Annotated in this window: 100 protein-coding genes (2 of these 100 only partly in view); 46 read left to right on the top strand and 54 right to left on the bottom strand. The window is 41.0% G+C overall.

Going from position 1 to position 115,343, the window contains the following annotated elements; genetic code table 11:
- The 9 genes from PESP_RS18680 to PESP_RS18640 form a co-directional block, all read right to left on the bottom strand.
- Nucleotides 1-358, bottom strand: the 5' portion of a protein-coding gene (locus PESP_RS18680) for a murein transglycosylase domain-containing protein (RefSeq protein ID WP_089349523.1). Its footprint begins 860 nt before the window's first position; only the first 358 of its 1,218 coding nucleotides appear in the window; it begins with the start codon at nucleotides 356-358; the stop codon falls past the left edge of the window.
- Between the two features lie 19 nt (nucleotides 359-377).
- Nucleotides 378-1,091 carry a hypothetical protein gene (locus PESP_RS18675; RefSeq protein ID WP_089349522.1) on the bottom strand — a complete coding sequence of 238 codons (714 nt, stop codon included), beginning with the start codon at nucleotides 1,089-1,091 and terminating at the stop codon, nucleotides 378-380.
- Nucleotides 1,091-2,386 (bottom strand): hypothetical protein, encoded by a 1,296-nt coding sequence (locus tag PESP_RS18670; protein ID WP_089349521.1) that lies wholly within the window; start codon nucleotides 2,384-2,386, stop codon nucleotides 1,091-1,093. Before PESP_RS18670 ends, PESP_RS18675 begins: the two co-directional genes overlap by 1 nt.
- Nucleotides 2,387-2,395: 9 nt before the next feature.
- Nucleotides 2,396-3,763, bottom strand: a complete 1,368-nt coding sequence (locus PESP_RS18665; protein WP_089349520.1) for a hypothetical protein — start codon at nucleotides 3,761-3,763, stop codon at nucleotides 2,396-2,398.
- Nucleotides 3,760-4,890, bottom strand: a complete 1,131-nt coding sequence (locus tag PESP_RS18660) for a hypothetical protein (RefSeq protein ID WP_089349519.1) — start codon at nucleotides 4,888-4,890, stop codon at nucleotides 3,760-3,762. The genes PESP_RS18665 and PESP_RS18660 overlap by 4 nt, the downstream gene beginning before the upstream one ends.
- A gap of 8 nt (nucleotides 4,891-4,898) precedes the next feature.
- The gene (locus PESP_RS18655; RefSeq protein WP_089349518.1) at nucleotides 4,899-5,801 is read right to left on the bottom strand and encodes an LPP20 family lipoprotein; all 903 of its coding nucleotides are present in this window, start codon (nucleotides 5,799-5,801) and stop codon (nucleotides 4,899-4,901) included.
- Nucleotides 5,801-6,529 carry a hypothetical protein gene (locus tag PESP_RS18650; RefSeq protein ID WP_089349517.1) on the bottom strand — a complete coding sequence of 243 codons (729 nt, stop codon included), beginning with the start codon at nucleotides 6,527-6,529 and terminating at the stop codon, nucleotides 5,801-5,803. Before PESP_RS18650 ends, PESP_RS18655 begins: the two co-directional genes overlap by 1 nt.
- A 303-nt stretch (nucleotides 6,530-6,832) precedes the next feature.
- Nucleotides 6,833-7,450 carry a LysE family translocator gene (locus PESP_RS18645; protein WP_089349516.1) on the bottom strand — a complete coding sequence of 206 codons (618 nt, stop codon included), beginning with the start codon at nucleotides 7,448-7,450 and terminating at the stop codon, nucleotides 6,833-6,835.
- A 71-nt stretch (nucleotides 7,451-7,521) separates the two neighbouring features.
- Nucleotides 7,522-9,984 (bottom strand): S9 family peptidase, encoded by a 2,463-nt coding sequence (locus tag PESP_RS18640; RefSeq protein WP_089349515.1) that lies wholly within the window; start codon nucleotides 9,982-9,984, stop codon nucleotides 7,522-7,524.
- Between the two features lie 166 nt (nucleotides 9,985-10,150).
- On the opposite strand from PESP_RS18640, the gene PESP_RS18635 reads away from it, so the two are divergent.
- The 3 genes from PESP_RS18635 to PESP_RS18625 all read left to right on the top strand — a co-directional run bounded on the left by PESP_RS18635 (nucleotide 10,151) and on the right by PESP_RS18625 (nucleotide 13,691).
- Nucleotides 10,151-11,128 carry a LacI family DNA-binding transcriptional regulator gene (locus PESP_RS18635; protein WP_089349514.1) on the top strand — a complete coding sequence of 326 codons (978 nt, stop codon included), beginning with the start codon at nucleotides 10,151-10,153 and terminating at the stop codon, nucleotides 11,126-11,128.
- Nucleotides 11,128-12,357, top strand: coding sequence for a glycosyltransferase (locus PESP_RS18630; RefSeq protein WP_089349513.1), 1,230 nt, complete (start codon nucleotides 11,128-11,130; stop codon nucleotides 12,355-12,357). Before PESP_RS18635 ends, PESP_RS18630 begins: the two co-directional genes overlap by 1 nt.
- Before the next feature lie 107 nt (nucleotides 12,358-12,464).
- Nucleotides 12,465-13,691 carry a threonine/serine exporter family protein gene (locus tag PESP_RS18625; RefSeq protein ID WP_089349512.1) on the top strand — a complete coding sequence of 409 codons (1,227 nt, stop codon included), beginning with the start codon at nucleotides 12,465-12,467 and terminating at the stop codon, nucleotides 13,689-13,691.
- 65 nt (nucleotides 13,692-13,756) lie between these two features.
- Here PESP_RS18625 and PESP_RS18620 read toward each other — a convergent pair whose 3' ends face one another.
- From PESP_RS18620 to PESP_RS18610, 3 genes are all read right to left on the bottom strand, one after another.
- On the bottom strand, nucleotides 13,757-14,812 hold the full coding sequence (locus PESP_RS18620; protein WP_089349511.1) for an alcohol dehydrogenase family protein: 1,056 nt from the start codon (nucleotides 14,810-14,812) through the stop codon (nucleotides 13,757-13,759).
- An 11-nt stretch (nucleotides 14,813-14,823) separates the two neighbouring features.
- Entirely contained in the window at nucleotides 14,824-15,330 is a 507-nt protein-coding gene (locus PESP_RS18615) for a TetR/AcrR family transcriptional regulator (RefSeq protein ID WP_089349510.1), read from the bottom strand.
- Nucleotides 15,331-15,942: 612 nt separating this feature from the next.
- On the bottom strand, nucleotides 15,943-16,929 hold the full coding sequence (locus PESP_RS18610) for a transposase (RefSeq protein ID WP_089349509.1): 987 nt from the start codon (nucleotides 16,927-16,929) through the stop codon (nucleotides 15,943-15,945).
- Between the two features lie 205 nt (nucleotides 16,930-17,134).
- Between PESP_RS18610 and PESP_RS18605 the strand changes: the two genes are divergently transcribed.
- Nucleotides 17,135-19,072: a tetratricopeptide repeat-containing diguanylate cyclase gene (locus PESP_RS18605; RefSeq protein WP_089349508.1), complete on the top strand. Its 1,938-nt coding sequence runs from the start codon at nucleotides 17,135-17,137 to the stop codon at nucleotides 19,070-19,072.
- A gap of 110 nt (nucleotides 19,073-19,182) precedes the next feature.
- Here PESP_RS18605 and PESP_RS18600 read toward each other — a convergent pair whose 3' ends face one another.
- The 4 genes from PESP_RS18600 to PESP_RS20660 form a co-directional block, all read right to left on the bottom strand.
- On the bottom strand, nucleotides 19,183-19,410 hold the full coding sequence (locus PESP_RS18600) for a hypothetical protein (protein WP_245852321.1): 228 nt from the start codon (nucleotides 19,408-19,410) through the stop codon (nucleotides 19,183-19,185).
- A gap of 530 nt (nucleotides 19,411-19,940) precedes the next feature.
- Entirely contained in the window at nucleotides 19,941-20,159 is a 219-nt protein-coding gene (locus PESP_RS18595) for a DUF6500 family protein (protein ID WP_089349506.1), read from the bottom strand.
- Nucleotides 20,160-20,169: 10 nt separating this feature from the next.
- Nucleotides 20,170-20,427 carry a putative periplasmic lipoprotein gene (locus PESP_RS18590; RefSeq protein ID WP_089349505.1) on the bottom strand — a complete coding sequence of 86 codons (258 nt, stop codon included), beginning with the start codon at nucleotides 20,425-20,427 and terminating at the stop codon, nucleotides 20,170-20,172.
- Between the two features lie 56 nt (nucleotides 20,428-20,483).
- Nucleotides 20,484-20,630, bottom strand: coding sequence for a hypothetical protein (locus tag PESP_RS20660; RefSeq protein ID WP_245852317.1), 147 nt, complete (start codon nucleotides 20,628-20,630; stop codon nucleotides 20,484-20,486).
- 423 nt (nucleotides 20,631-21,053) lie between these two features.
- Between PESP_RS20660 and PESP_RS18580 the strand changes: the two genes are divergently transcribed.
- Nucleotides 21,054-21,479, top strand: coding sequence for a hemerythrin domain-containing protein (locus PESP_RS18580; RefSeq protein WP_089349503.1), 426 nt, complete (start codon nucleotides 21,054-21,056; stop codon nucleotides 21,477-21,479).
- 83 nt (nucleotides 21,480-21,562) lie between these two features.
- Here PESP_RS18580 and PESP_RS18575 read toward each other — a convergent pair whose 3' ends face one another.
- The gene (locus tag PESP_RS18575; RefSeq protein WP_089349502.1) at nucleotides 21,563-21,976 is read right to left on the bottom strand and encodes a hypothetical protein; all 414 of its coding nucleotides are present in this window, start codon (nucleotides 21,974-21,976) and stop codon (nucleotides 21,563-21,565) included.
- Nucleotides 21,977-22,298: 322 nt separating this feature from the next.
- Here PESP_RS18575 and PESP_RS18570 point away from each other — a divergent pair, with 322 nt between their 5' ends.
- The 12 genes from PESP_RS18570 (at nucleotide 22,299) to PESP_RS18515 (ending at nucleotide 40,838) form a co-directional block, all read left to right on the top strand.
- Nucleotides 22,299-24,653, top strand: coding sequence for a TonB-dependent receptor (locus PESP_RS18570; RefSeq protein WP_089349501.1), 2,355 nt, complete (start codon nucleotides 22,299-22,301; stop codon nucleotides 24,651-24,653).
- 19 nt (nucleotides 24,654-24,672) lie between these two features.
- Complete coding sequence (locus PESP_RS18565) at nucleotides 24,673-26,826, top strand: FAD-dependent oxidoreductase (RefSeq protein ID WP_089349500.1); 2,154 nt, start codon at nucleotides 24,673-24,675, stop codon at nucleotides 26,824-26,826.
- 1 nt (nucleotide 26,827) lies between these two features.
- Nucleotides 26,828-27,646, top strand: a complete 819-nt coding sequence (locus PESP_RS18560) for a DUF547 domain-containing protein (RefSeq protein ID WP_089349499.1) — start codon at nucleotides 26,828-26,830, stop codon at nucleotides 27,644-27,646.
- A complete protein-coding gene (locus tag PESP_RS18555; protein WP_089349498.1) occupies nucleotides 27,633-28,910 on the top strand; it encodes an ABC transporter substrate-binding protein in 1,278 nt (425 codons plus the stop codon). Before PESP_RS18560 ends, PESP_RS18555 begins: the two co-directional genes overlap by 14 nt.
- A complete protein-coding gene (locus PESP_RS18550; protein ID WP_089349497.1) occupies nucleotides 28,907-30,661 on the top strand; it encodes an ABC transporter permease in 1,755 nt (584 codons plus the stop codon). The genes PESP_RS18555 and PESP_RS18550 overlap by 4 nt, the downstream gene beginning before the upstream one ends.
- Before the next feature lie 22 nt (nucleotides 30,662-30,683).
- A complete protein-coding gene (locus PESP_RS18545; RefSeq protein ID WP_089349496.1) occupies nucleotides 30,684-31,322 on the top strand; it encodes an ATP-binding cassette domain-containing protein in 639 nt (212 codons plus the stop codon).
- A gap of 27 nt (nucleotides 31,323-31,349) precedes the next feature.
- Entirely contained in the window at nucleotides 31,350-31,994 is a 645-nt protein-coding gene (locus PESP_RS18540) for a CDP-alcohol phosphatidyltransferase family protein (protein ID WP_058553062.1), read from the top strand.
- On the top strand, nucleotides 31,987-32,778 hold the full coding sequence (locus PESP_RS18535) for a sterol desaturase family protein (protein WP_089349495.1): 792 nt from the start codon (nucleotides 31,987-31,989) through the stop codon (nucleotides 32,776-32,778). The genes PESP_RS18540 and PESP_RS18535 overlap by 8 nt, the downstream gene beginning before the upstream one ends.
- A 405-nt stretch (nucleotides 32,779-33,183) precedes the next feature.
- The gene (locus PESP_RS18530) at nucleotides 33,184-35,844 is read left to right on the top strand and encodes a glycoside hydrolase family 16 protein (protein WP_089349494.1); all 2,661 of its coding nucleotides are present in this window, start codon (nucleotides 33,184-33,186) and stop codon (nucleotides 35,842-35,844) included.
- A gap of 68 nt (nucleotides 35,845-35,912) precedes the next feature.
- Nucleotides 35,913-38,846, top strand: a complete 2,934-nt coding sequence (locus PESP_RS18525; RefSeq protein ID WP_089349493.1) for a TonB-dependent receptor — start codon at nucleotides 35,913-35,915, stop codon at nucleotides 38,844-38,846.
- A 214-nt stretch (nucleotides 38,847-39,060) separates the two neighbouring features.
- Nucleotides 39,061-40,257, top strand: coding sequence for a DUF3500 domain-containing protein (locus PESP_RS18520; RefSeq protein ID WP_245852315.1), 1,197 nt, complete (start codon nucleotides 39,061-39,063; stop codon nucleotides 40,255-40,257).
- A complete protein-coding gene (locus PESP_RS18515) occupies nucleotides 40,254-40,838 on the top strand; it encodes a hypothetical protein (protein WP_089349492.1) in 585 nt (194 codons plus the stop codon). The genes PESP_RS18520 and PESP_RS18515 overlap by 4 nt, the downstream gene beginning before the upstream one ends.
- Nucleotides 40,839-40,909: 71 nt before the next feature.
- Here the strand turns inward: PESP_RS18515 and PESP_RS18510 are convergent, their stop codons facing one another.
- The 5 genes from PESP_RS18510 to exaC form a co-directional block, all read right to left on the bottom strand.
- Nucleotides 40,910-41,410: a hypothetical protein gene (locus PESP_RS18510; protein WP_089349491.1), complete on the bottom strand. Its 501-nt coding sequence runs from the start codon at nucleotides 41,408-41,410 to the stop codon at nucleotides 40,910-40,912.
- 26 nt (nucleotides 41,411-41,436) lie between these two features.
- Nucleotides 41,437-41,811 carry a hypothetical protein gene (locus PESP_RS18505; RefSeq protein WP_089349490.1) on the bottom strand — a complete coding sequence of 125 codons (375 nt, stop codon included), beginning with the start codon at nucleotides 41,809-41,811 and terminating at the stop codon, nucleotides 41,437-41,439.
- Nucleotides 41,812-41,929: 118 nt separating this feature from the next.
- A complete protein-coding gene (locus tag PESP_RS18500; protein WP_089349489.1) occupies nucleotides 41,930-42,223 on the bottom strand; it encodes a hypothetical protein in 294 nt (97 codons plus the stop codon).
- 125 nt (nucleotides 42,224-42,348) lie between these two features.
- Nucleotides 42,349-42,663, bottom strand: coding sequence for a CC0125/CC1285 family lipoprotein (locus PESP_RS18495; protein ID WP_089349488.1), 315 nt, complete (start codon nucleotides 42,661-42,663; stop codon nucleotides 42,349-42,351).
- A gap of 461 nt (nucleotides 42,664-43,124) precedes the next feature.
- Nucleotides 43,125-44,645 carry an acetaldehyde dehydrogenase ExaC gene (gene exaC / locus PESP_RS18490; RefSeq protein WP_089349487.1) on the bottom strand — a complete coding sequence of 507 codons (1,521 nt, stop codon included), beginning with the start codon at nucleotides 44,643-44,645 and terminating at the stop codon, nucleotides 43,125-43,127.
- 162 nt (nucleotides 44,646-44,807) lie between these two features.
- Here exaC and PESP_RS18485 point away from each other — a divergent pair, with 162 nt between their 5' ends.
- Both PESP_RS18485 and PESP_RS18480 read left to right on the top strand, forming a co-directional pair.
- The gene (locus PESP_RS18485; protein ID WP_089349486.1) at nucleotides 44,808-45,704 is read left to right on the top strand and encodes an AraC family transcriptional regulator; all 897 of its coding nucleotides are present in this window, start codon (nucleotides 44,808-44,810) and stop codon (nucleotides 45,702-45,704) included.
- A 79-nt stretch (nucleotides 45,705-45,783) separates the two neighbouring features.
- A complete protein-coding gene (locus PESP_RS18480) occupies nucleotides 45,784-46,815 on the top strand; it encodes a LacI family DNA-binding transcriptional regulator (RefSeq protein ID WP_089349485.1) in 1,032 nt (343 codons plus the stop codon).
- Between the two features lie 56 nt (nucleotides 46,816-46,871).
- On the opposite strand, the gene gtfA is transcribed toward PESP_RS18480, so the two are convergent.
- Nucleotides 46,872-48,350 carry a sucrose phosphorylase gene (gene gtfA / locus PESP_RS18475; RefSeq protein ID WP_089349484.1) on the bottom strand — a complete coding sequence of 493 codons (1,479 nt, stop codon included), beginning with the start codon at nucleotides 48,348-48,350 and terminating at the stop codon, nucleotides 46,872-46,874.
- 172 nt (nucleotides 48,351-48,522) lie between these two features.
- Between gtfA and PESP_RS18470 the strand changes: the two genes are divergently transcribed.
- The 3 genes from PESP_RS18470 to PESP_RS18460 all read left to right on the top strand — a co-directional run bounded on the left by PESP_RS18470 (nucleotide 48,523) and on the right by PESP_RS18460 (nucleotide 53,353).
- The gene (locus tag PESP_RS18470) at nucleotides 48,523-49,740 is read left to right on the top strand and encodes an MFS transporter (protein ID WP_089349483.1); all 1,218 of its coding nucleotides are present in this window, start codon (nucleotides 48,523-48,525) and stop codon (nucleotides 49,738-49,740) included.
- A 163-nt stretch (nucleotides 49,741-49,903) separates the two neighbouring features.
- Complete coding sequence (locus PESP_RS18465; RefSeq protein WP_089349482.1) at nucleotides 49,904-52,294, top strand: TonB-dependent receptor domain-containing protein; 2,391 nt, start codon at nucleotides 49,904-49,906, stop codon at nucleotides 52,292-52,294.
- Nucleotides 52,295-52,405: 111 nt separating this feature from the next.
- Nucleotides 52,406-53,353 (top strand): carbohydrate kinase family protein, encoded by a 948-nt coding sequence (locus PESP_RS18460; protein ID WP_089349481.1) that lies wholly within the window; start codon nucleotides 52,406-52,408, stop codon nucleotides 53,351-53,353.
- A 152-nt stretch (nucleotides 53,354-53,505) separates the two neighbouring features.
- Here the strand turns inward: PESP_RS18460 and PESP_RS18455 are convergent, their stop codons facing one another.
- The 8 genes from PESP_RS18455 to PESP_RS18420 form a co-directional block, all read right to left on the bottom strand.
- Nucleotides 53,506-53,847 carry a nuclear transport factor 2 family protein gene (locus PESP_RS18455; RefSeq protein WP_245852311.1) on the bottom strand — a complete coding sequence of 114 codons (342 nt, stop codon included), beginning with the start codon at nucleotides 53,845-53,847 and terminating at the stop codon, nucleotides 53,506-53,508.
- Nucleotides 53,848-54,002: 155 nt separating this feature from the next.
- Entirely contained in the window at nucleotides 54,003-54,383 is a 381-nt protein-coding gene (locus tag PESP_RS18450) for a SpoIIAA family protein (RefSeq protein ID WP_024032784.1), read from the bottom strand.
- A gap of 196 nt (nucleotides 54,384-54,579) precedes the next feature.
- Nucleotides 54,580-55,272: a cupin domain-containing protein gene (locus PESP_RS18445; RefSeq protein WP_089349834.1), complete on the bottom strand. Its 693-nt coding sequence runs from the start codon at nucleotides 55,270-55,272 to the stop codon at nucleotides 54,580-54,582.
- Between the two features lie 79 nt (nucleotides 55,273-55,351).
- Nucleotides 55,352-56,818 carry a carbon starvation CstA family protein gene (locus PESP_RS18440; protein WP_089349480.1) on the bottom strand — a complete coding sequence of 489 codons (1,467 nt, stop codon included), beginning with the start codon at nucleotides 56,816-56,818 and terminating at the stop codon, nucleotides 55,352-55,354.
- Nucleotides 56,819-57,363: 545 nt separating this feature from the next.
- On the bottom strand, nucleotides 57,364-58,281 hold the full coding sequence (locus PESP_RS18435) for a carbohydrate kinase family protein (protein ID WP_089349479.1): 918 nt from the start codon (nucleotides 58,279-58,281) through the stop codon (nucleotides 57,364-57,366).
- 2 nt (nucleotides 58,282-58,283) lie between these two features.
- Nucleotides 58,284-59,807: a mannitol dehydrogenase family protein gene (locus PESP_RS18430; RefSeq protein ID WP_089349478.1), complete on the bottom strand. Its 1,524-nt coding sequence runs from the start codon at nucleotides 59,805-59,807 to the stop codon at nucleotides 58,284-58,286.
- A 34-nt stretch (nucleotides 59,808-59,841) separates the two neighbouring features.
- Nucleotides 59,842-61,563, bottom strand: a complete 1,722-nt coding sequence (locus PESP_RS18425; protein WP_089349477.1) for a purine-cytosine permease family protein — start codon at nucleotides 61,561-61,563, stop codon at nucleotides 59,842-59,844.
- 181 nt (nucleotides 61,564-61,744) lie between these two features.
- The gene (locus PESP_RS18420; protein ID WP_089349476.1) at nucleotides 61,745-62,416 is read right to left on the bottom strand and encodes an HAD family hydrolase; all 672 of its coding nucleotides are present in this window, start codon (nucleotides 62,414-62,416) and stop codon (nucleotides 61,745-61,747) included.
- A 370-nt stretch (nucleotides 62,417-62,786) separates the two neighbouring features.
- Here PESP_RS18420 and PESP_RS18415 point away from each other — a divergent pair, with 370 nt between their 5' ends.
- The gene (locus tag PESP_RS18415) at nucleotides 62,787-64,325 is read left to right on the top strand and encodes a catalase (RefSeq protein ID WP_089349475.1); all 1,539 of its coding nucleotides are present in this window, start codon (nucleotides 62,787-62,789) and stop codon (nucleotides 64,323-64,325) included.
- Between the two features lie 67 nt (nucleotides 64,326-64,392).
- The gene (locus tag PESP_RS18410) at nucleotides 64,393-64,884 is read left to right on the top strand and encodes an ankyrin repeat domain-containing protein (RefSeq protein WP_058549973.1); all 492 of its coding nucleotides are present in this window, start codon (nucleotides 64,393-64,395) and stop codon (nucleotides 64,882-64,884) included.
- Nucleotides 64,885-65,005: 121 nt separating this feature from the next.
- Here PESP_RS18410 and PESP_RS18405 read toward each other — a convergent pair whose 3' ends face one another.
- On the bottom strand, nucleotides 65,006-67,057 hold the full coding sequence (locus PESP_RS18405) for a TonB-dependent receptor (RefSeq protein WP_089349474.1): 2,052 nt from the start codon (nucleotides 67,055-67,057) through the stop codon (nucleotides 65,006-65,008).
- Between the two features lie 384 nt (nucleotides 67,058-67,441).
- Between PESP_RS18405 and PESP_RS18395 the strand changes: the two genes are divergently transcribed.
- The 3 genes from PESP_RS18395 (at nucleotide 67,442) to PESP_RS18385 (ending at nucleotide 70,357) form a co-directional block, all read left to right on the top strand.
- Nucleotides 67,442-67,738, top strand: coding sequence for a hypothetical protein (locus PESP_RS18395; RefSeq protein WP_024032798.1), 297 nt, complete (start codon nucleotides 67,442-67,444; stop codon nucleotides 67,736-67,738).
- On the top strand, nucleotides 67,735-69,282 hold the full coding sequence (locus PESP_RS18390) for a PepSY-associated TM helix domain-containing protein (RefSeq protein WP_089349472.1): 1,548 nt from the start codon (nucleotides 67,735-67,737) through the stop codon (nucleotides 69,280-69,282). The genes PESP_RS18395 and PESP_RS18390 overlap by 4 nt, the downstream gene beginning before the upstream one ends.
- Before the next feature lie 208 nt (nucleotides 69,283-69,490).
- Nucleotides 69,491-70,357 carry an alpha/beta hydrolase family protein gene (locus PESP_RS18385; protein ID WP_089349471.1) on the top strand — a complete coding sequence of 289 codons (867 nt, stop codon included), beginning with the start codon at nucleotides 69,491-69,493 and terminating at the stop codon, nucleotides 70,355-70,357.
- Here PESP_RS18385 and yddG read toward each other — a convergent pair whose 3' ends face one another.
- The gene (gene yddG, locus PESP_RS18380; protein ID WP_089349470.1) at nucleotides 70,358-71,278 is read right to left on the bottom strand and encodes an aromatic amino acid DMT transporter YddG; all 921 of its coding nucleotides are present in this window, start codon (nucleotides 71,276-71,278) and stop codon (nucleotides 70,358-70,360) included.
- Between the two features lie 165 nt (nucleotides 71,279-71,443).
- On the opposite strand from yddG, the gene PESP_RS18375 reads away from it, so the two are divergent.
- From PESP_RS18375 to PESP_RS18345, 7 genes are all read left to right on the top strand, one after another.
- The gene (locus tag PESP_RS18375; RefSeq protein ID WP_089349833.1) at nucleotides 71,444-72,097 is read left to right on the top strand and encodes a TetR/AcrR family transcriptional regulator; all 654 of its coding nucleotides are present in this window, start codon (nucleotides 71,444-71,446) and stop codon (nucleotides 72,095-72,097) included.
- Between the two features lie 3 nt (nucleotides 72,098-72,100).
- Entirely contained in the window at nucleotides 72,101-72,583 is a 483-nt protein-coding gene (locus PESP_RS18370) for a putative 4-hydroxy-4-methyl-2-oxoglutarate aldolase (RefSeq protein ID WP_089349469.1), read from the top strand.
- A 336-nt stretch (nucleotides 72,584-72,919) separates the two neighbouring features.
- Complete coding sequence (locus PESP_RS18365) at nucleotides 72,920-74,128, top strand: amidase family protein (protein WP_089349468.1); 1,209 nt, start codon at nucleotides 72,920-72,922, stop codon at nucleotides 74,126-74,128.
- Nucleotides 74,125-75,699: a gamma-glutamyltransferase family protein gene (locus tag PESP_RS18360; RefSeq protein ID WP_089349467.1), complete on the top strand. Its 1,575-nt coding sequence runs from the start codon at nucleotides 74,125-74,127 to the stop codon at nucleotides 75,697-75,699. The genes PESP_RS18365 and PESP_RS18360 overlap by 4 nt, the downstream gene beginning before the upstream one ends.
- Nucleotides 75,696-76,520 carry a sulfite exporter TauE/SafE family protein gene (locus PESP_RS18355; protein WP_089349466.1) on the top strand — a complete coding sequence of 275 codons (825 nt, stop codon included), beginning with the start codon at nucleotides 75,696-75,698 and terminating at the stop codon, nucleotides 76,518-76,520. Before PESP_RS18360 ends, PESP_RS18355 begins: the two co-directional genes overlap by 4 nt.
- A 3-nt stretch (nucleotides 76,521-76,523) precedes the next feature.
- Nucleotides 76,524-77,753 carry a pyridoxal-phosphate-dependent aminotransferase family protein gene (locus PESP_RS18350; RefSeq protein WP_089349465.1) on the top strand — a complete coding sequence of 410 codons (1,230 nt, stop codon included), beginning with the start codon at nucleotides 76,524-76,526 and terminating at the stop codon, nucleotides 77,751-77,753.
- A gap of 14 nt (nucleotides 77,754-77,767) precedes the next feature.
- Nucleotides 77,768-79,054, top strand: coding sequence for an allantoate amidohydrolase (locus tag PESP_RS18345; RefSeq protein ID WP_089349464.1), 1,287 nt, complete (start codon nucleotides 77,768-77,770; stop codon nucleotides 79,052-79,054).
- 71 nt (nucleotides 79,055-79,125) lie between these two features.
- Here the strand turns inward: PESP_RS18345 and PESP_RS18340 are convergent, their stop codons facing one another.
- The 8 genes from PESP_RS18340 to PESP_RS18300 all read right to left on the bottom strand — a co-directional run bounded on the left by PESP_RS18340 (nucleotide 79,126) and on the right by PESP_RS18300 (nucleotide 85,976).
- A complete protein-coding gene (locus PESP_RS18340) occupies nucleotides 79,126-79,686 on the bottom strand; it encodes a YrbL family protein (protein WP_089349463.1) in 561 nt (186 codons plus the stop codon).
- Between the two features lie 644 nt (nucleotides 79,687-80,330).
- Nucleotides 80,331-81,869: an OpgD/OpgG family glucan biosynthesis protein gene (locus tag PESP_RS18330; protein ID WP_089349461.1), complete on the bottom strand. Its 1,539-nt coding sequence runs from the start codon at nucleotides 81,867-81,869 to the stop codon at nucleotides 80,331-80,333.
- Between the two features lie 394 nt (nucleotides 81,870-82,263).
- Complete coding sequence (locus PESP_RS18325; protein WP_089349460.1) at nucleotides 82,264-83,016, bottom strand: SDR family oxidoreductase; 753 nt, start codon at nucleotides 83,014-83,016, stop codon at nucleotides 82,264-82,266.
- Nucleotides 83,017-83,114: 98 nt separating this feature from the next.
- Nucleotides 83,115-83,528 (bottom strand): hypothetical protein, encoded by a 414-nt coding sequence (locus PESP_RS18320; protein WP_245852308.1) that lies wholly within the window; start codon nucleotides 83,526-83,528, stop codon nucleotides 83,115-83,117.
- A 49-nt stretch (nucleotides 83,529-83,577) separates the two neighbouring features.
- On the bottom strand, nucleotides 83,578-84,108 hold the full coding sequence (locus tag PESP_RS18315; protein WP_089349459.1) for a DUF2569 domain-containing protein: 531 nt from the start codon (nucleotides 84,106-84,108) through the stop codon (nucleotides 83,578-83,580).
- Nucleotides 84,109-84,143: 35 nt separating this feature from the next.
- Complete coding sequence (locus PESP_RS18310; RefSeq protein ID WP_089349458.1) at nucleotides 84,144-84,518, bottom strand: hypothetical protein; 375 nt, start codon at nucleotides 84,516-84,518, stop codon at nucleotides 84,144-84,146.
- A 351-nt stretch (nucleotides 84,519-84,869) separates the two neighbouring features.
- Nucleotides 84,870-85,121, bottom strand: coding sequence for a Rho-binding antiterminator (locus PESP_RS18305; RefSeq protein WP_089349457.1), 252 nt, complete (start codon nucleotides 85,119-85,121; stop codon nucleotides 84,870-84,872).
- Nucleotides 85,122-85,136: 15 nt separating this feature from the next.
- The gene (locus tag PESP_RS18300; protein WP_089349456.1) at nucleotides 85,137-85,976 is read right to left on the bottom strand and encodes a DUF417 family protein; all 840 of its coding nucleotides are present in this window, start codon (nucleotides 85,974-85,976) and stop codon (nucleotides 85,137-85,139) included.
- 503 nt (nucleotides 85,977-86,479) lie between these two features.
- Here PESP_RS18300 and PESP_RS20655 point away from each other — a divergent pair.
- Nucleotides 86,480-86,713 carry a GNAT family N-acetyltransferase gene (locus PESP_RS20655; protein WP_342744504.1) on the top strand — a complete coding sequence of 78 codons (234 nt, stop codon included), beginning with the start codon at nucleotides 86,480-86,482 and terminating at the stop codon, nucleotides 86,711-86,713.
- Here the strand turns inward: PESP_RS20655 and PESP_RS18290 are convergent.
- From PESP_RS18290 to PESP_RS18275, 4 genes are all read right to left on the bottom strand, one after another.
- Nucleotides 86,710-87,345, bottom strand: coding sequence for a trimeric intracellular cation channel family protein (locus PESP_RS18290; RefSeq protein ID WP_089349455.1), 636 nt, complete (start codon nucleotides 87,343-87,345; stop codon nucleotides 86,710-86,712). The two genes, PESP_RS20655 and PESP_RS18290, sit on opposite strands and share 4 nt — an antisense overlap.
- 189 nt (nucleotides 87,346-87,534) lie before the next feature.
- A complete protein-coding gene (locus PESP_RS18285; RefSeq protein WP_089349454.1) occupies nucleotides 87,535-87,858 on the bottom strand; it encodes a hypothetical protein in 324 nt (107 codons plus the stop codon).
- 146 nt (nucleotides 87,859-88,004) lie between these two features.
- The gene (locus PESP_RS18280) at nucleotides 88,005-88,598 is read right to left on the bottom strand and encodes an RDD family protein (protein WP_089349453.1); all 594 of its coding nucleotides are present in this window, start codon (nucleotides 88,596-88,598) and stop codon (nucleotides 88,005-88,007) included.
- Nucleotides 88,599-88,746: 148 nt separating this feature from the next.
- Complete coding sequence (locus tag PESP_RS18275; RefSeq protein ID WP_089349452.1) at nucleotides 88,747-89,901, bottom strand: iron-containing alcohol dehydrogenase; 1,155 nt, start codon at nucleotides 89,899-89,901, stop codon at nucleotides 88,747-88,749.
- Nucleotides 89,902-90,117: 216 nt separating this feature from the next.
- Here PESP_RS18275 and PESP_RS18270 point away from each other — a divergent pair, with 216 nt between their 5' ends.
- Entirely contained in the window at nucleotides 90,118-91,017 is a 900-nt protein-coding gene (locus PESP_RS18270; protein WP_089349451.1) for a LysR family transcriptional regulator, read from the top strand.
- Between the two features lie 17 nt (nucleotides 91,018-91,034).
- Here the strand turns inward: PESP_RS18270 and PESP_RS18265 are convergent, their stop codons facing one another.
- On the bottom strand, nucleotides 91,035-91,430 hold the full coding sequence (locus PESP_RS18265; RefSeq protein ID WP_089349450.1) for a DUF4019 domain-containing protein: 396 nt from the start codon (nucleotides 91,428-91,430) through the stop codon (nucleotides 91,035-91,037).
- Nucleotides 91,431-91,864: 434 nt separating this feature from the next.
- On the opposite strand from PESP_RS18265, the gene PESP_RS18260 reads away from it, so the two are divergent.
- Nucleotides 91,865-94,096 (top strand): EAL domain-containing response regulator, encoded by a 2,232-nt coding sequence (locus tag PESP_RS18260; RefSeq protein ID WP_089349449.1) that lies wholly within the window; start codon nucleotides 91,865-91,867, stop codon nucleotides 94,094-94,096.
- Complete coding sequence (locus tag PESP_RS18255; protein WP_089349448.1) at nucleotides 94,083-96,008, top strand: sensor histidine kinase; 1,926 nt, start codon at nucleotides 94,083-94,085, stop codon at nucleotides 96,006-96,008. The genes PESP_RS18260 and PESP_RS18255 overlap by 14 nt, the downstream gene beginning before the upstream one ends.
- A 35-nt stretch (nucleotides 96,009-96,043) precedes the next feature.
- Here PESP_RS18255 and PESP_RS18250 read toward each other — a convergent pair whose 3' ends face one another.
- The 8 genes from PESP_RS18250 to PESP_RS18215 form a co-directional block, all read right to left on the bottom strand.
- On the bottom strand, nucleotides 96,044-97,060 hold the full coding sequence (locus PESP_RS18250) for an MBL fold metallo-hydrolase (protein ID WP_089349447.1): 1,017 nt from the start codon (nucleotides 97,058-97,060) through the stop codon (nucleotides 96,044-96,046).
- A 9-nt stretch (nucleotides 97,061-97,069) separates the two neighbouring features.
- The gene (locus PESP_RS18245) at nucleotides 97,070-98,968 is read right to left on the bottom strand and encodes a TonB-dependent receptor domain-containing protein (RefSeq protein ID WP_089349446.1); all 1,899 of its coding nucleotides are present in this window, start codon (nucleotides 98,966-98,968) and stop codon (nucleotides 97,070-97,072) included.
- A gap of 209 nt (nucleotides 98,969-99,177) precedes the next feature.
- Nucleotides 99,178-99,912: a DUF5020 family protein gene (locus tag PESP_RS18240; RefSeq protein WP_089349445.1), complete on the bottom strand. Its 735-nt coding sequence runs from the start codon at nucleotides 99,910-99,912 to the stop codon at nucleotides 99,178-99,180.
- A gap of 30 nt (nucleotides 99,913-99,942) precedes the next feature.
- Nucleotides 99,943-101,319 carry a uracil-xanthine permease family protein gene (locus PESP_RS18235; protein ID WP_089349444.1) on the bottom strand — a complete coding sequence of 459 codons (1,377 nt, stop codon included), beginning with the start codon at nucleotides 101,317-101,319 and terminating at the stop codon, nucleotides 99,943-99,945.
- Nucleotides 101,320-101,398: 79 nt separating this feature from the next.
- The gene (locus PESP_RS18230) at nucleotides 101,399-102,466 is read right to left on the bottom strand and encodes a BMP family ABC transporter substrate-binding protein (protein WP_089349443.1); all 1,068 of its coding nucleotides are present in this window, start codon (nucleotides 102,464-102,466) and stop codon (nucleotides 101,399-101,401) included.
- Between the two features lie 67 nt (nucleotides 102,467-102,533).
- Complete coding sequence (locus PESP_RS18225) at nucleotides 102,534-103,460, bottom strand: ABC transporter permease (RefSeq protein ID WP_089349442.1); 927 nt, start codon at nucleotides 103,458-103,460, stop codon at nucleotides 102,534-102,536.
- A 2-nt stretch (nucleotides 103,461-103,462) separates the two neighbouring features.
- The gene (locus tag PESP_RS18220; protein ID WP_089349441.1) at nucleotides 103,463-104,566 is read right to left on the bottom strand and encodes an ABC transporter permease; all 1,104 of its coding nucleotides are present in this window, start codon (nucleotides 104,564-104,566) and stop codon (nucleotides 103,463-103,465) included.
- On the bottom strand, nucleotides 104,563-106,122 hold the full coding sequence (locus tag PESP_RS18215) for an ABC transporter ATP-binding protein (protein WP_089349440.1): 1,560 nt from the start codon (nucleotides 106,120-106,122) through the stop codon (nucleotides 104,563-104,565). The genes PESP_RS18220 and PESP_RS18215 overlap by 4 nt, the downstream gene beginning before the upstream one ends.
- A 200-nt stretch (nucleotides 106,123-106,322) precedes the next feature.
- Between PESP_RS18215 and xdhA the strand changes: the two genes are divergently transcribed.
- The 8 genes in view from xdhA to puuE are tightly spaced (at most 4 nt apart) and all read left to right on the top strand, a layout consistent with a single transcriptional unit that may run on beyond the window.
- Complete coding sequence (xdhA, locus tag PESP_RS18210; protein ID WP_089349439.1) at nucleotides 106,323-107,831, top strand: xanthine dehydrogenase small subunit; 1,509 nt, start codon at nucleotides 106,323-106,325, stop codon at nucleotides 107,829-107,831.
- Nucleotides 107,818-110,157 (top strand): xanthine dehydrogenase molybdopterin binding subunit, encoded by a 2,340-nt coding sequence (xdhB, locus tag PESP_RS18205; RefSeq protein WP_089349438.1) that lies wholly within the window; start codon nucleotides 107,818-107,820, stop codon nucleotides 110,155-110,157. Before xdhA ends, xdhB begins: the two co-directional genes overlap by 14 nt.
- Nucleotides 110,150-111,040, top strand: coding sequence for a xanthine dehydrogenase accessory protein XdhC (gene xdhC / locus PESP_RS18200; protein ID WP_089349437.1), 891 nt, complete (start codon nucleotides 110,150-110,152; stop codon nucleotides 111,038-111,040). The genes xdhB and xdhC overlap by 8 nt, the downstream gene beginning before the upstream one ends.
- The gene (uraD, locus tag PESP_RS18195) at nucleotides 111,037-111,537 is read left to right on the top strand and encodes a 2-oxo-4-hydroxy-4-carboxy-5-ureidoimidazoline decarboxylase (RefSeq protein WP_089349436.1); all 501 of its coding nucleotides are present in this window, start codon (nucleotides 111,037-111,039) and stop codon (nucleotides 111,535-111,537) included. Before xdhC ends, uraD begins: the two co-directional genes overlap by 4 nt.
- On the top strand, nucleotides 111,534-111,884 hold the full coding sequence (uraH, locus tag PESP_RS18190) for a hydroxyisourate hydrolase (RefSeq protein ID WP_089349435.1): 351 nt from the start codon (nucleotides 111,534-111,536) through the stop codon (nucleotides 111,882-111,884). The genes uraD and uraH overlap by 4 nt, the downstream gene beginning before the upstream one ends.
- 2 nt (nucleotides 111,885-111,886) lie before the next feature.
- Nucleotides 111,887-113,251 (top strand): guanine deaminase, encoded by a 1,365-nt coding sequence (guaD, locus tag PESP_RS18185; RefSeq protein ID WP_089349434.1) that lies wholly within the window; start codon nucleotides 111,887-111,889, stop codon nucleotides 113,249-113,251.
- A 4-nt stretch (nucleotides 113,252-113,255) separates the two neighbouring features.
- Nucleotides 113,256-114,467, top strand: coding sequence for a urate hydroxylase PuuD (locus PESP_RS18180; RefSeq protein WP_089349433.1), 1,212 nt, complete (start codon nucleotides 113,256-113,258; stop codon nucleotides 114,465-114,467).
- Between the two features lies 1 nt (nucleotide 114,468).
- A protein-coding gene (gene puuE, locus PESP_RS18175; RefSeq protein WP_089349432.1) for an allantoinase PuuE crosses the window boundary here: on the top strand, nucleotides 114,469-115,343 show its 5' portion. 64 nt of this gene lie beyond the right edge of the window; 875 of the gene's 939 nt are visible here — the first part of the coding sequence; the start codon lies at nucleotides 114,469-114,471; the stop codon falls past the right edge of the window.

Below are 115,343 nucleotides of genomic sequence, written 5' to 3'. Positions count from 1 at the left end.
GCTCGTCGTTTTGGCTATTTAATAACTCAACTACGACTTCACCACTTTCAAAATTTACACTGGTGCGTTTATTTAAATCATCACTGTATTTTACCCACACTTTTGAGCTTGGCAGATTTGGGTCTTGCCACTTTTGGGTTACTTGTTTTAAATATGCGTTTTGCGCATCATGCCAAGCACTTACAAACGCTTCAAATTCTTGCTTTTGTTGTTGTTCATACTGACTAAACTCACTTTGGCGCTTTTTTAAAAAAGCCTCAAAGTCGGCCTCGTCACTTGTTTGCGCTAAGTTATTTAAGCTCAGTGTGAAACAAGCTAAGGCGCTAACATTTAGTAGTATTTTAACTTTTGAGTGCATTTTTTATATCCCTATAAAATTAAAAATAACTACTTAAATCATCAGCAGGCAGATTATCAAACTCAGTTTGAGCGGCTAAGTTTAAACGCTTACAGTCTATACTTTCGCATTGCTGGGTTAGTGAAATAACTTGCTTATAGCGCTTATTAACAAGCCACGTTTGTGCAACTGACGCTTTAGCTTCATCGAGTTTTAACTCACCCGCTTTTAAATATTTATCGAGATAGCTTAAGCGTTGCTCTTCTGGTGATTGATCTGCAACTAATGCCACCGCATCAGACATCGTTGTTGGGTGATTCAATGCAACTTGTAATAAAGGGCGTAAGTTTGTTTTATCTTTTTGACTACCTACTTGCCATGCTGCTCTAACAGCAAGTCCAGCTTCGTTAATATCGTGCGCAGCAGGTGTTACAACGCCAGTACAAGTTAACCAATCTTGCTGCTTTTCTTGCTTATAGTCCGTAATTTCAGCGTCAATAAAGCTTACCGACTCTGGCAAAGTAATATTAAGTTTTTTAGCTAAAGTATTTTTTATAATACTGCGCTGTGGCAGGGTCAAAGCAATTCGACATGCCTGCTCAAGCGCACTTTTTGCACTCGATTTTAACGCTATTACTCGGGCGTATTGTCCATTAGCCTGACTTTTAAAAAAAGCAGTTTGTTGTTCAATTGTTTGCTCTGAGTCGAAGGTGGGCGAAGCCACCAACGAAAGCGCTAAAATAGGTGCTAGCATTAAAGTTCCTTTTCGCTCGCTACTTTACCTGATGCACCCTGAGGGTTAGCCGCTTTTTCGTTTAAACCCCCGTGTGCTTTTATTTTGTGGCCATAGTGACTTACACCGTTAACAGTTTGGCCATTATTACCTTCCATCTCTTTAGCTGCCTTGCGTGCTGTTGCCTCTAAACTTGGCGCATAAACAGCTACGCTGTATTGCCAAAATCCATCATCACTTGCAAAGCTTTTAACACTTACACCCGGTGGTAATTTACCTTTAGCAACTGTTGAGTACTCGTCTGACGTTTTTAATTGATTCAAAAATGTACTGCGGTCTTCTTCAAGAATTTTAACTTGTTGCGGATCGTTTAAATATGGGTCCTCATATTCAAATTGCTTAGTACCTTCCATTTGCTTTTCGTCAAAGCTACCTTGCCAATACACTTTTTCACCTTGAATAGTGGCAAGCAACGCAGAACGCGCGCGTGTTTGCGATTGTGATTTAGCAACGCCTTTAAGCTTGCGAGCAACATTACTATTTCTATTTTGACGAGCAATTGCAGAACCATAACCAAGTATAATTACTTCGCCAGTATCTGCATTAGTCAGTACTTTTGCACCTACAGGAGGTAAAACGCCGCTTTTTACATCTCCAATTACTTGCTGAAAAATTACATTTGGCTCAGTAGTAACAGCTACTGCACCACGGTTCCCTTTAATTTGTGAACGCGTTTTAGGAGTAGATATTAAACTTACACGTACACCTTTTTCATCAATATTGTCGTACACGTCATATGTAACAAAACCCGCAAGCGAACCCGATACAGACTCTGTACATGCTTCCATCATATTAGTTTGTTCGTTTGCCGTACCTTCAACGCCCGTATCAATAACATCCATTCTAGCAGACACTACATTGCTACATTGATGTTCAACACCTTTCATATTTTCAATTAACTGTTTTTTTGCAATTAAATAAGCTTGGTTATAAGCACCGCGTTTAGACAGCAAGGTCGCATTCATATTGTCGTAGGTGCTATAACTGGCACTACCAATAGATAAAATACCGGTGCCGCTGCCAACCTGAATCATTTTAATACCGTCTTCGTTATCATCCATTAGTGCCTGATGAGCAACAGCAACTGCAACGTTTGTATCTTTTGCAACCACTACATCGCCAGAAACCTGTGCTTGTTCAGCACCCGCTACTTGTGCGCCAGGGCGAGCTGGGATCATATCTGTTAAGCTAAACTCTTCTGCTGCGATTGCAGGCATAGCCAAAACCATTGCTAATGTTAATATTTTCAATTTCATCATCTATCCTTATTTGTACCTGAGTGTAAAATCGTCTTCGACTGTAATTTTTGAAAGGTTTTTTGCTGTTATTGTTATGAGCGCCTGATCGAGCGCATGAGCAAGTTCACCGGTATTACCTTTAAATCTAAGGCTGGCTACGGTATATTTTTGCTGTTTATGTATAGATACATCGCTCACTCCACCTAACGTACTTAATACATCATGCAATTTTTCTGGTTGCGTTAGCTTATTGCTTGGCAGCATGATTTCACGAACCAACCCCCCTCTTGCAACAACTTGAGTAAATGCATTATTAAGCGTGTTATGAAGTGCCTTTGACTGTGACTCACTCGCCAAATGTACTGTCATTAAATCTTTTTCTACGTAAGGGTCATTAGGCAACGACATAAATGAAGGATCGTTTTTCCACTGGCCATAAATATTTCCAGCTAAATCTCTAACGTCAGCAGTTAAATAAAGCTGCCTGTTGTTACCTCGGCTAATCACTGTGGACTTTGCATAAATAACTAAACTAGCCGCGTTACCAACTTCAATACCTTGCTCGTTTAACCAAACTTTTAGCTCTGTTTTTAATGGTTCTGGCGCAATAACTTGCACTCTAGGCGAACCAATCATGCTCAGTAACTTGGATGCTTTTTGAATGAGAGGTGCTTTTTCTACCACAGCCATAATGGTGACTTCCACACCACCATTTTGCAGTTCTTTGGTTTCCAGCGTTTGCCACTCTTTAACAAGCCCTTCACTATGACTCGAAAGTTGTTGCCCTATTAGCTCTTGCATGTTTGTTGATTCGTTACCGTCAACAATATTCATACTCGTGCTTGATGATTGCGTATGCTGCTGAGTAAGCCACACACCTACCACTTGCGATACAGCACGTTGCAGAGCATCTTGCTCTGCAATCGTCAGTGCTGTTTTACCTTCTTTTTTCCAGCCTTGGCCTATTACTGTCACACTAATATTTTGAGTAGTTTGCTGCCAGTTTTGCTCTTGCGGCTCTGCTAACTCTTGCGGATTAAGACTTACAGTCATGCACGTGTCGTTTCCGCTAAGCGTAGGTGTTGAGTAATTTAAAGGAACGGCACCGGCACTCAAACCTTCAATCATCGAAGTGCGTTGCTGCTCATATAAGCTGGCGGCATCATTATCTAAACTTGTTGTTAAATGTTGCTGCGCACTTTGGGTTGTAAGGCTTTTATTACCTTTAATAAAACTTATAAGCTCAGCACTAGCCTGAGCTTTTGCACCCGAAATAGCCGTAGCGCCTCGTCCATATGCACACGCCTGAGTTTGTAGCGTACCATCAGCTAATACATCCACTTGAGCTTGTGCACTCAAAGAGCATAATGCTAATAAGCCAAGCTTTTTGATCATGTTCTATTCTCCAAAAAGTCAGCAGGAGTTCCTACAGAAACAGCAAATATTTTTGATCCATTTGATGGTCGATAAATACCATTTTTAGCTTTATTTTTAACATCATCTGCTGCATTAGAGTCTTTCCAGCGAATAATTTCACCATTTGCGCTACTGCGTGAAGGATTTACATTTGCAACGCCAATTGGCTCAACAAATCCAGCTTCATAGCTAAAAACGATCATTGTTTCATTAGGTAATACACCCGCATTTTGGCCACGATCTAAACTAATTTTATTTCCTTTAATACCTAACACTTGCGCTGTTGCTGGCATTTCACTCAACATACGTGTAAGTAAAATATCAATACCGCGCGATCCCATATCACTAAGCACTGCATTAACATGGGCACTTTGATCAAAATGGAAACCCGCTGCATAGCGTCCGCTTACAGTTGTAAATTTTAACTCTGAGCGATCACGTACATCTTCTGATTTAACACGAATTTTACCTAAATTAGGATGAGATAGCTTTTCACGTGTTTGTGGGTTTATAACGCCAGTTGTCAGCTCTAATGTATAATCGGCCCAATCTGTGATCGCTCCTTCAGTTTTTAGCGTTCTTAGTGAATCAATTTTTACGACAAAATCGGGGATCAACGCCTTAACTTCAGCGCGTTTAGCTGCTGTTTTTACGCCTTGCTGTTGTAAAATTAATTGCTGCTCTTTTGAAATAGCATCATCATCACGCGTTACTATTCTGAAGCGGTTAATACCTGCAAATTGATTTTCGAGCATAAGCAATAAATTTTGATTATCAAACTCACGCATTGCATCAACGCCTATGCCACTACCACTCACGCCTGCTAAGTCAAAGTACATGCGTACTATGGGTTTTTTAAGTGGGCAACTATCGGTTTCATTATTTACATCAAACGTACAACGCTCTAAACCTTGTGTATCAAAATACGCTGGCATAGCTATATCTGCGTCATTAAATATATATGCACTTTTAGCTATAACAACATTAGAAGCATTATTACTCACATTACCCTGTTGAGTAGAGCTCCCTTGTTTTGGTGTAGAGTTACAACCAGCTATTAGGGCAAGTGTTAATGCTGATAAAGTTAAATTTTTTATTAATTTCATTTTTATTCCTAAATATCAAACAGCCAATCGCTTGCAGGCGCTTTAAGTTGTTGTACTAAATTATTAATTGCTTTTTGCTTTGCATTTTCTTGTGTTGCAGCGCTTTCTTGCGCAACAAGTTCCTGTTGCAATAACACTTTAAAAGGGGTTGAACTACGCGTAAGCGCTAGAGTTAAAATAGCTTTGGCAGAGTATTTATTATTAGATTTAGCATACTGCCAGCGTATTTGAGGGCGCACCCATAAGCGTGTATCGCCGCTATGAGGGAGTGCATTATTGAGTGCAGATTTAATCGCGCTAATATTATTAGCACCTATCACATCGCAAGAAATAGCACTCAATGCTTTTGCTTGCTCATTTAATAAATTATTTAAAGTCGATTGAATAAATAACTTAGGCCCGGAAAGGTGCTCTAATATTGCTAATTTTTTTGTCGCAACATTAAGTTCACCACTATTTTTAAGCGCCCAAATAAAGCGCTGCTCGGTGTTGTTTTTTGGCGTAGAAATACGAGATAACTTTGATAAATCAGATTTAAGGTTTTTTATTAAAATCGATTTCTTAACACCCACTTTTAAAGCAAATAAGTTATTTTCCTCAAGCGCATTAAGTTCCTCTAGCCCAGTCAATGTAAACGGTAAGCTAGTTAAAGTAGTTGCTTGTTCAAAATAGTTGCTTGATTGGTTATCCTGCTTTGTTAGCTTTTGTAGTTGCTGCGTACTTACATCAACACTTAATTGAGTGATAATATCGGCTAAAGCCGCTTGCTTTGCAGCTAAGCGACTTTCACCTATGCCAACCGCAGTAATATATTCATCACTTTTTTGCGGTTGGGTTACCCAATCAGGCCAGTTTTGAGCAGAACAACTAAAAGCAAATGCTATTAAAAAAGCAAAAATGCTCGTTTTCATTAGCCTTTCGCTTCTTGCTCAAGTTGTAGCTCATTTATAGCTGTAATTGTTGCTTGCTCAAGCTCTATAATTTCATTAGCTTCAAGTGCTAATGCAAGCTGATCTTTTGCTTTAATAAGTGCAGTGCCTATGTCTTTAGGATCTTCTTCTGTTGGAGCATCCGTATTTTCTTCCTCACTTGATAGCCAATTGGTTAAGTATTTTCCACCCATCTTCACAGCTGTAACTTGCGCTATAGCAGTGCTGTGCTGGCTTAAAATATAAGCTGACTTAGCTATTTCAACAGTTAAATCAGTCGCAAGTTCAACATTTTGCTGATAAATTCCCTCATTCGCCAAATTATAAGCTGCGATTTTATGACCAATTTCTTCATCTTTATTTTTTGCACCAGCATCAAATTCAGCAATAGCTGATTGAAGCTGTTCAGGTGTAGATTCTTGATGGGCATATAAAAAGGCTTGTACATCACGGTAGTTATCTGTTTGAGTGCGATATTCACCCATAACTTTACGTTGACGCTCAAGTATAATTGCCGACATGTTTAAAAATTCGTCAATACCGACTTGAACTGTTACCGGGTGAGAATAACCTAAAGTGTCCATACGAGTTGTTAATTCTGCGACCGCTGCATTTCTGTCTAAATTAGCAACTGTACTTGTATCGGTAGTCGATACACAACCGGCAAAAAGGGGGGCGAAGATAACTGCAGATAAAATAGCTTTTTTCATGAGGTAATTCCTTGTACGTTAAAAAGGCAAGAAAGCACAAAGCTAAGCTGTTGACTTGATTTATTCTTCCTTGAATATGTAACTAGAATTATCGAATTTATAAAAAAATGCAACACAAAAAAATAAAGACAATTTAATTACTCATAAAAAAAAGCAACAAATGTAACTACGACAAGGTGTTCAGCTTAGGTTAATACTTTTGGCTCATTTTTGTGTAATAGCTCTATTTACTTAATTTAAGGTTAAAAAACACCTTGTTCTGTAAAAATATCACCCTCCCAAGCTTATCATCAACCTTGAGAGTTAGCCCAATGCTAACCACACGCCTACTAGTCCCATTAAGCTACCAGCAATACGGTTCATCCATTTAATATTATCACCACGCGCTAAAAACAAGCGCAGGCTTTTACCGCCTGTTGCATAGGCAAGCATACATACAAATTCGCTTACCATAATAACTAATACAAGCACTAAAAGTTGGGGGGCTACTGCGTGCTGTACACTAATAAAGGGCGGCAATAGTGAGATCATAAACGCCCACCCTTTAGGGTTTGCAATGGCCGTTACAAAGCCTTGCGTAAAAAGCGACTGGCGGCTTACATCGCTTGGGCTTTGTGTATTAATGGACATTTTACCTTTAGCGCGCCACATATTTACGCCAATATAAATTAAATAGCCGCCACCTACCCATTTTAAAATAGCGAACGCATCTGGGTAATTTAGCATTACACTTGCAACACCGAGTACCGCAGCAATGGCAACACTCGCAACCCCTAATAGCTCGCCTATCATCATCCATAAGGTTCGGCGCACACCTATGCTCATGCCGAGTGTCATGGCAAGCGTCATACACATACCAGGCGTGATAGACACAAAAAAGAACGTAGGAATAAAAACCGCAAGCGCTGCTACATCAATCATTAATTTACTCTCGTATTTAAAACAAAAACGCGGCTATAAGTAGCCGCGTTGTTGCTTACTTATGTTTATCACTATTGCCCAGTACTTGCCACTGGTTCAGTAATTACTTCTACAGGCTCTGCTGTATCATTTAACAAATACTTATCTAGCCACTGCTCTTGTTCCCACAGTACGTGTAATAAGCTTTTACGTGCGCGGTAACCATGTGCCTCATAAGGAAGCATAACTAAGCGAGCGTCTTTACCTAAGCCTTTAAGCGCTGCGTACATGCGCTCACTTTGCATTGGGAAAGTACCCGAATTAGGATCTTCTTTGCCATGAATCATCAGCATTGGCTCATTGATTTTTTCTGCGTGAAAAAACGGCGACATATTAGCGTACACACTTTGTGCTTGCCAAAAATCACGTTCTTCACCCTGAAAACCAAACGGCGTTAAGGTGCGGTTATATGCACCACTGCGGGCAATGCCGGTTTTAAATAAATCGCTATGTGCCAATAAATTAGCAACCATAAATGCACCGTATGAATGCCCTGCTATGGCTATTTTGTTTTTATCGGCAATGCCTTTTTTAACTAATATATCAACAGCTGCTTGCGCACTTGAAACTAGCTGCTTTCTGAAGTTATCGTTTGGCTCGCTAGCATCAACACCTACAATGGGCATTTTAGGGTCGTCAAACACGGCAATACCTTTAGCAAGGTAAGGCATTGGACCCCAGTAGCCAATGTAAGTAAATTCATAAGGCGACTCGCGAACTTGCGATGCTACGGCTTTGTCTTTGTATTCAAGTGGGTAAGCCCACATAAGCACAGGTAATGGGCCTTGTGTTACATCGTAGTTTGGTGGCAAATACAACGTGCCCGAAAGCTCTACGCCGTCATCGCGTTTATAACGTAATTGCTCTTTAGTTACGCCTTTAAATGCAGGGTACGGGTGAGCAAAATTAGTTAATTGGGTCAGTGTATCGTTATCTAAATCACGAATAAAAAAGTTAGGTTGCTCAGTTTTAGACTCACGAACTGTAATAAAACGCTCGCCTTCGTCATCAAGCAGTGCGCGTACGCGCTCGTAATATGGCGCTTGTGATTGCCATAAACGTTTGCTGCTATTTGTTTTTACATCGTACCTGTCTAAGAACGGAATATTACCTTGCTCTGATGCACCATTACCACGAAGGTAAATATAGCGCCCGCCTACAATTTTAATTACATTAGCGCCTAAATCGTTACGCTCGTAAATAGCATTACCTGGGTCTTTATAAGCATCGTTATAACTGCGCTCTGAAAACAGCACGCGGTTACTATCGGCATTACGAGGTTGAATAACAAAGGTACGTACTTGGCGGTCGCTAAAGCGCCAATCGACAAGCATGGCAACGTTTTGGTTACCCCATTCAATACCTGCAAAGCGACGCTCTACCTTAGTAAATAACTTAGGCTCGCGTTTAAACGGTGCACGTAAGCTGTAAATGTAATCATGGTGCTTAACATCGGTTTTCATGTCGCCGCCATCTTGCGCCTCGGCCCAAATAACTTCAGCGCCTTGATCTGACCGCCATTCAAAGTTGCGTCGGCCTGTGCGAACGCTGTCGTAACCTTGTGGAATGTTATCGGCAAGTGGCTGCTTTGCAAGCTCAGCTAGTGCATAACCGCGCATACCCCATATTTGCCACGTACCGGCAAATCGACTGTAAGGTACTTGATACGAAAACGGCTCGTTAATACCTGCAACTAAAATATTAGTTGAATCAGGCGATACCGAAAACGATTTAAATAACGCTGGACTACCAATAGCTTGGGCTTTGCCATCAAGAGTAATGTAGGCCAACTGGCCTTGGCCGTAAAATTTAAATTGTGCTTCGTCAAACGGGCTCGTTAATAAGTTTTGATACGTACGTGCTGGCGCTTTTTCGCCGGTGCTTTGTTGAATAACCGGCACCACATTTTGACTATTATTTTTAAGCTTTGGTTTATCAATATTTACCGCAAGGTTTGCAACCAATGCACTGCTATCTGGCAGCCATTGATAAGGTGTAGCGGTAATCACAGAGTTTAGCGCTGCGCTTGAGAGCATTTTTGCTTGTTTAGTTTCTACGCTGTACAGCCATAAATTTGCTTGGCTTGGTTGCTCAACTACAAAGGCTAAATACTTACTGTTTGATGACCATTTAGGTGAGCGAATAATACCACTTGGTAAGTTATTAATATTAATAACCGTGCCACTTTGCACATGCTTTAGCTCAACAGCGCTAAATTTGGCACTTACACGTGAACGCGAAAAGTTAGCAGGGTTGAGTTTAATTCCCGCCAGTTTAAGCTCATCTTTTGCAAGCTCATCAAGCGTTACAACGCGTTTACGCTCAAAAAGTGCTAGCCACTGTCCATCGCTTGATAAGTAACTTGTTGGTGCTAACTTAGCATCTACCACGGCGGCAAGTTCTGGTGAAGGAATTTGGTAACCTTGTTCAGCTTGGCTTGTTGGCACTATTACAACACAACAAATTAAGGCAGCTAACAGCCTAAATGCGTTCATGTTTTTTATCCTTTTGTTATTTTTACTGTTATTAAAGGTATATAAACACGTTTTGGCTTGTTCATAAAGTATTAAGGTTTAAATTACAGGCCTAAAAGATGACTTAAATGCGCGATATACGCTACACTACGCAGCTATTTATTCATTATTACGCGCTTAAAATACCATGCCTAACAAAGCTAAGTCGGTCACTATTTATGATGTTGCACACCTTGCCGGTGTGTCAAAGTCGACCGTATCGTTAGTGCTTACACAAAGTAGTAAAGTAGCCGCTAAAAGCAAACAAAAAGTGTTAAACGCAATTGATGAGCTAGGTTATGTTTATAACCGTGATGCTGCAGCAATGCGCTCTGGGCGTTCAAACTTAGTAGCTGTTGTAATTGATGATTTAACAAACCCGTTAATGGCCGAACTTGCTGCGCACTTAGAGCAGCAATTAAATAGCGCACATTTTCAAACCATTATTGTAAGTAGTAATAACTCTGTTGAGCGCCAAACTAGTACAATAAACAATCTAAAAGAATATAACGTAGCCGCTTTTATAGTATGCCCAGTGGCAAACACCTGCGCCCTATGGCTCGATAAACTAGCAAGTCATTACAATGTTATAACGCTTATGCATGAAGTACCTTACAGTGCAGCGCCCTGCGTATTACCCGACTACAACAAAGCGGGCCATTTAACCACATTAGAACTTTTAACTAATACGCTTAACACAGTTATTTTTATAGGTGATAACAGCCAAACGTCAAAAGCGCAGGCTGCAGGTTTTATTAGCGCATGCGAGCAAAAAAAGGTTACTGAGTACTGTGTAATAACACACGCTGAAAACTCGGTATTACAAGCAAAACAGCTTTTTAATGAGACTTTGGTAAATCAGCCGCATATAAGTGCTGTTGTGTGCGCTAACGATATAATTGCCCAAGGCGTATTAGCGGCGGCTCCGCATTTATTAAATAGCATAGTTAGCTGCCAGCATGTGCCTGTGCGTAAAGACTTAGGTTACACCTTTACTTGCGCAGTTTTAAATACGCAAGAGATTGCTAAACGCAGCTTACTTGTACTGCAAGAGCAACTACAAAACAACACTGCTCCAGTAAAAACACTGGTAAATGTAAACTTACAAATTAGAGAAACACATTAATGAAAAAAGTGCTGGTAATAGGCTACGTATGGCCAGAGCCAAATTCATCTGCTGCGGGTACGCATATGATGTCGTTATTAAATGCATTTAAAGCGCAAAACTGGCAGGTTGAATTTGCAACCCCCGCGCTGCGTACCGAGCACATGGTGAACCTAGACGACTACGGTATAACTAGCCAAAGCATTGCCCTTAACTGCGAAAGTTTTGACGAATACGTTAAAGCCTATAACCCTGACATAGTCATGTTTGATCGCTTTATGATGGAAGAGCAATTTGGTTGGCGCGTAGATAAGCACTGCCCTAATGCCGTTAAAATTCTCGATACTGAAGATTTACAATGCCTACGTAATGCACGCCACGAAGCGCACAAAGGTGAGCGCGAGTTTACAACCAGCGACTTACATTCAGACATAGCAAAACGCGAAATAGCGGCTATTTTGCGCTGCGACCTAAGCTTAATTATTTCAAGCTTTGAGATGAGCTTACTAAACAGTGTGTTTAAAGTAGAGCCAAGCTTATTACACCACTTACCATTTATGGTCGATTTAAGCGCATTGCCCAAAACCACTAAAAGCTTTGAAGAACGCGCGCACTTTATGACCATAGGCAATTTTAGACACGCCCCAAACTGGGATGCCGTGCTGTACTTACAAAAAATATGGCCATTAATTCGCAAGCAACTGCCAAAAGCCGAGCTGCATATTTATGGCTCTTACCCGCCACCAAAAGCCACCGCACTTAATAACCCTAAAACGGGGTTTTTAATAAAAGGCTGGGCCGATAACGCCTATGATGTTATGCAAAGCGCACGTGTTTGTTTAGCGCCCCTTCGTTTTGGTGCAGGTATAAAAGGTAAGTTACTTGAAGCCATGATAATGCAAACTCCCAGCGTTACCACTAACATTGGCGCAGAGGGCATGCACAACGATTTACCATGGCCTGGTAAGCTTGCTAATAATGCCGAAGATTTTGCAAATGCAGCCGTTGAGCTTTACAACAATCAAACTGATTTTGAACACGCTCAGCAAGCTGGCAATACGCTACTTAACACCCTGTACGACAAAGTAAAATTAAGCGCCGCGCTAATCAATAAAATTGATGTAATAAGCAGCGATTTAACAGCCCATAGAGAAAAAAACTTCACCGGACAAATGCTCAAACATCATACAATGCGAAGCACGCAATACATGGCGCAATGGATAGCAGAAAAAAATAAAAAATTAGATTAAAAATGACTAGACTCTTATAGATTTGTGTTTAAAATCGCGCCCATTACAAATGGGCGTTTTAGCCTATACTTTTAGCTAATTTATTTACACACTGGCCTAAATAAGATTTGAAAACTGCAACCTTCACAGAAAAACGCAAATTTATCGTTAAGTTAGGTAAAATGCTTCACAAGTACGGTACGCCTGCTTACCGCCTAGAAGCTCACCTAATGGAAGTGGCTACTTACTTAGGACTTAAATCGTCGTTTGTTATGTCGCCAACCTCTGTAACGTTTGTAATTTGGACCGACGGCCACGAAGACGAATACACACACGTAGCACGTGTTGACCCTGGCGATCACGATTTAGGCTCACTAGCCGACACCGACGATTTAGTAAATCAAATGCTTGACGACAAGCTAACTTTGCAAGAAGTCGACGCTCAGCTTGATGCCATTTACGACATGCCAAACCCATACAATAAGCTAGTTACAGGAGTTGCCTTTGCAACCTCTGGTGGTGCATTTGCAATGCTAATGGGCACAAGTTGGACTGATGTTATTTGGTCATCGCTGCTTACGCTCGTGGTGTATGTGTTTGTGCTTTGGTCGGCTCGCTCTAGGCGTGTTGCACATATGCTTGAGCCCCTTGTTGCTATTATATCAGCTGTATTAGCCTGTGCGGTAAGTGTGTACATAACCCCTGAAATTAACATACGTTTAGTGGTGCTTTCGGCCATTATTGTATTTATACCGGGCCTTGCATTGGCACTGGGTTTAGCCGAGCTTGCAGCTAGGCATTTAGTGTCGGGTACTGCGCGAGTTATGGACTCGTTTATGCTGCTATTTAAACTGTACTTTGGTGCCTTTATTGGCATAGGTATTGGCTTTGCCATGTTTGGCCAAGCAGACTTCGTACAGCCAGAGCCTCTTCCAAAATGGACAGCTTGGCTGGCTATATTTTTGCTTTGTAGCAGCTTAATAGTGATATTTAGAACCAAGCTTAAGCACGCAGTGTGGTCTATTGCATCAGGTTTTATAGCTTACGGCACAAGTATTGGCTCAGCTATGTATTTAGATTACACATTAGGTACGTTTGTAGGGGCTTTATCAGTAGGTGTATTTAGTAACTTATTTAACCGTGTTGCTAATGCGCCAGCTTCAATTGTTGCCATGCAAGGCTTAATTGTATTAGTGCCCGGTAGCAAAACCTACATTGGCTTAAACTCACTGATTGAAGGTCAAGACTTTGTGTACGCAGAGCATATTGGCCAGCAAACGTTTTTAATATTTATGTCGCTTGTAGCAGGGCTAATATTTGCAAACGTGGCGCTTCCGCCTAAAAAGAGTTTGTAAGCACAAACCTTTAAACAAAAAGCCCGTTACCTTAAAAGTAGCGGGCTTTATTATTTACAATGCGATTAGCCGTGCGGTATTGTTAAAACAATTTTTCCTACGTGCTGTTTTTGCGCAAACACTTGCTGCGCCGTCACTATTTCATTAAGAGGAAATGTTTTTGCCACAATAGGCTTAATTTTTTCTTGCTCAATAAAGTTAACTAAGCTTTTAAATACCTCTGGCTCTAACACTGTGCAGCCAAAAAACGTTAGGTCTTTTAAGTACAAAGTACGTATATCTAGCTCAACTAACGCCCCGCCAATAGCGCCCGATACCGCATAACGCCCTTTAGGTTTTAACACTTCTAGCAGCTTTGGCCATTGCTCGCCAGCTACTAGGTCAATAACTACATCAACACTGCTTTTACCTAAGGCTTGAATTAAATCGTCTTCACGAAATATAACCTTATTGGCACCTAAATCTTTTAACTGCTGCGCCTTACTTTTGCTAGTAATTGCAATAACATTAGCACCACGAGCTTTTGCTAATTGCACTGCCGCAGAGCCAACCCCGCCCGAGGCTCCCGTTATTAAAACAGTTTGCCCTTGCTGCGGATTTGAGCGGTACAACATGTTTTCGGCTGTAGAATATGAACACGGAAAAGACGCCAACTCAACATCGCTATAGCTACTATTAATTGTATAAGCGTGTGTTGAATCAACTACTGTGTACTGTGCAAATCCGCCATCGCACTCTGAGCCAAAATACCACGGTGCTTTTAGTGTTTCGCCGTTAGCTTTTACTAAACATGGCTCAACTAGAATACGCTCACCAATACGGCTTTTATCAACACTTTCACCAACGGCTACTATTACACCACATACATCTGCACCTTGAATGCGCGGAAAAACCAAAGCCTCACTAGACCAACTGGCATCTTCGCTTTCACCATCTTGTTTAGAATACCAAGCTAAACGGGTGTTTAAATCGGTGTTGTTAACACCCGCCGCCATTACTTTTATTAGTACATCGGTACTTGCAAGAGAAGGTACGGCTATATCGGTTGCATACTTTAATACATCAAAATCGCCATGCCCTGTAAGCTGTACGCCATGCATTGTAGTGGGAAGACTTGCCATTGTCTGCTCCTTTAAATTAACTGTAAAATACTTTGTTTTGCTGATAAAACAGCATCATCACCCATCACAGGCCACGCACTCGACACTCCTTCATGCAATAAAAACAGTGTAGTAGCAACAGACTGATTTAAGCTTTGCTCGCCTAACAGCTGTTTAACCGCTTTTTTATGGTTTTGCACCGCGCTGCTTATAACTTCGTCTTCAGGAAAAGCCGACAACGCATTGATAGATAAACAGCCATTAGGTGCAAACTCTTGCATCCATAATTTAAGCTGATCGAACATATGTAAAATAGCCTCGCTACCTGGAGCAGGAGCATTATTTAGCAAAAAGTTGATATAACGATTATGGCGGTACTCAAGTGCAGCAATGATCATGGATTGCTTTGAAGGATAATATTTATAAAGGGTGCGTAAACTAACACCACTGAGTTTTTGAAGCTTTGCCACGCTTGGCTCAGCAAAGCCATGTTGGCTAAAAGCGACTTCAAGTGCCGCTGCTATCTCTTGTTTTAGCATAAAGGTAAACCATGTAGAATGAATGCTCTACCCAACACGGTAGAGCATTCATTCTACATGTCAACTTATGCTTAAAATTAACTCAATATAAAAAACAAATAATTTTAGGAGCACTGTATTACTTTATTAATTAAAAGTGACACCCACTTTTAATTACTATAAAAACAATTAGTTAAGACCATACTTGCTAACGCACTTATTAAAAATAATAAGCAGTAAACTTTTGCTTTTGATCAACAGCCGATAAATTACCTAAAGAGATTTTAAAGTGGGATAAAACTGAAAAATTTGGATGCTTTTTAAAATAAATGATGATTATTATTAGCAAATAACACACATGCAAAATATACAGCTAGCAATTAAAATTGACACCCACTTTTAATTAATATAAAAATAATTAGTTAAAGCCATACTTGCTAACTCACTTATTAAAAACAATAAGCAGCAAACTTCTATTTTTGATCTACAGCCGATAAATTACCTAAAGAGAATTTAAAGTAGGATAAAACTGAAAATTTGGATGTTTTTTAAAATAAATGATGATTAGTCGCAAATAACACACATGCAAAATATACAGCTAGTGCCATACTAAGTAACAATATGATTAGAAAATTAAGCTAACAATTGCTTACTGTTAGAATAACTGGGCCTTCGCTTTATTTGTTGGTGATCGCAGTAGCTTTCAAGCGAACTTACTCGCCCTACGGCACCATGAAATACTTTTTCAAATTCAGTGGTGAGTGTTAACCAGTTCTCAGGGGTTATATTTAAGCGATTTAATAGCTTAGGAGTTGAGTGGGTAATAAAACCTGGTTTATCAGATCTTATACAGCGGCCGGTTACATCAACAAGTTCTAAATAAGTTTTTAACTCGCATGGTATTCCTTTTGGCATAAACTTTTTAGGCCTACCTGCAAATCGCAATAATAGTTTTGGTTGCTTAAACTTAGGCTGGCTACCTGTAATTGTGCCAATACGCTGCTTTACGCTTGTAAAGTTAGAGCCCTCAGGTGTTATAGCATCATTTGCCCGTATTGGATTTAAGTCTACATAGGCCATGCAAGCAAGTAGCGCCGCTTCATCGAGTAACGCTTGTGATTTAAAACGCCCCTCCCAAAACCTGCCTGTACAGTCATCCTCTTTATTTGCGCGCCTTGCTATATTTTCATTTAAAGAGCGCATAAACCAACTAATGCTACTTAAACGCTCTCTGTATTGTTTAACATTTTCACTTAAAAACCAGCGTTCTGCTTTAGTGAGGGTTTCACCTTGCATGAACTTATTTGAAATTGCAGTACCTTTAAACAGCTTATGCCATCGAATAACAATCGCTCTATCAGTCAGCCTATTTGCTTTTTTATCATCAACATAAAGCACTACATGGGTATGATTGCTCATTACAGCGTACGCACATACATCTATACAAAATACCTGCGCTAATGCGAGGAGTTTATCTTCAACCCACCCGCGTCGGTGCTCATAACTTTGGCCTGTTAGTGCATCTTCACCACACAAATATGCATGGCGTACACACCGCGAAATACAATGGTAATATTTAGTGTCTGCCAAGCTAATTTGGCGTTTTCGAGCAATAGCCATATAAACACCTCGTTTTTTAATTAAGATAAAGCTTAGTGCTTGATTGTAATTTGTACAATTAATAGAGTGGGTGTCTCTTTTGTTTTTATAAATACCAGTTACGCTGTTTTAGAGTGCGCCAAAGGCACGGTCACTTATTAAGTATTAACTTATTTTTTACAAGTAATGCTATAGTTATACCCACTATTAGTAAGAGCAAGTAAAAATGATAAACAAGCGCAACAATACACATATAAAAATTTTAATTGAACGTGTTTGGAGCCCCTTTGTTTTTGCCTTATTTTTACTTTTGAGCCCACTTGCGTTTGCACAAAGTACAGAGCCTAATGGCTCGTTAAAGCCTTTAAACTACGAAAACACGCAAACCCTAATCAACAATATAAGAGCAAATAAATTAGATTACCTACTAAATGCTAATAAGCTCGTACATGCTTTTAAAAATAGTGAAGAGCAAAATTGGAGCGAGCTTCATTTACAAGCTGCAGCGTTATATGCCGAGCTACTTTTTAGGCAAGAAGAATTTGAAGCGTTAAATATTCACTTAACAAAATACTTAAATAACCAGCAACTGATCAAACAAAAAGACCTTCACTTATTATTTTTAGAGGCGCAGCTAAAGTATTTATCGCAAAGCGAAAAACTTACTCAAGCAAAAGAGCTTGCAACACGCCTAGAAAATCAAATACCTCAGCTGTTAGCAAAAGAAAAAATAATTACTCTTCGCGCGCTCGCCTATTACTACACAGACACAGACGCACTAAGAAAAACATTAAGTGCTGCATTAACAGGTTTAGAGTTATCAATAAAAAATAATGATATAGCTAGCCAAGGCTACTTTTATAGAAAAATAGCAGATGCTTACAACTACCTAAATGATAATAAAAAACATAACGACAAAGCTATTTACTATGCTAAAAAAGCCGTAACAACCTTTGAAAAAACCAATGATGGCCTTTTCACTGCAAAGGCGCACTGGAGCTTAGGTAACGTGTTTTTAGAAATAAGCGACACCAAAAATGCCCTAGTTTATCTTAATAAAGCACTGCAATACTTTAAAAAAGTGAATATGAAAAAGGGCCTGGCCTTTGCTCAATATTCAATTGCTAACATTCAATACCAACAAGCTAATTACACTACGGCTTTAACGCTTGTAAAAGAAAATATTGAGCTGGCACGCTCGGCTAATATTCATGATATGCACCTGGCCTCTTTGATTTTATTAGCAGATATATACATAAAGCAAAACCGCCTAGATGACGCCAATACAGTAAATAACGATGTATATTCAAATATGGATAAATTTAGCCGAAGCATTTATAAAGCGCAGTTTTTAGCTAAGCGTTACGAATTAAAGCGAAAACTAAACCTCACTGAAGATGCATTCGAAGCTATCGAAAACAAACTTATTTATACAATTAAGCATTATGAAGCCACAAGTGAAAGCAATATAAAAACACTGCAAATCAAATTTGAGGTAAAAGAAAAAGAAGACAAAATATTACAACTAGAATACGAAAAAGATATAAATAAACTAAGAGCAACAGAAGAGCACCAACAAAAAATTATTTGGCGCCTTAGCGCTTCTATCGCATTTATTATAGTGATTGTTACGCTGTTTTTGTTTTACCGACAAGCGCTACAACGAAAAAAATACCGCAGTATCGCCTTTACAGACTTCCTTACTAATAGCCTTAATCGCCGAGGAATAATGAAACAGGCAAAACTAATTTTAAACCGTCAAAAGGCAACAATTGCCATCATCGATTTAGATTATTTTAAGCAAATAAATGATAAGTTTGGTCACGATATTGGTGACTTAGTACTTATAAAGTTTGCACAAGCGGCTAAAGATGCGCTTACTAACGCCGACCTGTTTGGTCGCTACGGTGGTGAGGAGTGGCTATTTGTTTTAAACACTACTGACGAAAACATAATTAAAAAACTATTTGAAAAGCTTAATTTTAAATTAGCCGAGTACTGTAACGATATTCAGGCACTGCCTAAAAATGAAGTTGTCACTTTTAGTGCTGGGGTAGCTATAAGTAATAATAAAAACAATTCACTTGATGAACTTATAAAGCTTGCCGACTTAAAGCTTTATAAAGCAAAACAAAACGGTAGAAACCAAATAGTTATAGATTGATGTTTGTTTAATAATTTCAACAACTTACTGGCGTTATAAATATCACTACGTTGCCTCTTCTAAAATTAGCGAAAGGCCAGAGTTATTATTAATGCACACTTATTGCACGTTTATTTTGCCAACCTCTGCTCTTTTAAATTTAAGCGTTTGTGGGAGCTATAAACAGGCTGTTTTACATTCTGATTCACTAAAAAAGCATCCATTTCCACTGAAATAAGAGCAGATTTTGGAAATACTTCTAAAACACCATAATCACCTAAATTTACTGAAAGTAGCGCATTTTTACCACTCGATAAAAAAGTAAAGTCATGGTCACGGCGCTCACCGTCAATATACAATTTAGCACCCCCTATCCATGAGTTAATAATTTTTACTTTGTGATTTTTAACTGTAAATACAAATTTTTTCTCATTTTTAAATCCTTTTTAATCGCAAAACCGTTTTAGGGTAGCCTTCATGAATCACAGGATTTTATAGCCATACTATTCATAAAATTGCATGGTTTAAAAATTAAATGTATCTAATAGTAACCAATTTCCATATGCACGAGCTGCTGCCCCGCAATTACCTCACCTTGCTCGTTTTTTATTAGAGCCGTTAAAGGCGTTCGTGTACTTACTTCCCAATTAGCCAAGTTGAAGTCATCTACTTTTTATTAAGGTTTTCTATTAATTCTTGCTCTGGGTTTTCAATCAATTAAATGTGCATGTATCCCCGTGTGATTTAGTATTGCTTAGGCTTTATCACAAGGCAGCTACCTTACTTCAAACGAAGCATTCATGTATTATAATTTCAAGTTCATAAATAGCATCGTAAGTCATTGCCTATTATAAATATTATATTAATTTACATGCTAAACTTATGTTTATTATTTCTCATCAATAATTATTTGTTTTATTTTGTGCGCTTTTTCAAAGTGATCTAATTTATGGGTGTGTATCCACCAAGTTGCGGCTTGCATGAGGAGCTCCGGGTTGTCGTTTTTATTTGCAAAAAAAGCATAAAAAGAAAGCCCTACATTTTCGCCTTTGGCTGCTATTTTTTTATCGCACACAGCAACAATTTTTGCTCTTAACGCTTTATTCATTGCTTTTCCTTTAGTTAAAAAGCCCATTTAAAAAATGAGCCAGCGTTTGCAAAATACTTCTATCTAACACGCCATGATTCTCAAGCTTTTTATTATGTACATTTACTTTTGCAGCTTTGCATTCATTATTAAATGACTCATTTTTATGTGTTTGTGTTTCGTATGCAATATCAGCTTGCTCCATACACTTTGCAGAGCCCGCATAAGGATTTGCCGCACAGCCAGTTAAAAATATACACAGTAAGAATACAGTTAAAAATGCTTTCATAATCAATCCTCTTTATACACCCTTTTGCTTTAGATTATTGCTGTATGTTTGCTTAGTTAGTCGGTTATCAAAACAAGTAAATCAATAAAAAACACTGCAATTTCATCAATAAAAGCGTCGTCTTTAGCATCCTTTTTTATTTGAGCGCTAATACATTCATTGTAAACCTCTGAGCTTGTTTGGGTGCCATTTAGCTCAGTCATTTCAGCTTTTTCCCTGCATAAACTGTTACCGTAATGCGGCGCTGTACTACATGCACTTAATATTGCGCAAAATAGCAACGCGATTATTGGGCTTTTTGTGTTCAACCTTAAACTGTCCTCTTAGTTATGCCCCAAAGCTGTGTCCCTTACACTAAAGCGTCAATAAGGTAATGTTTTTAAATTGTACCTAAATAATATTATTACTTTATCACTGCAATAAAAAACACCGCCAGCAAATATTTGTAAGGTTCTGTAGAGCTAAAGCCTGAAAATATTGCACAAGCGTGCTTGTAAAACTTACAAGCCACATACTTCCACGAGCAAGCAAATAAATATAAGTTTATTAATTTCAACAATTTAATAAGTGGCACTTAGCTTGCTTTAACATTTGCAAGCAATTTAAGAGCAAGTAAAGGATTAGTTATGAATATATTTGAAGCGCTACGTCACGATCACGATAAACAACGTAAATTGGTAGATGCACTTATTCAAACGCACGGCGATACAACTGAGCGCCACAAGCTAATGGACGAGCTTAAAACAGAATTAGAAGATCACGCTAAATTTGAAGAGCGTTATTTTTATAACCCACTTATGTTTGATGATTTAACGCACGAAAAAGCACGCCACAGCGTTGCTGAGCACCATGAAATAGACGAATTAATTGAACAACTTGAAGATACCGAAATGAGCTCGTCTGCTTGGTTAGTTGCGGCTAAAAAGCTGCACCATTTAGTGCATCACCATTTAAGTGAAGAAGAACATGAAGTATTTCAATTAGCTGGTAAAGCTTTAACCGAAGGGCAAAAAGAGAGTCTAGCTGATCAGTATAACGACGCAATGCATTAAAACCGACTTCCATACACTCCCTTGTGTACTTATTGGTTATAAGCCTTATGGCTTATAACCATTTTTTTTGCTTTAAATAAAGGTTATTTAACAGTAAGTTTTACGTCTTGGTCACGTAATAAGTAAAGTGCAAAACACGCTGCCCACATTGGCCACGCTGTAAAAAATAGTAAGTTATTAAAGCCTTCAATATACTGGTTGTAAGATGAAAGCGTTGATAGGCCATGCATTACAAAAATAATACCGTATGTAAGGCGTTTTTTAATACCCGCCATAAAAGCCAACACTAAAATAAGTTGTAATCCACCCAGCACATAAGCAACAACATCAGTAGAGCCACTAATCCCATAAAAATGCTCAAAAATACGTGCGCTATGCCCAGGATTAACAAACTTATCAAACGTCCACATAATCATTACAATAAATACGCCTAAACGCAGTGAAAAAAGCGACCATTGCAGACGATTTTGAAAATCAGTACCTGTTGTACTAGTCATAAAGTTTCCTTAAAACTAAATAATGTAAAGTTGAAACTAGCAAGACCGCTCTTAAGCAATTTTATTTCACAAAAACAAAAATATTTTCAAACATTTACCTGTCCAATTTCAGCATTACTTTCGTACAGTACTTTTTATAATTAAAAGTCTGGCTTTAACCCTTAAAAGAAAGGTGCCAACTTAACCTTTAAAAGTTTGCCTCTATGCTAAGCTTTTAACGTTTCGTTCTAAAAAACAAAAAGAATTAATAATTAGTGAAAGTTATTCACAAACCCACAGGTCTTTATTGCCACATTAACACTAACCAAAATGAGAACCCCTTTTGAAACATTCATATTTGGCACTTTTTATATCCGCTTACTTAACACCTAATTTTTATGCTCATGCGGCGCAAACTGCAACAGAATCAGGCTCAATTGAACGTATTGAAGTTGCAGGCCAAACTATTAAATCTCAAGGGCTTTCTGTTAAAGATGCCACTGTAGACGGCCCTTTTGGTGATAACCTAGCACTGCAAGATATAGCCCGCTCGGTAACGCCTATTTCAAGCGAGCTAATAGAGCAACTAAACATTACAACCCTACAAGATGTACTTGCAGTAAGCCCAAACACTTACTCTGCAAGTGGCTTTGGTGCGCCAAGCTTACCTACTATTCGTGGCCAACTGGGTGAGCTTTTTCAAGATGGTACTCGTCGCCAAGCAGGTAATAATGGCTTTGGTGTGCCGTTATCGTTCAATTCTGTAGAACAAATAGATGTAGTAAAAGGTGCACCGCCGGTTTTATTTGGCTCAAGCCAACGTAATGGTGGTTTTGTAAACTTACATTCTAAAGCAGCCTCAACAACTGAGAGTAAAGGTAGGGTAAAGCTCTCTGCAGGTCGTTGGGATCAATACAGTGCCCAAGTAGATTACACAGCCCCGATTATAAAAGATAAAGTTGGCCTTAGAGTAAGTTACGAGCACCTCGATGAAGGCAGTTACTACGATTACTCAGGCACTAAAAGCGACAGCTTATTTGCTGCCCTTAGAATTTTGCCAGACGACAAAAGCAGTTGGGATATTAACTTTGAGCTATACCAAGTTGAATTTACCGATAACGCCGGTATTAATCGCCCTACCCAAGCCTTAATTGATGATGGCCTTTATATTACCGGCCAAGGCGTGCAAGCAAATGGAAGTACCGTACCAGCAGCGGGTTCTATTGTATCGCCTACTGGGCAAGTAAAAATAGATCGCAGCACCGTACTTACCGACCCTGATAACCAAAACGAAGCAACCACTTATTTAATTCACAGCATTTATAAGCGCGAGCTAAGTGCTAATGCCTCACTTAAAAACATTACGTATTTTCAACATTTACAGCGTGAAGAAATAGCCCAAAACAGCTTTGTAGAAATTATAGACGGCGCCGATACAGCGCAAAACCGTACTGAGCTTACCTACCGTTGGAATAGCGACCAACAAACAATTTTTGCTTTTGACGTACGCTATAATAAAGTACTTGGCTATAGCCAATTTACTACCGAGGCCGATTTACCAATTGATTTAACTGGCCCACTTTCAAACCGCCGCATTCCCTTAACCGATGCGCAAAAAGCACGTTTAGTAGAGCTAAGCCCGGGCGTATTTGTATCGCCTGGTGGTCAATACGATTTAGATAACGATGGCAGCGGCGACTTTAACCTATCAGACACCACCGACTCACGCTCATGGCAAACGGGGCTTGCTATTCAGCAAGACTCAGATTGGGGCGATAAACTTCATACTAGTGTGGGTTACCGCGTTGACTTTTACGATGTAGAAGCAAACGACCCTATTGCACCACAAGGTCAAGTTGCCGCAAGCGATAGCATTAACGAAACACTACATTCTGGCCAAGTTAGCTTTAATTACAAATTAAATGCCGACTACACCACCTATGGTGCAGCAAGTTATAACGAAGCAACATCAAACAGTATGGCTGGCGGTACATCACTTGGCGGCGATAACACGATTAGCGCACAAAATTTTGCAACCGAAAACACATTAGTCGAGTTTGGCTTAAAGTATGCCCCAACCGACAGCGACTGGTACGCTGATGGCGCGGTATTTAGCCAGCGCCGTAGTTTACGTAATCGCGATGGCAGCAATACAGGTATTCGTACCACAGGTTTTGAAAGCCAAGTATTTTACGATGCATACCCTTATTGGCTAAGTGCTGGCTACAGCTATATTGATGCTCGCTACGACAACTCAGCAAGCAGCCAAGATTCTGCTCAAGTAATCGATGCATTTGATAACTCTCGCCCAGATATTATTGCAGGTACGGGCGTTGGCGCGCCAAGTTTTACCGCGTTTGCACCTTCAAACCGCCAGGTTCAGGGCATTCCTGAGCAGTCGTTCAGTTTTAATGGAAATTATTCAATTAATTCGAAATGGCAAATGGGTTTTTCAGGTCTATATACAAAGAGTTACCCATTAGACTTTTTAGCAACAGTTAAAATTCGTGATCAGTACACGCTAAACGTTAATACTAGCTACGCTTTTACGCCTAGTACTAAGTTGCGATTAGATGTAAACAACGTCACTAATCAAAAAAACTGGCGCCCAGTATTTGAAGGTGGTTACTTTGGCGCAACATTGGCATTTCCTGAATTGCCAATAAACGCAAAATTAACACTAACCCATAATTTTTAAGAGCGGTTTGAGAGAGAACATGATTAAAAAACTATTTTTGGTATTGATTGCAGCAGCGGCTATAGGCTTGTTCTTTCACTTTGATTTACACCAGTTACTTACGCTTGAAGGCTTAAAAGGGTCGATGGATCAATTTAGCCAATATAAAGAGCAATCACCATTGTTGGTTTTTGGTGGCTTCTTTTTACTGTACGTAGTGGTAACGGCTCTCTCTTTACCGGGTGCGGCTATATTAACACTGGCCGCAGGTGCGTTATTTGGCTTAGTTGAGGGCTTACTTGTAGCCTCTTTTGCCTCGACTGTAGGTGCTACGCTTGCCTTTTTAGTATCGCGTTACTTACTGCGCGATACAATTAAACAACGTTTTCCTGAGCGTTTAGACGCTATTGACGCAGGCGTTGAAAAAGAAGGTGGCTTTTACTTATTTACGCTTAGATTAGTGCCCGTATTTCCGTTCTTTTTAATTAACTTATTAATGGGTGTTACCTCAATTAAGGCATGGACCTTTTACTGGGTAAGCCAAATAGGCATGCTGGCGGGTACATTTGTATTTGTAAACGCGGGTACGCAACTGGCGCAAATTGAAAGCTTATCTGGCATTTTATCGTTAGATCTTATTTTATCATTCGCTTTATTGGGTGTGTTCCCTTTTATTGCTAAAGGAATCTTAAACGTGTTTAAAAAACGTCGCGTATACAAAAACTACACTAAACCTAAAAAGTTTGACCGCAACATGATTGTTATTGGCGCAGGTGCTGGCGGCTTAGTGACAAGCTACATTGCAGCAGCGGTTAAAGCCAAAGTAACCCTAATTGAAGCCGGCGAAATGGGCGGCGACTGTTTAAACTATGGGTGTGTGCCAAGTAAAGCAGTTATTAAAAGCGCTAAAATTGCCGAGCAAATTCGAAACGGTGAACACTACGGCCTTGAAAACGCGACACCGCAGTTTTCGTTTAAAAAAGTAATGGCACGTGTACATAAAGTAATTGCCGACGTAGCACCACATGACAGCGTTGAGCGCTACACAAACCTAGGCGTAGATGTAGTTAAAGGCTACGGTAAATTATTAGACCCGTGGACTGTAGAAATTAAGCTTAACGATGGCGGCACACAAACATTAACCGCCCGTACTATTGTTATTGCCACTGGCGCACGCCCATTTGTACCGCCATTACCTGGTATTGAAGAAACAGGCTATGTAACAAGCGATACATTATGGACTAAATTTGCAGAGCTAGATGAGGCACCTAAAAAGCTTGTTGTACTTGGCGGTGGTCCAATTGGTAGTGAACTTGCACAAAGCTTTGCACGTTTAGGCTCAAATGTTACGCAAATTGAAATGGCTGAACGCATTATGATCAAAGAAGACTTAGAAGTGTCTACCTTTGCTCACGAAGCCCTAACCGAAAGCGGCGTAAACATTTTAACATCGCATCAGGCACTACGCTGTGAAGCACGCGATGGCAAAAAATTTATTGTGGTAAAACATAATGATACCGAAATCGATATTGAATACGATGAGCTACTATGTGCTGTGGGCCGAAGCGCTCGCCTTAAAGGTTACGGCCTTGAAGAACTCGGTATTGAAACTAATCGTACTGTAGTAACTAACGAATACCTTGAAACGCTTTACCCTAACATTTTTGCCGCGGGCGATATTGTAGGTCCGTATCAGTTTACGCACGTAGCCGCTCATCAGGGCTGGTACGCAGCAGTAAATGGCTTATTTGGTAATCTTAAAAAGTTTAAAGTAGATTACCGTGTTATTCCGTGGACCACATTTATTGACCCAGAAGTAGCACGTGTTGGCTTAAACGAGCAAGACGCTATTGATAAAGGCATAGACTACGAAATTACACGTTTTGAGTTTGAAGAGCTAGACCGCGCCATTACCGACAGCGCCACCAAAGGCTTTATTAAAGTAATTACACCTAAAGGCAAAGACAAAATACTCGGTGTTACTGTGGTATCTGAGCACGCTGGCGATTTAATAGCTGAGTTTGTACTGGCAATGAAACACGGGTTAGGCCTTAACAAAATACTAGGTACAATTCATAGCTACCCTACTTGGGCTGAAGGTAACAAGTACGCAGCAGGCGAGTGGAAACGCGCTCATGCACCTGAGAAAGTACTTAACATGCTTGAAAAATACCACACATGGCGCAGAGGCTAATATGTTTAAAACACCTTTTAAAGCGCTATTGTTAGGGTCTGCGTTGCTTGCAACATCGCTTGCAACATCGCTTGCAAGCAACGCTCAAAACATGCACGACAGCTGGAATACATTATTAAACAACCATGTTGTAGCTATTAATCATGGCCACAGCACAGAGGTTGATTATTCAGCAATAAAAGCTAAGCACAGCGAGCTTAAAACCTATTTAGATTCGCTATCGGCGGTTACGCAAAATGAGTTTGATACATGGGAAAAACCTAAACAGCTGGCGTTTTTAATCAACGCTTATAACGCCTTTACTGTTGAGCTAATATTAACAAAATACCCAAGTCTTAAATCAATTAAAGATTTAGGCAGTTTTTTTAGCTCACCATGGAGCAAAGAGTTTGTGCCATTACTTGGTAAAACTCGCAGCCTTGATAATATAGAGCATGGTTTAATACGTGGCAGTGGTAAATACAACGACCCACGTATTCACTTTGCTGTAAATTGCGCAAGTATTGGCTGCCCAGCTCTACGTGAAGAAGCCTACACAGCTACTGATTTAGAAAACCAATTGCACGAGCAAACGGTGCGTTTTTTATCAGACATGACCCGTAATATAGCGCAAGATAACACGCTAAGTGTGTCTTCAATATTTAAGTGGTACGGCGATGATTTTGAACAAGGCTTTAAAGGTGCAAATACGCTGCAGCAGTTTTTTATGCAATACCCTAAAGCACTAAAACTGATACCCGCTCAGCAAAAAGCGCTTAAAAATAACGACATGAAAGTGAAATTTTTAGATTACAACTGGGACTTAAATGCTCGCCAATAAATTTTGGCAAACATTATCGCGATACAGCTTTTGCTGTGTCGCGTTTTGCATTTGCCTTGTTATTAGCTTTAAAAGCCTAGCAAGTACACAATTACAAAGCCGTTGGCAGCAAGTTGAAAGCTTAGGCAAAGACCAAAGCGTATATTTTTATGCGTGGGGCGGCGATGCGCAAATAAATGCGTATATTCAATGGGCTGCGCAGCAAGTAAAAACCAAATACAACATTAACTTAGTACATGTAAAGCTAAGCGATACCAGCGAGGCAGTAAGCCGAGTACTTGCCGAAAAATCAGCAAACAATAACGATAGAGGCAGCGTAGATTTAATTTGGATAAACGGTGCTAACTTTGCCACCATGAGCGAGCACTCATTATTACTTAAACAATGGGCTAATAAGTTGCCTAATTTTAGCTACACAGACCCTAGCAATAACCCCGCTGTTAATTTTGATTTTGGAATACCCACCAACGGAATGGAAGCACCTTGGGGCCAAGCTTCACTCACCTTTTACTACGACAGTTTAGCAATTGACGGCACTGCAAATAACACACTACCAACAACCCTAAACCAATTACTTAGCTGGAGCGCACAAAACCCGGGGCGTTTTAGTTACCCAAAGCCACCTGACTTTTTAGGCATGAGCTTTTTAAAATACGCGCTTGTTATGCTACATCAACAAAGTGATGAAACACTTAAAGCGCAGTTAAATCAACCTGCTACTGCACAAAACACAGCCCAAGTATTAAACCCATTATGGGACTTTTTAAATAAGCTGCACCCAACACTTTGGCGCGATGGCAGCCATTTTATGCAAAGTGGTGCACAAATGCGCCGCTTAATAGGCGACACAGAGCTAAGCATAGCGTTTACGTTTTCAGCGCCCGAAGTACCTGCCGCCGTTAAACGATATGATTTACCAAAAAGTATTCGCAGTTATGCAATGCAAGATGGCAGTTTAAGTAACACCCACTTTGTAGCCATACCTTATAATGCAAGCCACCAGCAAAGTGCGCAGTTAGTGGCTAATTTTTTATTGAGCCCAGAGGCGCAAGCTCAAAAACAAAAAGCGCCTATATGGGGCGATAAAAGCGTACTTATTCAGTCAACGCTAACACCACAACAACAGGCTTTATTTAAAACTATGCAACCGCATCCAAGCGCACTGCCTTTAAATAGTATTAAACGCACGCTAAGTGAGCCACACCCAAGCTGGGTAAACGCTATTATACAAGGTTGGCAAACGCGTTTTGGAGTAAGCCAATGAGTGTTGTTTCAAATAAGTTAGCAGCAAGCCCAACGCTTAAACCACATAAAAGCGCCGATATGTTTAGTAAATTAGTTAAATTAAGCCCACGCTTTTTACTGGCATTGCTAATTTTGCCGGTAATAGGCGGCCTAATTAGCGTGCTATTGCCCGCTTTTGGTTATGCGCCGGTACTTGAGCATACAACACTTGGCCTACATGGCTTTACTATGCTTATGCAAACACCCGGCCTTACACACATGGTTATGCTAAGTGTTGGCACTGGATTAATAAGTACCTTACTTGCCTTTATCATTACGTTAATGATTTTAGCGGCATTTTTTAATAGCCCGTGGCTTAACCGTATTCAACGGTTACTGAGCCCAATACTGGTAATACCCCACGCAGCAGCGGCTATTGCGGTTGGTTTTTTAATAGCCCCTTCGGGTATGATCTCGCGTTTAGTATCGCCTTGGTTTAGTGGATGGGAACTTGCGCCTAACGGTATGTTTCCGCATGACTCGTTTGGTATTAGTATAATTTTAGGCTTAACCCTTAAAGAGCTGCCTTTTTTACTGTTAATGGCGCTAGGTGTACTTGCCCAACCTGAGCTTGGCAAAAAGCTGCGCCAACAACATAAAGTAGCGCTTAATTTAGGCTACTGCCCTATGACTGCTTTTTTTAAAGTGATACTGCCAAGCCTTTATCCATTACTGCGCCTACCCATTTTAGCCGTATTGGCTTATGCCAGTGCAAGTGTAGAAATGCCACTTATTTTGGGGCCAAATACACCACCTACCTTAGCTGTCGCTATTATGCACTGGTTTAACGATGTAGATTTAAACCTTCGTATTAAAGCCTCTGCAGGGGCATTATTGCAGCTTATACTTACTGGTGGTTTACTCGCTCTTTGGCTTGGCGGTGAAAAAACCATAAAAGCATTATTTAGTGATTTACTCACCAATGGCGAGCGAGAATATGGCGGTGTTTATTGGCAAAAAATAACAACCGTATTAACGGTATTTGTAATTGGCTTTATTTTGCTTTCATTAATTGGCTTAATTATGTGGTCGGTTGCCGGATTTTGGCGTTTTCCGGCGGCACTGCCCGATCAGCTCACGCTACTTCACTTTAAAAGTGCGCTCATGCAAATGCAAAACCCGCTTTTTAATACCCTTGCTATAGGGCTAGTTACTACGTTATTTGCCATTATTATTACGCTTTTGTGCCTAGAGTCAGAGCAGTTAAGTGCAAAACCCATGTCGCGCTTTACCAGCTTAATTATTTATTTACCGCTGCTTGTACCAAGTATTGCGTTTTTATTTGGCCTAGTGTGGCTGCAACAACTTGTAAATAACCAGGCCGCGTTTTTTAATGTGGTATTTACCCATTTATTGTTTGTATTACCGTATGTGTTTTTATCGCTTGCGAGCAGTTATAGACGATTAGACCCTCGCTTTGCTCATGTAGCAGCAAGCCTTGGCGCAACACCCTGCAAAGTGTTTTTACACGTAAAATTACCCCAGTTATTTGCCCCTATTTTAATTGCGGCCGCACTTGGTTTGGCCATTAGTTTTGGCCAATATTTACCTACACTTTTAGCCGGTGGCGGGCGTATAGCAACCATAACAACCGAAGCGGTTACCCTTGCTAATGGCGCAAGTAGGCGCACCAGTGCTGTGTATGCCATTATGCAAATGGCATTGCCACTCATTGGCTTTATACTGGCGTGGGTTTTACCTAAGTACTTTTTTAAAAGCGCACATCGCTAACCCATAAATTAAAAGGTTTTTAATGCAGTCATCTTTAGAGATTAAAAATTGTGAGCTTTATCGTCACCACGAGCAATTGCTAAGCTTAAACGAGCAGGTAAAAGGCGGCGAAATACTCACTATTATGGGGCCATCAGGCAGTGGTAAATCAAGTTTATTAAATTGGCTTACCGGCACATTACCCAGTGGCTTTAACGCAAGTGGCGAAGTGTGGCTTAACGGTGAAAATATTAATAACTTGCCTGCTCATTTACGCCACATAGGTGTGCTTTATCAAGATGCGTTATTATTTTCGCATTTATCGGTAAGCGGTAACATTGCTTTTGCTATGCCTAAAGGCAATAAAAAACAGCGCCTTGGAAAAATAGAGCAAGCGCTTGAACAAGTGGGATTAAAAGGCATGGCTAATCGCCACCCTGACAACCTCTCTGGTGGGCAACAAGCACGCGTTGCTTTACTGCGTATGCTATTAAGCGAGCCAAAAGCTATTTTGCTTGATGAGCCATTTAGCAAGCTCGATACCCAATTAAGAGTAGATACCCGCGAGCTGGTATTTAGCCAAATACGTGAGCATAAACTGCCCGCTATTATGGTAACCCACGATCATAGCGATGCAGAGGCCGCAAACGGCAATCTGATCACCTTAAATTTAGCCAAATAAACGCACAAAAAGCACAAGGCACTAAGCATGTTAGACAAATACATCACCCCGGTAATAAAGCCATTGTTAACCCCTGTTGTAGCGTTAATGCACAAGCGCGGTATAACGCCCGACCAACTCACTGTGGTCGGTTTTTTAATAGGGCTATTAGCTGTGCCATTAATTGCGTTTGAAATGTGGTACGCAGCGTTAACGGCTATTGCATTAAATCGTATTTTAGATGGGCTAGATGGCGCACTGGCACGCCATGCAAATTTAAGTTCAAGCGCTGGCGGTTTTTTAGATATTACCCTCGACTTTTTATTTTACGCGGCAATTCCGCTTGGCTTTATTTTGGCAAACCCCGAGCAAAACGCCATTGCCGGTAGCATATTACTGGCCACCTTTATAGGCACAGGCTCAAGCTTTTTGGCCTTTGCCATAGCCGCCGAAAAATTTAAGCTCGAAAAACCCCAGTTTAAATACAAAAGCTTTTACTATTTAAATGGTTTAACCGAAGGCACAGAAACCATAGCGCTGTTTATCGCCTTTTGTATTTGGCCGCAGCACTTTGCCATAATGGCGAGTATTTTTGCCACTGCGTGCGCTATTACTATTTTTACACGTATACATGGTGGTTATAACACGTTAAAACTCCAAGAAGCTGATGAGGTTACACAAGCTAATGAGTAATGAAATTTGGTGGCGTTTAGGGTTCTTTTTTAGCATTTTGGTTATTATGATGCTGCTAGAATCACGAATGCCCGCACGCAAATCGCCTATAAAAAGTAACACCCGATGGTTTGCTAATTTTGGACTCGTGTTTGCTTCATCACTAATTGCTCGCTTAAGTGTGCCCATAGGCTTAACCGCCGTAGCGCTTTATAACCAAGAGCACGGTATTGGTTTATTTAATCAAATAGCCACACCAAGTATTGTTGCTATTATTTTAAGCATGTTACTGCTTGATATACTTATTTATTGGCAGCATAGGTTATTTCATAACGTGCCTATTTTGTGGCGCTTGCACCGTGTACACCACGCCGATGCCCATGTAGATACCAGTACAGGTCTGCGTTTTCATCCTATCGAAATTGTACTTAGCATTCTTATAAAGCTCATTGCCGTTACCGCTTTAGGTGTACCCGCCATTGCAGTATTAATATTTGAAATTGCACTTAACGGTTTAGCGCTGTTTAACCATGCGAATATTCGCTTGCCAAATGCAATAGAAAAACCGCTTCGATTAATTTTAATGACCCAAATACTGCATCGTATTCATCATAGCCAACGCGTGAGCGAAACCAATTCAAATTACGGGTTTAGCGTTATATGGTGGGACAAACTGTTTGGCAGTTACAAAAATGAAGCGCAAAAAGCCGATAACGACATAGATATAGGCTTAAAAGAATACCCAAGCCAAAAACAAAATGCCTCACTTTGGGGTTTGCTAATAATGCCCTTTAAAAATAAGTAGCCTATGGCTATACATTACCAGCTTAGACGCCGTAAGCTGGTAAAATAACGCGTTATAATCTTATAAATGTACCTATTAAACACCCGGTTAGCGACTCGCTAACTCAGCTTATCGCGCTTTAAACATGTTGCATATTAGCTAACTAAAAAACCGACTCATAAATTTTAACCCGCTAATTTTAAATACTATTTTATAAAAATGCCAAGTTGGTAAACTGGTCTTACCGTAAACTAAATGTAAATAAAATAAACAAATATGTTGACCATTCACTTGCTGCACAATATTATTTGTAAGCGCTTACAAAAACACATATAAAATGTAAGCGCTTACAATGAATAAATAGAGTTCTTTTAAATAAGTATAAACACACATTCTGACAACAATCTGTGAAACCGGGGTTCAGCTATGAACATTGAAAAAACACACATTGCTCGCTTACTGGCTGCTATTTCATTAGCATCTTTAGCAGGCTGTGGTGGCGACTCAGCCACAACATCTAATTTTGAAAATATTGACGCTTCTGAGCCAGTTTCAGATTGGCAAATGGTATGGAGCGACGAATTTGACGGCTCTGCCATTGATACTAACAAATGGAACTTTGAGCTAAATTGCGACGGCGGTGGTAATAACGAAAAACAATGTTACACCGACAGCGAACAAAATGCTTTTATTGCCGACGGTGTGCTTAATATTGTTGCCCTACCCGCAGAAGATGGCGCTGAAAAGCCATACACGTCTGCGCGTCTAAACACCCGTTACAATGCTGACTTTACTTATGGCCGCTTTGAAGTACGTGCAAAGCTACCTTCGGGGCAAGGCAGTTGGCCAGCATTTTGGATGCTACCAACCGATGAAGAATACGGCACATGGCCACGCTCTGGCGAGATTGATGTTTTAGAGTCTGTAAACCTTAAAACCGCTGATGAAGATGGCGGTATTGAATCAAGCATTCATGGCACTTTGCACTATGGCCGCGCATGGCCAGATAACAGCTACACGGGCCAAGAATACAAATTCCCTGAAGATACTAACCCAGCCGATGACTTTCATACCTACGCCATTGAATGGCAAGAAGGCGAAATTCGCTGGTACGTAGATGGCTACTTATATGCAACGCAGCGCCAATCAGAAGTACGCACGAATGCTAATGGCGAAGCGGTAGGCCTTGCTCACCGTGGTTGGTTTGCAGAGTATTTTGAACAAGGTTCTGGCGAGCTTGAAACTCATTGGGATAGCGCACCTTACGATAAAGACTTTCACCTATTATTAAACCTAGCAGTAGGTGGCGACTGGCCAGAAAACGTAAACGAGTTAGGTGTAGATGCCAGCGCATTTGAAAACGGCCAAACGTTTGCAATTGATTACGTACGCGTTTATCAATGTGCATCTAACCCAGATACCGGCAAAGGCTGTGAAACTATTCGCCCAGGTTACGATAGCCTAGACGATGCCCTTCTTGAAGGTGACGCGCCTATTCCTAGCCCGCCATCTACCGGTATTGCTACCCCTTTAACTATTTTTGGCGATAGCTTTAACCCTAACTGGCCAGCATGGGATTGTTGTGGTGGCTCTACACCTGCAATTGTAAGTGATGAAGAGCAAGGCGACGTTGTTGAATTTACAATAGGCAGTGAGCCTACAGTGGTTGGTTTTATTAGCCGCGATGCGTTTATTACTGATGAAAACGGTGCTGCAACGCCATTTGATGCATCACCTATGTTAGAAGAAGGCTACGTACGCTTTAAAATGAAAGTAACAAGCGCACCAAGCGTGCCTGATACTACATGGTTTGTAAAACTTGAAAGCACAGAAGCCTCAACCGATGCAGATATGCCGCTTCCAAATAGTGTTGAAGGCCAAGCACCTGTTGTAGGCCAATGGCAAACCTATACATTTTTACTTTCAGATCTGGCTGACTTAGATTTGGATGTAAGTTCAATTGACGTACTTATGGTATTTCCTGAGTGGGGCACGGGCGAAGGTGCAACCTTTTTAATTGATGATGTTGAAATTACACAAGACAACATAGGCGCATCACCCGAGCTGACTATTTTTGAAGATGAGCAAAACCTAGCATGGCCAATGTGGGATTGTTGTGGCGGCTCAACACCTGTTGAAACAATGGACGATGAAGAACACGGTTTAACTGCCGAGTTTAGCATTGGTGCAGAGCCTACAGTAATGGGTTTTAACAGCCGCACTGAAGCAGGTGGTGCTGCTGAATCGTTTGATGCAAGCAGCATTTTAGATGAAGGCGTTATACAATTTGATTTAAAAGTAACGTCTACCCCTAGCGACCCTGCTACCCCGTGGTTATTTAAAGTAGAAGCAAATGGCGCAACATCGTTTGCAGAGCTTGAACTAACACAAAGTGTTGAAGGTGTAGCGCCAGTTACAGGCGAGTGGCAAACCTATACGTTTAAGTTATCAGATCTCGCGGGGGCAGGCCTTGATGTAAGCACTATTGACGTACTTATGATTTTTCCGGCATGGGGCGCAGGTGAAGGCGCGGTTTACCGTGTCGATAACGTTAAAATTTACAACCCTAATGCAACGCCAGTTGCCTCAGGTGAGCTTAACGTATTTACAGATACAGTAGCCGATCAGTGGAGCATTTGGGATTGTTGTGGTGGCTCTACACCAACTACAGAAACCGATGATGATCAGCACGGCGCTGTGGCTCAATTTAGCATTGGGGCTACCCCTACTGTAATGGGCTTTTTAGCCGATGAAGACGTATCGTTTGATGCATCTGCCTTATTAGAAAATGGTGTTGTACAATTTGATATGAAAGTAGTCTCTGCACCCTCAAACGTTGATGCACAATGGTTATTTAAAATTGAATCAATTGGCGCATCAAGTGCTGTTGAGCTGGCATTAAATCAAAGCGTTGAAGGGCAAACACCGGTTACAGGCGAGTGGCAAACATACACCTTCCCTATTCAGCAGTTATTTGATGCAGGCTTAGATATTAGCGCATTAAACGTAATTATGGTTTTTCCTAGCTGGGATATGGGCGACGGCGCACTATACCGTCTAGATAACGTGGTAATTGCTAACCCATAAAAACACACACTACAATAGGCGCTAAGCGCCTATTGCTACACAACAACATTTTATAAAGCAGAGCTATTATGAACACATTCAATTTTAAAAAGAGCCAACTTGCGGCTTCTGTGTCTCTTATCATTGCTGCGAGCACGTTAAATACGGCTATTGCCGCCGAAGCAGACACAGCAGCATCTCCTGATGTAGAAGTTATTGAAGTAAAAGGTATTCGTGGTTCACTTATTCGTTCTATGGATATGAAGCGCGACTCATCAGGCGTGGTAGATGCCATTTCAGCTGAAGAAATGGGTAAATTTCCAGACACCAACTTAGCAGAATCATTACAGCGTATTACCGGTGTATCGGTGAGTCGTGCAAACGGTGAAGGTAGCCAAATTACAGTACGTGGTTTTGGCCCAGAGTTTAACTTAATTACGCTAAACGGCCGCCAAATGCCAGGCACAGGTTATACACGCTCGTACAACCTTGAAAACATTGCCTCTGAAGGCGTGAGTGCACTAGAAGTATTTAAAACAGCCCGCGCCGATGTACCTAGCGGTGGTTTAGGTGCTACGGTAAACATTTCTACTGCGCGCCCTTTTCAAAAGCCAGGTCAAAACTTTTCAGCAACTATTAAAGCAAATCACGACTCGTCTAACGAAGCTGGCGATGATGTAACCCCTGAGCTTTCGGCAGTTTATAGCAACACCTTTGCAGATGACAGATTTGGTTTTGGTTTTTCGTTTTCACATCAAGAACGTGACTTTCAAAAACAACGTGCCAATATTCAAGGTTGGCAAGCCAATGTAGATTTACCCGAATTAGACAGCAGTAACGTAGTTGATAACCGTACAGACCCAACTGGTAACTACTACTTCCCTAAAGACATGAACTACTCTATTGAAGATGTAGAACGTGAACGTACAAACGGCCAAGTTACTTTTCAATATGAGCCAACCGATGGCTTTGTAGCCACACTTGATTACACAGCAAGTAAAGCAGTAACGGGCTCTGAAAGTATTGGTTGGGGTATTTGGAACGACTTTGGTAGCAATATTAATGGCTACGAGCTTGATGAAAATGGCACAGCCGTTTATGCCGATATTAGCGGTAACGATGCCTCTTTTACAGCTAACAAAGGCACTACAGAAGTAGAAGCCCGCTCTATTGGTTTAAACCTAGAGTGGGAAATAAACGACACATGGCACGTAGAGCTTGATTACCATGACTCTAAAAACGAAACCGACAACGGTGCCGACAGCGGACTAGGTAGTACAGGCCAAGTTATTTTAGGCTCTGATCAGCTTGCTAATAAAATTTACGATTACCGCACAGGCGAAATTCCAAGTGCACAAGTTAACTGGTTAAATGGCACAAGCGAATTAACGCCAGGCGAAATTGATTCTAACTTTAGCCAATTTACGCACTCGCCGGGTGAATCTAACATTGAACAGTTACAACTACATACTACATGGTACAACGAAAACTACGATATTGGCCTAGTTAAAGTTAAATTTGGCGCATCACGCACTGAACAAAACACCGGCGGCTATACTGCATGGAGTGGCTTAGTGGGCGGCCCTGGTTTTAACCCATCGTACACAGAAATATTCCCAGATAGTATGTTTACTCGCCACGATACGTCGGGCCTTTTAGATCAATTTGATGGCGGCGGCAGCGATTTACAACCAGGTTACTACTACACCTACGATTTTGACGAAGCCGTAGCACGCCAAATGGCCTATCTTACCTCTGATGTAACCGGTGGCGATGCATACGCAGCCAATGCTTACATGGATGGTATTGACAGCGAAAGCTACGTAGAAGAAATCACAAACAGCTTTTATATTCAATCAAGCTGGGAATTTGATGTAAGCGACTACTATGTAAAAGTAAACGCAGGCCTACGCTACGAGCAAACAGATGTTACCAGCACAGTACGCCAACGTGTTGAAGAGCAAGTTAATTGGATCAGCGCCTCAGAGTGGATTATGCAATACGCGGCTGGCGGTGAAGATAACTTTTTAGAGCAACAAGGCGATTACGACATATTATTACCGTCAATCGATGTAAGTGTTGATTTAACCGAAGACGTAGTAGCCCGTGTTTCGTGGGGTAAAACTATGTCGCGTGCACCACTGGGTGATTTAGCCGGTGGCCGTAGCTTAACTGGTAGCCCAAAACCTGGCTCGCGTACCGGTAGCCAAGGTAATACAAACTTACTGCCGTTTGAATCAACCAACCTCGACTTATCACTAGAGTATTACTACGCAGAGGGCAGCTATGCCTCTGTTGGTTACTTTAAAAAAGACGTAGATAACTTTATTCAAACCACTATTACGCAAACCACAATTGATGGTCTATACGACATTTTAAATGGCCCACGTTACTCACAAGCAGTGAGCGATATTGAATCGCGCGGCGAGCAAGCAACCACCGACGCTATTTTTGCACAAATGATCAGCAACGGTTACGGCAATGCGAATGGCGTCATTGAGCCAAATAGCGATGACCCACTTATGGTATGGAACATAAGCCAACCACAAAACACCGACAGTAAATCGGTAGATGGTTTTGAAGTGGCTGTTCAGCACTTAATTGGCGAAACCGGCTTTGGTGTAGGTGTTAATGCCACGTTTGTAGATGGCGACGTTGAATTTGATAGCGAAAGCCTTGATCAACAAGCTCCGCTTACAGGTTTAAGTGACTCTGCTAACTTCCAAGGCTTTTACGAAAAAGACGGCCTATCAATTAAAATTACTTACGCATGGCGCGACTCGTACCTAATTGGTGTAGGCCAAGCACAAGGCTCAGCCGATGCGCCACCGCAATATGCTAAAGCCTACGGCCAATGGGATATGAGCGTTAACTACGATGTAAACGAGAACGTAACTGTATTTTTTGATGGCATAAACTTAAATAATGCCACCGAAGAAGGCTACGGCCGTTACGAAGAGCAATTTTTATTTGCTAATCAGTACGGCCCTCGTTATTCAGTGGGTGCCCGTTACACATTTTAAACTAAACCCTAGTTAGAAAGTTAAGCCGCTTGTTACAACAAGCGGCTTTTTTTGTTTTTAAATAAATCGTTCATTCTTAAAAATAAATAACACTTATTTGATCTAACTAAATATTATATTCATGCTGATGTGTAATACTGGTATTAACGTTTACGGTTAGGCCTAACTTGCCTTACTCATTTATGAATCAATTTAAAAGCAGCCTGGTGACAACATGATCAAAAATAAGCACAGTAACCTATTTAAACTCGTTGCACTTGGGCTTGCAAGTGCATTTGCAAGTACCCAACTTAGCGCAGAGCCGCAGCACGACGAGCAACATAAAGGGCCACCTCAACTTTCTGCAAAAGATGCCGCTTTAAGCAAAATAATACAAGGTCGCCTTGGTGATACCAGCACGCTAATGGGGACTATTGCCATTCCAGAGTCGGTTGATACTTGTGGTGATGATCCGGGTGTTACACGTTTATTATGCTTAATTGACCTGCTCAAATCGGGGGTTAGTGATAAAAACTTAGCGCATATGCAATTAGATTACTCATTAGAACAAGCAAAAAATTGGAGTAACTTACCCGCTGGGGCTTTTCCTGCACGCCCTGGCGTGTTTTTAGGCGAGCTTAAGGTAGAGCAGCGCGGCGTTGTTAAAGCTATTTTAATGGAAGCTGCAGGCCTTAAAGATAACGAAGGCTTTGATGAAATGCTACAAACACTAAATGCTGATGACTACATTGGAACAATTAGTGATGACTATAAAGCGGGCTACTCATCGTTTAATTCTAAACTTGCTTTTTTAGGCACTCCTGCAAAAATAGGTACTTGGCAGCTTTATTATGGCGGCCATCATTTTGCGTTTTCAAACACCTATAGTGATGGCAAATTAATTGGTGCAACTCCGTCTTTTAGAGGTATAGAGCCATTTCATCCATTTGATATGAACGGTAAAACAAACGCCCCTTTACTCCAAGAAAGAGATACCTTTGCAGCGTTTCTTAAAAGCTTAACCCCTGAACAGCAAAAAGCCGCCACGCTTGTAGGCACATACAGAGATATAATTGCAGGCCCACAAGCTGACGACGCCATACCAACCGAGCAAGAAGGCTTAAGTGTCAATAAGCTTAATAACACACAAAAAGCATTACTAATGAAAGCAATAGCCACCTATGTAGAAGATATTAATGCCACAGATGCCAAACAGTACATGGATAAGTACGCCTCAGAGATGGCCGATACCGTCATTGGTTTTTCAGGTACAACCGCACTAAATAGCGAAGATGATTACGTAAGAGTAGACGGCCCTTCTATTTGGATTGAATTTTCGTTGCAATCGAATAAATCAACTAACGAAGAGGGGAATCACCCACACTCTGTATGGCGAGATAAAACCGATGACTACGGCGGCCAAACACAATGATTAAAAACCCTATAATGCGAGTCTTAGCACTCGCCTTATGTGTTTTACTAAGCACTAAATTTGCTAATGCACATGCGCTGCCAGGCAGTGAGCTAACATTAACTGAGCAGCCAAATAATACTCTTGGTTTAAAGTTAAGCTTTGCCCTTGAGGACTTAATTATAGCCGCGCCAGTGCTCTCTTCACTTGATGGCGCACAAATAGATGAGCCTTTACAGGCTAAAGTACTTAATAAACTAAACGATTATTTACACAGCCATATGGCATTGATAAGCGATACTCAAGCTTTACCAATTACGCTTAACCATGCTGAAATTAATTTAGTGCATAACTCTCACGTTGGGTTTTATCGCTCCGTGCGTATTGAGCTTTCAGCACCACTTAATAACCGGAGTGAACTACTCCCCATTAGCTTACATTACGATGTAATTATGCATGAAGTGCGTAATCACAGAGCAATTGTTTACTGGCAAAAAAGCGATAGCGCTTTAGTAAAACTAACTAGTTTTAGTTACAAAAAACCACAAGGCGAGCCCGTCGGTTATGTATTAAAGCTACGCAGTAAAGCAACAAGCCTATAGAAAGTTATGAATGACAGTATCGGCTGGAGTTCAAGCCACGCTTTTAAGTCCTTCGTTGATTTTTAGTTGGGCTACCAATGCTCCAAACAATGCAAACCGACTTCATTTGCACAAGACTCAATGAATGATTTAACAGCCAAATCTCGTAAATAAAAAACGTTAGTGTCGTCATAACCCTCAAAGTAAACGGCTTTTAACGCTGGTAAAATAGCTTGATACATTCCCGTATCAGTTTGTCTAAAGTAACAAGATTGCGCTTCTGGCGATGAAAATGATTTAAACTTAGGTTTATCACCATTTTTTCCACCAAAACGAAAAGTTAAAATCTCAGTCTTTTGGGATAAAAGCTGATTAAATTTATCAAATATTAAGCTTCTTCGTTCAATTTCGTTTGTGTCAAGCTCACCTAATAGTTCCTTTGACTCCTCTTGAGTAAGCCAATGATCAAAAATAGAGATAGCAAGATAAGTATATTCTTTAGTTTCGTTAACTTGAGCTAAGTCGATAAGCTTTGGAAATTGAACTTCCAATACCTTTTGCCGTTGCTTATTCACATTTATAAACTTACGCATAACTTCCTTAGTAATCTAACACTCCTTTAAGAAGCGTTTATTAGCGTACCTGTGTACATTACTGACGCACTAGTAATAATAAGAACTAAATAACATACGATAAAAGTGCGTTCGGGTATTGCATGAAAAACTAATGAAGGCATTTGCCTTAGATTCTCTATTGTAGGGATAATTAGGATTGAGTGGCGCTCAAAGTGTCTATATTTAACTAAAAGTTTAGCAAAAAATAGTTTTAAGCCTGAAACATACATTAAAACAAAAGTTGAAGCACCTAACATTTCTACCATGGCCAAAAGTTCCATACTCACCATGAACTCTGGTCCAGCAACAAGCAAAACTATTATTACCGCTATTGAATGCCAAATGCCTTTTGACATTGCCTTTTTCATCTGGGCAAACACTGGGATCTCCTTGTATAGTTAATTTTTCAATAGCGGGCGTAGGCACGCAAAGCATAATGGCGCAGCCGCCCTGCGTGTATGCCTACCAGCGCACGAAGTGAATCAATTAATTGAGTTGTTACGTAGCGTTAAAAAGAGCATGCCAGATAAATCCGTAGAGCACAAAAACTCCACATGCTTGTAAATACTGTGTTTTGCTTACGCTTCCACTTCTAGCAGTCATGTAGCCAAAGTACGTTACTACCATAGCCATCATCAAAGGGAGAAGATAAAAAAACATCCCAGTTTGATAAATTTTAGGAGACGGTTCAGATGCATGGATAAAGATAGATAGCACATAAGTAAGGAAAAACAACTGAAATGCTAGGTATCGAGGAAGAGTTCCTAAGGCCATGGCTAGTTTATTCTGCATTGTGAATTTCCTTATCCTTCAAGCTAGATAACGCCTACTTAAGCGGAAAAATTTAGTTGGCTAAAATGTTGAACGGAGTGAAAACAGCCAACTGTATTTTTTCCGTTTGAAGTTCTTGTTAGCATTTATTTGCACTGAATCTCAGCTTTTAACCAAGGGTGATCTATAGAAGTGATACCACCAAGGAAAATACCGCCATCGGTTTTTCCTTTATCTTCACTCACTACATCATAACCATTGTGGCACAATTCTGAAGCACGTTTACTCCAAAAGGTTTTAAGCATTTCAGTTGAAGTTGTACCATTCCCATAGTACTCAACCATATAATTGTTTTCGCCTAATTCTTTATCTTTGTAACCACCAGACCAAGTATGTGCTTGATAGCCTGTTGCACATCCAGTTAATAATACACATCCTGTAATTAAGGCTAAATACTTCATTTTTACTCCATACTCGATTTGAATGCTAACAACTTTGTCTACGACATTTGTCGTTTTATAAAGCGACAAATGTCCCTATATTACAATGCATTTATCTTAGCCAGCAAATAACCACGTGTAAACAATTAGTTAACTACAAATAAATTCCCATAAATGCTGTAACACACCAAAATGGGGGAGATCAGTAATATCCGACAATAAATAAATCACTGCACGTTTTTAAAGCAACTTTTATAAAAAGTTAATATCATAAAATCGTTTTTTAACGCAGGTAATGAGTTATTTAAAACGCTTAGGTTTTAACGTTTTGAATACAGCTGGTATTGTACTTATATATTACAACACGCTTAAAGTAGTGTTGTGAGCACTGTGAAATAAAAGCACTCTAAATAAAAAAGCGCTACAAATATGCAGCGCCCTCATTACTTAATGGTTGTTGTGTTTAAGTTTGAACTGCTTTGTTAAAAAAAGCCGAGTGGATCTTCGCTATAGCTCACTAATAGGTTTTTAGTTTGTTGGTAGTGATCGAGTGCTAATTTGTGTGTTTCGCGCCCTATTCCTGATTTTTTATAACCACCAAATGCGGCATGTGCTGGGTACATGTGGTAACAGTTAGTCCACACTCGACCAGCTTCAATTTTACGCCCCATGCTATAAGCTCGGTTCATGTTACGGCTCCACACCCCTGCACCTAAACCAAATTCTGAGCTGTTGGCAAGTTCGAGTGCTTCGGCTTCATCCTTAAAGGTCGACATAGAAATAACAGGACCAAAAATTTCTTCTTGGAACACACGCATGTTGTTTGTGCCTTTAAGCAGCGTAGGTTGTATGTAATAACCGCCGTTTAAATCGTCATTTAGCTGCTCTACATTGCCACCTGTAAGTACCTCTGCTCCTTCTTTTTTACCTATGTCTATGTAACTAAGTACCTTATCAAACTGTGCTTTTGAAGCTTGAGCGCCCACCATGGTTTCGCTGTCGAGTGGATTGCCGCGTTTAATTTGTTGGGTACGTTCGAGTATCCGCTCAATAAACTGCTCGTATATATCTTCTTGAATAAACAACCTTGATGGACAGGTACACACCTCACCTTGGTTAAAGTAAGCAAGTACGGCACCTTCTATAGCTTTTGATAAAAACGCGTCGTCTTTTTCCATTACATCATTAAAAAATATATTGGGCGATTTACCGCCAAGCTCTACCGTTGAAGGGATAATATTTTCAGCAGCACATTTTAAAATATGAGAGCCGACAGGTGTAGAACCTGTAAATGCAATTTTAGCGATGCGTTTGCTTGTGGCCAGTGCTTCGCCTGCTTCTTTACCAAAACCATTTACAATATTGAGTACGCCTGCAGGCAGTAAGTCACCAATAATTTCCATTAAAACTAAAATAGAGGCCGGTGTTTGCTCTGCTGGTTTTAAAATTACACAGTTACCAGCGGCAAGTGCGGGTGCAAGTTTCCATGCGGCCATTAAAATAGGGAAGTTCCACGGGATAATTTGCCCAACCACACCTAACGGCTCATGAAAATGATATGCCACCGTGGTTTCGTCAATTTCGCCAATACTGCCATCTTGCGAGCGCAGGCACCCTGCAAAGTAGCGAAAATGATCGGCCGCGAGCGGAATATCAGCCGCGAGTGTTTCGCGAATGGCTTTACCGTTATCCCATGTTTCGGCAACAGCCAGTAACTCTAGGTTTTGCTCAATTCGGTCGGCTATTTTTAACAGTATATTACTGCGCTCGGTAACTGAGGTTGTGCCCCATTGCTCTCGCACTGCATGCGCTTTGTCGAGTGCTAGGTTTATATCGTCTTTATCGGAGCGAGGTATTTGGCAAAATACCTTACCGTTTACCGGGCTTATATTATCAAAGTACTGGCCGTTTACAGGCTTTACCCACTCCCCGCCAATATAATTACCGTACTGTTTTTTAAAGTTTACGAGTGCGCCATCGCTGCCTGGATTTGCATATATCATGTGTGTGCTCTCTTTATTGTTGTTAGCTAAAGGTCGAACATTTATATAAAACAAAATGCTTTATATTTAATCGACATTAGCCTAACGAGCACCTAAAAACTTGATTAGCTGTCCACAAAAGTTGTCTGTGAGTCCACACTAATAAAAAACTAAAGGATTGATATGCACACATCTCAGTTAAACAAAAAACGCCAACAACTTGATGTTTTAATAGAAAATAAAGTCACGTTTGCGGCAGATAATAGTGAATTGAGCATTTACGACACGTACCAAAGCGCACAAAAGGTGGCACTGCATTCAAACGAATTACTATTTTGTGCCATGCTCAGCGGTAAAAAAGTAATGCACGTAGAAAGTAGCCAATACCATAAAGCATTTTTACCACACGAGTCGTTTGTATTAGCGCCAGAGCAAGGTGTATTAATTGATTTTCCACAGGCATCAATGCACGCTCCAACTACGTGTTTAGCGATTGAAATTAGTAAAGATAAAATAAACACTGTGACAGATGCGCTTAACATGCAACAAAACTTTGCATGCGAGGGCGGCCTGTTCGAATATGTCCCGCAATTGGTGCATAGCCAACATAATAGTCAAACACAGCAATTATTAGAGCGCATGGTGCATTTATTTAGCGAACAAGGTGCCCAGCGGCATTACTTGATTGATTTATCGTTAAACGAATTAATCACCCGGTTGTTACAACAACAAAGTCGCGATTTATTACTCGCTAATTGCAGTAAAATACGCCTTAAAACAAAAATAAGCGATGCACTGCTTTACATTGAAGAGCACTTAAACGAAACGCTCGACATAAACACCTTGTGCAAAATAGCCTGCATGAGCCGCAGTAAATTTTATAATCAGTTTAAACTTGCATTTGGCACTACCCCAGCTCTTTGGCAGCAACAGTTAAGACTTAAAAAAGCGCGCAATCAATTACTGCAAGGCCATGCAATTAGCCAAGTGTGCTTTGATGTTGGTTTTAATAGCGCGAGCCACTTTAGTCGTCTATTTAAACAAACCTTTGGCATTGCGCCTAAAGAGTGCCGACATTAAGGCTAAAACCTCATTTTTTACTTTGCTAACGCCCTGAATATGTTAGTTTATTAACATGAGTATTGAGTAAAGAATTGGTATGAGTAAACAAACACGTTGGACCCTTAAAAGTATTGCCAAAGAGTTAGGTGTGTCTAACGCAACAGTCTCTAATGCGTTTAATCGCCCTGATCAGCTATCGGCTAAACGCCGAGACGATATTCTTGCAGCGTGTAAAACCTTGGGCTATTACGGGCCAAATAAAGCCGCGCAATCGCTTCGCAGTGGGACGTTTAATATTGTGGCGTTAGTGCTGCCCGATAGCGTGGAATATATGGTGTCGGACCCTGTGGCCAGCAGCTTTATGCGTGGTGTAACCTCGGTGCTTGAAAAAAACGGCATCAATGTTTTATTGTTTTCAGGAAATAGCGATAACCTTAACAGCGTGGTCGACTTTGTTGATGGCTTTATTTGTTATGGCCGCCCTCGTAATAACGCATTAGTTGAACAGTTAAAAACGGTATCTAAACATGTGGTCACTATTGATTTTGATATAGCCCGCAACGCCTCAGTAAATATAAATAACGAGCAAGCTAGTTACGAAATAGCCAAACATGTTTTAAAAAAGCAAACCGATAAAGTCGCGATTTTAGGACTAAGGTTACTTGATGAAAACGTATTGTGTCGCGTGTATGAGCATCACGAATTTGAAACGGGGCAATCTATTTCGCACCAACGTTTACGGGGTTATCAACGTGCTTTAAGTGAGGCAAATATTACAGTAGCTGATGACCGTATTTGGAATATACCCGAAAGCAGCGAGCGCTTTGCCAATATTGCTGCTAAAGAGGTGTTAAGTGCCTCCCCTCGCCCTAACGTTATAATTTGTATGAGTGATTTAATTGCCCTTGCCACCATGCGAGAAGCGATAAAACAAGGTATAAAAATAGGTGAAGAACTGCGTATTGTCGGTTTTGACGGAATAGATGAAGCCGCTCGTTTTGTGCCGCGCCTAACCACTATTCATCAAAACAGCCAAGAAAAAGGCGTAATGGCCGCCGAGCTATTTATATCAAAAGAAGAAAAAATATGTGATGTAAGTTACGAGCTAGATATTGGCGCAAGCGGTTAACTAATTCAGCGCATAAAAAAACCAAGCTATAATAGCTTGGTTTTTTTTATTAAAATTTAGCTTTGGTTTAACAAAGTTTCTAAATTAATTGTTGTTTGTTTTTCGCCAACAAGTGTTGTAATTAGAGCTGCGCGCGTTTCAAAATCAACTGTTAATAAAATAGTTTGATCGCCTAATTGCCACGAAAGACTACACACACCCTCACCGCCATATGAATTAAATACGCCTCCAAATGCTGGGTGTTCATTTCTAATTTTAATTAATTCAATAAGCGCTTTAACAACAGGTTTATTGAGTGAAGAGTCAATTACATTTTCATCTAAATACGGGCGGTTAATATCGCGGCCCACATTGGTACGCGCAAGCAAATCCATGTCGTTTTCGCAGGCAAATAAACCACCGTAATATACTTGCGGCACACCAGGTGCAAAAAACTGTATGGCACGCGAAATTAAATAATCTAAGTCGTTAGCGCCTAATGCATTGTAATACGTACAGTTTACTTGGTATAAATCAACGTTACTGGCAGCAGCCCCCGTAGCTTGGCGGCTTTGGTTGTTACTGTTGGCATGCATGGTTTCTACAAGCGTATCTATTTGCTGTGCATTTAAAAGGCCTGGCTTGTCGCCCATTGGGCCTGCATCAATAATGCCTATGCCGTCGTGCGTATCTAGAACGGTTAAGCAATTGCGTGGTGAAATAGCTAACCATTTAAGTAATGCTTCTACATCGTTATTAAATAAGCTGTGTAAAATAAGCGGCGGTAATGCAAAGTCGTAAACCATGTTTACACGCTTTGCTACTTCTACTTGTGTTTGGTAATGGCTATGAATTTCAGCAATGGTTTCCATGCCAAGCTCGTTTGCTTGCTTTGAGAGGTTATCTAGGTAGCCAAAGGTTTCGTCTAGCATAAAGCAATTTGTACCGGCTTGTTTAATTGCGTAACCCGCTGCATCTAAACGAATAATATTTACGTTATTTTCAGAAAACTTAGTTAATACGTTATTTAAATAGGCTATACCCGCTTCAACTTTTACGTTTATATCAATTTGGTTATCGGTAAACGTGGTCCAAAAGTCATACGTTTGGCCGTCGCCACACTGCATTGGTGTAAAACAGCTCCCTGGACGCGGGCGATAAATAGCTTGCTGCTCTTGCTCGCTCATACCATTTGGAAAAACGTCTTCTTTTGTTAAAAACAAATCCCAAAATTCTGATTGCTTACCTTTTGCTAGCACATCTTGAAACTGATATGACTGCGCCGATACATGGTTAACGATTAAATCAGCCATTAAGTCGTGGTTTTCACCCAGTGCTTGAATATCGCCCCATGTACCAATGCGAGAATCTACTTCGCTGTGATCAATCGGGTCAAAACCCGCATCGCTTCCGTCAATAGGATTATAAAAAGGGAGTAGGTGCACGCCACCAAATACGCCCTTTAAAGAACCTTTTAATAGTGTTGTAAGTGCGTTTATATCTTGACCTGTAATTCGATCAGCGTATGTGATCAATTGAACTTTATTCTTCATCATGTGTGATTACCGTGTTGAAACTTAATCGATTAAGATATATCTTTAACTAGCACGTACAATTTTACAAGTAATTTTTAAATATTTTACATACAAAAGTTGTGGCTCACGTAATACTAACCATAGTAAGTGATTGAGTTATTAATATAACTTGAGCCATAACGAGGAAAAACACATGACAAATTTAAACACACACACGCAAAGCGACCCAATGCAGCGAATACGAATACTCACTTACATGATGTTTTTTATGTTTGCGATGACCTCTGATGCGGTCGGTATGATCATCCCCGAGTTAATCACAGATTTTGGTTTAAGCATGACCCAAGCCAGTGCTTTTCATTACGCACCTATGGCACTGATTGCCTTTAGCGGCTTATTTTTAGGGTTTTTAGCCGACAGCCTAGGCCGCAAGCAAACCATAATGCTGGGCTTACTTATTTTTTCGGGTAGTTGTTTTTTGTTTGCCTTTAGTAACAGTTTTTCGGTATTTTTAATTTTGCTTTGCTGTATAGGGCTTGCCATAGGTTTATTTAAAACGGGCGCATTAGCGCTACTTGGCGATATATCAGCGAGTAACGCAGAGCACACCAAAACCATGAATAAAGTAGAAGGCTTTTTTGGAATTGGCGCTATAGTTGGCCCTGCGCTGGTAGGCGTACTGCTTACTCAAAACGTAAGTTGGACTTACCTTTATATTATTGCCGGTGTTATGTGTTTAATTTTAGCGTTAATGGCTTGGCGCGCCGACTACCCTAGCGTTGTTAAAAGCACAGAAAAGCCAGCCTCGCTCGCCACCACCATGAAAATGATTAAAAACCCGTACGCCCTTGGTTTTTCATTGGCAATTGCCTTATATGTGGCGACCGAGGTTGCTATTTACGTGTGGATGCCAACACTTTTAAAAGATTACACAGGCTCTTGGCCGTTACTTGCAACCTACGCGCTTACGATATTTTTTGTATTGCGTGCTGCTGGACGGTTTATTGCTGTATGGCTTTTAAATCACTTTAGCTGGCAAGGAGTTATGGCTTATTTAAGTTTAGGTATCGCGCTATGTTATGTGGGCACTTTAGTGGGTGGCGTTGATTGGGCTGTGGGCTTACTGCCGCTTTCTGGCTTATTTATGTCGATGGTTTACCCTACTTTAAACTCGAAAGGTATATCGTGCTTTCCTGTTGCGCAACATGGTGCAGTAGCGGGTGTGATTTTATTTTTTACCGCGCTTTCGGCCGCGCTGGCCCCTTTATTTATGGGCGTGATAAGTGATTACTTTGGCCACGTACGCTACGGTTTTTACTTAGCAACAGGCTTTGCTGTGATATTGTTTTTAGCCATGCTTTATAACTTTTACCGCGACCCTGCAGCTAATGCATTAACTAAAAGTGCATAAATAGCCATTAAACCTCTATTAAAAACACTTTATAAATCAATACGAAAGCAAAGTAAGAGCAAATTACACACAAAAATAATTTGCTTCTTGTAAAAAATTTGTTATTTTTACTTAATCGATTAAGTAAAAATAACAAACTCACACAACACAATGAGGCGTTAACATGACAACACACCACACACCTTTATATTTAATCAGTGCTTTGGCACTTGCTGTAAGCCAAGGCGTTCATGCACAAGATGAGCAAAAAACCAAAGTGCAAGCCAACAAGGGCCTTGAAACAATTGTTGTTACCGGTGTACCTCGCCGAACAACTATTATGGCGTCAAGTTCATCAGTAAGCAGTTTATCGCTTGAACAAGTAGAGGTGTCTACACCTCGCTCAACGGCTGAAGCATTTAGAATTATTCCGGGTGTTCGCGCCGAATCAACAGGCGGCGAAGGTAACGCTAACATTGCAGTGCGTGGTTTACCTGTAGCATCGGGTGGCGCTAAGTTTTTACAACTGCAAGAAGATGGCCTGCCTGTTATGCAGTTTGGTGATGTTGCCTTTGGTAACGCTGATATTTTTATGCGCCTTGATAACACAGTACAAACAATCGAATCAATTCGTGGTGGCTCGGCCTCCACCTCGGCAAGTAATGCACCTGGCGGCATTATTAACTTTATTTCTAAAAACGGCGAAAACGAATCGGGCAGCGTATCTACTACTGTTGGCCTTGATTACGACAGTGTACGCACCGACTTTGAATACGGCACCTATTTAACCGATAGCGTACGTTTTCATGTAGGTGGGTTTGTACGCCAAGGCGAAGGCCCGCGCGAAACCGGTTACACATCAAATAAAGGTGGCCAAATTAAAGCCAACCTTACCAAAGATTTTGAAAACGGCTACGTACGCCTTTACTACAAGCACCTAGACGACAAAAGCGTAGGCTACTTACCTATGCCTATGTACTCAAACGGTGATTCTATTTCAGGATTTGATGCACAATCAGATACACCGCATTCAGCCTTGTTTACTAAAACTGTGCGCTTAAATGGCGAAAACCAAATTAGCAGTGGCGACTTACGCAATGGCATGAACCCTAAAGTAGATGCGGTAGGCTTTGAAGCCGTATTTGATTTAGATAACGATTGGCGTATAGAAAACCGTTTTCGTAAATCATCAATTAGCGGCAACTTCAACTCGCTAATCCCTGCAGAGGTAGGCAGTGCATCATCTATTGCACAAAGTATTGGCGGTGTTGGTGCAACACTTAGCAACGCAAATACCGGTGCAGCATTTAACGATGACCTTGCGATGCGTATTCACACCTTTGATGTAACGCTTAACGACTTTGGCTCTATTGTTAACGACTTTAAACTAACTAAATCGTTTAGTGATGACACTAGCCTAACCTTTGGTTACTTTGCCTCTACGCAAAACATTGCAATGTCTTGGTTATGGAACTCATACTTAATGGAGCTTAAAGGCGACAACGCAGCGCTTTTAAATGTAACGGCTGCCGATGGCACTGAATATTCAGAAAATGGTTTATATGCTTATGGCACACCTTACTGGGGTAACTGTTGTCAGCGCGATTACGACACAGAGTACGATACTCGTGCCCCATATGTTGCGTTTTCAACAAAGCTTGGCGATGTAAGCATTGATGCCAGCGCCCGCTACGACAGCGGTGAAGCACGCGGTAATTACGCAGGTGCCGTAACCTCAACAGTAGATATGAACCGCGATGGCACTATTTCTATTCCTGAACAAAACGTAGCTGGTATTGATACAGCTAACGCAAGCCCAGTAAATTACGATTGGAGCTACTCATCTTATTCTGTGGGTGCTAACTACCAAATTGACCCAAGCCTTGCTACGTTTGCACGTATTAGTAGGGGCGGACGTGCCAATGCTGACCGTTTATTATTTGGTAAAGTGCGCAGTGACGGCAGCGTAGCCGATGAAGATGCAGTAGATGAAGTAAACCAGTTTGAAGTAGGCGTGAAAAAACGTTTTGATTCGTTCTCAGTATTTGCAACGGCTTTTTACGCAGAAACAGAAGAGCAAAACTTTGAAGCAACATCGCAAACCTTTTTCGACCGCGAATACGAAGCTAAAGGTATTGAAGTTGAGTCAACTTACTTTATGGATGCGTGGGACTTTAGAGGTAACTTTACCTGGACCGATGCTGAAATTGCAAAAGATGCGCTAACCCCTGAAGTTGTAGGTAACACACCACGTCGTCAAGCGGATTTAATTTATTCACTAATGGCGCGTTACAGCTACGATAAAGGCGCGGCGGGAGTAAGCTTTATTGGTACAACTGATGCTTACGCTCAAGATAATAACGATCTTAAGTTTGACGGCTACACGCAAGTAAATGCGTTTGTAAGTTACGACTTATCAGAAAACTTAAACCTTGCGCTTAATGTAAACAACCTATTCGATACAGTGGGTATTACAGAAGCTGAAGAAGGATCAGTACCTGAAAACGACATTATTCGTGCCCGTACAATTAACGGCCGTACTACGTCGGTTACTTTAAAATACGCTTTTAACTAAATGTGTGTATTGCGCTGCAGTGAGTCATCGCTGTAGCGCCTTTTAAAGTACGAATAAATAACCCCCTTCATGTTTTAGCCCAGCTTTGCTGGGTTTTTTAGGATATTCCAAATGACCAAACTCCTGTGCTTAGGCGAGCTATTAATTGATATGCTGCCACAAGATGCCCATAACTCAGCATATTTACCAATCCCCGGTGGTGCACCTGCAAATGTTGCTGTTGGCTATGCAAAACTCGGCGGTGAAGCTGCATTTTGTGGTGGTAGAGGTGACGATCATTTTGCCAATCAATTAACGAATGCACTGGCACAATACAATGTAAACACAGACTATTTATTTACCATTGCGGGCTCACAAACCGCTATGGTAATAGTCAGCCTTGATGAAACAGGCGAGCGCAGTTTTGGCTTTTATCGACATAACACGGCCGATGTATTATTAACCCAAGCGCATTTAGCGCATATAAATTGGCAAAATATAAGCACTCTTCACTTTTGTTCAAACACCCTAACCGACCCTGCCATAGCCAACACAACGGTTAAAGCACTAGAACTTGCAAAAACGCATAATAAGCTCGTTAGTTTTGACGTTAATTTACGCTACAGCTTGTGGGAAAACACCCATGATATAGCAAGCAATGTACAAGCTTGTTACCACTATTGCGACATAGTTAAGCTTTCGCGCGATGAACTTAATTTTTTAGCAAAACATAGTGAAACATCGGGCGATGATTACATTCAAACATTATTAAATACGGGGGTAAAACTGGTGTTTTTAACCGATGGCCCAGAGCCTGCCAAGGTTTACCACAGCGCATTTACACTTAACGAGGCTGCACCAAAAATAAACGCCGTAGATACAACAAGCGCGGGTGATGCTTTTATAGCGGGGGTTTTATACTACTTAAATAACTTAGGGAGTAATTTAGTGCTGGCAGATAAACTAAATGATGAAACCTGCATAAAAGATGCTCTGCATTTTGCGCTTAAATGTGGCTCTAAAGCGTGCTTAGCTAAAGGCGCTTTTCCGGCATTACCAGTGCTAGCTGATGTAATATAAACAGTTAAAGCCCCAAATAGCGGGGCTTAACCTAATTTATAATTATTGCTTAATAAAAGTAACGCCTTTAGGTGTTTCACCTTGTGGTAAACGGGTTGAGTGCATTTGCGATAATAGCCATTTGTCACCCACTTTTGATACAACCACGCTTTCTAACCAATAAATGTCACCGTTTTTATCGGCGTTTTAAAATTGGCTTTATTCCAGTAATTAATAAACGCAACGTTTCCTTCTACACGCGAATTTATAACACTAAAATAATTCGTTCTGATGTAATCAGCGGGCTTAACAACATTTACAAAGTCATCAATGGTCCACACTTCACCGTGCTCTAAAAGTAGAAATGAATCGTCAACGGCTGCGCGCATTTTTGCGTGATCAAAGTTAGAAACAGCTAAAAATAAATCGCTTACGGGCGTAAATATAGTGTTGTCTTTTGCATGTATTGATGTAGAAAATATGAGTAATACAAAAAGGGCAAGTACATGTTTCATTGTTATTATAATGTGTAGTTTTATTAATACTAAGAAGTGTATTTTAATTAAGCAGCTTTAACAATTGAAATAAAGCAAATTCAAATACTTAATAACACTCCTTTATATAAAAAGCACTCTATAAGAGTGCTTTAATTTAAACTTTTTCAATCAAGCTATTCATCTAGCCAATCGATGGCGGCGGTGGCGTTTTCATAGTATTGCACCTCGCCTGAGATAAACCAATTACCTATTTTAGCCATGCGAGCTTGCCATTCTTGATTGCCATAAATAGCAATTTTATTAAATTCTTTTGAGTGTCTTACGCCAAGCTTTAAATCATCCCACGCGGCTCGAAGCTCCCAGCCTTCTAGCTCGCTGGCATCAATAAGCACGTTTGCTATAGGGTGTTTAACCTCGCCAAGGGCAGAGTCGATCATGGGGGTAATGACTTTATAGTCTTCATGGGTGAGTGTACCCACTGCTTTTAATTTTAAAAAGAATTCTCGGCCTGCGCGTTCAATACCAATAGATAAACCATGTGTTGTGTGTACCATGCTGCTCTCCTTAACTGGGTGCGCTTAAAATATTTACAGCCTGTTGTTTGGATCTAGGGCTTAAATTGTTCTATTTAAGTTAGTAGTAACTACTTACAAATACCAAACATTGACTGACTTAAGCTATAAAACTACACCCTATTAAGTTAATTAGTACTGAACTAAATCAAACAATACGGCTAAATAAAGGCAATAACTAAGCCTTTTGCACACGCTCAATTTGCTTATTTACATCGGTTAAATGGCCTAATTTAAGCCATACTTTTGCACCTTGCTTACCTGCGGTTATATTAAGCTCGCTATTAATAGGCAGCCTTAACCAACTGTGCTTTGTTAGTGTGTCTGATTGCTCACGAATATCGCCTTCAAGCACCAGTAGTTCAGCTCCTCCGCTTGCTCTAATTTGCATATTGGCACCGGCTTCAAAGTGCAATAGGCTCACGTCTTCAAAGTCATCTTTATAAAGCGGTGTAATGGCAAGCCCTTTAAATACAGCGTGCGGCACGTTGCCCATGTACTTTGTTTGTAAGCGCACGTGGGCTCTATCTTGTGGTTGAAATTGCCAAAGCTTTACAAATATAACGCAGCCATTTTGTGACCCTGGCTTATGCTTTGACTGAGGTGGGTTACGAATATAAGACCCTTGGGGGAAATCCCCATGTTCGTCTTGAAATACGCCCTCTAGTACTACAAATTCTTCGCCGCCTGTGTGCACATGAGGTGAAAACTCGCTCCCTGGTGCATAGCGCACAATACTTGTAGCGCGTGCAACCTCAGCCCCTACTCTATCAAGTGGGCGCCTATCTACTCCGGCCATTGGCGAAGGGATCCAATCAAGCTGCTCACTATGAACAACGACACGCTTTGAAAAATCGGCAGCTATTTTCATCTTTACACCCTTTAGTTTTGCTTTTTTACGCATAAAAAAAGCGAGCTTAGTAAGCTCGCTTCCTTAAATTTTTAAGCTGTTATGCTACATCTAACTTTTTATGTTTAGAGTGTACAAACACTAAAGCAATTAAGCCAATAATTACTACCGCAGCACCAATTGGTTTACCTAAACCAGCAGATAAGTTAAAGCCAATTGCAGCGGTCATTATGTACGAAATAGTAACGCCCGTTGCAATTACAGCAGGTACGCTTGTGATCCAATGAAAGGCACGTCTATCAAACAAGTACTTAGTAGCAAGCCATAGTACGCTTGTTGAAAGCAACATGTTTGAAAACGCAAAGTAGCGCCAAATCACTGAGAAATCTAATTTAGTCATAAAGAACGCAATTGTTAAAATAGGAATGGCTAACAATAAACGGTTACGTAAACTTTGCGGAATATTAAAGGCATCTACAACCGTTAAACGCAGTGAACGAAACGCTGTATCGCCTGATGTAATTGGGAATACCGCAACAGCAATAATCGCCATAATACCGCCCATTACACCTAAGTAACTATTTGCTACGTGGTTAACCACTAAGCCAGGGCCACCTTGGTCAAGCAATGCTTTTAAGCCAGCGTAACCTTCTGGGAATGCAGCAATACCAGCAAGTGCCCACACACAACCTACAATGCCTTCACACATCATGGCGCCATAATATACTGGACGCACGTATTTTTCGTTTGTTAAACAACGAGCAATAATAGGCGCTTGCGTAGAGTGGAAGCCACTAATAGCACCACAAGTAATGGTAATAAATAGTAACGGCCACGTTGGTAAGCCATCTGGGTTTGGCTCTAAAAAGTCGTGCGCGTGGTCGGCTTCAAAGTACGCTAAAAAGTCGCCAGCTACCGGCAAGTGTGGTGCATCAAGTAATAACGCACCAGCAATTAGCGTGGTCATTACTATCATTAATAAACCAAATAATGGGTAAAATTTAGTGATAATTTTATCAATTGGCAGTAACGTTGCTAAAAAGTAGTAAGCTAAAATGGCCAAAACCCAAAATGTATTGTTAGCTAAAAAAGTGCCTTCAAACACATCTAGGTTACTTAATAAGCCCGCTGGGCTCATAATAAATACAACGCCTACAAAAAATAACAGCATGGCAGTAAATACCAGCATAAAGCCTTTAAATACTACGTTGTAATAATGGCCTGCTATTTCTGGTAAGCTTTTACCATCTTCTTTAATGCTCATCACACCCGAGAAGAAGTCGTGTACCGCACCACCTAATACGTTACCTAGCACAATCCACACTAAGGCAACTGGGCCGTAAAGCGCACCTAAAATTGGGCCAAATATTGGGCCTACGCCGGCAATATTTAAAAACTGAATTAAAAATGCACGCACAGGGTGAATGGCTACATAGTCAACACCTTCGCTAAAGCGTTTTTGCGGTGTATCAACTGTTGTGTCCATACCTGCTTGTTTTTCAACGAATGGGCTATAAAACTTATATCCCAGTATTAAAATTGTGATGCAGATAAAAAAGATGATCATAAAGCACGTTTCTCTTTTGTATTTGGAGTATAGAGCGTGTAATTAACGCCCCGCCTTTCAATCCGTGAATAATCGACGAACATTAACAAAGGATTAATCACCCCACAATAAGACGAATAGCTAATACACAAGGGTCTGTAGACCTTTCAAGGTTGAATTTGCAGCAGCCTGTTTGGTATTTAGCCAAGGCAGAGCGTATGTGGTGTGGTTATTCCCCATAAGTAGGCGATAACGTAGCATTAATGCCAAACAGGCGCAGCCCTTCGGGTTCTGTCTAGGGGCAATTTACTCTTTGTTACTCGGTTTTTACTTAGCCCACTAGGTTACAAACCTTGCGTCGCGATTAAACCGCCCCTAGTTTGAACAAATTCCAACATGCAAAGGTCAACAGACCCTAGTCCTTTTAAGTCACTTTTTATGCACCTTGCTCAACACTTAATCTAAGCGGCTTAATAAATAAAAATTAAAGCAAAAAAAAGCGGCTTTACTATAAAAGTAAAACCGCTTACACACACAATGATTGGGTGTAACTGTGATTTGTTACATTAAGCTGGGCTCATAAACTCATTAATTTGTTCATGCGTTAATGTAGGTGTCGCACCGGCGCTTTCTGCAACCATAGCGCCTACGGCACAAGCAAAATCAACAGCGTGCTGGGCACAATCGCTACTACAAAGCTGATAAATTAACGAACCTAAAAACGAATCCCCTGCGCCAACTGTATCTACAACGCTAATTAAATAACCTGAGTTATAGTAATTTTCGCCTTTAATAGTGAGTAGCGCACCGTGGCTGCCTTTGGTTACACAAAGGTATTCGGTGTTAGTTTGCTCTGCAATGAACGCTAAATTTTGCTCAAGTGAATGAAACTTACAGCCCATTGCTTTGGCAATTTCGTAAAGCTCTTCATCGTTTAATTTGATGAAGTCGGCTTTGTTCATTAAATCTACTAGCGTATCTAACGTGTAATGCGGTGCACGTAAATTTACATCAAACACTTTAAAGTTAGCCACATCAACCAACTGGTTTAACGTAGCAAGTGAGGCTTCGCTTCGGCCAATTAGGCTACCAAATACAAATACATCACTGGCTTTTACTTTTTCAATAAGCGAGTCAGTAAGCTCAATGTTATCCCACGCAGTGTCGGCTACTATTTCGTAACTGGCTGAACCACTTTTATCGAGAGTAACTTGAACTGTGCTGGTTTTTTTGTCGTTATTTACGCCAATGTATTCGCAGCTTACGCCTTTGTTTTTAATCTCGCCTAATAATTCAGTACCTAACTCATCGTTACCTACTGCACTTATCATGTCGGCTTTAATGCCAAGCGAGTTAATACGTACACACATATTAAGTGGTGCGCCGCCTAAACGTTTATCGTTTGCAAAACAATCCCATAGCACTTCGCCAAAGCAACTTACGCTTACGTCTTTACCTTGTTTAGAATCAATTAAAATGCTCATTATTAGTTACCTTTAGGCTCAAGGACGTTATTCATAATTGCTTTAATTTTGCTCGCAGGTGCGTATAACGCTTCTACATTGTTTTTGTAGTGAGACGTAAATGCGCTTTGCGTGTTTAAATCGCCAAATAAGCTTGTTAGCGATAAAAATGCAAGGTCATCAGTAGCCGTTTTAGCAGCGGCTTCATGTAACTCGCTTTGCATTGCATCAATTACTTCAAGGCTATTGCCTTGCTCATCTGTTTCTTTGTCGCTGTAAAAACACCATGCAGCAATAACCAATGTAGCAAGTGATACATCACGGCCTTGCGCTAGGTTTTCGTTAATAGTGGCAATTAAAAACTTAGGTAACTTAGCTGCACTTTCTGAACAAATACGCGATAAGCTGTCTTTAATGTTTGGGTTAGCAAAGCGTTCTATCAGTGTGTCTTTGTAGATTTCAAGGTCAATGCCTTCTAGTTGCTCTAGGTTAGGCGTTACTTCTTTATCCATAAACGCACGTAGGTACTTTGCAAATAAAGGATCTGATACTGTTTCGTCAATTGTGCCATAGCCATGTACAGAACCCAGTAAACCCAGTACCGAATGGCCTGCATTCAATAAACGAATTTTCATGGTTTCGTATGGTGTTACGTCACTTACAAATTGTGCGCCAACGTTATCCCATGCTGGGCGTCCGCAGCAAAATGAATCTTCAATAACCCATTGAGTAAACGATTCACATGTAATTGGCCATTCATCGCTAACACCGTAAGCATCAACAACGTAGTCAATATCGCTCTTTTTAGACACAGGTGTAATACGGTCAACCATTGCATTAGGAAAAGTAACGTTAGTGGCAATCCACTCGCTTAATTCTTTGTCTTGCTCAGCTGCAAAAGCAAGTAGCATTTTGCGCGTTACATTACCGTTGTGCTGAATGTTATCGCACGACTGTACTGTAAACGCATCAAGGCCTTGTTCTTTACGCAGCTTTAACGCAGCAGTAATGTAACCAAACGCGGTGATTGGGTCGTTCGGGTTGTTAATGTCGTTAATAATGTCTGGGTTTGAGTAATCAAACTCACCCGTTACCGGGTTAAAGTTATAACCGCCTTCGGTAATAGTTAACGACACAATGTGCGTATCGCTATGCGCTAGCTTATTAATAACCGCTTGCTTGTCCTCTGGGGCAAACAAAAAGTCAATCATAGAGCCAATAACTTTGTTATCTATTTGCCCGTTTGGGTGTCTTACCGTTAACGTATAAAGGTAGTCTTGCTGCTTTAAAATATCGCGCAGACCACGGTTACCTTCTAGTAAGCCAACACCACAAATACCCCACTGCTCAGCACCTGGCGTTTTTAAAAGCTCGTTAACGTACACGGCTTGGTGAGCACGGTGAAAACCGCCCACACCAATATGAACTATACCCGCTTTTAGCTTACTGCGGTCGTAGTCTGGTGTATCTACATGGCTTGGCATATCTGCCAAGCTCTGTTGGTTTAGCCCTTTAACAAGAGCGTCAGTGTGCTGGTGTTGAGTCATGGTGCGGCCTTACTAAACAATATAAAAATTTAAATTAAGATGCAGTATTCAGTGCTTTATGGCGCAATAGCGACCAGTAAGCGGTTGCAAAATAAATAATGGTGCAAATAAAACATGCAATTTCAAACTGAGATTTGTTACCTGCGTAAATGCTCATGCTGTCACTAAAAAACATTACTTGGCTGGCAAAGCCAAAAATAATAAGTAACGAAACAGTAGACACGCCATTCAATACTTTTGTAAGCATTGAGTTATCAACCACTGGCGCTTGAACATTTTTAGCAAGCTCTGCTTGGTATTCTTTAATGTCTTGCTGCTCTTGCTCTTCTGCAGCAATTTCCTTGGTGTAGTCTTCACCCGCGCCATATTTTTTAGCAAGCAGCGTGTAAACAACAATAGTGAAGAACCAAGTAGGGATGAATAAGTAATAAAACGACATTACATCAATTGCATTTAAGCCAAAGCCAAACACAAGTGCTAGCGCCCAAGAGGCAATAGCCGGCACGCTACGGGTAATGTTTTTGTATTTAGCCCAGTAACGGGTTAAACCAATTTTAGGAAATAAAACATGCTCAGCAAATACAATACCGCCCACAGGCACTACTAATAATCCTGCGTAAGTAAGCAGTGGTAACATTTGCGAAAATACAAACGGGAAACACGCAATTATAACGGTTACAACACCTACAATAGCGGTTGTACGTTCACGCGATTTATCAACAAAAATAGACTGTGCTGCAAGGCCTGCACGGTAAAGGTTAGCGTTAGCTGTCGTCCAGCCAGCAATAATTACAATGACAAAACCCGTCCAGCCTAATGCGTGGTAAGCAACATCACCCGGATCAAGTGATGAAATAGTTGTTTTAAGTAATACCGCAACACCTGCGCCCATAATACCAGCAGAGATCCATGCAATGTAATGACCAAAAAACATACCTACGCCTGAAAACAAACCGTAGCTTTTACGTTTAGCAAATCTAAAGATTGCCATGTCAATTAAGCCAAAGTGGGTAATAGAGTTTGCAGCCCATGCAAAACCAATCACTTCTAATAAGCCAATGCCTTTTTCGCCATCAGCATTTGTACCAGTCCAGATTGATGAATCCCCTATCGCCATAAAGTCATCAAACCCTGTTAGCGAGGTGACTCCTAATACATGGTTAGAAAGCTCTGGGAATAACGCAAACGAGCCTGCTATAAAAATAACAAACAACCACGGCGCACAAATTTTAGAAAAATCAGCAACCGTAGAAAAGCCATACATAGCTACAAACACAACAATTGAGCCAACCGATAAAACAATGGCTACAAATGCTAGGCTGTTAGGGTACCAATCAAGCTGGGCGGGTATATCAAATAAAAACCTGACGGCTGTAGCCGATACGGTGATCATGGCGGCGGATATAACACTAAATATGACCACGTTTGCCCAGTTATAGAGCTTGGTCATTGAGTTACCAGCAATTTTGTTTAGGTAGTTGTATAAACTTAAACGTGTTTCTACCGCAATTGGCGAGGTAATTAACCACCAAGAACACATAGCTAATAGGTTACCAATTAATAAACCTAATAGAATGTCGATGGTTGATGCGCCTAATGCAACAAAGGTTGCACCAATAACAAACTCGGTTGCAGCAACGTGTTCACCAGCGTATAAACCAGCAAAGTGCTTCCAACCGTGAAGCTTATGATTAGCAACAGGAAGTTGCTCTTCGTTAACATCTTTAAATGTTTGTGTGTGTGGACTTGATGCCATGGTATTTTCCTATTGTTGTAAGCACAGCACTGAATACCAATTTAAATAAGCGTTTCTTATTTAAATTAATAATTAGCTAAATGTTGTGCCTTTTATAATGCTACTACTATAACTTCTTAATAAATAATGCATTTTAGCGACACGCTCCGTCAGTGTTTAAGAGCCTACCGCGTTAATTCTATTACTGTGTTTGTAATGCCGAGTACTGATTGTAAAATTCATCCCAGTGCGTTAAATGTGCAACATCTGGGTATGCTTGGTGAACAAAGTTCACTGCATCTTGCATATGTCCGCCGCCACTGTAATGCAGCACTTGCATATTTGCGGCAAGTGCAGCGCATACGCCGGCTTTAGAGTCTTCAATCACTAAACAGTTTTGTGGCTTAACGCCCATTTGCTTAGCGGCATGTAAAAATAAATCGGGCGCTGGCTTACCGTTTTTTACCTCACTTGAGGTAAATACCTTATTAAAGTATTGCCCAAGGTTAACCACGCTTAATGCTTTAGCTGTGCGCTTAGGGCTACTACTTGTAGCAATACAGCACGGTACAGCTAAACCTTGTAAAACCTCTTTAATGCTATTGGTTGGCATTAATGCAGTTTCGAACTCGTTTAATAGTGCTTCTCGGTAATCGGCTTCAAAGCTCTCAGCTAGGGTCACGTTAAAGGTATTAAATAAGTTTTGGGTCACTGTTTTAAAATTACAGCCCAAAAAATGTTGTTGTACATAAGCACGGTCAATATTAACGCCAATATCTGCAAGCATATTTATTAACACTTGCGCGCTTAATATTTCGCTATCTATAACAACACCATCACAATCAAAAATAACTAATTCAATTTTAGTATTCATATTGCCCCTTTTTATGCACCTAGTTTGGTGCAACCTTAACTTGAGCATAAGCCCAGCAAGTGAGCATATTCTCTTTATTGTTATAATAAGTCAACATCTTGTTAGTGAAAAACGCACCAAGGTGGTGAATATTTATTCATTAATTATGAAATAGTCTGTGTTTTCATTGATTTCAAAAATGCAATTACGACTAAGGTCGAACATTTCAATAACCATTAAGTAAATCGATTATGGTTACTCATGCACCATCTAATTTTGTGATGACAACAATCTAAACAATCAATTTTACCGAATTAATTTTTATTAATACACTCGTTAACAGTTAAACAGCCAGCAACACTGCCGGCACTTTATTAAGACGAGGTCGACAATGAATACTCAAAAAAACACTATTAATAATAAATCTACACTAACGCTAAGCGCGTTAGCACTGGCAATGGCATTACCTGCAAGTGCTGCCACTACACTTACTAAAGACAACGGCGCAGCTGTTGGCGATAACCAAAACTCAATGACCGCTGGCGAGCGCGGCAGTGTATTACTTGAAGATGTACAACTAATTCAAAAGCTTCAACGCTTTGCCCGTGAACGTATTCCTGAACGTGTAGTGCATGCGCGTGGTACTGGTGCACACGGTGTATTTGTTGCATCTAAAGAATTAGACGATTTAACAATTGCAGCGCCATTTGCAGAAGCAGGCAAAGAAACTGACGTATTTGTACGTTTTTCTTCTGTAATTCACTCTAAAGGTAGTCCAGAAACGCTTCGTGACCCACGTGGTTTTGCTACAAAATTTTACACAGACGAAGGTAACTGGGATTTAGTAGGTAACAACTTACCTGTGTTCTTTATTCGAGATGCGATTAAATTCCCAGATATGGTTCACTCGTTAAAACCATCTCCGGTAGATAACATTCAAGATCCTAACCGCTTTTTTGACTTTTTCTCTTACGAGCCGGGCTCTACTCACATGCTAACGTGGGTTTACAGTGACTACGGTACACCAGCAAGCCTACGTAAAATGGATGGCTGGGGCGTACACGCATACAAAATGATTAATAAATCAGGCGATGTTAAATACGTTAAGTTCCATTGGGTGAGCCAACAAGGTATAGACAACCTTGACGCTAAAGAAGTAAACGAAGTGCAAGGTAAAGACTTCCAACACTTAACACGTGACCTTTACAGCGAAATTGGTAAAGGCAACTTCCCTAAGTGGGACCTATACATTAAAACACTTGATCCATCGCAGTTAGATGACTTTGACTACAACCCATTAGATGCAACAAAAATGTGGTTAGACGTCAAAGAAACTAAAGTAGGAACAATGACCTTAAACCGTATGCCAACTAACTTCTTCCAATCTACAGAACAAGTTGCAATGGCACCGGCGAATATTATTCCAGGTATTGAGCCTTCAGAAGACAGACTATTGCAAGGGCGTGTTTTTTCATACGCTGATACACAAATGTACCGTTTAGGTGCTAACCACCAGCAATTGCCAATTAACCGTGCAAAAGTTGAAGTGGTTAACTACAACCAAGACGGCGCAATGAACTACGGAAATACAACAAGCAACGTGAACTACCAACCTAGTCACGAAAATGTTGCAGAAAATCCAATTGCACGTAGAAGTAACACAGAGCTTAAAGGTTACGTACAACAAGCAGCGATTAAAAAGCAGCAAAACTTTGCTCAAGCTGGTGTACTTTACCGTAGCTTTAGCAAGCAAGAGCGTACTAACTTAGTTAACAACTTAGCTGGCGATTTAGGTAAAGTAAAAGACAGCAAAGTTATGCACAAAATGCTTAGCCACTTCTACAAAGCAGACAGCGAATACGGTACACGTTTAACTAAAGCCGTAAATGGCGACATGAAACAAGTTAAGCAACTAGCCGCTAAGCTTTAATAGATTACCCAACCTGTAAGTTATTGAGGAAAGCCTAGCTTTCCTCTTTTTTAAAAAGGTAAACCCTATGCGTAAATTACTTATAATATTTACTTTAGTGATGAGCTTTTCAAGCTTTGGTAATGAACAACAAAGCACTGTAAATGAGCCTACAACCGCCCAAACACAGTACGAAAGCCTACTTGCTTATTACTTTGCTGCCGCGCGCACCGACGACACAGCCGTTATAACGCAGTTTGTTGATGCAGGCATTCCTATTAATAGCTACAACAACAAAGGTTACACCGCCCTCATGATTGCCACCTACCATGGCAATAAAAGCACGGTAAATACCTTACTGCAATTAGGTGCTAATGCGTGCCTTGAAGACAACCGCGGTAACACAGCGCTAATGGCCGCAATATTTAGAGGCGAATTTAGCATAGCTAAAACACTCGTTAGTCTTGATTGCGATAACGCACATCAAAACAAAGCAGGCCAAACCGCTGAGCAATTTGCACAAACTTTTGGTCAACAAAAAGTGCTCGACTTACTCGCACAGGTAAATAAGCAAAATTAATACGGTATTATTTACCACTCACACTCAGTAATTGAGGAGAGAACACATCAATAATCACAGTGATTTATATAAAAGTGAGACACGTTTTATCCAATAACTGTCTCACTCCCCTTTTTAAATATTAAAAGCGATACGTTACAGACGCACCAAGCGTTTGAGGGTTAACAACAGCCACATAGCCTGTTGGGTAACGCCCGCTAGCAGGTTCTACCGATGTATAGGCTTCTTCATCTAACGCGTTGTTAATATAAGCACTCATTAACCAATGCTCACTATCGTAACTAATTGTGGCACGTGTAATTGTGTAGCCACCGGCAATACGCTCTTGTGTATTAGTTAAATCACCATAATATTCATCCACATAATTAGCACTTACATTAACCTTTAAGCTATCAGTAAACCAATGCGATAACCCTAAGCTCGCTGTAAGCTCTGGTGCAGAGTTAAGCTCGTTGCCAACGGCATCGCTGTACGTGGCTGATTCATCTATTTTAGTTTTAAGTAACCCAAGCCCTGCATGTAGTTGCCATTGCTCACCTAACATACTGTACGCTTCAAGCTCTAAACCATAGCTATGTGCATCATCAATATTAGTGATTTTTCTATCTGAGCTTAACGCTTGATACCCGTCAAAGTTATTATAGAAAATGTTCGCGCTAATATTAATATCACCATTATTAAGCACACTGCGCGAACCCAGCTCGTAGGTATTTACTGATTCTTGGTCGTAGTAGTAATACTCTTGTGCGGTAAAATCTAACGCGCCGCCACCCGAGTTATAGCCTCTACGAGCACTGGCCGATAACGTTGTTTCATCTGTAATTTTGTATTGAATTGCTAATGTAGGTAATTTTATAGTGTTAGAGTCATCTAATTGCTCAACTAATCTACTGCCACCAAAAGCCATATCAAAATTACGAAGCTGCTCTTCACGCTCTACTCTAAGCCCTGCGGTAAGCGTAAACGCTTTGCTTAACTTAAAGCTTGTTTCTGAATAAATTGCTTTTGAGTCACTGCTGTCGTCACCAAAATATTCTGTTGCGCCTACGCTTTTAAAATCTTGATCACGGTCAAAATAAGCAATACCCACAAAGCCTGAGTAAAAATCACTGTTTAAGCCAAAGTTTAGCTTGCTATCAATGGTGATATTTTTTTCATCCATCGACACGTCAGACTCAGCACTGGCAAGTGCTTCATATGCTTCGTAGCCCCATTCGTAATCCATATAGGCAAGTAAAATATCGAACGAGAAATTATCGTTAATTTTGTAGCTAATATCTACCTGCGTTGTATCTGACTGCGTATCCATATCGCGCTGAAATAGTGGAATATAATCCGTTGGTTCATCACCTTCAAAATATTTACGGCCGGTATTACCCTCTTCGCTGTACGTTGAATATGTTAACTGCACCGATAAGTCTGAAGTTGGGGTATACAATAACTTTGCGCGCGTACTACTGGTATTGAGCTCGTTAAGGTTTTTATCTGTTGGGTTAGTTTCGTAGTGCGTTGGGTTACTAAATGTTTCGCCGTTAACATATTGGGTAGATAAGCGAAATGCCAGTACGTCATCAATTAATCCACCTGAAATAACTGCCGCAGTATCGAAGTAGTTGTCTTGGTTTTTGTACCCTACACGCACGGCACCTTCAAAATCTTGTGTGGGTGCTTTGGTTGTCATATAAACAGCACCACCAATACTATTACGGCCATTACTAGTAGACTGTGGCCCGCGGTATACCGCAATTTGGTCTATATCCCATAGACCTGTGTCGCCGGTTAAATCAGCGACAAACGGCTGGCTTACACCATCAACCAATGTTGAAACACGGGCCTTTGACCCACCACTAAACGAATTAAAACCGGTGGCGCCGCCATTACCCGATACCCCACGCATATCAGGCACAGCACCAGTTAGTACAACCACATTAGCCATTTCGGCTAAAGCGTCAGAAACAGAAGATAGTTGCCCATTTTCTAATAACGATTTATCTACTACCGCTACCGATGTAATTGTATCTTTGAGTGATTTTTCAATTTTTTCACCTGTGACCACAATAGTATCCATTGACTCGCGACTTGTTTGGTCATCGGCAAACGCTTGGCTTTGAGTAAATAATAAAGAACTCGCAATAAATAAAGACAGTTTATTGCGTTTAAATGAAGCAACCACGGTTATTTCCTTTTATAAATAGTTGATATTGCTGGGGGAAAAAAAATAACACAACCACAACACCATTGCAATTGAGTTTAATTATCATTTACACTAGCATAAACATTAATAACTAACTGCAACCATGCTTCAACTTACTGTTATTTTAATCCTGCTCATTGCTACAACTTTGCTCTATTGCACTAACCGCCATCAAAGGTTATTAAAAAAGCCTATATCTAAGCACTGGCGTAAACTTGCAACCCTTCTTTTTATAGCGGCAATCGCTTTAGCTTTTTATATTTTTACCTCTGCTGCGGCCGCATTTTTTATTCTGTTAATAGTTATGCTGGCTTTGATGATCGTCCCATTTACGAGCTTATTTAAAAGTAAGGATATTAACTAATGAGCGCAGTACAAAGGCAAAAAATTAAACCAACTTGGCTAGGAAAAAGCCTAGCAGGAGGCCTTTTAGGCTTAGCCCTTGCATTTGTTCTAGTCGCATTTTTTGCTTGGTATGGCCCCGGAGGAATAGATGCACGCGACAAAGTACAATTCAATATGTGGATGATCCCACTAATATGGCTAACTATTTTTAGCTTCACGTATTTATTTAAATCTGCAAAGCAAGCATGGCTAACTCTCGGTGGGCTAAATATAACGCTTTATAGTTTATTTTTAATGTTGGGGCATGGGCTATGAAAGTAAGAGCAGATATTTTACGTACCTACCAAGGTGTTCATACTTGGACTGGGATCATTGCAGGCTTAGTACTGTTTATCGGCTTTTACGCGGGTAGCTTAACTATGTTTAAGTATGAGCTAGCTGATTGGGCAACGCCTGTAAGCGCACCTGTAACTGAGCCAAAAACTAGCAACTATCAAGCCTTAGTAGATAAAGCTATTGTGCAATACCCTCAGCAAATGAGTAATGGCTTTTCTATAGATTTATTAACTGATCAAGCGCCGCTATCTTGGTACAGCCAAGGTAAAGAACGAGGAATGGCCCTTGATAACCAATTACAGTTTTTACATTTAAATAGTAAAAATGAGCTAGTTATTGAGCAAAAAAGCGAAAGTAAGCTCGCAGATTTAATTGACTATCTGCATCGTACCGCTGGTTTTGCTGGCGAAATTGGGCATGACCAATCAGGTGTATACATACTGGGCATTGCGTCGGTTTTATACTTTTTAGCGTTGGTGTCTGGGGTAATTATTTTATTGCCAACACTTGTAAAAACATTCTTTGCAATCAGAAAAGAAAAAGGCCCAAGCCGCTTTTGGCTCGATAGCCATAATTTAGTGGGTATCGCCAGCTTACCTTTTCATTTAATTATTGCCTTTACTGTTGTTGTGTTTGCTTTTCACGATTTAATTTATGATGGGTTGTCGCCATTTTACGACGATAAATCGTTTTTTCAGCGCCCTCCTCCAGCAGCGCACAGTTACCAAATTGAAAACTTACCCAGTATAGAAAAACAGCTTTTAGCTGCAAAAAACTATGCCCCAGGCTATGAGCCAATTCACATTGCTTTGAGTCGACTAAATACCAACAGCCCTACAGCAATTGTTAAAATGAGTAATGAAAGCGCCGTCGTTAGAGGCCCAGATACAGACTACTTATTTTTACAGCCGTATACATTAGAAATCCTTAACTCAAGTTACCCTCAAGGTGAAGAAAGCCACTGGGGTAACATGGTTGCAAGCATCTTTTCGTTACACTTTGGTACGTATGGAGGTGAATGGGGCCGATGGGGTTACTTTGTAATGGGACTATTTGGTGCGTTTTTGTTTTATTCAGGTAATTTATTGTGGTTAGACAAACGTGCTAAAAAAGATGCCAATAAACGCAGTACTCTTTTTATGGCTAATTTAACAATTGGTGTGTGCTTAGGGTCAATAATTGCAGTGGTTGCCACTTTATTAGTCGGTAAGTGGGTAAACCAATTTACAACTAATGCAAATTACAGCTATTTATATAGCTACTACATAGTATTTTTTGCTTTTGTTGCCTACACCTTTAAAAAAGGGACTCAGCACGCAAGTTATTGGGGATTAGTTAGCCTGGCAGGTTTGTGCTTATGTATGGCGGGCTCGACCCTATTACAAGCCATATCTACAGAGCACTATTTTAAATATTATCAAAGTATTACTGTTGATTTTAGTGCGGTAGTATTTGCACTTATATTTTACTTTAGCGCCAAAAAAGTAAAAGCAAAATCTGCCCATAATACAAGTACACAATAGTAGTTTTACAACGGGGTTTAAGCTAACAAATTAAACCCCCCTTTACTGCTTTGCCCCTTTTCAAAACGTCAGCGCTAAACACTTTACAAACTGGTATATCGCCCCCTGGTAATTAAGCTTTGGTTTAAGCTGTTATTCTATTCTTGCTTAAGCTGGTCTAACCAGCTACCATTTTTGAATTGAGCATTTAAAAAAGCAACAATAAGTAATGAACACAAACGCTTCAAAGCACGTCACTATAACCTGTAACGACAGGCAAACTCTAAGCGCACACCTTTTTACACCCACCAGCCCTATTAAAGGAGCGGTGATGATTGCCCCTGCAACCGGTATAAAACAACAGTTTTATGCAAATTTTGCCACTTACTTACAGCAACATGGCTTTGGCGTAATTACCTTTGATAACCTAGGCATTGGCCAATCGCTTAACCGCAGTATTAAAAAAAGTAAGGCCACATTACAAACTTGGGGCGAGCAAGACATGCCAGCCGTACTTGAGTATTTGCAAAAAACCTTTCCTGATACTTCATATCATTTAGTTGGCCACAGCGCCGGCGGGCAATTAGTCGGGCTTATGCATAATGCAGATCAGTTAAGCTCAGCGTTTAACTTTGCTTGTTCGTCGGGGAAATTAACCAATATGCGCTTGGCGTATCAGGTTAAAGCGCACTTTTTTATGAATGGGGTTATTCCCCTCAGTAACGCACTATTTGGCCATACTAAATCTCAATGGTTTGGGATGGGCGAGCCCCTACCTAAAGGCGTTGCTAAGCAGTGGCAAAAATGGTGTAACGCGCAAGGTTATGTGCAATCGGCATTTGGCGATACCGTATTTCAACACTGTTACAACACCTTAGCTATGCCGTCAATGTGGGTTAATGCCACCGACGACGACATTGCAAATAACGCGAATGTCGCCGATATGCTCTCGGTATTCCCAAAATTAAAAGCGAGTAAGTTAACCTTAAACCCTAAAGACTATGGCTTAAAAGAAATTGGCCATATGAAGTTTTTTAGTAAAAAGTCAGATGGTTTATGGTCACACGCACTCGAGTGGTTAAATAAACACAGTTAATTAATTAACTGGGTTTATTTGCTTTTTAATTGGCTTCTCACGCGTTACAAAATAACAAACGAGTGAGCCGCCAGTTACCATTATTACCCCTTGCCAAAATGAGGCACTAAGGGTAATTGATAAATAAAGCGCCGAGATAATAGCCGAAAAAACCGGCGTAAAATACGAAAGCGTACCAAGCAGCATTAAGTTACCGCCAATAATTGCTTGGTTCCAAAGTGCATAACCACTGCCTACCACTATACCTGCTAAAACAAGCGTAATTGTTGCATGTAACGAAAACACCATAGCGGGTTCATCACTTAAACCATATAGCACCCACAAACTTAACGCTGTGGCTATAAAAAACAGCACTATGGCGTTTTTACCATTACTGCTTTTTTGAGTAATGACACAGTATACAGACCAAATAAATGGCGCTACAAAAGCCAACAAGTAGGCCGTAGGGTTACTTGCAAAGTTGTTGGTAATACTACTAATAGATAAACCACTATCACCGCCAACACACCACGCTACACCAAAAAAGGCGAGCAACATGCCAGGGTAAATCCAAAAACTTACTTTACTACGGTTAACTATAATACTGAGTAAAATAGTAAGCGTGGGCCATAAGTAATTTATAACGGCCATTTCTACCGCTTGGTGGCGATTATTAGCCAGCCCTACAAACAGTGCTAAACACACCTCATAAAGGGCAAATAAAGCAGTGCCCCAAATAATATAGCGTTTATTAAACCCACCTAACTTTGGCGGCCCCATTACTATAATTAAAAAAAGTGCACTTACGCTATACATAAGCGCAGCACCACCAATGGGGCCAAATAACTCAGACACATCGCGCAGCAAAGCAACTAAACAACTCCATAGTAAAATAGCGGCGATGCCATAAAGTGTATATTTATGATTAGAAAAAAAGTCCATTAACTACCTAAAAGTACTACCTGTATTTAGGGGTACGCTACCAGTAATTAATTACTTAAACAATTGTTACTAATACTTTTATATAAAATAAAGCAAATTTTAGTAATTGACCTTTCGGTCAGTAAAGTTACAATCAATCAACACCTTAAACTCAGCAACGCCATAATGACCACACAAACAAAGCCAAATAAAAAAGAACTCACCCGAGAGAAAAACCAAAAGTTAATACTCGATGCCGCAGAGCAATTGTTTTCTCAGCTTGGTTACGATGGCGCTAGCATGAGTATGGTTGCCAAAGAGGCAAGCGTGCCTAAAGCCAATATTTTATATTACTTTAAAAGTAAAGATGGCCTATACGAAGCCGTAATAGACCGCATAATAGCGCATTGGAACTTAGGGCTAGATAACGTCACCCCTGAGGACGACCCCGCATATGTGCTTTATAACTACATTAAAAGCAAAGTAATACTTGCCGTTAATCAGCCTTTGCAATCGCGTTTATTTGCCAGCGAAATACTGCGTGGTGCACCGTACCTTCAAAACTATTTTAGAACGAATACACGCCCTTGGGTAAAGCAAAAGGTTGATGTTTTTCAAGCATGGATTGACGCCGATAAAATGGATAACGTTGACCCTTACCATTTATTATTTACCATTTGGTCAACCACACAATACTACGCCGACTTTCAAGCGGAAGTACTGCTAGTTATGAACAAATTAGAATACGATAAAACCGATGTGGCACACATTACGCAGTCAATTGCCCACATTATTTTAAAAGGTATTGGCTTAAAAATACCCGAGCAAAGTGAGGCTTAACCCATGGATAACTTTACAACCCCCGATTTATTTGACGATCACCGCCAGAGCGTACAAGTAGCCGACAGCGGCCTGCGCCACTTTGGTAAAAAAACCACCTTTAGTGGCCAAGCAGTTACAGTAACCTGCCCAGAAGACAATTCATTTGCCGCCGACATACTGCATGAAAACGGCAAGGGCAAAATATTAGTTATTGATGGCTTTGCCAGTAAACGCTTTGCTTTTATAGGCGATATAATGGCAGAGCGCGCATTAAAAAATGGCTGGGAAGGCGTTGTTATTAACGGCTGTTGCCGCGATATAGAAATACTTGCCACTATGGATTTACCCGTAATGGCGCTTGGCTCAACTCCGCGTAGTACTTTAAAACGTGGATTTGGTGATAAAAACCAAACCGTAACTATGCTTAGCACCACAATTAAGCCAAATGATTGGTTATACGCCGATGTAAACGGCTTAATAATTAGCCCAAACGCACTATTGTAAACCCCCGACTTACAACCAAGATGGTGCAAACACGCACCAACTTGGTGTGTTTTCACCTCTAAATTACGCCCTCTTAGTTGCTTAAATTTTTATAAACACCATACAAACCCACAAAAACCTGACCGAGCGGACAACTTTATTGTGTTTGGCATTGCTTTTGCTTAGCTTTTAGGCAATATAATAAGCTAACCGATTAAAAAGCGGATCAGGCTCTGTAAAATAAAAATAAGATGTTACGCAGTGGGCTGAAAAATAATAATAATTAATTCGTCTTTTTAATCACCCTAAATCTGACTATAACCAGTTGGTCAGATTTACTTTATAACGAGTGGTGATATGAGTACCAAAACACATAATAATTTTGCCGGTATTTTTTGTGATCATGGTCCTAAAACATGGCAAACACACACCCACGGCGCACTTAACAATAAGCGCCTTGCAGTAAAAGATGTATTTGCTGTTAAAGGCGAGCGCAACAGCGCAGGTAACCCTAGCTGGTTTAAAGCATCAAAACCTGCCCAGCAAACAGCAAGTGCGGTAAATAAGTTAATGAAAGAGGGTTGTAGCTTTACAGGCTTTACCCACACCGATGAGCTTGCTTACAGCTTAGAGGGAAATAACATTCACTATGGGGCGGCACAAAACCCAAAACTTAGCGGTCATGCAAGTGGCGGCTCGAGTATGGGTTCGGCTGCCGCCGTTGCTGCTAACTTAGCCGATATTGGCTTAGGTACCGATACTGGCGGCTCTATTAGAATACCCGCAAGTTACTGCGGCTTATTTGGTATCAGACCCAGCCATAACGTGATTGAAAAAGACGGCCTAATTCCGCTAGCACCCCCTTTTGATACCATTGGCTGGCTTACCCAAAGTGCAGAATTACTAAGCGATGTAGGCAATGTACTGTTACCAAACCAAACTATTAATAACGTTGATACCTTAGTTATTTGTGAGCCGTTATTTGAGCTAGTAAGCCCTGCTTTACAAGCACCTATTAAACAACTACTAAAAAAAGCCAAACCTTATTTTAAGCATCATAAAGAACTTGAACTGCCTAATAGCAACTTATTAAGCGAACTCGCTGATAGCTTTAGAATACTGCAAGGGCGCGCAATAGCTAAAATGCATAAAGATTGGCTTCAATTGCCAGGGCAACTTCCCCAGTTTGCTCCGGCAATTGCGGCACGTTTTAAAATGGCATTGGCACTAACCGCCCAAGAAGAGCAAGAAGCACTACACGTACAAACCCAGTGGCAAACACTAATAGCTAAAAACCTAAACACAAACAGTTGTTTATTTTTGCCAACCACACCCACAACCGCACCTAAATTAGGCGCCGACACAAGCGCTTTACGTATGCAAATTATAACCTTATCTGCCATTGCGGGCTTGAGCCGCTCGGCGCAAGTTCACTTACCATTGGCTAATTTAGAAAATGGCCACCCATATGGGTTTTCATTAATGATGAGCCACGGCAACGATAAAAGCCTACTTGCCTGCGTACAACAATTAGCTGCACACTTTAAACAGGACACACTTGCATGAGCACACACAACATTGCATTTACTGCCCCGCACTTTTCAGCGACCGAGGCAGGCACCTTCATACTAAAACAAGGCGGTACAGCCACAGAAGCAATGGTAGCGGCAGCAGCTGCTATTAGCGTGGTTTACCCACATATGAACTCGATTGGCGGCGACAGTTTTTGGCTTATTGATAACCCAAACCAAAGCACACCCACCGCAATTGATGCATGCGGGCGCGCACCAAGCGACATAAGTGCCTACAGTAATGAGCAACACATACCAGAGCGAGGCGGTTTAAGCGCATTGACTCAAGCGGCTACGCTTCGTGGCTGGCAAAAAGCAATTGAGGTAGATGAGCACGCAGCCCTGCCACTAAGTACTATTTTAGCGCCTGCTATTAAGCTTGCCCGCGAAGGCTTTACTGTTACAAAAAGCCTGCAAGCGGGCTGCGAAAAACTGGCAAGTGTTACCAACACTAACGATGCCTTTAAAGCGCTATACATCCCCAACGGTAAACCTTTACAAGCAGGGCAACACTTTAAAAACCCAAAACTTGCCAATACCTTTGAGCATTTGGCAAAGCACGGCTTAAACGCTTTTTATGAAGGTGAACTTGCCGACTCGTTTGCCAGCGATTTAGCCAAAGCCGGCAGTATTATTACCCCAGCCGACATTGCAAATACAAAAGCAGATGTAGTAACACCACTTAGTGCTAATTTATCGGGTATTAGTTGCTATAACTTACCAGCTCCTACACAAGGGGTGCATTCACTACAGATAATTGGTGCGGTTAATAAACTAAAACACAAAGCTAACACCGAAGCCGACTGGACCCACTTAATTGTAGAGGCAACCAAACAAAGCTTTACTCACCGCCCTACACTTTGGGCCGACCCAGAAGCTCTCAGCGACGATTACAAAAACGCACTAACAGATGAGCGCTTAAGCGAGCTTGCAAACAATATTGATATGGCCCAAGCCAAGCAATGGCCATTTAGTGCCCAGCCAGGCGACACTGTTTGGATGGCAGCACGCGATAAAAACGGCCAACTCGTGAGCTTTATTCAAAGTGTTTACTGGGAATTTGGCAGCGGAATACTCATGAGCGAAGGTGGCTTTGTGTGGAATAACCGCGGTTTAAGCTTTAGTTTAAACACTGATGAAACCAACGTACTTAAAGCACATAAAAAACCAGCTCATACACTTAATCCTGCTTTAGCAAAATTTGACGATGGCAGGCGCCTTGCCTACGGCACCATGGGCGGTGAGGGGCAACCTCAAACTCAAGCCGCAGTATTTACAGGTTACGCATGGCGTAATAAATCGATTAACCAAGCGGTGAGCGACCCGCGCTGGTTACTTGGCCGTACATGGGGCGACACCAGCACTAATTTAAAAGTAGAGCAAACCCTAGCCTCACAAATTAAACATGAATTAAATCAACGTGACCACGACTGGGTAAGCGTTGATAATAACAATGAAATGATGGGCCACGCGGGTGCAATTTTAGATACACCTACCAGCCTTGAAGCAGCAACCGATCCTCGTTCAGATGGTCGTGCAACAGTAACTACAGCAGGAACACAATGACAGAAATAATAAACCAATGGCCCATTATTGTGGCCTTAATAGCAACCGGCATTTTTGCGGGTATTTTAGCAGGCCTATTTGGTGTAGGCGGCGGCATAGTAATTGTGCCTGTGCTGTACTTTTTATTGCAAGGTTTTGGCGTAAGCCCTGAGTCGGCCATGATGATAGCAACCGCCACATCGCTTGCCACCATAGTGCCTACTTCTATTTCGTCTATTCGCTCGCACCATGCAAAGGGCAACATTGACCTTGCTTTAATTAAATACTGGGCGCCGTTTATTTTAGTAATGGCCGTTGTAGGCAGCTACTTAGCGCACTCAATACGCGGTAATGCACTGGTACTTATGTTTGCTTGTATTGCTATTTTAGTTAGCCTTAACATGTTATTTAGAGCCGGCGCCCCTGCCCTTGTAAGTAAGTTACCGGGTAAATTTGGCCAAGGCATTATGGCAAGTATTGTCGGTGGCTTATCGGTCATGATCGGCATAGGCGGCGGTACAATTGGTGTGCCCATGCTTAACGCATTTAACGTACGTGCTCATGTTGCCGTAGGCACTGCAGCCGTATTTGGCTTATTGATTGCGCTACCGGGCGTAATTACCTTATTAAGTATTGGCACAACGCCAACCGATGCTCCCCTAGGTACGTGGGGGTTAGTTAACCTCCCTGCCTTTTTCCTTATTATTCCGCTGACTATTTTGTTTGCGCCTATTGGCGTAAAAATTGGTAGCAAGCTGGATCAAAAACAATTAAAACGCGCTTTTGCCGTTGTCTTAATGATAACGGGTATTCGCATGCTTATTCAGACTCTGGGAGCCTAAAACATGTTTAGCAACACGCAAATTCAAACTTTAAACCCGCCGCAGCGTTTACTAATGGGGCCTGGGCCAATTAACGCAGATCCACGCGTACTACGTGCTATGTCGGCGCAGCTAATTGGCCAATACGACCCAGTAATGACCGGTTTTATGAACGAAACCATGGCCCGCTACCGCGAAATATTTAAAACCCAAAACGAATGGACCATGTTAGTTGACGGTACATCACGCGCAGGAATAGAAGCCGTTTTATGCTCTATTTTACGCCCAGGCGATAAAGTACTTGTGCCAATTATGGGGCGCTTTGGCCACTTGCTTGCTGAAATAGCCGAGCGTGTAGGCGCAAAAGTGCACACCATAGAAGTACCGTGGGGCGAAGTATTTACCCCCGAGCAAATAGAAAAAGCCATTGTTGATGTAAAACCCCATGTACTTGCTATGGTACAAGGCGATACTTCAACAACCATGAACCAACCGCTTGAACACATTGGCGATATTTGCCAAAAGCACGATGTATTATTTTACTGCGATGCCACCGCCTCAATTGTAGGTAACGATTTACCTGCCGATGAGTGGAGACTCGATGCGCTTTCGGTTGGTTTGCAAAAATGTTTAGGTGGTCCTTCTGGCTCTGCACCATTAACACTGAGCGACAAATGCGCCGATTGGATCCAAAAACGTAAAAAAGTAGAAGCGGGTATTCGTACCGCAGAGCATACCGACGGCACCGAGCCATTTGTACGCTCTAACTACTTTGATTTAGGCATGATCATGAATTACTGGGGCGAAGAGCGCCTTAATCACCATACCGAAGCCACCAGCATGCTGTACTGCGCATCAGAATGTGCTCGTATTGTTATTGAAGAAGGCGTAGATAACTGCGTTGCCCGCCATAAATTACATGGCGATGCCATGCTAACGGGTATCCAAGCGCTGGGCTTAAACGTATTTGGCGATTTAAACCATAAAATGAACAACGTAGTGGGTGTGTATATCCCCGAGGGCATTAACGCCGATCACGTACGCGGACAAATGCTAACCGACTTTGGTATTGAAATTGGCACCTCGTTTGGGCCACTGCATGGCAAAATTTGGCGTATTGGCACCATGGGTTACAACGCTCGTAAAGATGCCGTACTGCAAACACTGGCAAGTTTAGATGCCTGCCTACATGCCAACGGTTACAAAGGCCCTAAAGGCGAAGCCGCTATTGCCGCCCTTGCCCATTATAAATAAAAAAAGGATTTAGCATGACGATTGCAAGCCCCTCTCTAACGCCATTATTAAATAATGAGCTAGCTAACACCTATGCTGCGCGCGCCTTAGCGCGCTGTAAAACACTCAGTGGCCTATCGCAAATGCAAGGCGGCATTCACCGCGTGTATTTATCAAAAGAGCACAAAGAGTGTAATAGCGTTACTGCCGCGTGGATGGCTGAGGCGGGTATGCAATCGTGGCAAGACGAAGTAGGCAATCTATGGGGTCGGCTAAAATCGTCAAACCCAAACGCTAAACGCTTAATTATTGGCTCACACCTCGACACCGTACCCAATGCAGGTGCATTTGATGGCATTTTAGGTGTGTTACTCGGTATTGAAATAGCCGCCCTTGCGCATACACTTAAGCTTGATTTACCGTTTCATTTAGATGTTGTGGGTTTTTGTGATGAAGAAGGCACCCGCTTTGCCACCACATTAATTGGCTCAAAAGCACTGGCAAACGAGTTTGACCCGCAGTGGTTAAATATAGAAGATACAAACGGCATTACTATGCGCCAAGCCATGCTCGACTTTGGCCTAAACCCCGCAAACTATGCAAAAGCAGCACTAAACAAAAATGAGTTACTCGGTTACTGGGAAACCCACATAGAGCAAGGCCCCGTGCTTGAGTCGGTAAATCAGGCGTTAGGCATAGTCACTGCCATTGCAGGGGCAAAGCGCGCTATGATCACCCTAACAGGTCAGAGCGGCCACGCTGGTACTACGCCTATGAATTTACGTCAGGATTCGTTAGCAGGTTGCGCCGAACTGACGCTTGCCATAGAGCAGCTAGCAAAAAGTGCGAGTAATGGCGAAGTTGCCACCGTTGGGCAAATTCAAGCACGCCCAGGCGCTACAAACGTTATTGCCGGTAAAACCACCATTAGCCTTGATGCACGCGCTCAAAACGATGACGACCTAGCCATATTACTTAATGCAATACACACACGAGCAGATCAAATTGCAACATCGCGTAATTTAACGCTTGATTGGCAATGGACACACGCGGCCAATGCCGTTGCGTGCGATACTCAAATTCAGCATTTATTTACTAGTGCATGCAAACTCAATAACCAAGCCTCACCTTCACTTGCATCAGGCGCTGGGCACGACGCCATGGCCATAGCCCCTGTTTGCCCTGTTGGAATGCTCTTTATACGCAGCCCTGGCGGCATAAGCCATCACCCAGCCGAAGCTGTTATTGATGATGATGTAACTAAAGCCCTTAGCGTAATGTACAGTGCACTTGTGCTTTACATTAAAGAGCTTGAGAAGTAGTTAAAGTAAGTGCAATGCATGGCAAAGCACTTAGCATAAGGGAGTTAAATAACATGGCCGTATTTAAACGCTTATTTAAGGTATAGGCCTTGCTTGTTTAAACTCGCCTCAAAGCGCTGCCATTTTCTAGCTATTTTACGCTTGGCCATTGTGCTCACGTAATTACTAATAGGAAAAAACTCGGTATTGCCAATATCATCAACAATGACACAGCTTTCAATGGTGCCGTTGTTATTAATACAGGCAATGTTTCTGGGCTTTATTTCTTTGGTAATAACTAAGTTTTGTATTAAATAATCTTTTAACTTTAATAGCGGAGCCGCTAACGCTTCACTATTTGGCTCATTTAAATAATGCTCTAGCGTTTTAGAAGTTTGATTATTAGAATCGACTACTAAGTCAAACACATAGCCTTTACCAATATTGGTTTCTACCACACCATAATAGCGCGTTAATAAATCCCACTGAATTTTTTTGTTATTAAGACGCTGATAATATGCAAGCTCTTCCTCTTGTTCATGAGAGAACCCTTCATGACTTACTTTAATACATAAGTTATCTGTATCTGGGTGCCTGTAACAAGCTCTATGGGCCCCTTTACCTATTAGTAAATCGTTGTTTAATATTATCAAAACCGTTTTATCCTAGCGTGAAATTTTTATAAATGTATAGAGCACATAACAAGCCTTAAAATTACACGCTTAATATCTACATCTATTAATACCACCACAAACTACTCCATGAGCAATAAAAAGGCAGTATTATTTAAAGAAGTGCGACATTTTATCTATAAAATAGGGTTTATCAAGGTAAATGAGTGCAGGTTGGGCAACTAGGTGAATAAAGTGTTTTTACTTTTTGTAATTATATATACTGAAAATAGGCCTCGCTATAGGTTTAGCAACAAATTAATAAACTACAATTGTGTGAAGCAATATAACTGGTTACTCGTAAGTTTTAAGCTAATTTTAGGTTTTAAAGTTAGTTTAATAGAAACTAAAATATATAAATTGAGGTGTGGAGAACATTGGATGTTAAAAAATATTTTATTTCTAATAGCTTGTGTATTTATAACTGTGGCGACCTGGCTTGTCTTTCAAGTTTTTGGTCAACACACCTTTTCAATAATGCTATTAATTACAGCTGCAATAATACTCAAAACCGTTTGGGTAAAATTCAAACATAAAAAATAGCTTTAAAATTTGAAGGGCTATATAAAGCATCGCAATATATAACCCTTCATTTTACTTTAACGATGATTGAACCTTAGCTTTACTTATTCAATTGTTACCTTTGCATCACTTACCCATGTTTCGGTTATCGCTTCGTCATTTTTATCCACTAAATACGCGCGAATGTGCACGGGGTTATTGTTAGATTGTTTGTAATCAAACGCTAGTCGCCATTGGTTTGTTCCCACTATAGGATAAGCGCCAATTGGCTCTAGTATTTCGCCGTTACTGGCTTCAACTATAGGTTTTATACCACTTTCTCTATCGAGCCCTTTAAATACAGGGCCTTCAAAATCAATCACCATTTTGTTCACGCCCTCAGGAATAGGCTGGCCAGGAATTCCGCCCTGCCCTTGGCGAGTATTCACAACACTTGCCAATGTTTTTGATTTTGGATCGAGTGGGCGCCATTCAATATCATAAGAAAACGTAAATTCATCGCCTTTACGCGCCTCTTTTTCAGGTACCCAATAGGCAACAATATTGTCAAACGTTTCATCTTTTGTAGGAATTTCGACTAGCTGTACAGCACCTTTACCCCAATCACCCTGAGGTTTTATCCATGCTGATGAACGTTTATTATAAAATACGCCATCGTCTTGGTAGTTATTAAAATCACGATCTCTTTGAATTAAACCAAAGCCTTTAGGATTTTCATCAATAAAGCTATTGGTCGATACCGACTGAGGGTTGTTTAACGGTCGCCAAATGTACTGTCCTGAACCTGTATGAATCGCTAAGCCATCACTATCGTGAATTTCCGGGCGCCAATCTTTAGCTTCTGTTTTATCTTTTTCTGAGTACCAATACATACTTGTTAATGGCGCTATGCCTAAACGCTCTACATCGGCGCGCATATACAAATTAGCACTCACAGAGGTAATATGGCCTTTGGCTTCTTTGTTATCTTTACTTAAACCAAACCGATAAGCACCGGTGATCGAGGGCCCTTCAAGCAATGCCCAAACAGACACACTTTCACCTTTTTTCTCTGCGGGGCCAATCCAGAATGCCGAAAAGCGTGGAAATTCTTCAGGCTCACTCATGCCTGTATTTATTGCAATACCGCGAGCCGACAAACCATATTGCCCTTGTGGGCCATCAGTTCTAAAATAAGACGCGCCCAAAAACGATATCCAATCTGGTTTTATATCGGGGCGCATAATTCTAAAGCCTGCAAACCCAAACCCTTGAGGCAGGTCGTGGGCTGGGCTATCGTCGGGCATATCAAAAAGCGCATTACTAAAAGGCAGTTCTTTAACGTTGTTTTTATCATCCCTAATATAAATACTTACTGGCTCAGGAAAATATCGCCCAGGGTAAAATAATTGCAAAGGTGCTTTTTTACCATTTGGGTATAAGGTTTCACCTTCTTTAAAGCGTATTTTCCAGTGCTCGTCGTAGGTAATTTTATCAATAAGCTCAGGGGCTGGTACTGCAGTTGGCGTATAGGGCTTTTCAGCTGAGGCTTTTGCCATTGCTTTTAGGTCTTCAAATGTAAAATTGGCACTTGCTTGAGCTGGCTCTGCGTGTAACGACATAGAGGTAGAAATAATAGCGGCAATAAATAACTTTAACTTCATAAAGAGTATCTCTAGTAAAATGAGTCTAAAAATAAGCGCCCACTACAAGCGCTTAACTTAAAATGCGTGTAAAGATATTACACACCGTAATATGAACTCGCGTTTACTAAAATAACGTTATTTGGCTTAGTTATGTTTGGGAGGTTATGTTTGAATAGTTGTGTTTAATAAATGCGGCTGACAAAGCTTTTACTTAGTTAAAGCTTAGTTACTGCATGCTTTTAAATCGTAATATTAATCTATGCGTCACTACTGCGCTTTAAAAACGCCTCATTAATGCAGACTTCTAAACAGGAGCTGAGCTATCGAGTAGCATATTCCCCCCAGTTAACTTATAACATCCAATAAAAAGTGCTTAGCGTGAGAAATACCCATTACATTGGCTTGTTGTGTATTAAAGTCCACCACATAAATCTAAAAAATTCCCTGTCGAAAACGATGACTTTGCTGATGAAAGCCAATAAATAGCTTCGGCCACCTCCTCGGGTTCACCTCCACGCTTAAGAGGAATAAGCTCTTTTAACCTCTCTACTCTTTCTGGTTCACCACCATCAGCGTGCATTTGCGTATTAATTAGCCCAGGACGGACACAGTTAACTCTAATGCCTTCACAGGCAACTTCTAGTGATAATCCTTTGGTGAGTGTATCTATAGCCCCTTTTGAGGCAGCATAATCAATATATTCATTCGGTGAACCTGAACGAGATGCCCCCGATGAAACATTTACAATAACACCTCCGTTTCCGCCATGACGTGTAGACATACGTTTGATGGCCTCTCGGCAGCACAAGAAGTAACTAGTCACGTTGTTTGCTAAAATAGTATTAATTCTCTCGGCTGTTAAATCCACCAAACGCGACTGCTTACGTAAAATACCAGCGTTATTAACAAGTACTGATAGAGGGCCTAGCTCTGCATCAATTTTTTTAAACAGCATTACTACATCATTCTCAACCGAAACATCTGCTTGGACTGTAATACAACGATTACCCGCAGCCCTAATATCACTTGCGACAGCTTCAGCCGAAGCTCGATTAGACTTGTAATTGATACAAACAGCATACCCTTTTGATGCAAATAATTTAGATGTAGCAGCACCAATACCTCGGCCTCCGCCCGTTATTAAAACCACTTTTAAATTATTCATTAGTCATCCTTAAATAGTGATGCTGGAGGAACGTGGAATGCTTTGCTAAACAATAAGTAGTTGGCATAAATTAGCAATACAGGAGCCATACCAGCTGTTTAGGTTCTGATTAACAATTTTTTATTACGCTTTATTTTCTTACTACGTAATTGAATACCAAGTAGCGTCCCTAATAAAACAGCGATTACATGCAGCAAAGCTGGAATCAAATATATTAAGGGCTCTATTGTTATTTCTAACAGTATATATAGTAAGGCACCGACACTTAAGTTAATAAACCAATAAACAGCCGCAACTAAAAAGGCTTGTTTATACGGACTCACTGTTTGCCTATACCCTAGATATAAATAAACGATTAAAGAGGCTACAAAACCGAGGACGTATTGAGTATAAATGTATGATGTGCTTTGAATCATCTCATCAAAGCCAACAATCAACGTTGCTATTGTGGACAGAGTAACTAGTAAAAAATACAAACCTACTGAAAAGAGTAAAACCCTAGAGTATTTCAAGATAATCCTTTAGCAATATAATTAGACTGTAGATTTGAATGCTAACGCCTCAAGCTGAGGCGCCAGCTTCGCTGGCGTTCTGCTGACTTGATTTGTTAGGCATTTTTTCAACGAAAGTTGCCTTAACCCTTTTAGATAAAAGCAAATACGGTACCCAGATTATTCCGCCTATCAGAACTCTGAAAAATTCTTTAGCTGTCTCTGTGTCCCAAATGGGCTCATCAGGCATTGCAAACTGAACTAGCCATGAGTCTAAGGGTATAAAAATCAATGAAATCACCACTATTAAGATGTAAGTGAAGGGAAACCTATAGTTCTTGGAGAAAAATAGAAATGCTAAATATATTAGGGCAGCAAACATTGCTACGTTATATACAATTTCACCAATTATAAGTGGAGCCCAAAATGGACTGTATGCTTCCGAGCCAACGGTCGTTAAAGCTTCCCACGTACCATCACTGAATATTGGTTGGAATAAAGGAAAGGTTGTAGCAAAGAGCCTGATTGGGCCCATTACGACTCCAATACCAACTAATATAAGCCAACCGGACAGCCCTTTAAGTTCTTCATTATTACTCACGGTATCTCCTTGATGCCTATCGCCCCAATAAGGGGCTAAAAATTGTTTGCTAAAATGTGTAGCGAAGCGAAACCGAGCAAACTGTTTTTAGCTGTACTTCTATACCCAGCTTTAAGGATGTTTATTTCTTTTGGGCAGTGTTTGTATGCAACTTTGTATAGCTCTCTAAACTCTTTTTGTTCCTTAGTATTTGTACCAAGTTCGAGAGTTATGTTTTCAATTACACTAGTCATTAGCGATAGCTCTTTAGCAACAAGGTGCTCTGGGTTTGTAATTGCACTATCAGGAACATTACGCAAACACTCCATTGCTTTTATAACAGGGTTAGCACCTTTTTCTGGTGGGTGTTCAGTATTACAGTGCCCTAAAAAAGAAAAGCTAGAAAGAAAAGTTAATATCCATATTTTCATCAGAACTCCAAGTACAGCTAACAGCTTATTGAACACCACTTAGGGGGTTTATAACACCCCAAAACGGCGTATATTACATCGCTCAATAATTCCACTAAATAATTGCAATGTAAACAAGCAATTAGGCATGCAGTTAAAAACCTTTGTTTATTTTGCACCAAAACGACTTTTAATAATGTTATTGGACAAAGTCAAAATAGCTGTTTATGTGAACAGTTCATTCTAATGGTGAATTTTGGCTTTGGGCATTTAGCACGTATGAGCTAAAGCATTGGGCAGATAAGCGAGCCTTAACATATTGATGATACAGGCTCGCTGAGGTATTTATGATAAAACGAATAGGTAAGGTATTTACTTAACATCAAAGTTCACATGATCAAAGTAAGGATTACTTTCACGCGCTTTAAGTATACTAATTGTAGTGAGCACAATAAGCTTTAGCTCGCCACTTACATTAATGGCAATGCACTCTTGTTTAAGTGCATTGCGTTTTGTATCAGTTGCTACGCCACATACACCATCGCCATTTTTTAAAATAAGCTCAACGCTTAAATGGTGCATACAGGCAATTTCGATGTAATCGTAATGGTTGCAACTGATCATAAAGTTCTCTTTATATTATTTAGCTGGTTTAGATAGCATTAAAGTGGCAATAACAACTAAGTTGCCTACATACCATAAATCTTTAATTACAAATTGCCCTAAACGCTCTAATACCGTGCTTGAGCTAAACGCGCCGTTTGCGGTAATTAAAAATGTTTGGGTCATTAAAAATACGCTCAAACACGCTAAACCACTAACAATAATAAGCTTTTTATTGTTAATTAAAATACCCGCGCCAAGAAGCACTGCAAATAATACATCAAACCCACCAATTACGTTTGATGCGCCTTGTACACTAAATACCGTGTATAACCACGACATAAACGGTGAGGTTTCTACTAGGCTTACAATGGCTTTGGCTTCAAACTCATAAAATTTCATGCCGCCAATCCACAGTAAAACCATAGCAACCGGTATAAAGTTTAAAAGTACGTGTTGTTTGTCTGTTAGCTTATTTTTATAAAACAAAAATAAATACAAAGGGATGACTGCAAAGTATTTAATAATGCCTTGCCCACTGCCAATAATTGGAAAGCCGCCTAACTGGGCCATCCAACGGTTGCTGGCTAATAAAGTAAGTAAAGGCACTATGCTAACAACTAATGCGAGTATAAGTGCGGGCACAGGCTTTATTAATTTTAAATGCGCAGCCAAGGTGGTGGCTGCCAGCGCAATCATTGCAGTGCCTGTGAGTAAACCTAATGTGTTTACACTAAGTAAGGTATCAAGTTTATAAAAACTAAAGGTAGCTGAAAGTGTGTTTGGGTTTGCACCTAAAGTAAACGATACGCCAAGTAATGCAAAGCTGAGTGTTAGTAAAAAGGTGAGTGCGTTATTTGTGTGTGTTAAGTTCATTGTGTGCCCATTAAATCTGTAATGGCTAACAAAGACCTTATTTTTACAAAAAGTAATTCAACTAAAGTTAAACTTTTAATACAAGGAAGGTCATTTTGGCTTTTACGTTTACAAAAGCCACGCGCGAAAAAGGTTTAACCTGAGCTTTGGTTAAGAGATTTAAATATAGTTTGGCTAGTAATGTTACTGGGTCTAGTTTCTCTAGCTAGAAATTTTAAGTGAAAACAAGGCGAATTTGCGCGTCAATAGCTAGCCTATTGCAAGTAAATTCAACGCAGTTAGCGCTAAAAATAGCTGTTTGAGATAGATTTATTAGCCAGAGCTCAGGTTATTAATTGAATCTTAGAAAACTTACTATGGTAGAGCACCTTGAGGTGGCCAGCTTATTTTTAACTGAGCAACAGCATAATGAAAGGGTTGACGAGCAATACGATTGCTCTCATCTCATACAGTTTAATGGTGAAACCATAGGTGCGTTAAAGTATAAGATATAGGGTAGCCACATTGAAATAATGCAGTTACAAATACACCCCAACCATCAAAATAAGGGCTACGGCAGAGGCGTTATTGAGCAAGTAATTAAAACTGCAAAGTTAAAGCCTATCAAATTAACAGTACTTAAAAATAATCCTGCTAAAGCACTTTATACACGACTAGGTTTTAAGATCACTGGAGAAGATAACTATGAGTACCATATGCAAACTCAGCCAATTAATAACTCCCGCCTAAAAACCTAATCACTTTGATTTTTGAAATCTTTTTTTCTGAAAATAGTTAAGTGCCAACCCCAATGAAGCGAGCCTAATCTTAAAAATACAGTGGTAAAAAGTGAGCCTAAAATACACCAAATGTAATCGACTTCTATGGTAAACAGCGCAGCATAAACTAAGCCGCCAGCTAAACACGCTGAAGCATAGGGTTCGTTTCGCATAACTGAGGGTACTTCGCGGCAAATTACGTCTCGTATTAGGCCGCCAAAAATCCCGGTGGTGATACCCATTGTTATCGCTATTACCATACCTGTGCCGCTTATTAAGGCTTTTTCTATCCCCATAATATTAAATAAGGCCATACCTATGGCATCGACTAATAAAAAGTAATAGTTATTTACATGAGGTAAGTAGCGCACAAAAAATATGGTGGCAATAATAGCGGCGTATGTTGAGTATAAATACTCAGGCGTGGCTATCCAAAATATAGGTTTATCTAAAAGTATGTCTCTTAGCGTGCCGCCACCTAAAGCAGTAACAGTTGCTACCACCACTACACCAAAACCACTTATGCTTTTTTCATAGCCGAGCAATGCACCTGCTACCGAAAAAAATGCCACCCCAAGCAGCCCCAACACCATAAAATATTCAGCGGTCATGTGCAGTCCTTTTAAAAATTTATAAATGAGTGCATCAACTTATGTGCCAAAAATAATTAGCAAAAGCGAAAAGTGGATTTAAAAATGTTATTTAAAAACAATACAGTAGAAAACGTTTAACGCAGTTGTAGGTCAGGCCTAATAAAATGTAATATTTAAAAAGGTAATTATTTTAAAAGTGAGTAGTTTTTACACATTTTTTGTTTTTAGCTGAGCTGCTTTTTTTAGTGCCCACCAACCAATTGTTAGACTCATTAATATACGTACGGGAAAGTAAACAACAGCAGGAATACCAAATAACCAATTGGCAAAGCCTTGGGGCATTACATAAAGCGCAACCTGCTTCACCCAATAAATAAACTCAACATACTGCGCTAAAAAGTCATTAAGCGATAAGCTCAAAAGTGCTAAATTATTACTGATTAAAACCCATAGTGCATACAAGCCAAGTAAACCATCGCCCACACTTCCAATATAAGATGAGTAACCAATAAATAATAAAAAGCCGCGCATGGTAAGTCCCTGTAAGCAATATCGTGAGTTAAATAATAAACTCGCTTGGTTAATTGCAGCCTTTGTTGGTATTAGCTAGGTAAACGTCATGAACACTTGCATGTGCACCACAGTAAAACATTATCCTTCGCTGAGTATTGCTAGTACTAAATATTACTCACTTTGGTTCCTGCTATATGGTCATGTAAACAGCGTTTATCTTTTCCAAATATAAATGCAGGGTTTACAAATCCAACAATAAACTGACCTACCGAAGGGGCCAATGATAACAGCTGCATAGGTAACATGCGTTTAAAGTAAATAGTTGTAAAACTTGCTTGTGTGCCGTCTAGGTTTTCTATACGAATAGACATACAGTATTTACCAATAGTTTGTCCGCGGTGATAAACAAGGTAGCCATGAAGCACTAACACGCCAAATACACCAAAGCCCAAAAAAAACAAAGATAACCCAAGGGTTGGCTGCATTAAGCTATCAAAGCCGATATACATAATTAAAGGTACAGTAAAAGCGATTCCTATTAGGCCGTCAATAATGGCAGCAACAAGCCTGTCCCCGCGTGATGCTTGTTCACCCACTATTTTTGAGTCGGTATTTTGTGTGAGCTCTTGCGCTTCTCGGGTTTTAATTAGCTCATCTATTTCTTTTGCGCGCTCAGGGAAGCGTTCTCGGTCAATTACTTTTGCGCTAGAATAAAGCTCATCTAACGTGTAGGTAGTAAAGTCTATTTGGGTGTCCATACTTGGGGTACTCCTTTAAATTAATCCCCAAAAGTAGCATGATTTTAGTTTGTTATTCAATATCTTAAATATAAAATTGGTCTAGCTTTTCGCTTTTTAAGCATAAAAAATGACGCTAAAAAGCGCCATTTTTTGTTTTAGTATTAAATTAAAGCGCTAAGCTTAAAATTTTCTTTGCTTTAGCAACGTCAATATCGCCATGTTCACCAAGGGCTGTCATGCCGTTACGGTCAAGGTTGTTGCCAACCGCTTCAACGGCTTCTTCACCTAGGTCGTAATCGCCAAGTTTTGTTTTAATGCCCATTTGCTCAAAAAAGTCTTGAGTATGTTTAATGGTTGCATCAATCAGCTCGTTTTTGTCTTCCATATTTAGGCCAAATACACGCTCACCTAATTGGATGATTTTGGCGCGTTTTTGCTCTTGTTGAACAAACATAAGTGGCGGTAATACAATAGCAAGCGTTACAGCGTGGTCTAAGTTATATAGCGCTGTTAACTCGTGGCCAATCATATGCGTAGACCAATCTTGTGGAACACCTTGGCCAATTAAACCATTTAACGCCATAGTTGCCGACCACATTACGTTTGCACGTACGTCGTAATCTTCTGGGTTTTCTAGGGCTTTAGGGCCTTGCTCAATTAGCGTTGATAAAATACCTTCTGCAAAACGGTCTTGCAGTGGAGCATTTACTGGGTACGTTAAGTATTGCTCAATAACGTGTACAAACGCATCAACTACACCATTAGAAATTTGACGAGTAGGTAGCGAGAATGTGTACTGTGGGTCTAACACTGCAAACTGCGATTGCACTATTGGTGTACCAAAGGCGCGTTTTTGCTGCGTTTCTTTACGGGTAACAACCGAGTTGCCGTTACTTTCTGAACCTGTTGCCGGAAGCGTTAATACCGCACCAATAGGGAGTGCGCTTTTTACTTCTGCGCCATTTACTAAAATGTCCCAGCCATCGCCATCGTAATTTGCAGCTGCGGCTACGTATTTAGCACCGTCAATTACACTGCCACCGCCTACAGCTAAAATAAACGTAACGTTCTGCTCTTTTACAAGTTCAACTGCTTTAGAAAGCGTTTCGTAAGTTGGGTTTGGTTCAACACCCGAAAACTCAACAAAATCTACACCTTTAAGTGCATTTACTACATCGTCATATACGCCGTTCTTTTTGATAGAACCACCACCGTATAAAAACATTACCTTGCCTTCGCTAGGTACGCGGCTTGCGATCTCATTAATTTGATCTTTGCCGAATAAAATCTCGGTGCGGTTTTTAAATGCAAAATTTAACATATTTGTACTCTACTTGGTTACGGGGCTTAGCCCCTTGTGCTCATTGCTTTATAAAATGGGAGTTAATCTTTAACTTACAAGTCATTAATTGCCAAATTTATAAAATAAATACGATAACGTTTAATCTTTGGATGAGGGCAAGTGTACGCGCTCTTTACAATAAGTAGAATTCAGTTAATCTTGCTTTACCTATCGGATTTCTGATACCAAACATTTATGTCTTACTTTGTTCAACTACGCACCTTTGTTGAAGTTTACCGCTGTAGAAATATTTCTCGTGCAGCTAAAAATTTAGGATTATCGCAACCTGCAGCCACCGCACATATACAAACTATGGAGTCGGTGGTTGGTAAGTCTTTGTTTGAACGCCGCCATCGGGGTGTAGAACCAAGTAATGCAGCCCACGATTTAGCAGGCCAAGTGGCTAACCACCTTGATGCCATAGAACAAAAAGTGGCTTCTGTACGTACTCGCTCAAGCGATGTAAGCGGTACAATTACACTTGCAGGGCCGGCTGAATATATAAGCTATGTGGCTTCTGCGCAATTGGCTAACTTATTACAAGCGGGCAATGTGGATGTAGTGGTACTGCCTGGCAATCGCGAACAAATTTATTCTGCGCTCGACACCGGCGTTGCCGATATGGCTATTACAGCTTCCCTGCCCGATAACAAAATTTACGATTATGAAGTACTCGACAGCGAAGAACTTGTACTGGTGGCGCACCGTTTATTAGCGCAAAGTTTAGAGGGTCAAACCATTACACCAGCACTTTTAAATACGTTGCCAGTGGTTAGTTACGACAGTCAATTACCGCTTATTCGCCAGTATTTTGATACCGTATTTAAACAAAGCTGTACGTCAAAAATAATCGCCCGCTGCCCCGACATACGTGCCTTGGCTGGCATTGTTAGAACAGGCGTTGGCTACACTGTGCTGCCGGATTATTTATGTCACGACGATATTCAATCAGGAAGGTTAATTAAGTTAGGCCCACAAGGCCCTGAAAACAATTTATATTTGGCGTGGCGTAAAGGCGCTTTAGCTCACCCTAGGCTTAATTATGCGCGCGATGTGCTTATGGCTTTTTCTAATATTAATAAATACGCAAAATAACTATTTAACTTAAACGCTTATTTAATAAAATAGCCCACAGCGCGCCACTGGCCGCTACTTTTACTTAGTGTGAGGGTTTCTATGGAGGGGGTTGCAGCAATAAACTGTGTTTTAAACTGCACAATCAGGTACTCCCCTTTTGGGGCTCCAGGTAAAGAAGAGTAATCTTGCGCGCTAATTTGGCTGCGAGAAACCACTTTTCCCAATGGCGCACGCACTGAGTTAAGTGCGTCACGCCAATTAGTTTTACTCAGTTGCGATTTAAATAATACATCAGCTTGCTGCCAGCTTTTTGTATATTCGCCCGCATCTATTAGCTGCAACCAGTTTATAGCCGCTGGCATATTTTTAGTATTTTGTGCCAATACTTCAGTACTAATAAACAAACTCAATATTACAAATATGGTTTTCATAGTTAGCCTTTTTATTTGCTTTTGTTGATTGAAAGCACACTAAATTGTGTTTTGCTAAAAGCATTATTTTATTTTTTATCAAATAACTAGCGCCTGAGTAAAGTAGTTTTCAATTGTACTCATAAACTGATTAGCCACACTTCTTGATGAACAAATTAATATTGCTTAATCCTCCATAAAAAACACACAGCATATATAAATCACACACTTTAGTAACAAATAAAAATTTAAAACTAATAACATTACACTGTATTTTTAAGCAAAACAGGTGAAAAAATAATTTAGTTTGGCTTTCATATTCTCGAAGTAGACACCTTGCCGCCCCTCTTCTACACTTATTTTTAGCGATTAAAAATACTAACGCCGCCGTTTTTATAATTACACTTTATGTCTTTAAATAACTGTTAACTTATAAAACTATTAAGCGAGACGAAATGTCTAAAGATGATGCATTATTTGAATTTTCAGAAGAAAAAACATCAGTACAAGCTGATAGCCAAACTATAAAAATTCTAACTGTTGAAGATGACATACATTACCAGCAAGCGCTTTTAAATAGTTTACATAGCATTTCTATTGAGGGTGACTACACCCTTAAACTTTTAAGTGCAAACTCTGTTTCTGAGGCCGCACTTGAGCTTAGTCGACACCCCGACATAGCACTTACTTTTATTGATGTAGTAATGGAAGACGACGACTCTGGGTTAAGGTTAGTTAGTACAATAAGGGAAGTTATTGGCAATGCCGATATGCGCATTGTACTTTTAACAGGCCAACCTGGCTTTGCCCCAGAAGAGAGCGTAATGAAGTCGCTCGACATTGATGAATACTGGAACAAGTCAGACGTATCTGCCGAAAAACTTCAATCTATTGTAGCTAGCAACTTGAGAACTTGGCGTTATATTTCGCAAGTATCTGCTGCAAAACAAGGGTTACAACTTGTTCTTGATGCATCAAGAAGTATAAACAGCAAACATGATATGCAGTCTTTTTCGAGCGCTGTTTTACACGAAATAAGTAATATTTTAGGTATTACCCAAGGCGGCGGCATTTTATGCACCAACCGTTTTTGTGGCGATGAGCAGCTCCCTGTAATTTTAACAACCAATGGGTGCTTTAATGGCTTTGAAGGCCAAGCAGTAAGCGAAAATTTGTTACTCAAAGCTATGTTTGACGATCTGCAGACGTCGATAAAGTCAAAAAAACACGTATTTAATGAGTCCCACAGTATATTCTTTTTTGACACAGCCAGTTTAGATAACACGAATTACATTACTATTGTTAAATCAGATAACCCCATAAATGAGCAAAACAGGTATTTATTAAAAGTGTTTAGTGAGAACGTTAGTACGGGCTTTTCAAACATGGCTTTGCTAAACAAACTTACCGAACTTGCATACACAGAAACCTCTCTTAATTTGCACAACCGCAATTGGCTAATAAGAGAAATTAGAAATATGAACCTACATGAACAATACCAAACACAATTAATTGTATTTGAGGTTCAGCAGTTTGAAGAAAAGTCGTTTACTTTTGGTCATGACTTTTGCCAAAAAATACTGCAGTTGGTACATCAAAGTATTCATCACGCGTTTTCAAAATACCTACCCAGAATTGCCTTAATTAATAACCGTAGCTTTGCAATGCTAATTAGCAACGACTGTAAAATACCTGACGACACGTACACGTACTTATCTAGGCAAACTTGTGAAATTGAAAATGTAAAACAATTTGTAGATATTAGGGTTCTGTCGCTTAAATTAAGTTCGGTACTTAATATACCTCCAGAGAAAATTATTAGCCTTGCTGAGTCAAGTTTAAACGATACACACAATAACCAAATTAAGTTTATAGAGCACACAGCAACACAAACTCATGCCATTACACGTCGCTACGAGATAATGGCAAAGCTTAGAACAGCGATAGGAGGTGGTGAGCTACAAATTGCTTTACAACCTAAGTTAAACCTACAAACCCAAAAAACAATTGGATTTGAGGCGCTTGCACGCTGGAAGTTAACTAATGGACGCTTTATTAGCCCTGACGAGTTTATAGAAATTGCCGAAACATCTGGGTTAATTTGCGAGTTAGGCAGCGTAATTTTAGATAAGGTGTTAACGGTAATAAAGTGCTTGCAACGTAATGGGGTTAACTTGCCGGTTGCTTATAATGTGTCTTCTTATGAGCTAATGGAGCCAAGTTACTTTGAAAAAGTCGCCAATAAAATTAAACAAGAAAATATTCCCCCTAGTTTGCTTGAGATTGAAGTAACCGAAACGCAAGAGGTATGTAACTACACGTTAATTAAAGCATCTCTTGAAAAATTTATGGCGCTTGGCATTAAAGTGAGCATTGATGACTTTGGAACAGGTTATTCATCACTTGCACACATTACAGAGTTGCCTGCTAATACAATTAAAATAGATAAGTTTTTTGTTATTGATTTACAAAATAATATAAATAACCAATTTATTATAGAAATGGTTATAACCTTAGCCAAACGCTTTAATTTACAGGTGATTGCTGAGGGCATAGAAAATGAATTTGAGTACAATTGGCTAAAAAATAAAGGTTGTACAGTTGGCCAAGGTTATTACTTTGCTAAACCATTATTTATTGAAGATTTAATAGTTTGGCTAAAACAGCACATCAATGAAAACAATTAACTTTAAGCTTTCTCAAATAGTTAAAGACGCAGTAATAAAATCAACATTTTTAACCTTACTTGCTTTTTTAACGGGCTTGCTTGTTTATGATCAAATATACCAAGCAGAATTAAAGCGCTTAAAAGCAATTCAGCAAGAAAAGCTCGTTGCTGTTAATACCGAGTTTTCTAAAGAGGTAAGCAGTATTATTAAGCTTACTCAGTTGCTTGCTAGCAATCAGGTATTGTTTAACCAACGCGCTTCGCTTTCTGATACTCAGCGCAGAACACAAATAGAAAATTACTTTTTAGATTTTGGAATAATTACAGGGAATATTTCTCAAATAAGGTGGCTTAATTCACAAGCAACCGAAATATACCGAGTAAACTTTAGTAATACACAGGGTAAAATCACTCCTCAACCTGAGCTACAAGCCAAAAGCGCTCGCTATTATGTAACCGAAGGGTTAAAGGTAGAACCGCCTGCTACCTATGTATCAAAAATAGATTTGAATATTGAACAAGGTGAAGTTGTATTTCCCATAGAACCAACAATTAGAGTGACCTTTAAAACCAACTCTCACGACTACTTGTTTGATGGGCTAATTATAATTAATTTTAACCTTAATTATCTGTTTTCTCGCTTGCGAAGTATTAGCGACAAACACTCTAAAGTTAATATTTTAAATCAACAAGGCTATTGGCTTTTGAGCCCAGATAGGTTTAATGAATTTGGCTTTATGTTTAATAATGAAAAACGCTCACTTGGTGTAACTAATCCAGCTCTTTGGCAACGAATTAAAAACAAAAAGCCAAAACACACCCCACACTACTTAGATAAAAACTTATACACCTATAGACCTTTAAATTATATATCTGCACGAGAGCTGCATAGCAGCACAAGCTCACAAGAGCACAAAGTTTATTTGCTAATAAATAGCGACAGTATCCTATTGAGTAATGCTAAAAGTAGCGCCTTAAAATACGCATTATTATGTAGCTTTATTTTATTACTTATTACTATTGCTTACGTTTATAGGGATTATAAGTACCAGCTTGAACTACTCAAACTATCTAAACAATTAAAAAAAGAAGAAACAGAGCTCAGAGCGGTAAACAACACTTTAAGTAAAACCATAAAACAGCAAATGCAATTACAAGAGAGCTTAGTAGAAGCACAAAAGCTATCTTCTTTGGGTATGCTTGTTGCGGGCGTTGCCCACGAGATGAACACCCCTATTGGCGGCGCTATTATATCGATTTCTAATGCAGGTATGGCCACCGAAAAATTAAACGAGTGCGTAAAAACGGGCTTAACTAAGTCCCAGCTTGATGAAGGTTTAAACACTATTGCGCAAAACATTTCATTAGCAAGGGTAAATTTAGACAAATCAGCAGTGCTTGTAAAAAGCTTTAAACGAATGGCGGTAGATCGAAATAACGATGATGACGTAAGCTTTGAAATCACAAAACTAATAGACGATTTACTTATTACACTTAGCCCGCAATTAAAAAAGTCGCGAGTTACACTCTCTACCGACTATCAATTTAAGGGTAAAATTACTAGCAGGCCGGGAATCATTTCGCAGATACTAGAAAACTTAATTATAAATGCACTTACTCATGGCTTTAAAAAACAAAATCACGGCAGTATTAATATTTCTGTACAAACTGAAGATAGTAATCACTTGCTAATTGTCGTTTCTGACACCGGTGTAGGTATAAATGAGGACGTTCAAAACGTTATATTTGAGCCTTTTTATACCTCAGCTAGGGGCAAAGGTAATACAGGGCTTGGACTTTATATGGTGCACCAATGGGTAACAAAGGTGCTAGGTGGGTCTATCACTTTAAATAAAAAGCCTGCAGGAGATTATACAACGCAGTTTATAATTAAGTTTGCAGTTACTAGCAAAAACAAAAAGCCAAATTAAAATAACCCCTTTAATAAATTAAAGGGGTTTGACTATTACTTTAGCTGAGACTCAATTTTTAAAACCTGCGCGTAGGTGCAATCGCTTAACATAGAAAAACCATGCGAGGCTTGCTCGGTACCAATCACAAACGGGTGTGGTGCATTATCGGGTCTTTTATTTAATTGCTTAATACGCTCAAACGAGCCATCGCGCTTAGGGTGGTTTGATATAAATACATCAACACCTGCTTTAACGGCAATATCGCCAAAGCGTTTTGCGGCTTCGCTATAAGCTGCAATACGTTGTAAATCGGGGCCATAATTAAGGCCAGTTCCACCCCATAGACTGAGCATATGTTTTTTGCCGTTATCGTACACGGGAAATAACAAAGACACAGTGCCAGGCGTGTGCCCAGGTGTTAAGTGAACGCCAATACTAGTGTCGCCAAGCGTAATGGTATCGGCCTCTTTTGTGCTTATATCTCGTGTTGGTCGTTTGCCCCAACGTGGGCTTTCAAAATCGAGCTTGGGTTGTTCTAAGCGCAGCCACTCAACTTCGCTCATTACTACACGCGGTTTGTATTTATCAACTAAGTACTCTTGCCCACCATAATGATCGCCATGCCCATGGCTAATAATTAAATACTTAATATCATTAGGGTCTAAACCCAGTTTTAGCAAACCTTCTTCAATGTAGTTTTTTGCTTGCTCGTTATTATTAAGTGCATCAACAACAATAAGCCCTTGAGATGTTTTAATCACCCAACTTGCTACTCCACCGGTACCTACATAATAAAGGTTATCAAATACCTGTGTTGGCTCTATTGATGAGCGGCGCTTTTTAGCAGATGCTTTACTACGTTTTTTACTCTCATTGTTACTGCGAACACGTTTAGTTAAATCTCTTAAAGGGTTTTGTATATCGCATAAACTTGTTAACCCGGGAAACTCTTGCGCGTATTGCATGCCTTTATCGACATAATCTTGCGCTGTTAATGGCGTATTTTTAGCCATAACAGGTAGCGCTATTAAGCTAGTAAATAATACCGTTGGTATAAAAAACTTTTTCATACAGTGCCCTTAAAGTTTTGTATCAATAGCGAACCAATAACGCCGGCCATCTTCTACATAACCGTATTCATCGTAGGTTGTTGATTTGTTAAACAGGTTATAAATTCCAAACATAACTTTAACGTTATCATTTATTTTCCACGCACTCCCTAAATCGGTTGTGGTAATTGATGGAGCAGACGTTAAACGACTTGTAACAGAGGCCGGTTCGCTTTCTTTACTGCGGTAATTAGTGCGAGCCCAAGCATTTAAAGCGTTGTTTATATCCCAATTAATATTCAGCGATGCCAAATGTTCAGGAATTTGAGTAAGCGGTTGGCCTTTGTTATCGCCACTGCGTTGCTCAGAAAATGTGTAGCTGTAGCTTGATGAAAGCATAATATCTGTACTTAACTGAGCCTCTATATTTAGCTCAGCACCATAAGTAACGGCTTTATCAATGTTTATATTGTAGCGGTCAGTTTCATCGCCACACACAGTAATTGGGCATAAAACGGTGTTAATTTTATCTTTAAAGCTGTTATGAAAAAGCGTCACATTAGTTTGAAATGTATTGTTAGCAAAATAAAGCGCTGCTTCTTTGCTCACTGATGTTTCAGGCTCTAATTCTGCATTACCAAATAAATCACCACCACGACTCGTTTGCACCCAATTAGGGCTTAGCTCGCGTAAATCGGGGGCTCTGTAGCCTGTGGCTATGCCCGATTTAAATGTCCACTGTGAGTTAATATTCCACACACCGTAAAGTCTAGGGCTAAAATGCGAATCAAACTGCTCGTTATCGTCTAAACGTAGCCCAGCTGTGAGGGTAAAATCGGGGTGAAAGCTCCACTCATCTTCACTAAATACAGACCATTGCTTGTTATCTATTTCTGTAATTGAGGCCGCATTAGTGGTTTTATCATTTAGTTTTTCTTGTTCAAACGCACCGCCTATTGTTACATGGTGGTTATTAAGCGCTATTGACCATTGTGTATTTGCTAATGTGTTATCTATGGTAATTTCGCGACCCTCGTTTTCAACGCTCTCTTGTTGAATATAAGAATGCGCGGCTCCCCAGTTATAATCACCTTTGTGCGATAAAGACATTGAACGACGGTTGTTATTTGTTTCTGTTGAGCTATTACGACTAGGTAATGATAACCCAGAGGTAGAACTACGCTTTTGATCATGTTCACTGTATTCAAACGATACTACATCTTGTTTGGTTGCGGTTAAATGCAACGTACCGCTGTAGCTTGTTAACTCTTTTTCACCGTAGCCACGCTCAATGGCATCTTCTTCTCGTTCTTGGTAAAGAGCCGATAAATTAATGCTCAGTAAGTCTTTAATCAATGGCCCTGCTACATATATTTGGCCTTGGTATTCATCGCCAGAATCGCTATTACTTTGTTGTGTTGTTTCAACACGCAAGTTTGCGTGCCAATTTTCATAGCTTTTACGAGTAATAACATTAATTACACCGCCAATTGCATCAGATCCATAAAGCGTAGACATAGGTCCGCGCACAACTTCAATTCGTTCAATAGCATCAAGTGGCGGTAGCCAATCTTGTTCAAACCCACCGCTACCACTTGGCTGCGACTCGCGCCCTGATTGTTTTTTACCATCGACTAAAATGGCCGTATACTGCGCTGGCATGCCACGTACACTTATATCTTGTCGTGAACCACCACCTGTAACCGTAACCCCTGCAACATCGTTAAGCGCATCGGTTAAGTCTTTATAAGCGCGGTTTTCAAGCTGCTTTCTACTAATTAAAGTAATAGAAGCTGGCGCTTGCGCTAAGGTTTGTTCAAAACCAGAGGCGGTTACAACAATTGTTTCTATATCGTTGTTTACATTTGCTAAAGTGTATAACGGCGCTACAGCAATTAGAGGTAGTACTAAAGTGGTTTTCAGAGTCATCACGTGATATTTAATTGGTTATTTTACGTAATGATAACAATTACCAATACGTTCAGCAATTAACATTTTGTTAATTCACAATAAACCTTAATCGATTAAGGTTATCGTTGATTATTTATTAACTCAAACCAATTAAACGTACTTAATTTATAAAAAAGGCTGCATTAAATAGCAGCCTTATGTAGTCATATTCTGAATCGCTTAAAGTTTTAAAAGTGCCATTTAACCATTAGGTTTGGGTTGTGCTCTGTTTCGCCATCTACACCAAACTTATTTTTCCAAAATACGTACTCAATACCTACATCAAGGCGGCCTGTGTCTAGGCCAAGCATTGGGGCAATGTTGTACTTAAGTTGTGAGGTAAAGTTAAAACCGCCTTCACTTTTACCAAACATAGTGTCGGTGCTATCGACAATATCTAAAAAGCCATCGTACCTAAAGTTGCCGTTGTTATAGCCCCACGTTACGGTTATTTGATTGTTATCTTCACGCTCTATACCTATATCGTCTTGAAAACGGCGGTAATAGGCCACGTTAAAGTATTGAAAACCAGGTACATCTAACGACACGCCACCACCCAATAAATAGTTATTTTGATCGGTATCGCCTGAGCCATATTCTGTTTGTAGCCCTAAAAACACCTCTTTAACAAAGCTGTCTTGTGGTTTGTAAAGTGTTGGGTTTATATTTAGCTCTCCGTATACTTCGTCGGGGTTACTTAACCTATCCATAAAGAAGAACGTGCCTCCCCAAGTATGCCCCGATGCGTGCTCAATGGTTACTACGCTTCTGTCGTCTTCCTCGCCAGAAAACGGCTCTAGGTAATCTGCACCGGTCATGGCGGTAATACTAAAATCTGACCAAAGCTCTTTTGCCGACACCCCAGTTGAGCAAACAGCAATTGCCGTTACTAATGCTAACTTTTTGATTGTTTTGATTTTCATTGTTGATCCCTTTTTTATAATTTTATTAGTTTAGTTAAGATGATCCGTACTTGCTGAATAATTTTCAGGTAATATCAGGGTCATAACAATTGCTGTTAAACCCGACACCGTCACAGCACTACCAAATATGGCGGTTACTAATTTAGGTGCATTTATAAATAGCTCTGGTACAAAACTAACGCCTAGCCCCATACCTAAACTTACGGCAATAATAAGTAAACTACGGCGATTGATTTTCTCGCTCGCGAGTATTTTTACCCCTGCGGCTGCCACGGTGCCAAACATTACAAGCGTTGCACCGCCAAGCACGGGTTTGGGTATGTTTTGTAGTACAGCCCCCACCACCGGAAATAACCCTAAAACAATCAGTATTGCGCCAATCCATAGGCCAATATACCTACTTGCCACACCCGTTAACTGAATAACCCCATTGTTTTGACTAAAAGTAGTATTAGGAAAGGTATTAAATGCGGCTGCAATCATTGAGTTAACGCCATCACCTAATACACCTGCGCGTATTCGGGCTAAATAGCTTGCACCCTTAACGGGTAATTTAGACACCGCACAATTAGCGGTAATATCGCCGGTCGATTCTATGGCTGTAATAAGGTATAAAAAGCCAAAAGCAATCATGGCGCCAAAATCAATATTAAAGCCGTATTTGAATGGTATTGGCATGGCAATAAAATCAAACTCGCCCACCTCAAACTTGGCAATACCTAAAACAACCGCAAGTATCCAGCCTACTATCATGGCTACAACCACAGCGGTAAGCCTTACCCACTGATTTTTACTGGCGTTAAGTAGCACCACTAATGCCACCACCGAAAAACCAACAATTAAGTTACTTGCTGATGCAAACTTTTCAGGCATATTAGTTAATAACCACTGGCCACCGCCTATGTCGGTCATGCCTACTTTAATGAGATAAACCCCAATGGTGGTGATCACCACACCGGTGACTACAGGTTTAATTACCTTACCCAGTTTTTCTATAAAAAAACTAATAAAAATCTCTACAAAGGCCGCTAAAAAGCACACCGCAAATATAGTGGCAAGCACATCATCGTTACTGCCACCGGTAGCTTTTACAGAAAAACCAGTGGCCAAAATAGTGCCTAAAAAAGCAAAGCTGGTGCCTTGCACACATATAAGCCCAGAGCCAATAGGCCCCACACGGCGCGCTTGAATAAACGTACCAACTCCCGATACAAACAACGCCATACTAATTAAATAGGGTATTTCGCTGCCAAGCCCCAATACCCCACCAATAATAAGCGTAGGCGTAATAATACTTACAAAGCTTGCTAGTACGTGTTGTAGTGCGGCAAAAAATGATTCGGTTATTCCGGGTTTATCATCTACCGCGTAGATTATGTCTTCTGAATTAACATCTTGATTTGACATGGTTAACATCCTTTTAGCGCTTAAAAACGGGCAAGCTAAACACCCACTTGCCCTTATTTTACTTTAACTACCTAAGCGCTTATTTAAGCTGCCCTTCAACGCCTTCTACGTAAAAGTCCATGCCCAATAGAGTTTTATCATCGATTGTTTGGCCTGCTTTAGTAACCAACTCACCTTGCTGATTTTTAATTGGGCCACTAAATGGATGAAACTCGCCATTAGCAATTTTTGCACTAAGAGCATCTATTTCAGCGACTACATTGGCAGGAATATCTTTACTTAGAGGCGCTAAACGCGTCATACCGGCGTCTATGCCTTTCCATACATCTTGCGATTGCCATTTATCGTCAAGCACTTGCTGTACGCGCTGGGCGTAAAACTCATCCCAATGGTGCACAGGCGCCGTAAGGTGCGCTTTTTTACCATAGCCGCTCATATCTGAGTGGTAACCAATAGCGTATATTCCGGCGGCTTCTGCGGCTTGAAGTGGCGCAGGCGAGTCGGTATGTTGAGTAATAATATCAACACCTTGGTCTATTAAACTGTCGGCAGCTTCGCGCTCTTTACCTGGGTCGAACCAGCTATTAACCCACACTACTTTGACCTGAGCATCAGGCTTTACTGAGCGCAGGCCTAAAGTAAATGCGTTAATACCGCGTATTACTTCTGGAATTGGAAATGCAGCAATGTAGCCAATACTGTCGGATTTACTCATGTGCCCTGCAATAACACCGGTTAAGTAACGTCCTTCGTAAATACGGTCAAAGTAAGTGCCTACATTTTTAGCGCGTTTATAACCTGTTGCATGCTCAAACTTTACATTCGGAAAACGTTTAGCCACTTTAATGGTCGGGTTCATGTAGCCAAACGAGGTGGTAAATATTAAATCGTGCCCGCTTTTAGCTAATTGTGTAATAACTCGCTCTGCATCGGCGCCCTCAGGAACGCTTTCTACAAAGGTGGTTTCTATTTTTTCGCCAAATTTTTCTTCTAGGTAGTGGCGGCTTACATCGTGTGTGTAGGTCCAACCGGCTTCGCCAATGGGGCTGACATATACAAACCCTACTTTTACGCTGTCTTTTGCAAGTGCAGTAGCGCTTAACCCTAAGCTAAGTGCTACGCCAAGCGCTGTTATTAGTTTTTTCATTGTTATTCTCCGTGTTGTATTTTTAATATCCTGTTGAAGGCTTATTTTTACTTCTTTGTTTAAAATCTTAATGCCCTTTGTGCCACGGTTTCCCTAGCCACATGGGTTCGTACATTTTTAGTTTTTGTTTATTTTTACTTAGCATAATTAGTACAATAAGCGTTGCACCATAAGGCAGCATGGCCAGTAAATTAGAATCAACCGCTAAGCCAAATGCCTGTGCCACTAAGTGCATAATGCTGGCAAAACCAAATAAATAAGCGCCAAGCATTACCCGCTCAATTCGCCAGCTTGCAAAAACCACTAAAGCAAGCGCTATCCAGCCACGCCCCGATGTCATGTTTTGTGTCCAAAGCGGTGTGTAAGCAAGCGACAAGTACGCCCCTGCAATACCCGCTAATGCACCGCCAAACATCACCGCTAAATAACGAGTACGCATTACCGGTAAACCTAGGTTATTGCCTACACCTGGGTTTTCGCCAATAGCACGTACTGCAAGCCCTGCTCGGTGATATTTAAAAAATAAATAAGCCCCTAGCACTAACGCCCAACTTAAATACACAATGGCATCTTGCGAAAATAGCGCTTTGCCCAGTACCGGAATATGCTCAAACCCAGCAATTGCTAAAGTAGGTAAAGCATTAATGGTTTTTCCCTCATAGTCGGCACCTAAAAAGGCCGACAAACCCGTGCCAAAAATGGTTAGCGCCAATCCTGCGGCTACTTGGCTGGCATTTAAATTAAGTGCTACAAACGCAAATACTAACGACGCCATTACCCCCACAAGCGCAGCCACACTAAAGCCTATAAATAGGTTGTCGCACTGGTACATGGTTATAAACCCTGCCACCGCACCGAGCAGCATCATGCCCTCTTGCCCAAGGTTTAGTGTGCCGCTTTTCTCGCATACCATTTCACCTAGTGCCACCAGCAATAAAGGCGTACCGGTACGAATGGTGGCGTATAAAATATTAGTAATAACCTCTAAATCCATTTTTATGACTCCTGTGCAATAGGGGCTAGCTGCGTTTTTTGTTGTTTAAATGGCAGCGATAATTTAATGCGATAACCAATAAGCACATCGCACGAGAGCAAATAAAACAGCATTAGCCCCTGAAAAATCCCAGTAATTGCATTAGGCAAACCTATATTTATTTGCGCCATTTCGCCGCCCATATAAATAAGCCCCATTAATAGCCCTGCTAAGGTAATACCCAAAGGGTGCAAGCGCCCCAAAAAGGCTACAATAATCGCAGCGTAACCATATCCGGGAGATATTTGCGGCACTAATTGCCCAATAGGCCCAGCCACTTCGCCAGCTCCCGCAAGCCCTGCTAACCCGCCACTAATCACTAATACACCGGCAATTAAAAGGGCGCGTTTATAGCCCGCCATTTTGGCAGCAGATGCATCAAGCCCGAGTACTTGAACTTGAAAGCCCACAAAGGTTTTACTAATAAACACCCATGTTGCACACAGCGCTAATAGCGCAAAAGCCAGCCCTAAATGAAGCCGAGTACCATCAAAAATCACCGGCAGTAAAGTGCTATCGCCAAAGAGCGCGCTTTCAGGAAAGTTATAACCATGAGGGTCTTTTAATGGCCCATGCACTGCCCACAGCAACACATTAACGGCAATGTAATTGAGCATAATGGTGACTAAAATTTCGTTGGTGTTTAAACGTAATTTCATAAATGCAGCAAGGCCTGCCCACAACATGCCACCAGCAATACCCGCAAGTAATGTAAGCGGTAATGCAAATGCACTGGTAGAATCAACAAAATTAACAGCGACGGCACTGGCGCATACGCCGCCAATAAGTAGCTGCCCTTCGGCGCCGATATTCCAAACCGAGGCTCTGTAGCACAGCGCTAATCCATAAGCACACAGCAAAATAGGGGTGGTCATCACTAATAACTCTGTAACGCCGTACCAATCAGCAATAGGCGCTACAAGTAACGTATACAAAGCATTAAGCGGATCGTGCCCTAGTAAGGCAAACACCACATAACCTGTTATTAATGTAAGTAATATGGCTAAAACAGGAGAGAGATAGCTCCATGTGTTTGAGCGCTCTACGCGGGGTTCAAGCTTTATCATGCAAGCGCTCCTTGCGGTGTTATTTGTGTTGTGTTGTTTTTAAGGTCGTGATTAAAATCACCCGCCATCCATTGCCCTAATTGCACAAGCGGTACACAGTCGGTATCTAAAATAGGAGAGAGTTTGCCATCGCAAATTGCGCCAATACGGTCGCAAATTTTATAGAGCTCGTCTAAGTCTTCTGAAATAACCAGCACCGCACAGCCTTCGTCGCGAAGCTTTAAAATAGCTTCGTGAATTGCCACTTGCGCGCCAATATCTACCCCCCATGTTGGGTGCGACATTACTAACAATTGTGGGTTTTGCTCGACCTCTCGGCCAATAATAAATTTTTGTAAGTTACCACCTGAAAGGCTTAGTGCATGCGTGCGGTTACTTGGGGTTTTTACTTTGTATTTTTTAATAATTTTATCGGCGAGTTGGCTAATTTTTTGTTTTACTAAAAAGCCGCTTTTAACTAAACCGCTATCAAAACTAGTAAGGAGTGCGTTTTGAGCTAGGTCCATATCGGGTACTGCGCCGCGCCCTAATCTGTCCTCTGGTACACAGGCAAGCCCGAGCCTGCGCCTTTTTAATGGGCATAAAGTATCAACTACAGTATTTTTAAATTTTATAGCGCTGTTATTTGCTTGTATTTCCTCACCCGAGAGCGCTTTTAATAGCTCTTCTTGCCCATTACCAGCAACGCCTGCAATACCCACTATTTCGCCTTGCTGTACGGCAAAGTTAATATTTTTTAGTGGCGTGTCGAATAGCGCTTGCACATTGGTTGATAAATTACTGACTGTTAAAAAATCACCTGTACCTTTCGCTCTGCGCGTTTGGTTACTTATTGGTGTGCTATCGCCAACCATTAAGCGGGCTATTGACTCACTGGTTTCGTTTTTAGGAATGCAATGCCCACTGACTTTGCCACCGCGTAAAATAGTCGCGCTGTCGCACAGCTCAATAACTTCATGCAATTTATGACTAATAAACAGTACCGAACAGCCTTCTTTTTTTAAAGAATGCAGCGTTTTAAACAGTGCATCTACTTCTTGAGGAGTGAGTACAGAGGTAGGCTCATCCAAAATAAGTAGCTGAATATCTAATAATAAACACCTGACTATTTCTACTCGTTGGCGCTCGCCTGTTGAAAGCGTTGACACCAGCCTATGTGGGTCAAGCGGCATCCCGTACCTAGCCGATGTTTTACTAATTCTGCTAGCAAGCGAACTACTGTGCCCTGCTAAATCGCCCAGCGCTAACGCTATATTTTGCGCCACTGTTAAGGTTTCAAATAACGAGAAATGTTGAAACACCATACCTATGCCTAATTCGCGGGCATCGGCGGGTTCTTTTATATTCATTACTCGGCCATTAAAAAACATGTCCCCTTGGTCAGGTTTAACTACACCGTAAAGCATTTTCATTAAAGTGCTTTTACCTGCGCCGTTTTCACCTAGCAGGGCATGTACCTCACCATGTTTTATTTTTATTGTTACGCCGTCGTTGGCTATACATCCGGGGTAGTGCTTTGTCATTCCCTGCATAGTAAGGCGGTATTTATTGTCCATTATTTAAACCTTTCTTTGTGCTTGTTGCTTAAATAAGCTAGCCTAGAAACTTAGCTGACCAAGCGGTCAACAATGGCATGGTATCTGCAATAAACTTACCAAGATGAAAAAGTTTTTTTCTTAGCAGCACCAAAACAACAAGAAAAAATATACGCCAAGCCTTTAAAGATCAGGGCTTTAAAAAAGTTAAGGGGGTCTGTGTGATTCAGTTTTTATTAAATGACACGCCAATAGAAGTACAAGAATGTTCGCCAAGTCTCACCATTTTGGACTGGCTACGCACCAAAAAAGGGAAAGTGGGCACCAAAGAAGGGTGTGCTACAGGCGATTGCGGCGCGTGCACAATTTTAGTCGGCGAAGAAAAAACAAACTCAAACGGTAACCCAGTTTGGCACTACCAAACCATGAACAGCTGCCTGCTTTTATTAGGCAATGCACACGCAAAACACATAGTAACCGTAGAAGCTGTAACAACGGGGCTATACCCAACCCTTAATGACTTACACCCAGTACAGCGCGCATTAGTAGAGTGCCATGGTTCGCAATGCGGTTTTTGCACCCCAGGTATAATAATGAGCATGTTGGCGCTTTATATTAATAACCCGTGTTACCCAGGTAAAAAGGCCGCTATTCATGCTTTAGGTGGTAACTTGTGCCGTTGTACTGGCTACAGCCCTATTTTACTAGCGGTAGAAAAAGCCTACAGCTATGAGCGCAAAAATGAGCCTTACTCAGCCATGGCAGCTCAGTTTAAAGCTTCACTTAATACGCAATATGATGACGATGTTCCATTTTTAAAAAATGGCCCTCGCAAATTCTATTTGCCACAAAATGCTAAGCAACTTGTTGAACTAAAGGCACTATATCCGCATGCACACTTGGTTGCTGGTGGCACCGACTTTGCCATTGAGCTTAGCCAAAATATGCTATTGCCCGATGTAATAATATCCCTCAGCCAAGCTAAAGAGCTGTGCACAATAAGCGATAACAACGGCGAGCTACATATTGGTGCAGCACTCCCTTACAGCCAGTTCGTAGACGCTTTTTACAATTACTACCCTGAGTCTAAGGAGCTGTTTGAACGCCTTGGCTCTAACCAAGTACGTAACAGTGGCACCTTAGGTGGCAGCATAGGAAATGCCTCTCCTATTGGCGATCCAGCCCCATTATTAATTGCACTTAATGCCACTCTAGATTTATTAAGCGCAGCAGGCACACGCACTATAAACGTGGCCGACTACTTTGTTGATTACAAAAAAACAGTAATTAAAAGCGATGAAGTAATTAGCAAAATTACAGTGCCAAAACGCCCAGAATCTTTAAAGCTTGCGTGCCATAAAATTTCAAAACGCTTCGAAGATGATATATCTACCGTGTGTTTAGTAGTGGCTGTTGAGCAAGCACAAGGTTTAATTAGTAATGCCCGCTGCGCCATGGGCGGTATGGCTGCAATACCCAAACGCGCAGCGCACATAGAGCAAAAACTTAATACTCAGCCCTTACAAGTAAACACATTTATAGATGCCGCTACCGCTATAAATGATGACTTTGCACCCATGAGCGATGTACGCAGCAGCGCCCATTATCGCACTACGGTAAGCAAAAACTTGCTACAACGTATTGGTATTGAGTTTTGCGGTGCACAGCCAAGCAGCAATAAAAATAATAACAACATTGCCATTACGAGGATTTCACATGCGTCACTTTGAAATGGATAAACTAAAAGCCCAAGGCGGAAGCGTTGGCCAATCTAAGTACCACGAAAGCGCAATAAAACAAGTATGTGGCAATGCAAACTACGCCGACGATAACCCAGAGCCTCATGGCTGCTTACACGCCTACCCTGTACTTGCGCCTATTACTAGCGGCTTTATTAAATCAATTGATACAAGTAAAGCGCTTGAAGTGGCGGGCGTTAAGCGTATTTTATCGGCCGATGATGTACCCGGTAAGCTTGATATTGGCCCAGTATTTCCAGGTGATGTACTGCTAACTAGCCATGAAATTCAATACCACGGGCAACCAGTATTGGTAGTTGTTGCCGACAGCTACGCCACTGCGCGCCGCGCTGCTCGCTTAGTGGTTATAGAGTGCGAGCAAACCACCCCCATACTTGATATTAAAGAAGCCATAAAAAAAGAGCATTGGGTAAGGCCGCCACATTCACTACAGCGTGGTAATAGTGAGCAAGCCATCAACAATGCAGCCCACCAGCTTACAGGCGAAATACACATAGGCGGGCAAGAACACTTTTACCTTGAGGGGCAAATAGCACTCGCTCAACCCGATAACGATGGCGGCATTCATGTGCAATGCTCTACGCAGCACCCTACAGAGGTGCAGCACTTAGTTGCCAAAATTTTAAAAAAGCCATTTAGCTTTGTAAACGTAGAAACCCGCCGTATGGGCGGTGCCTTTGGCGGTAAAGAAACCCAAGGCGCACCGTGGGCTTGCCTTGCAGCGCTTGCAGTTTATTACCTTGGCTGCGCAGTTAAAATGCGCCTAGCCCGCAGCGACGACTTTAAACTTACCGGTAAGCGCCACCCATTTTATAACCAATACCATGTAGGCTTTGACGAAAATGGTCTGATTGAAGGCGCTGATGTAACCGTAAATGGGTTTTGTGGTTATTCGCCTGATTTATCTGATGCCATTGTAGACCGTGCAATGTTTCATGCCGATAACGCGTATTACTACCCAGCTGCCACCATTAAAGGTAATCGCTGTAAAGTTAATACTGTAAGTCACACTGCGTTTAGAGGGTTTGGTGGTCCGCAAGGCATGATCATGGGCGAGCTAATAATGGACGACATTGCCGCTAAATTAGGTAAAGATCCACTTGAGATCCGAAAGCTTAATTTATACAAAAAAGGCCGCGACACCACGCCGTATCATCAAACAGTAGAGCAGCATATTTTAAAAGATATGATTGCTCAGCTTGAGGAGTCGGGGGATTACTGGGCGCGAAAAGAGGCCATTAAAGCCTTTAACGCATCATCCCCTATTATCAAAAAAGGCCTTTCGATGACGCCGGTAAAATACGGTATATCGTTTACCGTACAGCACTTAAACCAAGCGGGAGCGCTCGTGCATGTATATAGTGATGGTTCAATTCATTTAAACCATGGCGGCACCGAAATGGGCCAAGGCTTAAACACTAAAATAGCGCAAATTGTAGCCCATGGGTTTGGCGTTGATTTTGACGCCATAAGCATAAGCGCGACCCGTACCGACAAAGTACCAAACACCTCGCCAACAGCAGCTTCAAGCGGTACCGACTTAAACGGTATGGCAGCGCTTAACGCAGTAAACACCATAAAAGAGCGTTTAATAAACTTTATAAGTGAGCACTTTGAGGTAGACAGCCAAAGTATTGTATTTAAAGATAATCTCATTACCTTTAGTAAAGGCGAAATTAGCTTTAGTGAACTTGCAAACCTTGCTTACATGAATCGTATATCGCTTTCATCAACGGGTTATTACGCCACGCCTAAAATTCATTACGATAGAGCGAAAGGCGAAGGCCGACCATTTTTTTACTACGCTCACGGCGTAGCACTTAGTGAAGTAGAAGTAGATACGCTAACAGGCGAAAATACCGTAACGCGTGTTGATATTCTGCACGATGTGGGCAGCTCAATTAACCCAGCACTTGATATAGGGCAAATAGAAGGTGCCTTTGTTCAAGGTATGGGCTGGCTTACCACCGAAGACTTACAATGGAATGATAAAGGCCAGCTTGCAAGCTTTGGCCCCGCTAATTATAAAATTCCGGCTATTGGCGATACCCCTGCCGAATTTAACGTAAATTTATATAACTCGGCCAATCCAGAAACCACCGTATTTAGATCAAAAGCGGTTGGCGAGCCGCCGTTTATGCTGGCCTTTAGTGTATGGAGTGCTATTCGTAATGCCATAAGCAGTGTGGCCAATTACAAATACACCGCCCCACTGGATACACCCGCTACACCTGAGCGTGTATTAAATGCAATTGAGCAAACCGCTAGCTGGTTTAAGGAGCATCAACATGGCTAATTTAAATGAGTCGTTTCAGGGTTTTCATACTCAAAATTGGGCGCAAGCTATAAACGAGCACGAACAAAGCGGCACTAACTATGTTATTGCGACTTTGCTGGGAACCAATGGCTCAACCCCTCGCGGCACAGGCTCTAAAATGGTAATAAGTGGCGAGCATATCTACGACACTCTTGGCGGTGGTCACCTTGAATACGTAGTAATAGAAAAAGCCCGCGAGCTACTTGCCAAAGGTGAGGCCACCCAAGTGATAGAGCAGTTTAACCTAGGCGCAAATTTAGGCCAGTGCTGCGGCGGAGCTGCCACAGTGATGCTTGAGTGCATGCAATGCGAGCGCTTTACGCTTGATATTTACGGCGCAGGCCATGTAGCACAGGCGCTTATTGGTATATTGGCACAGCTGCCTATGCGTATACGTTGGATAGATAGCCGCGCCGATGTATTCCCACAATCAATCCCTAATAATGTTATAAAAGTGGTTGATGAAGAGCCAACAGAGCAAGTAAAACGCGCGCCCAAAGCTAATAATTACTTAATATTAACCCATAACCACCAGCTCGATTTTGCACTCACACAAGCCATTATTAAACGCGCTGATGCCAATTGGCTTGGCGTTATTGGCTCAGATACCAAAGCAAAACGCTTTAAGCAGCGCTTAGCTCATCGCGATTTTACTACCGAGCAAATAAAGCAAATGACCTGCCCTGTTGGGCTTGAAAATGTAACGGGCAAGCTCCCTATGGAAGTGGCAATATCAATTAGTGGGCAGTTAATTGGCCTTTATCAGGCTATGCAAACCCATGCGCCTAAACGCCAAGGTGTGCAATGGCGTGCACTTAAAAATGCCCTAATTAGCACCACGCAAGAGGAAGTAGACGCATGAGTAGCTTAAAAATTAATAACCTAAATGAAGCGCAAGCGCATCAAGCTTTAGAGCACTGTTGCGCCGCCCCTGATTGGGTAAGCGGTATGCTAAATACCATGCCATTTGAAAATAAAGAGCACCTATTTCAGAGCGCTCAAAGCGTATGGGATAGCCTAGGTGAGAGCGATTATTTAGCCGCTTTTGAAGGCCACCCACAAATTGGCGATTTATCAACATTAAGTAAAAAGTACGCCGCTACAGCGCAAAAAGCGGGGCACGAACAATCAGGAATGAGCAAAGCAAACGAGCAAACTCTTAAAAAAATGATTGCGCTAAATAAAGAATACCTCAGTAAATTTGGCTTTATATTTATTGTGTGTGCCAGCGGCAAAAGTGCTGAGCAAATGCTTGAACTTATTGAGCAGCGTATACACAACACCCGCAGCACAGAGCTTAATATAGCCGCGGGCGAACAAGCCAAAATAACAAAAATAAGATTGGAGTCCCTGATATGAATAAAAGTATGAACAAAAGCCCTATTACTACCCATATTCTCGATACCAGCACAGGTAAACCTGCAGCAAATGTAGCTGTACAATTGTTTGTATACACTAATAACAAGTGGGAATTAATTGCCCAAGGTAAAACAAATAGCGACGGGCGTATTACCGACTGGCTAAATACAGACGTAGAATTTGCAACCTATAAGTTGGTATTTGATTTAGATAGTTACTATGAAAACCAGCCTACCCCAGCGTTTTACCCAGAAGCGCAAATAACCTTTAGATTGCAAGATCAAAAGCATCATCACATTCCGTTATTGCTTAGCCCATTTGGCTATTCAACGTACAGAGGCAGCTAACAATGAGCACGCAGAATAATAATAAAATAACCGTAATTTGTGCCAACATACTCGATTTTGTTGACGACCCAGCCATAGCCGGCGACAACGCCCATCGCTATTTTGAAAAAGGCGCGTTAGTTATTCAAAACGGTAAAGTGGTTAACCTTGGTTACGAGCAAGACATACTGCCAAGCTTAGATAAATCAGCCACTATTATTCGCCACGATGGCAAATTGGTTATGCCCGGCATGATAGACACGCACATACATTTGCCACAAACCGAAATGGTAGGCGCGTATGGCGAGCAGCTTTTAAGCTGGCTTACCGAATATGCCTTCCCAACCGAAAAAAAGTTTACCTGTGAGCATTATTCAAAAGACATATCTAACCGCTTTTTAGACGAGCTACTTAGAAACGGCACCACCACCGCGTTGGTATTTGGTACTGTGCACACGCAATCGGTGGATGCATTTTTTAACGAATCACAAAAACGTAATTTACGCATGATTGCCGGTAAGGTAATGATGGACAGAAACTGCCCTGACGATTTATCAGATTGTGCGCAAACCAGTTACGATCAATCAAAAGCACTTATAGAAAAATGGCACAATGTTGATAGGTTAAGCTATGCAGTAACACCGCGTTTTGCGCCTACATCAACCCCTGAACAACTACAAAAATGCACTCAATTATTAGAAGAATACCCCGACACCTACCTGCATACACACTTATCTGAAAACAAAGACGAGTGCGAATGGGTAAAAGGGTTATTTCCTGAAGCCGAAGATTACCTTGGCGTTTACGAGCAAGCTAAAATGGTGCGTAAACGCTCGGTATTTGCCCATAGTATTCATTTATCTGAGCGTGAGCTTTGCTGCCTTGCCGATAACAACGCGGCTATATCTCACTGCCCTACCTCTAACTTATTTTTAGGCTCGGGCCTTTTAAATTTAAAGAGATGTGAAGAGCACGGAATAAACGTGGGTATGGGCACCGATGTAGGCGCAGGCACAAGTTTTTCTATGCTGCAAACAGGTAACGAAGCGTACAAAATTCAGCAATTACAAGGCCAGCGTTTTTCAGCGTTTAAAGGCATGTACCTCGCCACTTTAGGCGGTGCACGGGCGCTTGATTTAGAAGGCACTATAGGTAACTTTGCTATTGGCTGTGAAGCCGACTTTATTGTAATGGACTACGCGGCTACCTCGTTTTTAAAATTCAGAATTGGTCATGCAAAAACCCTGCACGAGCAACTCTTTGCCATGATGATGCTAGGTGATGACCGCTGCATAGAACAAACCTACATCATGGGTAAAAGCGTGTATAAGCGCGATGCAAAAGAGCAGTTTTCAACAACTCACACACTGCAATTAGAAGAGGCTTAACCTAATGGAAAACTATTTATTTGAGCTTGCTCATTTAGTCCTGCGTTATTTTCATGTAATTGCAGGCATTGCGTGGATTGGGGCGTCGTTTTATTTTGCGTGGCTTGATAATAATTTACAAACCCCGCCACAATGGAAACAAGACAAAGGCATAAAAGGCGATTTATGGGCCGTGCACGGCGGTGGCTTTTATGAAGTGGCAAAGTATCAAAATGGCCCTGAAGAAATGCCGCATACCCTGCACTGGTTTAAATGGGAAGCCTACACAACGTGGATCACCGGTATTTTATTATTTAGCCTACTTTATTATGTTGGCGCAGATGTTTACCTAATCGATAACAGTAAAAGTGAGCTAAGTAAATTTGCCGCTATCGGCGCATCGCTTGGCTTTATTGGCTTAGGTTATGGTGTTTATCGATTATTGTGCAAAACCCCGCTGGTTGAAAACGGTAAAGCGTTTATTGCTGTGGTTATTGGCATATTGGCTCTTTGGACTTACGGGGTTGACCAGCTATTTAGTGACCGCGCTGTGTATATTCATGTCGGTGCGCTTATTGGTACGTGTATGGTTGGCAATGTGTACCACATTATTATGCCAGGGCAGCGCTACATGGTAAGCGAAGTAGAAGCTGGCCGTATTCCCGATTCAGCACCGGGTTTAAAAGCAAAGCTGTGCTCTATTCATAATAACTACGCCACGTTACCTGTGGTATTTATTATGCTGAGCAACCACTTTTCTTACACCTACAGTCACAGCTTTGGCTGGCTTATATTAATTGCGCTATTTGGTATTGGCATGTGGATACGCCATTACTTTAACTTAAAGCACCAAGGTATTAATAAACCTTCAGTGCTTGTAAGTGGTATTGCCGCCTTTTTGGCCCTAATGCTGGCTATAGCTCCGTGGCCTAGCAGCCCAACAAATGCAGGCGAAAACGCACCTTTACAAGCAAGCATTACCGACACTCAAGCGTGGGATATAATCAGCAAGCACTGTACACAGTGCCACAGTGAAACACCTGCCTCTGAGCTTTTTCAAACAGCGCCGCTTGGCTTTAAGCTCGACTCTATTAATGATGTAAAAAAAGCCAGCACCCTTATTCATACCCGCGCGGTTATAACCAAAGACATGCCATTGGCAAATATGACCAAAATGACTGATGCAGAGCGCGAAACGCTAGGCTCTTGGCTCACAGCGCTTAAAAAGGAGCAATAACATGAGCGAGCAATTTAAACACTACCCGCGCGATCTAGTTGGTTATGGCTCACAGGTGCCCCATGCAAATTGGCCCAATAAAGCCCGCGTTGCTGTGCAAGTAGTATTAAATTACGAAGAAGGCGGCGAAAACTGTGTATTACATGGTGATGCAGCGGCCGAAACATTTTTATCTGAAATAGTCAGTGCCCCGCATGTAGAAGATCGCCATATAAGCATGGAGTCCATTTACGAATATGGCTCGCGAGCAGGTGTATGGCGTTTACTTAAACTCTTTAAAAAATACGATATACCGGTCACCATTTTTGCCGTGGCGATGGCCCTTGAGCGCCACCCCGATGTAGCTAAAGCTTTTGTTGATGCAGGGCACGAAATAGCAAGCCATGGCCTGCGCTGGATTAATTATCAACATATAGATAAGCAAACCGAGCGCGAGCACATGCAAAAAGCCATTGAGATCATTCAAGCACTTACTGGTAAAAAGCCCAAAGGCTGGTACACCGGGCGCACAAGCCCAAATACTGCTGCCCTTGTGGTAGAAAATGGCACATTTTTATATGACGCTGACGATTACAGCGACGACTTACCCTTTTACAGTATTAAAGAAGGTAAACCCCAGTTAATAGTACCTTACACCCTTGATGTAAACGACATGCGCTTTGCTGCTGTGCAAGGCTTTAATGCCGGGGATCAATTTTATAATTATTTAAAAGATGCCTTTGATACGCTTTATGAAGAAGGCGACCCACAAGGTGAAAATGCCCCAAAAATGATGTCGATAGGTTTGCATTGCCGCTTAATTGGCCGCCCTGGGCGCATTAAAGCCCTCGCGAGGTTTTTAGAATATGCCACCTTGCATGAGCAGGTATGGTTTGC

The organism is Pseudoalteromonas espejiana DSM 9414, from assembly GCF_002221525.1.
GTDB classification, from domain to species: domain Bacteria; phylum Pseudomonadota; class Gammaproteobacteria; order Enterobacterales; family Alteromonadaceae; genus Pseudoalteromonas; species Pseudoalteromonas espejiana.
The sequence above is the reverse complement of the archived record's forward strand: the minus strand, read 5'-3'. Positions and strand labels throughout refer to the sequence as shown.

Bases quoted from the DNA above. Each gene is read 5' to 3' on its own strand.
- PESP_RS18540 (WP_058553062.1), top strand. From the start codon at position 31,350: ATGTTAGACAAATACATCACCCCGGTAATAAAGCCATTGTTAACCCCT.
- PESP_RS18350 (WP_089349465.1), top strand. From the start codon at position 76,524: ATGTTTAGCAACACGCAAATTCAAACTTTAAACCCGCCGCAGCGTTTA.
- PESP_RS18645 (WP_089349516.1), bottom strand. From the start codon at position 7,450: ATGATTGATGTAGCAGCGCTTGCGGTTTTTATTCCTACGTTCTTTTTT.
- PESP_RS18665 (WP_089349520.1), bottom strand. From the start codon at position 3,763: ATGATCAAAAAGCTTGGCTTATTAGCATTATGCTCTTTGAGTGCACAA.
- PESP_RS18275 (WP_089349452.1), bottom strand. From the start codon at position 89,901: ATGTTAAATTTTGCATTTAAAAACCGCACCGAGATTTTATTCGGCAAA.
- yddG (WP_089349470.1), bottom strand. From the start codon at position 71,278: ATGGACTTTTTTTCTAATCATAAATATACACTTTATGGCATCGCCGCT.
- PESP_RS18270 (WP_089349451.1), top strand. From the start codon at position 90,118: ATGTCTTACTTTGTTCAACTACGCACCTTTGTTGAAGTTTACCGCTGT.
- PESP_RS18535 (WP_089349495.1), top strand. From the start codon at position 31,987: ATGAGTAATGAAATTTGGTGGCGTTTAGGGTTCTTTTTTAGCATTTTG.
- PESP_RS18595 (WP_089349506.1), bottom strand. From the start codon at position 20,159: ATGAATAAAGCGTTAAGAGCAAAAATTGTTGCTGTGTGCGATAAAAAA.
- PESP_RS18305 (WP_089349457.1), bottom strand. From the start codon at position 85,121: ATGATCAGTTGCAACCATTACGATTACATCGAAATTGCCTGTATGCAC.
- PESP_RS18245 (WP_089349446.1), bottom strand. From the start codon at position 98,968: ATGACTCTGAAAACCACTTTAGTACTACCTCTAATTGCTGTAGCGCCG.
- PESP_RS18235 (WP_089349444.1), bottom strand. From the start codon at position 101,319: ATGTCAAATCAAGATGTTAATTCAGAAGACATAATCTACGCGGTAGAT.
- PESP_RS18580 (WP_089349503.1), top strand. From the start codon at position 21,054: ATGAATATATTTGAAGCGCTACGTCACGATCACGATAAACAACGTAAA.
- PESP_RS18485 (WP_089349486.1), top strand. From the start codon at position 44,808: ATGCACACATCTCAGTTAAACAAAAAACGCCAACAACTTGATGTTTTA.
- PESP_RS18565 (WP_089349500.1), top strand. From the start codon at position 24,673: ATGATTAAAAAACTATTTTTGGTATTGATTGCAGCAGCGGCTATAGGC.
- PESP_RS18460 (WP_089349481.1), top strand. From the start codon at position 52,406: ATGACCAAACTCCTGTGCTTAGGCGAGCTATTAATTGATATGCTGCCA.
- PESP_RS18550 (WP_089349497.1), top strand. From the start codon at position 28,907: ATGAGTGTTGTTTCAAATAAGTTAGCAGCAAGCCCAACGCTTAAACCA.
- PESP_RS18675 (WP_089349522.1), bottom strand. From the start codon at position 1,091: ATGCTAGCACCTATTTTAGCGCTTTCGTTGGTGGCTTCGCCCACCTTC.
- PESP_RS18450 (WP_024032784.1), bottom strand. From the start codon at position 54,383: ATGGTACACACAACACATGGTTTATCTATTGGTATTGAACGCGCAGGC.
- PESP_RS18410 (WP_058549973.1), top strand. From the start codon at position 64,393: ATGCGTAAATTACTTATAATATTTACTTTAGTGATGAGCTTTTCAAGC.
- PESP_RS18605 (WP_089349508.1), top strand. From the start codon at position 17,135: ATGATAAACAAGCGCAACAATACACATATAAAAATTTTAATTGAACGT.
- PESP_RS18480 (WP_089349485.1), top strand. From the start codon at position 45,784: ATGAGTAAACAAACACGTTGGACCCTTAAAAGTATTGCCAAAGAGTTA.
- PESP_RS18385 (WP_089349471.1), top strand. From the start codon at position 69,491: ATGAACACAAACGCTTCAAAGCACGTCACTATAACCTGTAACGACAGG.
- PESP_RS18530 (WP_089349494.1), top strand. From the start codon at position 33,184: ATGAACATTGAAAAAACACACATTGCTCGCTTACTGGCTGCTATTTCA.
- PESP_RS18555 (WP_089349498.1), top strand. From the start codon at position 27,633: ATGCTCGCCAATAAATTTTGGCAAACATTATCGCGATACAGCTTTTGC.
- gtfA (WP_089349484.1), bottom strand. From the start codon at position 48,350: ATGATGAAGAATAAAGTTCAATTGATCACATACGCTGATCGAATTACA.
- PESP_RS18240 (WP_089349445.1), bottom strand. From the start codon at position 99,912: ATGAAAATCAAAACAATCAAAAAGTTAGCATTAGTAACGGCAATTGCT.
- PESP_RS18260 (WP_089349449.1), top strand. From the start codon at position 91,865: ATGTCTAAAGATGATGCATTATTTGAATTTTCAGAAGAAAAAACATCA.
- PESP_RS18420 (WP_089349476.1), bottom strand. From the start codon at position 62,416: ATGAATACTAAAATTGAATTAGTTATTTTTGATTGTGATGGTGTTGTT.
- PESP_RS18425 (WP_089349477.1), bottom strand. From the start codon at position 61,563: ATGGCATCAAGTCCACACACACAAACATTTAAAGATGTTAACGAAGAG.
- PESP_RS18455 (WP_245852311.1), bottom strand. From the start codon at position 53,847: ATGAAACATGTACTTGCCCTTTTTGTATTACTCATATTTTCTACATCA.
- uraD (WP_089349436.1), top strand. From the start codon at position 111,037: ATGAGTAGCTTAAAAATTAATAACCTAAATGAAGCGCAAGCGCATCAA.
- uraH (WP_089349435.1), top strand. From the start codon at position 111,534: ATGAATAAAAGTATGAACAAAAGCCCTATTACTACCCATATTCTCGAT.
- PESP_RS18670 (WP_089349521.1), bottom strand. From the start codon at position 2,386: ATGAAATTGAAAATATTAACATTAGCAATGGTTTTGGCTATGCCTGCA.
- PESP_RS18215 (WP_089349440.1), bottom strand. From the start codon at position 106,122: ATGGACAATAAATACCGCCTTACTATGCAGGGAATGACAAAGCACTAC.
- PESP_RS18640 (WP_089349515.1), bottom strand. From the start codon at position 9,984: ATGAACGCATTTAGGCTGTTAGCTGCCTTAATTTGTTGTGTTGTAATA.
- PESP_RS18370 (WP_089349469.1), top strand. From the start codon at position 72,101: ATGGATAACTTTACAACCCCCGATTTATTTGACGATCACCGCCAGAGC.
- PESP_RS18660 (WP_089349519.1), bottom strand. From the start codon at position 4,890: ATGAAATTAATAAAAAATTTAACTTTATCAGCATTAACACTTGCCCTA.
- PESP_RS18430 (WP_089349478.1), bottom strand. From the start codon at position 59,807: ATGACTCAACACCAGCACACTGACGCTCTTGTTAAAGGGCTAAACCAA.
- PESP_RS18590 (WP_089349505.1), bottom strand. From the start codon at position 20,427: ATGAAAGCATTTTTAACTGTATTCTTACTGTGTATATTTTTAACTGGC.
- PESP_RS18495 (WP_089349488.1), bottom strand. From the start codon at position 42,663: ATGAAGTATTTAGCCTTAATTACAGGATGTGTATTATTAACTGGATGT.
- PESP_RS18395 (WP_024032798.1), top strand. From the start codon at position 67,442: ATGAGCGCAGTACAAAGGCAAAAAATTAAACCAACTTGGCTAGGAAAA.
- PESP_RS18325 (WP_089349460.1), bottom strand. From the start codon at position 83,016: ATGAATAATTTAAAAGTGGTTTTAATAACGGGCGGAGGCCGAGGTATT.
- PESP_RS18610 (WP_089349509.1), bottom strand. From the start codon at position 16,929: ATGGCTATTGCTCGAAAACGCCAAATTAGCTTGGCAGACACTAAATAT.
- PESP_RS18470 (WP_089349483.1), top strand. From the start codon at position 48,523: ATGACAAATTTAAACACACACACGCAAAGCGACCCAATGCAGCGAATA.
- xdhB (WP_089349438.1), top strand. From the start codon at position 107,818: ATGCGTCACTTTGAAATGGATAAACTAAAAGCCCAAGGCGGAAGCGTT.
- PESP_RS18515 (WP_089349492.1), top strand. From the start codon at position 40,254: ATGATTAAAAACCCTATAATGCGAGTCTTAGCACTCGCCTTATGTGTT.
- PESP_RS18440 (WP_089349480.1), bottom strand. From the start codon at position 56,818: ATGATCATCTTTTTTATCTGCATCACAATTTTAATACTGGGATATAAG.
- PESP_RS18290 (WP_089349455.1), bottom strand. From the start codon at position 87,345: ATGACCGCTGAATATTTTATGGTGTTGGGGCTGCTTGGGGTGGCATTT.
- PESP_RS18615 (WP_089349510.1), bottom strand. From the start codon at position 15,330: ATGCTAAAACAAGAGATAGCAGCGGCACTTGAAGTCGCTTTTAGCCAA.
- exaC (WP_089349487.1), bottom strand. From the start codon at position 44,645: ATGATATATGCAAATCCAGGCAGCGATGGCGCACTCGTAAACTTTAAA.
- PESP_RS18365 (WP_089349468.1), top strand. From the start codon at position 72,920: ATGAGTACCAAAACACATAATAATTTTGCCGGTATTTTTTGTGATCAT.
- PESP_RS18465 (WP_089349482.1), top strand. From the start codon at position 49,904: ATGACAACACACCACACACCTTTATATTTAATCAGTGCTTTGGCACTT.
- PESP_RS18330 (WP_089349461.1), bottom strand. From the start codon at position 81,869: ATGAAGTTAAAGTTATTTATTGCCGCTATTATTTCTACCTCTATGTCG.
- PESP_RS18525 (WP_089349493.1), top strand. From the start codon at position 35,913: ATGAACACATTCAATTTTAAAAAGAGCCAACTTGCGGCTTCTGTGTCT.
- PESP_RS18545 (WP_089349496.1), top strand. From the start codon at position 30,684: ATGCAGTCATCTTTAGAGATTAAAAATTGTGAGCTTTATCGTCACCAC.
- PESP_RS18575 (WP_089349502.1), bottom strand. From the start codon at position 21,976: ATGACTAGTACAACAGGTACTGATTTTCAAAATCGTCTGCAATGGTCG.
- PESP_RS18255 (WP_089349448.1), top strand. From the start codon at position 94,083: ATGAAAACAATTAACTTTAAGCTTTCTCAAATAGTTAAAGACGCAGTA.
- PESP_RS18520 (WP_245852315.1), top strand. From the start codon at position 39,061: ATGATCAAAAATAAGCACAGTAACCTATTTAAACTCGTTGCACTTGGG.
- guaD (WP_089349434.1), top strand. From the start codon at position 111,887: ATGAGCACGCAGAATAATAATAAAATAACCGTAATTTGTGCCAACATA.
- PESP_RS18310 (WP_089349458.1), bottom strand. From the start codon at position 84,518: ATGAAAATATGGATATTAACTTTTCTTTCTAGCTTTTCTTTTTTAGGG.
- xdhC (WP_089349437.1), top strand. From the start codon at position 110,150: ATGGCTAATTTAAATGAGTCGTTTCAGGGTTTTCATACTCAAAATTGG.
- PESP_RS18630 (WP_089349513.1), top strand. From the start codon at position 11,128: ATGAAAAAAGTGCTGGTAATAGGCTACGTATGGCCAGAGCCAAATTCA.
- PESP_RS18220 (WP_089349441.1), bottom strand. From the start codon at position 104,566: ATGATAAAGCTTGAACCCCGCGTAGAGCGCTCAAACACATGGAGCTAT.
- PESP_RS18560 (WP_089349499.1), top strand. From the start codon at position 26,828: ATGTTTAAAACACCTTTTAAAGCGCTATTGTTAGGGTCTGCGTTGCTT.
- PESP_RS18415 (WP_089349475.1), top strand. From the start codon at position 62,787: ATGAATACTCAAAAAAACACTATTAATAATAAATCTACACTAACGCTA.
- PESP_RS18435 (WP_089349479.1), bottom strand. From the start codon at position 58,281: ATGAGCATTTTAATTGATTCTAAACAAGGTAAAGACGTAAGCGTAAGT.
- PESP_RS18375 (WP_089349833.1), top strand. From the start codon at position 71,444: ATGACCACACAAACAAAGCCAAATAAAAAAGAACTCACCCGAGAGAAA.
- PESP_RS18225 (WP_089349442.1), bottom strand. From the start codon at position 103,460: ATGGATTTAGAGGTTATTACTAATATTTTATACGCCACCATTCGTACC.
- PESP_RS18250 (WP_089349447.1), bottom strand. From the start codon at position 97,060: ATGAAAAAGTTTTTTATACCAACGGTATTATTTACTAGCTTAATAGCG.
- PESP_RS18360 (WP_089349467.1), top strand. From the start codon at position 74,125: ATGAGCACACACAACATTGCATTTACTGCCCCGCACTTTTCAGCGACC.
- PESP_RS18300 (WP_089349456.1), bottom strand. From the start codon at position 85,976: ATGAACTTAACACACACAAATAACGCACTCACCTTTTTACTAACACTC.
- PESP_RS18280 (WP_089349453.1), bottom strand. From the start codon at position 88,598: ATGGACACCCAAATAGACTTTACTACCTACACGTTAGATGAGCTTTAT.
- PESP_RS18230 (WP_089349443.1), bottom strand. From the start codon at position 102,466: ATGAAAAAACTAATAACAGCGCTTGGCGTAGCACTTAGCTTAGGGTTA.
- PESP_RS20660 (WP_245852317.1), bottom strand. From the start codon at position 20,630: ATGACTGAGCTAAATGGCACCCAAACAAGCTCAGAGGTTTACAATGAA.
- PESP_RS18635 (WP_089349514.1), top strand. From the start codon at position 10,151: ATGCCTAACAAAGCTAAGTCGGTCACTATTTATGATGTTGCACACCTT.
- PESP_RS18180 (WP_089349433.1), top strand. From the start codon at position 113,256: ATGGAAAACTATTTATTTGAGCTTGCTCATTTAGTCCTGCGTTATTTT.
- PESP_RS18620 (WP_089349511.1), bottom strand. From the start codon at position 14,812: ATGGCAAGTCTTCCCACTACAATGCATGGCGTACAGCTTACAGGGCAT.
- PESP_RS18650 (WP_089349517.1), bottom strand. From the start codon at position 6,529: ATGAAAAAAGCTATTTTATCTGCAGTTATCTTCGCCCCCCTTTTTGCC.
- PESP_RS18265 (WP_089349450.1), bottom strand. From the start codon at position 91,430: ATGAAAACCATATTTGTAATATTGAGTTTGTTTATTAGTACTGAAGTA.
- PESP_RS18445 (WP_089349834.1), bottom strand. From the start codon at position 55,272: ATGAAAATAGCTGCCGATTTTTCAAAGCGTGTCGTTGTTCATAGTGAG.
- PESP_RS18390 (WP_089349472.1), top strand. From the start codon at position 67,735: ATGAAAGTAAGAGCAGATATTTTACGTACCTACCAAGGTGTTCATACT.
- PESP_RS18355 (WP_089349466.1), top strand. From the start codon at position 75,696: ATGACAGAAATAATAAACCAATGGCCCATTATTGTGGCCTTAATAGCA.
- PESP_RS18500 (WP_089349489.1), bottom strand. From the start codon at position 42,223: ATGCAGAATAAACTAGCCATGGCCTTAGGAACTCTTCCTCGATACCTA.
- PESP_RS18285 (WP_089349454.1), bottom strand. From the start codon at position 87,858: ATGCGCGGCTTTTTATTATTTATTGGTTACTCATCTTATATTGGAAGT.
- PESP_RS18345 (WP_089349464.1), top strand. From the start codon at position 77,768: ATGACGATTGCAAGCCCCTCTCTAACGCCATTATTAAATAATGAGCTA.
- PESP_RS18510 (WP_089349491.1), bottom strand. From the start codon at position 41,410: ATGCGTAAGTTTATAAATGTGAATAAGCAACGGCAAAAGGTATTGGAA.
- PESP_RS18655 (WP_089349518.1), bottom strand. From the start codon at position 5,801: ATGAAAACGAGCATTTTTGCTTTTTTAATAGCATTTGCTTTTAGTTGT.